This window comes from Nocardia sp. bgisy118 (genome assembly GCF_057708605.1).
Genome location: NZ_JBYISM010000008.1, coordinates 55,965 through 166,573, shown reverse-complemented (window position 1 = coordinate 166,573; position 110,609 = coordinate 55,965). Strand labels below are relative to the sequence as shown.

General features: G+C 68.9%; 114 protein-coding genes, 1 pseudogene and 1 riboswitch (2 of these 116 cut by a window edge). Of the genes and pseudogenes, 65 read left to right on the top strand and 50 right to left on the bottom strand.

All coding sequences use genetic code 11. The features are described from left to right. On the bottom strand, positions 1-154 hold the 5' portion of the coding sequence (locus AC3EO7_RS12980; protein WP_435591282.1) for a serine/threonine protein kinase. Its footprint begins 2,012 nt before the window's first position; 154 of the gene's 2,166 nt are visible here — the first part of the coding sequence; its start codon is at positions 152-154; its stop codon lies off the left edge, out of view. Beyond that, entirely contained in the window at positions 151-2,829 is a 2,679-nt protein-coding gene (locus tag AC3EO7_RS12975) for a serine/threonine-protein kinase (protein WP_435591281.1), read from the bottom strand. Before AC3EO7_RS12975 ends, AC3EO7_RS12980 begins: the two co-directional genes overlap by 4 nt. Before the next feature lie 271 nt (positions 2,830-3,100). On the opposite strand from AC3EO7_RS12975, the gene AC3EO7_RS12970 reads away from it, so the two are divergent. Beyond that, complete coding sequence (locus AC3EO7_RS12970) at positions 3,101-4,486, top strand: amidase (protein ID WP_435591280.1); 1,386 nt, start codon at positions 3,101-3,103, stop codon at positions 4,484-4,486. A gap of 17 nt (positions 4,487-4,503) precedes the next feature. On the opposite strand, the gene AC3EO7_RS12965 is transcribed toward AC3EO7_RS12970, so the two are convergent. The 3 genes from AC3EO7_RS12965 to AC3EO7_RS12955 all read right to left on the bottom strand — a co-directional run bounded on the left by AC3EO7_RS12965 (position 4,504) and on the right by AC3EO7_RS12955 (position 8,296). Next, positions 4,504-5,388 (bottom strand): LysR family transcriptional regulator, encoded by an 885-nt coding sequence (locus tag AC3EO7_RS12965; RefSeq protein ID WP_431967332.1) that lies wholly within the window; start codon positions 5,386-5,388, stop codon positions 4,504-4,506. Positions 5,389-5,858: 470 nt separating this feature from the next. After that, on the bottom strand, positions 5,859-6,692 hold the full coding sequence (locus AC3EO7_RS12960) for an SDR family oxidoreductase (RefSeq protein ID WP_431967330.1): 834 nt from the start codon (positions 6,690-6,692) through the stop codon (positions 5,859-5,861). After that, entirely contained in the window at positions 6,689-8,296 is a 1,608-nt protein-coding gene (locus AC3EO7_RS12955) for an aldehyde dehydrogenase family protein (protein ID WP_431967328.1), read from the bottom strand. Before AC3EO7_RS12955 ends, AC3EO7_RS12960 begins: the two co-directional genes overlap by 4 nt. A gap of 129 nt (positions 8,297-8,425) precedes the next feature. Here AC3EO7_RS12955 and AC3EO7_RS12950 point away from each other — a divergent pair, with 129 nt between their 5' ends. Continuing rightward, complete coding sequence (locus tag AC3EO7_RS12950; RefSeq protein ID WP_431967326.1) at positions 8,426-9,739, top strand: PucR family transcriptional regulator; 1,314 nt, start codon at positions 8,426-8,428, stop codon at positions 9,737-9,739. Positions 9,740-9,746: 7 nt separating this feature from the next. Here the strand turns inward: AC3EO7_RS12950 and AC3EO7_RS12945 are convergent, their stop codons facing one another. Then, positions 9,747-9,995, bottom strand: coding sequence for a DUF2277 domain-containing protein (locus AC3EO7_RS12945; protein ID WP_431967324.1), 249 nt, complete (start codon positions 9,993-9,995; stop codon positions 9,747-9,749). Positions 9,996-10,148: 153 nt separating this feature from the next. Between AC3EO7_RS12945 and AC3EO7_RS12940 the strand changes: the two genes are divergently transcribed. Then, on the top strand, positions 10,149-10,985 hold the full coding sequence (locus tag AC3EO7_RS12940) for a DUF1266 domain-containing protein (RefSeq protein WP_431967322.1): 837 nt from the start codon (positions 10,149-10,151) through the stop codon (positions 10,983-10,985). 81 nt (positions 10,986-11,066) lie between these two features. Here AC3EO7_RS12940 and AC3EO7_RS12935 read toward each other — a convergent pair whose 3' ends face one another. Then, the gene (locus AC3EO7_RS12935) at positions 11,067-12,023 is read right to left on the bottom strand and encodes a hypothetical protein (protein ID WP_431967320.1); all 957 of its coding nucleotides are present in this window, start codon (positions 12,021-12,023) and stop codon (positions 11,067-11,069) included. A 591-nt stretch (positions 12,024-12,614) separates the two neighbouring features. Here AC3EO7_RS12935 and ftsH point away from each other — a divergent pair. The 19 genes from ftsH (at position 12,615) to AC3EO7_RS12840 (ending at position 32,344) form a co-directional block, all read left to right on the top strand. Continuing rightward, positions 12,615-15,026: an ATP-dependent zinc metalloprotease FtsH gene (gene ftsH, locus AC3EO7_RS12930; protein WP_431967318.1), complete on the top strand. Its 2,412-nt coding sequence runs from the start codon at positions 12,615-12,617 to the stop codon at positions 15,024-15,026. Positions 15,027-15,175: 149 nt separating this feature from the next. Continuing rightward, the gene (gene folE / locus AC3EO7_RS12925) at positions 15,176-15,784 is read left to right on the top strand and encodes a GTP cyclohydrolase I FolE (RefSeq protein ID WP_431967449.1); all 609 of its coding nucleotides are present in this window, start codon (positions 15,176-15,178) and stop codon (positions 15,782-15,784) included. 62 nt (positions 15,785-15,846) lie between these two features. Continuing rightward, positions 15,847-16,674 (top strand): dihydropteroate synthase, encoded by an 828-nt coding sequence (gene folP, locus AC3EO7_RS12920; protein ID WP_431967447.1) that lies wholly within the window; start codon positions 15,847-15,849, stop codon positions 16,672-16,674. Further along, positions 16,671-17,108 (top strand): dihydroneopterin aldolase, encoded by a 438-nt coding sequence (folB, locus tag AC3EO7_RS12915; RefSeq protein ID WP_431967316.1) that lies wholly within the window; start codon positions 16,671-16,673, stop codon positions 17,106-17,108. The genes folP and folB overlap by 4 nt, the downstream gene beginning before the upstream one ends. Then, positions 17,105-17,653 carry a 2-amino-4-hydroxy-6-hydroxymethyldihydropteridine diphosphokinase gene (gene folK / locus AC3EO7_RS12910; protein WP_435591279.1) on the top strand — a complete coding sequence of 183 codons (549 nt, stop codon included), beginning with the start codon at positions 17,105-17,107 and terminating at the stop codon, positions 17,651-17,653. The genes folB and folK overlap by 4 nt, the downstream gene beginning before the upstream one ends. Further along, the gene (locus tag AC3EO7_RS12905; protein WP_431967312.1) at positions 17,650-18,126 is read left to right on the top strand and encodes a DUF3180 domain-containing protein; all 477 of its coding nucleotides are present in this window, start codon (positions 17,650-17,652) and stop codon (positions 18,124-18,126) included. The genes folK and AC3EO7_RS12905 overlap by 4 nt, the downstream gene beginning before the upstream one ends. A gap of 178 nt (positions 18,127-18,304) precedes the next feature. After that, positions 18,305-19,315, top strand: coding sequence for a DUF6779 domain-containing protein (locus tag AC3EO7_RS12900; protein ID WP_435591278.1), 1,011 nt, complete (start codon positions 18,305-18,307; stop codon positions 19,313-19,315). Positions 19,316-19,588: 273 nt separating this feature from the next. Beyond that, positions 19,589-20,521, top strand: a complete 933-nt coding sequence (locus AC3EO7_RS12895) for a Rossmann-like and DUF2520 domain-containing protein (RefSeq protein WP_435591277.1) — start codon at positions 19,589-19,591, stop codon at positions 20,519-20,521. A gap of 47 nt (positions 20,522-20,568) precedes the next feature. Continuing rightward, positions 20,569-21,519, top strand: coding sequence for a pantoate--beta-alanine ligase (gene panC, locus AC3EO7_RS12890; protein ID WP_431967306.1), 951 nt, complete (start codon positions 20,569-20,571; stop codon positions 21,517-21,519). Between the two features lie 16 nt (positions 21,520-21,535). Then, positions 21,536-21,997: an aspartate 1-decarboxylase gene (gene panD, locus AC3EO7_RS12885; RefSeq protein ID WP_431967304.1), complete on the top strand. Its 462-nt coding sequence runs from the start codon at positions 21,536-21,538 to the stop codon at positions 21,995-21,997. A 29-nt stretch (positions 21,998-22,026) separates the two neighbouring features. Next, the gene (locus AC3EO7_RS12880; protein WP_431967302.1) at positions 22,027-22,821 is read left to right on the top strand and encodes a type III pantothenate kinase; all 795 of its coding nucleotides are present in this window, start codon (positions 22,027-22,029) and stop codon (positions 22,819-22,821) included. Positions 22,822-23,011: 190 nt separating this feature from the next. Continuing rightward, a complete protein-coding gene (locus AC3EO7_RS12875) occupies positions 23,012-23,608 on the top strand; it encodes a cysteine dioxygenase (RefSeq protein ID WP_435591276.1) in 597 nt (198 codons plus the stop codon). Positions 23,609-23,693: 85 nt separating this feature from the next. Further along, on the top strand, positions 23,694-24,116 hold the full coding sequence (locus tag AC3EO7_RS12870) for a rhodanese-like domain-containing protein (protein WP_431967445.1): 423 nt from the start codon (positions 23,694-23,696) through the stop codon (positions 24,114-24,116). Positions 24,117-24,414: 298 nt separating this feature from the next. Then, entirely contained in the window at positions 24,415-25,920 is a 1,506-nt protein-coding gene (gene lysS, locus AC3EO7_RS12865; RefSeq protein WP_435591318.1) for a lysine--tRNA ligase, read from the top strand. 154 nt (positions 25,921-26,074) lie between these two features. Continuing rightward, positions 26,075-26,434, top strand: a complete 360-nt coding sequence (locus AC3EO7_RS12860; protein ID WP_357461563.1) for a histone-like nucleoid-structuring protein Lsr2 — start codon at positions 26,075-26,077, stop codon at positions 26,432-26,434. A 292-nt stretch (positions 26,435-26,726) separates the two neighbouring features. Next, positions 26,727-27,350, top strand: coding sequence for an FHA domain-containing protein (locus tag AC3EO7_RS12855; protein WP_435591275.1), 624 nt, complete (start codon positions 26,727-26,729; stop codon positions 27,348-27,350). 135 nt (positions 27,351-27,485) lie between these two features. Next, positions 27,486-28,067 (top strand): anthrone oxygenase family protein, encoded by a 582-nt coding sequence (locus tag AC3EO7_RS12850; protein ID WP_431967295.1) that lies wholly within the window; start codon positions 27,486-27,488, stop codon positions 28,065-28,067. A gap of 105 nt (positions 28,068-28,172) precedes the next feature. After that, positions 28,173-29,117, top strand: coding sequence for an esterase/lipase family protein (locus AC3EO7_RS12845; protein ID WP_431967293.1), 945 nt, complete (start codon positions 28,173-28,175; stop codon positions 29,115-29,117). A gap of 668 nt (positions 29,118-29,785) precedes the next feature. Then, positions 29,786-32,344 carry an ATP-dependent Clp protease ATP-binding subunit gene (locus tag AC3EO7_RS12840; protein ID WP_431967291.1) on the top strand — a complete coding sequence of 853 codons (2,559 nt, stop codon included), beginning with the start codon at positions 29,786-29,788 and terminating at the stop codon, positions 32,342-32,344. A 64-nt stretch (positions 32,345-32,408) separates the two neighbouring features. On the opposite strand, the gene AC3EO7_RS12835 is transcribed toward AC3EO7_RS12840, so the two are convergent. The 3 genes from AC3EO7_RS12835 to AC3EO7_RS12825 all read right to left on the bottom strand — a co-directional run bounded on the left by AC3EO7_RS12835 (position 32,409) and on the right by AC3EO7_RS12825 (position 34,134). Further along, complete coding sequence (locus tag AC3EO7_RS12835) at positions 32,409-32,876, bottom strand: YfbM family protein (protein WP_435591274.1); 468 nt, start codon at positions 32,874-32,876, stop codon at positions 32,409-32,411. Positions 32,877-33,061: 185 nt separating this feature from the next. Then, positions 33,062-33,868: an LLM class flavin-dependent oxidoreductase gene (locus AC3EO7_RS12830; RefSeq protein ID WP_435591273.1), complete on the bottom strand. Its 807-nt coding sequence runs from the start codon at positions 33,866-33,868 to the stop codon at positions 33,062-33,064. An 11-nt stretch (positions 33,869-33,879) separates the two neighbouring features. Then, the gene (locus tag AC3EO7_RS12825) at positions 33,880-34,134 is read right to left on the bottom strand and encodes a hypothetical protein (RefSeq protein ID WP_431967285.1); all 255 of its coding nucleotides are present in this window, start codon (positions 34,132-34,134) and stop codon (positions 33,880-33,882) included. Between the two features lie 305 nt (positions 34,135-34,439). Between AC3EO7_RS12825 and AC3EO7_RS12820 the strand changes: the two genes are divergently transcribed. Beyond that, the gene (locus tag AC3EO7_RS12820; protein ID WP_431967283.1) at positions 34,440-35,057 is read left to right on the top strand and encodes a TetR/AcrR family transcriptional regulator; all 618 of its coding nucleotides are present in this window, start codon (positions 34,440-34,442) and stop codon (positions 35,055-35,057) included. A gap of 33 nt (positions 35,058-35,090) precedes the next feature. Here the strand turns inward: AC3EO7_RS12820 and AC3EO7_RS12815 are convergent, their stop codons facing one another. Together AC3EO7_RS12815 and AC3EO7_RS12810 are read right to left on the bottom strand one after the other, a co-directional pair. Beyond that, positions 35,091-35,753, bottom strand: a complete 663-nt coding sequence (locus AC3EO7_RS12815) for a response regulator transcription factor (RefSeq protein ID WP_435591272.1) — start codon at positions 35,751-35,753, stop codon at positions 35,091-35,093. A 31-nt stretch (positions 35,754-35,784) separates the two neighbouring features. After that, positions 35,785-38,106 carry a sensor histidine kinase gene (locus AC3EO7_RS12810; protein ID WP_435591271.1) on the bottom strand — a complete coding sequence of 774 codons (2,322 nt, stop codon included), beginning with the start codon at positions 38,104-38,106 and terminating at the stop codon, positions 35,785-35,787. A gap of 169 nt (positions 38,107-38,275) precedes the next feature. Between AC3EO7_RS12810 and AC3EO7_RS12805 the strand changes: the two genes are divergently transcribed. Beyond that, a complete protein-coding gene (locus AC3EO7_RS12805; RefSeq protein ID WP_435591270.1) occupies positions 38,276-39,361 on the top strand; it encodes an ABC transporter ATP-binding protein in 1,086 nt (361 codons plus the stop codon). After that, positions 39,358-40,206 (top strand): ABC transporter permease, encoded by an 849-nt coding sequence (locus AC3EO7_RS12800; protein ID WP_431967275.1) that lies wholly within the window; start codon positions 39,358-39,360, stop codon positions 40,204-40,206. Before AC3EO7_RS12805 ends, AC3EO7_RS12800 begins: the two co-directional genes overlap by 4 nt. A 157-nt stretch (positions 40,207-40,363) precedes the next feature. On the opposite strand, the gene AC3EO7_RS12795 is transcribed toward AC3EO7_RS12800, so the two are convergent. Further along, positions 40,364-40,972: a TetR/AcrR family transcriptional regulator gene (locus tag AC3EO7_RS12795; protein ID WP_435591269.1), complete on the bottom strand. Its 609-nt coding sequence runs from the start codon at positions 40,970-40,972 to the stop codon at positions 40,364-40,366. Between the two features lie 101 nt (positions 40,973-41,073). On the opposite strand from AC3EO7_RS12795, the gene AC3EO7_RS12790 reads away from it, so the two are divergent. The 4 genes from AC3EO7_RS12790 to AC3EO7_RS12775 all read left to right on the top strand — a co-directional run bounded on the left by AC3EO7_RS12790 (position 41,074) and on the right by AC3EO7_RS12775 (position 43,090). Continuing rightward, positions 41,074-41,721: an FMN-dependent NADH-azoreductase gene (locus AC3EO7_RS12790; protein WP_435591268.1), complete on the top strand. Its 648-nt coding sequence runs from the start codon at positions 41,074-41,076 to the stop codon at positions 41,719-41,721. Between the two features lies 1 nt (position 41,722). Beyond that, positions 41,723-42,043 (top strand): DMT family transporter, encoded by a 321-nt coding sequence (locus AC3EO7_RS12785; RefSeq protein ID WP_431967269.1) that lies wholly within the window; start codon positions 41,723-41,725, stop codon positions 42,041-42,043. A gap of 60 nt (positions 42,044-42,103) precedes the next feature. Then, positions 42,104-42,559, top strand: a complete 456-nt coding sequence (locus AC3EO7_RS12780; RefSeq protein ID WP_431967267.1) for an SRPBCC family protein — start codon at positions 42,104-42,106, stop codon at positions 42,557-42,559. Between the two features lie 90 nt (positions 42,560-42,649). Then, the gene (locus tag AC3EO7_RS12775) at positions 42,650-43,090 is read left to right on the top strand and encodes an OsmC family peroxiredoxin (RefSeq protein WP_431967265.1); all 441 of its coding nucleotides are present in this window, start codon (positions 42,650-42,652) and stop codon (positions 43,088-43,090) included. Between the two features lie 46 nt (positions 43,091-43,136). Here AC3EO7_RS12775 and AC3EO7_RS12770 read toward each other — a convergent pair whose 3' ends face one another. The 4 genes from AC3EO7_RS12770 to mhuD form a co-directional block, all read right to left on the bottom strand. Further along, entirely contained in the window at positions 43,137-43,601 is a 465-nt protein-coding gene (locus AC3EO7_RS12770) for a hypothetical protein (RefSeq protein WP_435591267.1), read from the bottom strand. Between the two features lie 35 nt (positions 43,602-43,636). Next, positions 43,637-44,470, bottom strand: coding sequence for a CbtA family protein (locus AC3EO7_RS12765; RefSeq protein WP_431967261.1), 834 nt, complete (start codon positions 44,468-44,470; stop codon positions 43,637-43,639). Further along, positions 44,461-44,655 carry a CbtB domain-containing protein gene (locus tag AC3EO7_RS12760; RefSeq protein WP_068055493.1) on the bottom strand — a complete coding sequence of 65 codons (195 nt, stop codon included), beginning with the start codon at positions 44,653-44,655 and terminating at the stop codon, positions 44,461-44,463. Before AC3EO7_RS12760 ends, AC3EO7_RS12765 begins: the two co-directional genes overlap by 10 nt. Before the next feature lie 67 nt (positions 44,656-44,722). Beyond that, positions 44,723-44,904, bottom strand: a riboswitch (cobalamin riboswitch). Between the two features lie 54 nt (positions 44,905-44,958). Continuing rightward, positions 44,959-45,276: a mycobilin-forming heme oxygenase MhuD gene (gene mhuD, locus AC3EO7_RS12755; protein WP_431967259.1), complete on the bottom strand. Its 318-nt coding sequence runs from the start codon at positions 45,274-45,276 to the stop codon at positions 44,959-44,961. Positions 45,277-45,347: 71 nt separating this feature from the next. On the opposite strand from mhuD, the gene AC3EO7_RS12750 reads away from it, so the two are divergent. Next, entirely contained in the window at positions 45,348-46,091 is a 744-nt protein-coding gene (locus tag AC3EO7_RS12750; RefSeq protein ID WP_431967257.1) for an alpha/beta fold hydrolase, read from the top strand. A 24-nt stretch (positions 46,092-46,115) separates the two neighbouring features. On the opposite strand, the gene AC3EO7_RS12745 is transcribed toward AC3EO7_RS12750, so the two are convergent. Further along, on the bottom strand, positions 46,116-47,042 hold the full coding sequence (locus tag AC3EO7_RS12745; RefSeq protein WP_435591266.1) for an HhH-GPD family protein: 927 nt from the start codon (positions 47,040-47,042) through the stop codon (positions 46,116-46,118). A gap of 99 nt (positions 47,043-47,141) precedes the next feature. On the opposite strand from AC3EO7_RS12745, the gene AC3EO7_RS12740 reads away from it, so the two are divergent. Next, entirely contained in the window at positions 47,142-47,765 is a 624-nt protein-coding gene (locus AC3EO7_RS12740) for a carbonic anhydrase (protein WP_431967253.1), read from the top strand. A gap of 123 nt (positions 47,766-47,888) precedes the next feature. Beyond that, positions 47,889-48,545 (top strand): DUF7974 family protein, encoded by a 657-nt coding sequence (locus AC3EO7_RS12735; protein ID WP_431967251.1) that lies wholly within the window; start codon positions 47,889-47,891, stop codon positions 48,543-48,545. 6 nt (positions 48,546-48,551) lie between these two features. Here the strand turns inward: AC3EO7_RS12735 and disA are convergent, their stop codons facing one another. From disA to AC3EO7_RS12720, 3 genes are all read right to left on the bottom strand, one after another. Then, on the bottom strand, positions 48,552-49,673 hold the full coding sequence (gene disA / locus AC3EO7_RS12730; RefSeq protein WP_435591317.1) for a DNA integrity scanning diadenylate cyclase DisA: 1,122 nt from the start codon (positions 49,671-49,673) through the stop codon (positions 48,552-48,554). 23 nt (positions 49,674-49,696) lie between these two features. Beyond that, the gene (gene radA / locus AC3EO7_RS12725) at positions 49,697-51,097 is read right to left on the bottom strand and encodes a DNA repair protein RadA (RefSeq protein WP_431967249.1); all 1,401 of its coding nucleotides are present in this window, start codon (positions 51,095-51,097) and stop codon (positions 49,697-49,699) included. A gap of 114 nt (positions 51,098-51,211) precedes the next feature. Then, positions 51,212-51,928, bottom strand: coding sequence for a copper chaperone PCu(A)C domain-containing protein (locus tag AC3EO7_RS12720; protein ID WP_431967247.1), 717 nt, complete (start codon positions 51,926-51,928; stop codon positions 51,212-51,214). A gap of 367 nt (positions 51,929-52,295) precedes the next feature. Between AC3EO7_RS12720 and carD the strand changes: the two genes are divergently transcribed. The 6 genes from carD (at position 52,296) to AC3EO7_RS12690 (ending at position 56,854) form a co-directional block, all read left to right on the top strand. Next, entirely contained in the window at positions 52,296-52,784 is a 489-nt protein-coding gene (carD, locus tag AC3EO7_RS12715) for an RNA polymerase-binding transcription factor CarD (protein ID WP_040686206.1), read from the top strand. Positions 52,785-52,786: 2 nt separating this feature from the next. Next, the gene (ispD, locus tag AC3EO7_RS12710; protein WP_435591265.1) at positions 52,787-53,479 is read left to right on the top strand and encodes a 2-C-methyl-D-erythritol 4-phosphate cytidylyltransferase; all 693 of its coding nucleotides are present in this window, start codon (positions 52,787-52,789) and stop codon (positions 53,477-53,479) included. Between the two features lie 13 nt (positions 53,480-53,492). Continuing rightward, complete coding sequence (gene ispF / locus AC3EO7_RS12705; RefSeq protein ID WP_431967438.1) at positions 53,493-53,960, top strand: 2-C-methyl-D-erythritol 2,4-cyclodiphosphate synthase; 468 nt, start codon at positions 53,493-53,495, stop codon at positions 53,958-53,960. A gap of 67 nt (positions 53,961-54,027) precedes the next feature. Next, positions 54,028-55,431, top strand: coding sequence for a cysteine--tRNA ligase (gene cysS / locus AC3EO7_RS12700; RefSeq protein ID WP_431967242.1), 1,404 nt, complete (start codon positions 54,028-54,030; stop codon positions 55,429-55,431). Beyond that, positions 55,431-56,414, top strand: a complete 984-nt coding sequence (gene rlmB, locus AC3EO7_RS12695; protein ID WP_431967240.1) for a 23S rRNA (guanosine(2251)-2'-O)-methyltransferase RlmB — start codon at positions 55,431-55,433, stop codon at positions 56,412-56,414. The genes cysS and rlmB overlap by 1 nt, the downstream gene beginning before the upstream one ends. 161 nt (positions 56,415-56,575) lie before the next feature. Continuing rightward, positions 56,576-56,854, top strand: coding sequence for a DUF4190 domain-containing protein (locus AC3EO7_RS12690; RefSeq protein WP_431967238.1), 279 nt, complete (start codon positions 56,576-56,578; stop codon positions 56,852-56,854). Positions 56,855-56,887: 33 nt separating this feature from the next. Here the strand turns inward: AC3EO7_RS12690 and AC3EO7_RS12685 are convergent, their stop codons facing one another. Together AC3EO7_RS12685 and AC3EO7_RS12680 are read right to left on the bottom strand one after the other, a co-directional pair. Then, positions 56,888-57,697, bottom strand: a complete 810-nt coding sequence (locus AC3EO7_RS12685; protein WP_431967236.1) for an enoyl-CoA hydratase/isomerase family protein — start codon at positions 57,695-57,697, stop codon at positions 56,888-56,890. A gap of 405 nt (positions 57,698-58,102) precedes the next feature. Further along, complete coding sequence (locus AC3EO7_RS12680) at positions 58,103-59,272, bottom strand: acyl-CoA dehydrogenase family protein (RefSeq protein WP_431967234.1); 1,170 nt, start codon at positions 59,270-59,272, stop codon at positions 58,103-58,105. A gap of 228 nt (positions 59,273-59,500) precedes the next feature. Here AC3EO7_RS12680 and AC3EO7_RS12675 point away from each other — a divergent pair, with 228 nt between their 5' ends. Together AC3EO7_RS12675 and AC3EO7_RS12670 are read left to right on the top strand one after the other, a co-directional pair. After that, positions 59,501-60,037 carry a hypothetical protein gene (locus AC3EO7_RS12675; protein WP_435591264.1) on the top strand — a complete coding sequence of 179 codons (537 nt, stop codon included), beginning with the start codon at positions 59,501-59,503 and terminating at the stop codon, positions 60,035-60,037. A gap of 299 nt (positions 60,038-60,336) precedes the next feature. Next, the gene (locus AC3EO7_RS12670) at positions 60,337-63,516 is read left to right on the top strand and encodes an AfsR/SARP family transcriptional regulator (RefSeq protein ID WP_435591263.1); all 3,180 of its coding nucleotides are present in this window, start codon (positions 60,337-60,339) and stop codon (positions 63,514-63,516) included. 153 nt (positions 63,517-63,669) lie between these two features. On the opposite strand, the gene AC3EO7_RS12665 is transcribed toward AC3EO7_RS12670, so the two are convergent. The 6 genes from AC3EO7_RS12665 to kstR all read right to left on the bottom strand — a co-directional run bounded on the left by AC3EO7_RS12665 (position 63,670) and on the right by kstR (position 71,035). Further along, positions 63,670-64,290 (bottom strand): maleylpyruvate isomerase family mycothiol-dependent enzyme, encoded by a 621-nt coding sequence (locus AC3EO7_RS12665; protein ID WP_431967228.1) that lies wholly within the window; start codon positions 64,288-64,290, stop codon positions 63,670-63,672. Positions 64,291-64,473: 183 nt separating this feature from the next. Continuing rightward, positions 64,474-65,343: a metal ABC transporter permease gene (locus AC3EO7_RS12660; protein WP_431967226.1), complete on the bottom strand. Its 870-nt coding sequence runs from the start codon at positions 65,341-65,343 to the stop codon at positions 64,474-64,476. A gap of 73 nt (positions 65,344-65,416) precedes the next feature. After that, positions 65,417-66,328 carry a metal ABC transporter ATP-binding protein gene (locus AC3EO7_RS12655; protein ID WP_431967224.1) on the bottom strand — a complete coding sequence of 304 codons (912 nt, stop codon included), beginning with the start codon at positions 66,326-66,328 and terminating at the stop codon, positions 65,417-65,419. 20 nt (positions 66,329-66,348) lie between these two features. Further along, a complete protein-coding gene (locus AC3EO7_RS12650; RefSeq protein WP_431967222.1) occupies positions 66,349-67,230 on the bottom strand; it encodes a metal ABC transporter solute-binding protein, Zn/Mn family in 882 nt (293 codons plus the stop codon). Between the two features lie 190 nt (positions 67,231-67,420). After that, a complete protein-coding gene (otsB, locus tag AC3EO7_RS12645) occupies positions 67,421-69,991 on the bottom strand; it encodes a trehalose-phosphatase (protein ID WP_431967220.1) in 2,571 nt (856 codons plus the stop codon). 393 nt (positions 69,992-70,384) lie between these two features. Further along, positions 70,385-71,035: a cholesterol catabolism transcriptional regulator KstR gene (gene kstR / locus AC3EO7_RS12640; protein WP_067842427.1), complete on the bottom strand. Its 651-nt coding sequence runs from the start codon at positions 71,033-71,035 to the stop codon at positions 70,385-70,387. A 146-nt stretch (positions 71,036-71,181) separates the two neighbouring features. Here kstR and AC3EO7_RS12635 point away from each other — a divergent pair, with 146 nt between their 5' ends. From AC3EO7_RS12635 to AC3EO7_RS12605, 7 genes are all read left to right on the top strand, one after another. Beyond that, positions 71,182-73,344: an acyl-CoA dehydrogenase family protein gene (locus AC3EO7_RS12635; RefSeq protein ID WP_435591262.1), complete on the top strand. Its 2,163-nt coding sequence runs from the start codon at positions 71,182-71,184 to the stop codon at positions 73,342-73,344. 73 nt (positions 73,345-73,417) lie between these two features. Further along, on the top strand, positions 73,418-74,482 hold the full coding sequence (locus tag AC3EO7_RS12630; protein ID WP_435591261.1) for an acyl-CoA dehydrogenase family protein: 1,065 nt from the start codon (positions 73,418-73,420) through the stop codon (positions 74,480-74,482). Beyond that, positions 74,467-75,636 (top strand): acyl-CoA dehydrogenase family protein, encoded by a 1,170-nt coding sequence (locus AC3EO7_RS12625; RefSeq protein ID WP_431967214.1) that lies wholly within the window; start codon positions 74,467-74,469, stop codon positions 75,634-75,636. Before AC3EO7_RS12630 ends, AC3EO7_RS12625 begins: the two co-directional genes overlap by 16 nt. 17 nt (positions 75,637-75,653) lie before the next feature. Then, positions 75,654-76,592: a bifunctional MaoC family dehydratase N-terminal/OB-fold nucleic acid binding domain-containing protein gene (locus AC3EO7_RS12620; RefSeq protein ID WP_431967212.1), complete on the top strand. Its 939-nt coding sequence runs from the start codon at positions 75,654-75,656 to the stop codon at positions 76,590-76,592. Then, positions 76,589-77,047, top strand: a complete 459-nt coding sequence (locus AC3EO7_RS12615; RefSeq protein WP_435591260.1) for a MaoC family dehydratase — start codon at positions 76,589-76,591, stop codon at positions 77,045-77,047. The genes AC3EO7_RS12620 and AC3EO7_RS12615 overlap by 4 nt, the downstream gene beginning before the upstream one ends. Next, complete coding sequence (locus tag AC3EO7_RS12610) at positions 77,040-78,215, top strand: lipid-transfer protein (RefSeq protein WP_435591259.1); 1,176 nt, start codon at positions 77,040-77,042, stop codon at positions 78,213-78,215. The genes AC3EO7_RS12615 and AC3EO7_RS12610 overlap by 8 nt, the downstream gene beginning before the upstream one ends. A gap of 148 nt (positions 78,216-78,363) precedes the next feature. After that, entirely contained in the window at positions 78,364-78,801 is a 438-nt protein-coding gene (locus tag AC3EO7_RS12605; RefSeq protein ID WP_431967206.1) for an NUDIX hydrolase, read from the top strand. Positions 78,802-78,992: 191 nt separating this feature from the next. Here the strand turns inward: AC3EO7_RS12605 and AC3EO7_RS12600 are convergent, their stop codons facing one another. Next, positions 78,993-79,571 carry a TetR/AcrR family transcriptional regulator gene (locus tag AC3EO7_RS12600; RefSeq protein WP_435591258.1) on the bottom strand — a complete coding sequence of 193 codons (579 nt, stop codon included), beginning with the start codon at positions 79,569-79,571 and terminating at the stop codon, positions 78,993-78,995. Positions 79,572-79,650: 79 nt separating this feature from the next. Between AC3EO7_RS12600 and zapE the strand changes: the two genes are divergently transcribed. The 6 genes from zapE to AC3EO7_RS12570 all read left to right on the top strand — a co-directional run bounded on the left by zapE (position 79,651) and on the right by AC3EO7_RS12570 (position 84,905). Then, entirely contained in the window at positions 79,651-80,598 is a 948-nt protein-coding gene (zapE, locus tag AC3EO7_RS12595; protein ID WP_431967202.1) for a cell division protein ZapE, read from the top strand. A gap of 127 nt (positions 80,599-80,725) precedes the next feature. After that, positions 80,726-81,685, top strand: a complete 960-nt coding sequence (locus AC3EO7_RS12590) for a DUF4129 domain-containing protein (RefSeq protein ID WP_431967200.1) — start codon at positions 80,726-80,728, stop codon at positions 81,683-81,685. Beyond that, positions 81,682-82,179, top strand: coding sequence for a hypothetical protein (locus tag AC3EO7_RS12585; RefSeq protein WP_435591257.1), 498 nt, complete (start codon positions 81,682-81,684; stop codon positions 82,177-82,179). The genes AC3EO7_RS12590 and AC3EO7_RS12585 overlap by 4 nt, the downstream gene beginning before the upstream one ends. A gap of 28 nt (positions 82,180-82,207) precedes the next feature. Then, positions 82,208-83,170, top strand: a complete 963-nt coding sequence (locus tag AC3EO7_RS12580; RefSeq protein ID WP_431967196.1) for an AAA family ATPase — start codon at positions 82,208-82,210, stop codon at positions 83,168-83,170. Continuing rightward, positions 83,167-84,450 (top strand): DUF58 domain-containing protein, encoded by a 1,284-nt coding sequence (locus AC3EO7_RS12575; RefSeq protein ID WP_435591256.1) that lies wholly within the window; start codon positions 83,167-83,169, stop codon positions 84,448-84,450. Before AC3EO7_RS12580 ends, AC3EO7_RS12575 begins: the two co-directional genes overlap by 4 nt. Then, entirely contained in the window at positions 84,447-84,905 is a 459-nt protein-coding gene (locus tag AC3EO7_RS12570; protein WP_435591255.1) for a hypothetical protein, read from the top strand. The genes AC3EO7_RS12575 and AC3EO7_RS12570 overlap by 4 nt, the downstream gene beginning before the upstream one ends. A gap of 198 nt (positions 84,906-85,103) precedes the next feature. On the opposite strand, the gene AC3EO7_RS12565 is transcribed toward AC3EO7_RS12570, so the two are convergent. Beyond that, positions 85,104-85,964, bottom strand: a complete 861-nt coding sequence (locus AC3EO7_RS12565) for a MaoC family dehydratase (protein WP_435591254.1) — start codon at positions 85,962-85,964, stop codon at positions 85,104-85,106. Positions 85,965-86,362: 398 nt separating this feature from the next. Beyond that, a complete protein-coding gene (gene kstD / locus AC3EO7_RS12560; RefSeq protein WP_435591253.1) occupies positions 86,363-88,087 on the bottom strand; it encodes a 3-oxosteroid 1-dehydrogenase in 1,725 nt (574 codons plus the stop codon). A 105-nt stretch (positions 88,088-88,192) separates the two neighbouring features. Between kstD and AC3EO7_RS12555 the strand changes: the two genes are divergently transcribed. From AC3EO7_RS12555 to AC3EO7_RS12530, 6 genes are all read left to right on the top strand, one after another. Next, a complete protein-coding gene (locus AC3EO7_RS12555) occupies positions 88,193-89,818 on the top strand; it encodes an FAD-binding protein (RefSeq protein ID WP_435591316.1) in 1,626 nt (541 codons plus the stop codon). Position 89,819: 1 nt separating this feature from the next. Beyond that, on the top strand, positions 89,820-90,605 hold the full coding sequence (locus tag AC3EO7_RS12550) for a 2-keto-4-pentenoate hydratase (protein WP_431967186.1): 786 nt from the start codon (positions 89,820-89,822) through the stop codon (positions 90,603-90,605). Positions 90,606-90,707: 102 nt separating this feature from the next. Further along, positions 90,708-91,652: an acetaldehyde dehydrogenase (acetylating) gene (locus tag AC3EO7_RS12545; RefSeq protein WP_435591252.1), complete on the top strand. Its 945-nt coding sequence runs from the start codon at positions 90,708-90,710 to the stop codon at positions 91,650-91,652. 12 nt (positions 91,653-91,664) lie between these two features. Beyond that, a complete protein-coding gene (gene dmpG / locus AC3EO7_RS12540; RefSeq protein WP_431967182.1) occupies positions 91,665-92,702 on the top strand; it encodes a 4-hydroxy-2-oxovalerate aldolase in 1,038 nt (345 codons plus the stop codon). 197 nt (positions 92,703-92,899) lie between these two features. After that, on the top strand, positions 92,900-93,706 hold the full coding sequence (locus AC3EO7_RS12535; protein ID WP_431967180.1) for an SAM-dependent methyltransferase: 807 nt from the start codon (positions 92,900-92,902) through the stop codon (positions 93,704-93,706). A 108-nt stretch (positions 93,707-93,814) separates the two neighbouring features. Continuing rightward, positions 93,815-93,961 (top strand): DUF1059 domain-containing protein, encoded by a 147-nt coding sequence (locus tag AC3EO7_RS12530; protein ID WP_431967178.1) that lies wholly within the window; start codon positions 93,815-93,817, stop codon positions 93,959-93,961. A gap of 44 nt (positions 93,962-94,005) precedes the next feature. Here AC3EO7_RS12530 and AC3EO7_RS12525 read toward each other — a convergent pair whose 3' ends face one another. The 6 genes from AC3EO7_RS12525 to AC3EO7_RS12500 all read right to left on the bottom strand — a co-directional run bounded on the left by AC3EO7_RS12525 (position 94,006) and on the right by AC3EO7_RS12500 (position 97,507). After that, positions 94,006-94,422, bottom strand: coding sequence for an ArsR/SmtB family transcription factor (locus tag AC3EO7_RS12525; protein WP_435591251.1), 417 nt, complete (start codon positions 94,420-94,422; stop codon positions 94,006-94,008). Further along, a complete protein-coding gene (locus tag AC3EO7_RS12520; protein WP_431967174.1) occupies positions 94,422-95,078 on the bottom strand; it encodes an SRPBCC family protein in 657 nt (218 codons plus the stop codon). The genes AC3EO7_RS12525 and AC3EO7_RS12520 overlap by 1 nt, the downstream gene beginning before the upstream one ends. 259 nt (positions 95,079-95,337) lie before the next feature. Beyond that, positions 95,338-95,724, bottom strand: a complete 387-nt coding sequence (locus AC3EO7_RS12515; protein ID WP_435591250.1) for a DUF5615 family PIN-like protein — start codon at positions 95,722-95,724, stop codon at positions 95,338-95,340. Further along, positions 95,721-95,954 carry a DUF433 domain-containing protein gene (locus AC3EO7_RS12510; protein ID WP_431967170.1) on the bottom strand — a complete coding sequence of 78 codons (234 nt, stop codon included), beginning with the start codon at positions 95,952-95,954 and terminating at the stop codon, positions 95,721-95,723. The genes AC3EO7_RS12515 and AC3EO7_RS12510 overlap by 4 nt, the downstream gene beginning before the upstream one ends. 90 nt (positions 95,955-96,044) lie before the next feature. Then, the gene (locus AC3EO7_RS12505) at positions 96,045-96,815 is read right to left on the bottom strand and encodes a glucose 1-dehydrogenase (RefSeq protein WP_435591249.1); all 771 of its coding nucleotides are present in this window, start codon (positions 96,813-96,815) and stop codon (positions 96,045-96,047) included. A gap of 113 nt (positions 96,816-96,928) precedes the next feature. Beyond that, the gene (locus tag AC3EO7_RS12500) at positions 96,929-97,507 is read right to left on the bottom strand and encodes a DUF2867 domain-containing protein (RefSeq protein ID WP_435591248.1); all 579 of its coding nucleotides are present in this window, start codon (positions 97,505-97,507) and stop codon (positions 96,929-96,931) included. Between the two features lie 234 nt (positions 97,508-97,741). Here AC3EO7_RS12500 and AC3EO7_RS12495 point away from each other — a divergent pair, with 234 nt between their 5' ends. Continuing rightward, the gene (locus AC3EO7_RS12495; protein ID WP_435591247.1) at positions 97,742-98,305 is read left to right on the top strand and encodes a TetR/AcrR family transcriptional regulator; all 564 of its coding nucleotides are present in this window, start codon (positions 97,742-97,744) and stop codon (positions 98,303-98,305) included. Between the two features lie 82 nt (positions 98,306-98,387). On the opposite strand, the gene AC3EO7_RS12490 is transcribed toward AC3EO7_RS12495, so the two are convergent. Next, positions 98,388-98,987, bottom strand: a complete 600-nt coding sequence (locus AC3EO7_RS12490; RefSeq protein ID WP_431967164.1) for a YdeI/OmpD-associated family protein — start codon at positions 98,985-98,987, stop codon at positions 98,388-98,390. A 105-nt stretch (positions 98,988-99,092) separates the two neighbouring features. Here AC3EO7_RS12490 and AC3EO7_RS12485 point away from each other — a divergent pair, with 105 nt between their 5' ends. Beyond that, positions 99,093-99,848, top strand: a complete 756-nt coding sequence (locus AC3EO7_RS12485; protein WP_431967162.1) for an SDR family oxidoreductase — start codon at positions 99,093-99,095, stop codon at positions 99,846-99,848. A gap of 35 nt (positions 99,849-99,883) precedes the next feature. Here the strand turns inward: AC3EO7_RS12485 and hsaB are convergent, their stop codons facing one another. Genes hsaB through hsaA form a run of 4 tightly spaced genes read right to left on the bottom strand, consistent with a single transcriptional unit; the run spans position 99,884 to position 103,457 of the window. Continuing rightward, on the bottom strand, positions 99,884-100,471 hold the full coding sequence (gene hsaB / locus AC3EO7_RS12480) for a 3-hydroxy-9,10-secoandrosta-1,3,5(10)-triene-9,17-dione monooxygenase reductase subunit (protein ID WP_435591246.1): 588 nt from the start codon (positions 100,469-100,471) through the stop codon (positions 99,884-99,886). A 23-nt stretch (positions 100,472-100,494) separates the two neighbouring features. Further along, on the bottom strand, positions 100,495-101,400 hold the full coding sequence (gene hsaC / locus AC3EO7_RS12475) for an iron-dependent extradiol dioxygenase HsaC (RefSeq protein WP_431967158.1): 906 nt from the start codon (positions 101,398-101,400) through the stop codon (positions 100,495-100,497). Positions 101,401-101,403: 3 nt separating this feature from the next. Continuing rightward, a complete protein-coding gene (hsaD, locus tag AC3EO7_RS12470) occupies positions 101,404-102,285 on the bottom strand; it encodes a 4,5:9,10-diseco-3-hydroxy-5,9,17-trioxoandrosta-1(10),2-diene-4-oate hydrolase (RefSeq protein WP_435591245.1) in 882 nt (293 codons plus the stop codon). Between the two features lie 8 nt (positions 102,286-102,293). Beyond that, a complete protein-coding gene (gene hsaA, locus AC3EO7_RS12465; RefSeq protein ID WP_435591244.1) occupies positions 102,294-103,457 on the bottom strand; it encodes a 3-hydroxy-9,10-secoandrosta-1,3,5(10)-triene-9,17-dione monooxygenase oxygenase subunit in 1,164 nt (387 codons plus the stop codon). A gap of 198 nt (positions 103,458-103,655) precedes the next feature. Between hsaA and AC3EO7_RS12460 the strand changes: the two genes are divergently transcribed. After that, positions 103,656-104,870 carry a 3-ketosteroid-9-alpha-monooxygenase, oxygenase component gene (locus tag AC3EO7_RS12460; protein ID WP_435591243.1) on the top strand — a complete coding sequence of 405 codons (1,215 nt, stop codon included), beginning with the start codon at positions 103,656-103,658 and terminating at the stop codon, positions 104,868-104,870. Next, positions 104,870-105,202, top strand: coding sequence for a hypothetical protein (locus AC3EO7_RS12455; RefSeq protein WP_431967150.1), 333 nt, complete (start codon positions 104,870-104,872; stop codon positions 105,200-105,202). The genes AC3EO7_RS12460 and AC3EO7_RS12455 overlap by 1 nt, the downstream gene beginning before the upstream one ends. Positions 105,203-105,205: 3 nt before the next feature. Here the strand turns inward: AC3EO7_RS12455 and AC3EO7_RS12450 are convergent, their stop codons facing one another. From AC3EO7_RS12450 to AC3EO7_RS12440, 3 genes and pseudogenes are all read right to left on the bottom strand, one after another. Beyond that, on the bottom strand, positions 105,206-105,616 hold the full coding sequence (locus AC3EO7_RS12450; RefSeq protein ID WP_431967148.1) for a cupin domain-containing protein: 411 nt from the start codon (positions 105,614-105,616) through the stop codon (positions 105,206-105,208). Continuing rightward, positions 105,613-105,720 (bottom strand): annotated as a pseudogene (locus AC3EO7_RS12445) (winged helix-turn-helix transcriptional regulator); the annotation flags it as partial. The gene AC3EO7_RS12450 and the pseudogene AC3EO7_RS12445, both read right to left, overlap by 4 nt. A gap of 28 nt (positions 105,721-105,748) precedes the next feature. Next, positions 105,749-106,798, bottom strand: coding sequence for a saccharopine dehydrogenase NADP-binding domain-containing protein (locus AC3EO7_RS12440; protein ID WP_435591242.1), 1,050 nt, complete (start codon positions 106,796-106,798; stop codon positions 105,749-105,751). Between the two features lie 95 nt (positions 106,799-106,893). Between AC3EO7_RS12440 and AC3EO7_RS12435 the strand changes: the two genes are divergently transcribed. After that, positions 106,894-107,808: an AraC family transcriptional regulator gene (locus AC3EO7_RS12435; protein ID WP_431967144.1), complete on the top strand. Its 915-nt coding sequence runs from the start codon at positions 106,894-106,896 to the stop codon at positions 107,806-107,808. A 143-nt stretch (positions 107,809-107,951) separates the two neighbouring features. Beyond that, the gene (locus AC3EO7_RS12430) at positions 107,952-108,509 is read left to right on the top strand and encodes a hypothetical protein (protein WP_435591241.1); all 558 of its coding nucleotides are present in this window, start codon (positions 107,952-107,954) and stop codon (positions 108,507-108,509) included. Positions 108,510-108,595: 86 nt separating this feature from the next. Here the strand turns inward: AC3EO7_RS12430 and AC3EO7_RS12425 are convergent, their stop codons facing one another. The 4 genes from AC3EO7_RS12425 to AC3EO7_RS12410 form a co-directional block, all read right to left on the bottom strand. Continuing rightward, positions 108,596-109,024, bottom strand: coding sequence for a PIN domain nuclease (locus AC3EO7_RS12425; RefSeq protein WP_435591240.1), 429 nt, complete (start codon positions 109,022-109,024; stop codon positions 108,596-108,598). Then, positions 109,021-109,236, bottom strand: a complete 216-nt coding sequence (locus AC3EO7_RS12420) for a type II toxin-antitoxin system VapB family antitoxin (protein WP_431967138.1) — start codon at positions 109,234-109,236, stop codon at positions 109,021-109,023. The genes AC3EO7_RS12425 and AC3EO7_RS12420 overlap by 4 nt, the downstream gene beginning before the upstream one ends. A gap of 65 nt (positions 109,237-109,301) precedes the next feature. Next, positions 109,302-110,054, bottom strand: a complete 753-nt coding sequence (locus tag AC3EO7_RS12415) for a DUF427 domain-containing protein (protein WP_431967136.1) — start codon at positions 110,052-110,054, stop codon at positions 109,302-109,304. A gap of 101 nt (positions 110,055-110,155) precedes the next feature. Next, positions 110,156-110,609 carry the end of an MFS transporter gene (locus AC3EO7_RS12410; protein WP_435591239.1) on the bottom strand. The gene runs 791 nt beyond the window's last position, so the window shows 454 of its 1,245 coding nt (coding positions 792-1,245); the start codon falls outside the window, past its right edge — the gene reads right to left on this strand; the stop codon is at positions 110,156-110,158.

Genomic DNA, 110,609 nt, shown 5'->3' with positions numbered 1-110,609 from the left:
CGATGCGGACCAGGTCGGCGAGCACCGCGACCCTGACCTCGGTGCCGTCGGGAACGTAGTCGGCCAGGCGCGGCGGGTTCGCGCCCGCACCGAGCAGGCAGCGCTGCCAATCGGCGGTGAAGCGGGCGACCGGGTTCACGGGCGCGACGGTCACGGCCGCTCCGCGGCGGCGCGCGGCCGACTGTCGTACCGGCGCGCGCGACGTTGCGCACCCTGCTGCGGGCCGGTCTCGCCGCTGGCGACCACCCGCTCCAGCGCGCGCAGGTCCGCCTCGAGGGCACGGAACAGCAGATACGACCCGACGAAGGCGACGATGGCGCCCGCGCACAGCACACGCACCGCGAAGATCACCATGGGGATGTCTTCGGGCGGCAGGAAGGTCACCCCGGCCACCGCGAGCAGCGGCACCGAGGCGGCGATCGCCAGGTAGCCGTTGGCCCGCCGGTCGAGTCCGCGCAGCCGGTCCGCGTCCTCGACGCTGATGTCCCCGTGCCGCAGGAAGATCGGATAGATGCTGCGGATCAGGTAGAAGGTCGCGAGGAAGAACGGGTACGACGCCGCGATCGCGCCGCAGACCAGCAGCGAGGCCATGAAGTGCACTACCGCGCGGGCGGGAATGCCGCCGGTGGACAGCTGCATCGCGATCGGGAAGGTGAACGCGGCGAGCAGCCACAGCAGGAACGGGATGAGCACCGCTGTCTCGCCGAGCCGCAGCGTGTCGGTTCTGGCGCGGCGCAAGGTGTCCGGGTCGTAGCGTTTGCCTCTGCGCAGCCCCTTGGTCACCGAGAGTACGTAGCGCGACGAGTAGATGATGGTGAAGAACCCGATCGGGAAGAACACCGCGTTCACCACACCGGTGATGATCAGGAAGGTGCTCTGAGCGTCCTCGGGCATTCGGTCCACGATGAGGTTCTGGTTGTGCTGGATGTTGTAGAGCGAGGCCAGCATGTTCGGCAGCGCGATCGCCACGATCAGCACCGGGATGATGTAGGGCTGCAACCGCTGCCGCCAGCTGCCCGGCTTCGGGTCGACCAGGTCGCGCGCGCGTTCGTCCAGGCACAGGTCGAGCTGTTTGGCCAGCGTCGCGCCGTCGGACCAGCGTTCGCTGCGCTCGGGTCGCAGGCAGGTCATCAACACGCGGCGCAGTGCCGCGGGACAGTCCTTCGGTATCCGCTCCTGCGCCGCGGCGTCCACCCCGACGCTGCGCCGCTCCAGCATCGCCTCCAGCGTGGTGTCGTCGCCGCGGGTGCCCGCGCCGGCGGTGGTGTCGTCGAAGGGCTTCGCGCCGGTGAGCAGTTCCCACAGCACCACGCCGAGCGAGAAGATATCCGAGCGGGTGTCGAGGTCGGCGGCGGAACGCTCGCGGCCGGGATGACAGGCCTCCAGCTGTTCGGGCGACATGTAGGCCAGCGAGCCGCCGAAGTAGGCGACCGGGCTGGTGCCCTCCACATTGCGGCTGAAGCTGATGTTGAAGTCGGCGAGCTTCGGCACGGCCTCGGCGGTGAGCAGCACGTTGGCCGGCTTCACGTCGCGGTGCAGCACGCCGTGCGCGGAGGCGTAGTCGAGCGCCTCGGCCAGCCTGCGGCCCAGCCAGGCGACGGTCTCCGGCCAGCTCAGTGTGGCGATCTCGGCGCGCACGCTGGAATCGGTCGGGCGGATCTCGCCCTTCTCCTCCATCGCCGCGTCCACCGCGTCGAGCAGCAGCCGGCCGCTGCGTTCCTCCGGCGAGGTGGCGCGCACCCAACGCAACACGCCGAGCAGCGTGCCGCCGGGGAGGAACTGCATGTAGAGCAGGCGCAACCGCCGCGCGGTCCCGCTCGTTTCGCCCGCGTCGAGCAGCCGCTGGTCGAAGACCCGCACGATGTAGTCGTGGTCGAGCTGGGCGAGGGTCTGCGGCTCGGTGCCGCGGTCGGCGGAGATCTTCACCGCGACGAGCCGCTGCATGGAGCGCTGCCTGGCCAGGAAGACCCGGGCGAACGCACCGCTGCCCAGACCGGTCAGCAGGTCGAAGTCGTCGACGCGCTGGCCGACCTCGATGCGGTCCAGGGGGTCGAGACGACCCGGCCCGGTACCCATCGTGGTGCCGATCGCGGTTGCGGTTCCGGTCAGATCGGCGGTACTCGTTGCCTCCGCCGTGGGATTCACGCCTCTACCACGAACCGATGCGGTGTTTTGGTTCAGCGCGTCGGTGCGATCAGGCGGAGTGGTGGACGCGAGCGCGGTGCGGGTGGCGTCGTCGAGCGCGGCGCGGGTGGCGTCACCGCCGGTGCTGCCGAAGTCCTCGCCCGGCGCTCGCAACGATTCCTCCAGCGGGGCCCAGCGGGTGCTCTGGTCGATGTCGTCGGCATTCAGAAGATCGCGTAACTCGGCCGCTTGGGACGGATATTCGAGCAGACATTCCCGCGGGTCGACGCGCTCGCCGCTCTGACGGCGGACGACGAATTCCTCGTACACCAAACCGGCTGGTATGTTCTGTGGTTCGAGCTCGGGGAATTCGGCGCAGTATTCGGCCAATCGTTTGCGCCGCGGCGTTGGCGGGGGTGTTTCCGGACGAGGCGGTCCTGCCGCGGCCTTGCGCAGCCACCGGTACCGCATATCCACCCGGATCAGTTCGATCAGCGCCTGACGGCGCAGGGTCCGCGCGTCGGGGAGGAACGCGCTGATCTCGGGGAGTAGTCCGGGCCCCTCATCTGGGGCGATGCCGAGCACGGCGGCCCACGCCGCGGCGAAGGCCTCGACCGCGACGAGATCGGATCTGCGCAACCGGCCGTCGGCCTCGGTGTCGGAAGCCGTGTCCGGACGGGTATTTCTATCGGAGTCGGCACTCATTCTCGGACCTGCTAGCTGTGGCGGATGATCGGGAAATCCGCACTGTCGATCGCTGGGTGTACCGGATAAAATCCGCCACACCCGACGTCATCGTCCCCCGAGCGGTATCGGGAATGATAACTTGCGCCACAACAGCGGATCACCCGATTTCGACGACGATGCGACGGGGGCGAATCAGCACATGCACAACAAGGCTACGGCGGTAGCGGAGGGCTTGGCTGCAATCACCGAAACCGCTAGTACGGAAAAACCGTCCGCCCAGGAGGTACGCATGGGCGAGAGCGAGCCAGGGGGGCCGCATTCCGGCGGGGAAGCAGAGGCGCCGCGGGGGCCTGCGGCGGTCATCGCCGCGGCTGTGCGGGAGGGCTCGCTGAGGCCCACCGAGGTCGTCGACGCGGCTATCGAGCTCATCACCACCGAGGACGCGACAACGGGCGCGTTCAGCGTGGTGCGCGCCAAGCGCGCCGTCGCCGAGGCCATCGCGCTGGAGCAGCGCGAGGATCTGGACGTGCTGCCGCTGGCGGGCGTGCCGGTGGCGATCAAGCACAACATCCCGGTGACGGGCGAAACGGTGCTGTGCGGTTCGGCCGCGACCGACACCGGCGAGGCCACGGCCGACCACCCGGTGGTGCGCAGGCTGCGCGACGCGGGCGCCGTCGTCGTCGGACTCACCACGACCCCGGAGCTCGGGCTCTGGGCGACCACCGACGACCAGCACCGGACCGCCAGGAATCCGTGGGACATCACGCGCAGCACGGGTGGGTCCTCGGGCGGCGCGGCCGCGGCGGTCGCGGCCGGATTCGTTCCGGTGGCGCACGGCAACGACGGCCTCGGCTCGGTGCGCATCCCCGCGGCCAGCTGTGGCGTCTACGGAATCAAGCCGGGCAGGCACACCGTGCCCGCGGAGGTCGGCGTCGACTCGTGGGCCGGCATGGTGGAGAACGGCGTGCTCGCGACGACCGTCGGCGACGCCGCGCTCGCGCTATCGGTCATGGCCGCCCGTCCGGACCTAGCCGACCTGGAACCGCCCGGCCGACTACGCATCGCGCTGGTCGTCACACCGCCCTCCCGGCTGGCCCGCGTCGACCCGCACTGGGCCGCCGCCGCGCGCAAAGCCGCGGCCGTCGCAGCGGCCGCGGGACACCGGGTGGAGACGACCGCGCTGCCCTACGGCGACGCCGTACTCGCACTGCTGCTCCGCTGGCTGACGGTGGCGCTGCCCGAGGCCGCCACCCTCGCCCATCCCGAACGTCTGCAACCGCGCACCCGCCGTCATCTGGCGATCGGCCGCTTCGTCCAGCGGCTCGGGCTGGTGCGGGCCGCCCAGGTCGACCGCATCGAAGCCCGGCTGCTCGAATTCTTCGAAGACTACGACGTGGTGATCACTCCCACGCTGGCCACCGCGCCCCCGCGGGCGCGCGCCTGGCACCGCAGAGGCTGGCTCGCCAATGTGCTCACCGGCTTCCGCTTCTCGCCGTTCACGCCGATCTGGAATCTGGTCGGCTGGCCCGCCGCCTCCGTGCCGATGGGCATGCACCCCTACTCCGGCACGCCGGTCGCCGCCCAGCTGGCCGGTCCGCCCGGCAGCGAAGCCACCGTGCTGCGCCTTTCCGCCCAACTCGAACTGCTGCATCCCTGGCGGCGCACCGTGCGCTGACGGTGCGCCGGGAAACGTCAGCTGGCCAGTGGCTGCTGGGTGGAGAAGCCACCCTCGACGGCGCGCGCCGCGAATTCCAGGATGGTCGGACGAGCGTCGTCGGCCCGCCACGCGACCGCGAGCTCGCACGGGGCGAGTCCGATCAGCGGCCGCGCGGTGAGGCCCGGCCAGCGGTACATCGGCACGTTGTTCTCGGCGAGCAGGCAGACACCGAGACCGAGGCTCACGGCCTCCAGCTTGTCCTCGGGCGTGGCCGCCTCGGCGCCGATCTTGGGCTGGCGGCCGTTGCGCGCGTCGTTGCCCAGCCAGAAGTCGCGCACCGCGCCCGCCTCGGAGGGCAGCGCGATGAACGGCTCGTCGAGCAGGTCGGCGAAGTCGATGGCCTCCTGATCGGCCAGCGGGTGGTTCTCCGGTAGCAGCACCCAGCGCGGCTCGGTGCGCAGGACTTCCCAGCGGTACCGGTTCGGGTCCGGCAGCGGCAGCCAGACCAGGGCCAGGTCGGCCTGCCGACCGGCCAGACCGCTGGACGGGTCGGTCCAGGAGGCGGCGTGCAGCGCCAGCCGGTGGCCGCTGGCGCTCTCCAGGTCGTTGAGGAGTCCGCGGCCGAGCGCGGACTGGATGCCGACGCGCAGCACCTCGCCCGCCTCTTGCAGGGAGACGTTGGTGACCTCCCAGAGTTCGAGGATCTTGCGGGCGCCTTCGAGCAATTCCTTGCCTGCGACGGTCAGCGCGACACTGCGCTGGTTGCGGTCGAACAGGACCACGTCGAGCTGGCGTTCCAGCTGACGGATCTGACGCGACAGAGTCGGTTGTGCGATATGCAGCCGCTGAGCGGCGTTGGTGAAATGAAGTTCCTCAGCGACGGCGACGAAATACCGCAGGTCGCGCAAATGCGGGTCCATAGCCCCTTGCTATCAGAATCAGTCCTCAATTTCCAGCCTTATCAGGCCGAAAAGTTTGGATACGGGTGCCGAAACAGTCGGCAGGTTTGTTAGGGACAGCATATTGCCTGACGTGGTCATCTGCACCATCGGCTCGGCGAATTTCCGGCACCCGCCTCGGCATTGGCGCCGCCCGCATACCTTGGTCGCTTGACCAGCGCTTATGTTACAGATCCGTGATCTGCGTTGTGGACGGCCCCGCGCGATCCGCTAACTCAGTCACCGAACAGAAACCAGTCGCTGACCGGGTGGATCTTGTTACGGCCGAAATGAGTGATATTGGTCACAATTTGACCGTATGGTTGCATAGAACGAGTGACGGCGGCTGCCACCAGCCACCCCGCCGGGTGCGACATCCGGCACACATGACGAAGGCGCTGTGATCGACGGCAAACCGTGATCACAGCGCCTTCCGACCCGCCCGGGTGGCTTTACACGCCCCGTGCTCGTTCCTCGTAGGCCTTGCGCTTGTCGGCGTCCACGTCGTCGAGGAACGCGCGACTCGAGCCGAGCGCCCGCGCGATACCGTCGCCGACGGCTTCCGGCAGCAGGCCGACGACCTGGGAGATGATCCCGGCCACCGCGGTGACCCTGACCTTGGACCGCGGCGTCTCGATCAGCCCGACGATCGCGTCGGCGATCTCCTCCGGCTCGGCGGGCCGCAGCAGCTTCGGCGCGGACACACCGGAGCCGAGCTCGGTGTTGGTCAGCGTCGGCAGCACCGAGGAGAAACGCACGCCCGTGTCGCGGTACTCCTCGCGGAGAGTGTCGGTGAAGCCGAGCACCGCGTGCTTGCTGGCGTTGTAGGTGGCCAGCCCGGGGATGTGCGTCTCGCCCGCGAGCGAGGCGACGTTGATGACGTGCCCGCTGCGGCGCGGCAGCATCCTGGCCAGCGCCAGCTTGGAGCCGAGGATCACCCCGTAGACGTTGATGTCCAGGATGCGGCGGGTGATCTGATCCGGCTCGTCGACCAGCTTGCCGGTCGGCATGATGCCCGCGTTGTTGATGAGCACGTCGATCGGGCCGAGGGTGCGCTCGACCTCGTCCAGGAACGACTCGAACGAGTTCGCGTCGGTGACGTCGAGCTTGCCGTACAGCTCGAAGCCGCGCGCGACGCCGGATTCCTTGACGGTGGTCTCGTCGACATCGCCGATCGCGATCTTGGCGCCGAGCGCCTGCAACGCGCTGGCGGTGGCCAGGCCGATGCCGCGAGCGCCGCCGGTGATGACGACGACTTTGCCTCGGATCTTCGCCGGGTCGGTCACTTGTTGTCTCCCTTGAGCTTCAGCAGTGCGGGGATGTCGATGCGGCGCAGGCCGCGCGCGCCCGCGGCACGCATGGCGCCGAGCGCGGTGAGCAGCTTGATGTTCTGGTACGGGTACCAGAACAGTTCCTTCTGCTGGGTGGGCAGGATCGGCTTGGTGATCGCCTGCTGGCGGCAGTACTTGCGCACGCCGTTGGCACCGCCCCAGCGCGCGCCGACGCCGGACAGCCCCCAGCCGCCCATCGGCAGCGCGTAGCTGAACAGGTTGGCGAAGACGTCGTTGATGTTCACCGCGCCCGCGTTCAGCTGGCGGGCGATGCGCTCGCCGCGCTCCTTGTCACCGGTCCACACCGAGGCCGACAGGCCGTAGACGGAATCGTTGGCCAGCCGGATCGCCTCGGCCTCGTCGGCGACCTTCATCACCGGCAGCGTCGGGCCGAACGTCTCCTCGGCCACGCACGACATGCTGTGATCCACGTCGACGAGCACCGTCGGCTCGAAGAAGGTGCCCTGGCCGGTGCGCTTGCCGCCGGTGAGCACCTTCGCGCCCGCCGCGACCGCCTCATCGACGTGGCGCTGCACGATGTTCACCTGGTTCTCGTTGGCCAGCGCGCCCACGTCGTGCTTCAGCTCGCGACCGTCGATGCCCTGGCGCAGCGCCTGCACATTGGCGGTCAGCTTGGCGACGAACTCGTCGTAGACGGGCGCTTCGACGTAGACGCGCTCGACCGAGATGCACACCTGACCCGCGTTGAACATGCCGCCGAAGGCGATGCCGTGCGCCGCGCGATCGAGGTCCGCGTCGGCGAGCACGATGGCCGGATCCTTGCCGCCGAGTTCGAGGCTGTACGGAATCATCCGCTCCACACACGCCGCCGCGATCTTGCGGCCGGTAGCGGTGGAGCCGGTGAACTGGAGGTAATCGGCATTGCCGACCACGGCGGCTCCGGTCTCGCCCGCGCCGGTGACCACGGTGAACACCGGCGGCGCGCCGATCTCCGCCCAGCCCCTTGCCAATTCGAGCGCGGACAGCGGGGTGACCTCGGACGGCTTGAGGATCACCGCGGCGCCCGCGGCGAGCGCCGGGATCACGTCCATCACCGGCATGGCCAGCGGGAAGTTCCACGGGGTGATGACGCCGACCACCGGGTACGGCCGGTAGGCGGTGGTGAGCTTCTTGACGCGGGCCAGCGGACTGTGCGGCGACGGGTGGTCGTCGGCGAGGAACTTGCCTGCGCGGCGCGCGTAGTAGCCGATCAGGTCGGCGCCGAAGGACGGATCGATGAGGGCGTCGGCGCGCGGCTTGGAGGTCTCGGACTGGAGCACGTCGGCGAGATGCTCGGTGTTGTCGATCAGCCAGTCCTGGAGTTTCAGCAGCCATTCCTTGCGGCCCTCGGCGCCGATGGCCTCCCACTCCGGCTGGTAGAGCCGCAGTTCGCGCACCTTCGCCGCGACCTCGTCGGCGCTCTGCGCGGGTACCGTGCCGACGATCTGGCCGGTGCCGGGATTGCGTACCTCGATGACGGCGGGCGCGTCCTTCTTCGCGACAGGTTTGCGCGCGGACGCCTTCTTCGCCGTGCTCGGCGAGGACTCGGTGTTGGTCACTGCTGTTCTCCCACTGACGTTGTGTGCGCCCAGTCGCTCGGCGCTGTGAACCAGCTCACTGAACTATGATCGTGACACAATGGTGAGCGAGTTTCTTGGCCCATCTTGTCAAGCGGAACGGGTCGAATTGTGTCGAAAGTACAAAATGTCGAAGGTGCGTCCGGCGCTTCGGGACCGGGCGTTCGCGTCGGGCCGAACAGCGCGGTGGTGCGCGACTGGCTGGCCGACTACGTCTACGAGACGATGCGGACCGACACGCTCGATCAGGTCGTCGACCGGCTCGACGGCGCGATCGTCGCGCGGGTGCCGGAACTGGCCGATCGCGACATGAGCCGCGACCTCGCCGCGAGCACGAGGGCGCACGCCAGGACCATGCTGAGCGGGTTGACCAGCGACACCTTCGAATTCGCGTTACCCGAGGAAGCGCACGCCTTCGCGCGCACCATCGCCCGCCGCGGCTTCGACCTGCGACTGCTGCTGCGCACCTACCACGCGGGCATGGAGGCGGTGCTCGACTACATGACCGACGCCGTCGAGCAGCGCGACGTACCGCAGGAGATCGAGCGCGCCGTCATGCTGCGGCTGTTCGACCGGTCGACCAAATGGGTCAGCATGTCGGTGGAACTGCTCACCGACACCTATATGGAGGAGCGTGAGCGGGTGCTGCGCGCGGCGCTGAACCGGCGCACCGAGACCGTGCACGCGCTGCTGTCCGGGGAGGACATCGACGCCGACCAGGCCTCGATCCGGCTCGGTTACCGGCTCGGCAGGCAGCATCTCGCTTTCGTGCTGTGGACCGACGAATCCGAACCCGGCGGTGACGGGGAGTCGACCGGGCTGCTCGACCGCGCAGCCGCGCGGGTGGCCGCCGAACTCGGCAGCGCGCTACTGCTCACCGTGCCCTCCGGGGCCAGCGGGATGTGGGCGTGGGCCGGTCTCGACGACGCGGCGCACGCCTCCGATCTCGCCGCTCCCGGCAGGCTCGAGAAGCTCCTCGCCGCCCACGTGTCCGCGCCGGTGCGGATCGCTGTCGGGGTGCCCGCCGCGCGGGCGGAGGGTTTCCGCTCCAGCCATCGGGAAGCGGTCGCGGCGCGGCACGTCGCGGAGCTGGCCCCCGGTGACGGGACGCGCGTCACCGCCTACCGCGATGTCGAGATCGCCTATCTCGCCGGAGCGGACGAGGCCGCCATGCGCGGCCTGATCCACCGCGAGCTGCGCGAGCTCGCCGGCTCCGACGCCAACGCGGTCCGGTTGCGCCGGACCCTGCACGCCTACCTCGCCAGTCATCGCAGCCCGGAGGCCACGGCGAAACTGCTCGGGGTACACAAGAACACCGTCCGCTACCGAATCCAGCGGATCGAGGAACTGCTCGGCCATCCGATCGAGCAGCGCAGCCTGCCGTTGGAGGTCGCGCTCGCCTGCGTGGAGGCCTACGGGGTCTAGGCCCTGTCTAGTCCAGCTCGGATCGCCGCACCGCCGGTTCGGTGGACGGCGCGATCGTGGTGTCCGGCAGCTCCGCGAGCAGCGTCGTTGTCGCCGCGGCGATGGTCGCCACCGCTTTGTCCACGGCCGCTTTGGTCGTGCTGCTGAGGCCGGAAACCCCACCGACCTTGCGCACGTACTGCAGTGCGGCAGCGTAGATTTCCTGCTCGGTAGCGGCAGGTTCCAGGCCACGCAGGACGGTGATGCTCTTACACATGCGTGCACAGTAGCCCTCTGTCCGCCGATGCGTCAGGGCAAGAAACAGGCGCGTCGAAATTCTCTCGCGAAGTTGGGGACATCGCTCGCGAAGATGCGGACGCGTCGGCGATAAGCACAGCCCAGAGCGGATCCATGGGGAACAATCGGAGGCATGCCACCCCGCGGTATACCCACGTTGACGACCTTCCCGTACGAAGAGCTCGACAAGCGGGAAGAGGACCACTGGTCCGGTGCCGCGATATCCGACGACGAGCTGCGCGCCCTCTCGCTCGGCGGTTTCTACTCCGCCCGCTGGGACGCCTTCCACGACGCCCTGCTGCTCGGTCCCGAACGGGAGCATCCGCTCGGTGATCGCAGGGAGCTGGCCATCGACACCCTCACCGGCGCCTGGGGCATCACCGACGGCACCGAGGCGCAGGCGTCGATGGAGCAGTTGCTGGACGGTATGCACGCTCCCCTTTACGCGATGGTGCATCCGCTCGTCATGGCGTCGATCAACGCCAGCGAACGCGACCGCTTCGGCGAACGCGCCGACCGGCATCGCGCGTTCCTGCGCCAGGTCGGCTCGTTCCGCGGCATGGACAACCCCGAGGCGCTGGTCCGCGACTACGACATCTGGTCCCAGGCCATCAAGATCGGCTTCACCGACCACCTGGCTCGCCCGCTGCCCACCGACATCCACGCCTGGGATCTGGCTCGCGTCGTCGCGGTCGCGCGCATGGCGTTCACGGCGGGCTATCTGGAAGCCGACGTGGCCTGGGGATACCTCATGCGCGCACTGCCGCTGGCGCAGCGCAAATACCGCAACTGGCGCCAGTTCGGCGACGCCTATCTCGCCGGATGGACCTACTGGCAGGCCTGCGAGGACCTGGCCGAACTCAAGAACGGCGGCGTGGACCGGCGCATGGAACTGCTTCGGCTGTGGACCCGCCCGACCAGCCCCTGGCGCCGCATCGCGCTGAACGACAAGGGGCCGGACCAGGCGTGAGCGAACGTAGTGAGCGAACCATGTGCCAGCGCGCTCCGCGCATGCCTGAGCCGAGCGTCAGCGAGGCGCAGGCATGCGCGGTCAGGGAGTCGCTACGGAGTCCGGGAGGGAACGCAGGATTCCGCGGCCGTAGCGCTGGAACTGCCCGTCGTCGACCATGCCGAGCGAATGCCGCTCGACGAGCAGTTCCCATTCCGAATACAGCTGCGCCACACCGGGATCGGCGGGCCCGGCCGCGCCGTCGGCGGAGTCGCGGCGGACCGCGAAGTTCACCGCGCACGTCACCCGCTCGGTGTCGGCGCGGTCAGTGCCGGTGAAGTGCATGGTGAGGTTGCCGTCGTGCACCTCGACGCCGGTCTCGCCGCGTGCCGCGCCGATCTCGCCCGGCGCAACGGGCGCGCCCTCGGTGGACCTGGCCCACAGCACCGCCGGGATGGGCAGCTCGTGCGCGTAGCGGTCGCCGGGACCGATCGAGATGAACAGCAGGCGTCCGGTGGTCACGGCGAGCAGGCCGGGACCGGTGCCGACAGGCGGGTGCGCCACGGTGACCGCGGTCTCCAGTACGTACTCGTCGGCCGTGACGTAGCGATGCAGCGCCGCGATCGCGGGCTTGGCCTCCCGCCGCGGCGCCATCCTGCGCACCGCGCGATCCACGTCCGCGCGGGTCGGACCGGTCTTGGTCCAGGTCGGCGCGGGCGGGCTCAGGTCGGGCGCCGCCACGTCGATGCGTTGGGCGGCCATGATCTGGTCGTTGATCCGCTCCACGATCTCGGCCGCCGCGGGCACGTCGTGCTCGGCGATCAGTACGGGAAGCGGCGTGCGGTCGGCGGGTACGCCCGTGAGCACCGGCGTCGGATAGCGCAGATAGATCTCGATGACGACGGCGTCGTCCGCGCGTCGGCTGAGTCGTACCTTGAGCAGGTCGGTGACCGGCACGTCCAAGACGCGCTCGCCCTCGCTGCCCGGTCGCAGAACGATCAGCCGTCCGCGGCCGTGGCGCACTATCGCTGTGGGTGTCCGTAGCTCGACTATGTCCATACCCCCTGCGCTCTGGTCCGAGGTGCGGTGTTCCCGGGGCTCTTCGTCGTGATGCGAGCCGTCACGTCCCTGTGTCGCTCGCGCGCCGCTGTCGTCTCTGTTCCGCGGCGCCGCGTGCCCATCGTTCACACCGCTGTCTGGTATTGCGTGCGGTTGTATTGCGCGGTCTTCCCGAGGCCCTTCGGGGTCGTACACAAGCTGCCGCCTTCGTGCCCATCGTTCACGCCGCTGTGTTGTTTCGCGCGGCGCTCCCGGGGCCTTTTGGGGTCCGCCTCTGTGCCCGTCGGTCGCGCCGCGATGTTGTGTCGTCGCTCACGATAGGCCGAACATGCCATGATTGTGACCACTCGAGGTAAACCGGAGCGAGGAATCGGGAACCACCGTCGTCCTCCGACCGTTTACCTGTCGAACTGCACCAACTGCCGAACTGCGCGATGTATCGAGTAGACCGTACGCGGTAACGTGGCTTGTCCGCATCCGAACCCTCCCGGAATCGGGTAGGACCGGGCGGAATGCACCACGACGCGCCCGACGTTTCGCTAGGCAGAACCCGGAGACACCGGAAAGGACTGGCCGCCCGGCCTACGCTCTATGAACCGCAAGACAGTGTTCCGCACCCTGGCCATAGTCTCGGGCATCTTGCTCGTGATCTATGCGTTCAGCTACTTCGGCAATGACACGCGCGGCTGGAAGAGCGTCGATACCTCCGTTGCGTTGAGCCAGCTGGACGACAAGGGCAACGTCAAGAACGTCCAGATCGACGACCGCGAACAGCAGCTGCGCATCGAGCTGAACAACGGCAACGACGCGACCGGCGGCCAGAACAAGATCATCGCGAAGTACCCGGGCGGCGGTGAGACCTCGGCGCAGATCTTCGACGCCGTGCAGAAGTCCGGCGCGCCCTACAACACCGAGGTCAAGCAGGAGAGCTGGTTCACCCAGATCCTGCTGTTCGTGCTGCCGATGGTGATCCTGCTCGGCCTGTTCATCTTCGTGATGGCCCGCATGCAGGGCGGCGGCCGCGGCGGCATGATGGGCTTCGGCAAATCCAAGGCCAAGCAGCTGTCCAAGGACATGCCCAAGACCACGTTCGCCGACGTGGCGGGCGCCGACGAGGCCGTCGAAGAGCTCTACGAGATCAAGGACTTCCTGCAGAACCCCGTGCGCTACCAGGCGCTGGGCGCGAAGATTCCCAAGGGCGTTCTGCTCTACGGCCCGCCCGGCACCGGTAAGACGCTGCTCGCGCGCGCCGTCGCGGGCGAGGCGGGTGTGCCCTTCTTCACCATCTCCGGTTCGGACTTCGTCGAGATGTTCGTCGGTGTCGGCGCCTCCCGCGTGCGCGACCTGTTCGAGCAGGCCAAGCAGAACAGCCCGTGCATCATCTTCGTCGACGAGATCGACGCGGTCGGCCGCCAGCGCGGCGCCGGCCTCGGCGGTGGTCACGACGAGCGCGAGCAGACGCTGAACCAGCTGCTCGTCGAGATGGACGGCTTCGGCGACCGCACCGGCATCATCCTGATCGCCGCGACCAACCGCCCCGACATCCTCGACCCCGCGCTGCTGCGCCCCGGCCGCTTCGACCGGCAGATCCCGGTAAGCAACCCCGACCTGGCCGGTCGCCGCGCGATCCTGCGGGTGCACTCGCAGGGCAAGCCGATCTCCACCGAGGCCGACCTGGACGGCCTGGCCAAGCGGACCGTCGGCATGTCCGGCGCCGATCTGGCCAACGTCATCAACGAGGCCGCGCTGCTCACCGCACGCGAGAACGGCGCGGTCATCACCGGTGAGTCGCTGGAGGAATCCGTCGACCGCGTGATCGGCGGCCCGCGCCGCAAGAGCCGCATCATCAGCGAGCACGAGAAGAAGATCACCGCCTACCACGAGGGCGGCCACACCCTGGCGGCCTGGGCGATGCCCGACATCGAGCCGGTCTACAAGGTCACCATCCTGGCCCGCGGCCGCACCGGCGGCCACGCCATGACGGTGCCCGAGGACGACAAGGGCCTGATGACCCGCTCGGAGATGATCGCCCGCCTGGTCATGGCGATGGGCGGCCGCGCGGCCGAGGAACTGGTGTTCCACGAGCCGACCACCGGCGCGTCCTCCGATATCGACCAGGCCACCAAGATCGCCCGCGCGATGGTCACCGAGTACGGTATGAGCGCGCGCCTGGGCGCCGTCCGCTACGGCCAGGAGCAGGGCGACCCGTTCCTCGGCCGGTCGATGGGCATGGGCTCGGACTACTCGCACGAGGTCGCACGCGAGATCGACGAGGAGGTGCGCAACCTCATCGAGGCCGCGCACACCGAGGCGTGGGCGATCCTGAACGAGTACCGCGACGTGCTCGACGACCTGGCCACCGCTCTGCTGGAGCGCGAGACCCTGCACCGCAAGGATCTCGAGGAGGTCCTCGCCGCGGTGGAGAAGCGCCCGAGGATCACCGCGTTCAACGACTTCGGCGAGCGCGTCCCCTCGGACAAGCCACCGGTGAAGACGCCGGGCGAGATGGCCGCCGAACGCGGCGAGTCCTGGCCGCCGGAGCCGGTGCAGCCGTCGCTGGCCGCCGCCACTCAGCGGGAGGCCGTGCCCGCCAACGGTTATCCGCAGGACGGCGGCCGCCACCCCGAGCCGCAGTACGGCTACCCGGGCCAGCCCGCGTCCGGCGGCTACCCGGCGCCGCATGCGCCGACCCAGGCGTACCCGCGTCAGGGCGGCACGCACGGCTCGCGTCCGGACTACGGCGCTCCGGCCGGTTGGTCGGCCCCGGGCTGGCCGCCGCGGGAGGAATCGCAGCAGCCCGCCGGCCAGCCGGGTTACGGCGGCGGCTGGAGCGAGCCGGGCGAGTCCCGGCACGGCTACCAGCCGTGGAGCAACCCGCAGCAGGACGCTTCCGGCCAGGAGCGCGGTGGCTACGGCCACGACGGCTACGAGGAGCCGGGTCGTTCCAGCCAGCGCGGCGAGGGCGAGAACCATGAGTGGGATGGACCGAACGGACGGCGCTGAGCGGGCGCCGATTACGCTCGACCATCGGGGTGCCGAGTGATTGCCGGCGCCCGAGATTTTGGAGGTGTCCTCGATTGTCGGCCAACAACCAAGCCGTCGGCTCGGCGCTCAACGGTCGCGACGAGGTCGAGCGCTACGATTCCGCGCCTGTGCCGACCCGGTCCGAACTGGTCGCACTCGAGACGGGGCGGCCGTTCGACCAGGACCGGGCCGAAGCTGCCGTTCGGGAATTGCTGATCGCGATCGGTGAGGATCCGGACCGTCCCGGCCTGATCGAAACGCCCGCCCGCGTGGCGCGCGCCTACCGCGAGACCTTCGCAGGGCTCTACCAGGAGCCGGACGCGGTGCTGAACACCACGTTCGACGAGGGACACCAGGAGCTCGTGCTGGTGCGCGACATTCCGATGTACTCCACCTGCGAACATCACCTGGTGTCCTTCCACGGCGTCGCCCACGTCGGATACATCCCGGGCGAGCACGGCCGGGTCACCGGCCTGTCCAAACTGGCCAGGCTGGTCGACCTCTACGCCAAACGTCCGCAGGTGCAGGAGCGGCTGACCAGCCAGATCGCCGACGCCATCATGCGCAAGCTGGAGCCGCGCGGCGCGATCGTCGTGGTGGAGGCCGAGCACCTGTGCATGGCCATGCGCGGCATCCGCAAGCCGGGCGCGAGCACCACCACGTCGGCCGTGCGCGGCCTGCTGCAGACCAACGCCGCCTCGCGCGCCGAGGCACTCGAACTGATCCTGCGCCGGTGAGGGAGGCCGCGGTGTCCGGTCGCACGAACGTCATAGCGCGCGGCGGCCGCCGCTGCGTGGTGATGGGCGTCGTGAACGTCACCAGCGATTCGTTCTCCGACGGTGGGCGCTATCTCGATCGTGGCCTCGCGATCGAGCACGGCATCGAGCTGTACCGGGCGGGCGCCGACATCATCGACGTCGGCGGTGAGTCGACCAGGCCGGGCGCGGACCGCGTCGACCCGGAGACCGAGGCGGCCAGGGTCGCGCCGGTCATTCGCGGTCTGGTGGCGGCGGGCGTGCCGACCAGCGTAGACACCATGCGGGCGAGTGTGGCCGAGGCGGCGCTGAACGCGGGCGTCTCGGTGATCAACGACGTCTCCGGCGGTCGCGCCGATCCCGAGATGGTGAAAGTCGTTGCCGCCGCTGATGTTCCGTGGATCCTCATGCACTGGCGGGCGGGCGCGGACTACCGGCACACCGGCCCGGCGGATCACTACGACGACGTCGTGGCCGAGGTGCGCGCCGAGCTGACCGCGCAGGTCGAGCTGGCCGCCGCCGCGGGGGTCGACCCGTCGCGGCTGATCCTCGATCCCGGTCTCGGTTTCGCCAAGAACGCCGACCACAACTGGGCGCTGCTCGGCGCGCTGCCCGAATTCGTCGCCGACGGCCTGCCGATACTCATCGGCGCTTCACGCAAACGCTTCCTCGGCGCCCTGCTCGCCGACGCCGACGGCCCGCGGCCGCCGGACGGCAGGGAGGTCGCCACCGCCACGGTCTCGGCCCTGGCCGCTCTGCACGGCGCCTGGGGAGTTCGCGTGCACGACGTGCGCGCCTCGCTGGACGCGATCGCCGTCACCGACGCCTGGCAGCGTGCCGCCCGGCCGACCTCGCGAGGAGCCCTCGGATGAACCCGCCCACCGCACCGGTGACCCACGAGGGCCGACCGGGGGAGCATCGCGCTCTACCGTCCGGGCCGGACCGGATCGAGCTGCGCGGGTTGCGCGCGTTCGGACGCCACGGGGTCTTCGAGCACGAGCGCCGCGACGGCCAGGAGTTCGTGGTCGATCTCACCGTGTGGGTGGATTTCACGGCGGCCGCGGCCTCCGACGACCTGGCCGCCACGGTGGATTACGGCGCGCTGGCCGAGCGTGCGGTGCGGATCGTGCAGGGCACACCGCGCAATCTGATCGAGACGGTGGTCGCCGAGATCGCCGACGATGTGATGACCGATCCGCGCATCCGTGCGGTGGAGGCGGTGGTGCACAAGCCGTCGGCCCCCATCCCGCACACCTTCGCCGATGTTCGCGTGGTGACCGCACGCGTCCGCGAGGGCGCCGAATGAGTCGCGCCGTCCTGTCGATCGGCTCGAACATGGGGGATCGCCTCGCGCATCTGCGCAGTGTGGTCGACGGGCTCGCGGATCGCGTCGTCGCGGTGTCGCCGGTCTACTCGACCGCGCCGTGGGGCGGCGTAGACCAAGGCGATTTCCTCAATGCCGTAGTGCTGGTGGACGATCCGGAGCTGGACTGTCTCGGCTGGCTGCGCCGTGGACAGGAATTCGAGCGGGCCGCGCACCGGGTGCGCGAGGTGCGTTGGGGCGCACGCACTCTCGACGTGGACGTGGTGTGGTGCGCCGAGCCTGGTCCGTCGGGGCCGGTGCCGTGCGTCAGCGCCGATCCGGAGCTGACGCTGCCGCATCCGCAGGCGCACAACCGAGCCTTCGTGCTGATCCCGTGGCTGGACGTGGAACCCGAGGCGCGGCTGACCGTCGAGGGCGTGGACCGGCCGATCCGGGAATGGCTCGCCGCGCTCGCCGCCGACGAGCGCGCAGGCGTGCACCGGACCGAGCTGTCGCTGCACCGGACCGCGGGGGGAGCCGCGTCGTGAAACTCAAGCCGACCCGTGCGCTCGATCTCGGGGCCAACGTGCTGATCGCCGCGGTCGTCGCGTGGATCGCCACCAGGGTCGCCTACGCGAACTTCCCGCCGATCTCCGTCTACGCGGGCGCTTCGCTGTATCCGGTGGCCGCCATCGAGGTGGCGCTCGCCTTCGTCATCCGCGCCAGGGTCAACGACCAAGAGATCGGGGACGGTCGGCACCAGCTGCATCCGATCACCGTGGCGCGCGCCGTGGCGCTGGCGAAGGCGTCGCTACAGGTGGGTTCGATCGCGGCAGGCGTCTGGCTCGGTTTCCTGTGCTGGGTCTTCCCGCAGCGCGGCACCCTGCGCGCGGCCGCCGCCGATTCGCCCGGCGCGATCGTCGGCATGCTGGCAGGCATCGCGCTGGTGGCCGCCGCGCTGTGGCTCGAGTATTGCTGCCGGGCGCCCGACGAGCCGCCGGACGAACCGGCAACTACTTAGCGAATATTCCGAATGGAAGCGACAGACCAGTTTCTGGGCGTGGACCGCCAACCCCGCTACCCTGGCGTGCATGGTTTCACCCTCCCGTAGCAGCACTTCCCGTCCACGACGGGATCAAGCGGGAAAACTGTTCGTCGGCGCTGTGATACTGCTCGGTCTGATTGCCAGTGTTTTCCTGGTGTTCAGCAATAGCCTGCAGTTCATCAGGATCGGTCTGATCGCCGCCCTGTGGGCGGCCGCGATCGGCGCGCTGGCCGCCACCAAGTACCGCAAAGACGCCGATGTCGACAAGGCGAAAGTGCGTGATCTGCAGACGGTGTACGAACTGCAGCTCGAGCGCGAGATCACCGCGCGGCGTGAATACGAGCTCGGGGTCGAGACCAGGGTGCGCGAGGAAGTGGGCGCCGACGCGGCGGAGATGGCCGCGCTGCGGGCCGAGTTGACGGTGTTGCGGCAGAGTCTGCAACGCCTCTTCGACGGCGATCTGCCGATGGATCGCCCGGCACTGCGCGCCGATGCCACCCGAATCCAGGAGTTGACGAGCGGTTACGGCGATCCGGCGAACGATAGCTCCGCGAATGCCAACGGATGGGCCGGTCCGCACCAGCAGCACTCGCGCAGCGCGGTGACCCCGATCTTCGAACCCGGTCACCCGGCGCCCCCCGTCTTCGCAAGTCCCTTCGACGAGCCGGTCACCGCCGAGACCGCGGTCGTCTCGGTCGACGACTACCCGGAAGACGACTACCCCGAAGACGACTACTCCGAAGCCGATTACCCCGAAGGCGACTACCGCGACGACGAGTACGCCGACTACGAGGACGCCGGATACCCGAACGTCCAGTACCAGAACGGGTACCGGAACGACGCGACCGACCACCGCACCCACACTCCCGAGCAGGCGAGCGTCCCCGGCGGCTGGTCCGACGCCTTCACCGACCCGGTCGAGCGCCAGGAAGCGCCCGCCGAATCGTCCGTCCCGCCGCGCCTCCCCCCGATGGACGGCGACTCCGCCCCGCGCCCGACCATCGGACCACTACCCACCCCGCAGCCCGCACCCACCGTCGGCACCGCGAGCTCCCGCCGTCGCCGCCGCGTCGACCCCGACACCGACTCCGGCAACGCCTCCCGCCGCCTCTCGGTCGCGGAGATCATGGCCAACCTCCAGTCGGAACAGAACGGCCACGGCTGACAACCTTCACGACCGTTGGCAAGCGACACGAACGCTGCGCACGCCAGTCGCGAAACCTAGGAACAAACAGGCCGACCCCCGCGCTCCCAGCCACCCCCAGGGCGAGTCTTACGAACCCGCGCGCGCCAGCGCGCCAAAGACACTGTTCTTCAAATCACGGTCGGGGGGCATGGCATCGGCAAACTTCGGGCCGATATCCTCGGGTCGTAACGTCTGGTACCCGCGGCGCGGGACTGGAACGACATCGAGAGGACAGTGTTGACCTCGAGAAGTGTGACTTCTGACAACGCGGCTTCGGGCTTCGACCCTGCGCCCGCACGCCTGACGGTGGGAATCGTCTCGGCGGGACGCGTGGGTTCCGCGCTCGGCGCCGCGCTCGAGCGAGCCGGGCACGTCGTATTCGGCGTCTCGGCCATTTCCGATGCCTCCAAGCATCGTGCCCGGCTTCGGCTGCCCGATTCGGAGATCCTGCCGGTCGAGGAGGTCGCCGCGCGCAGTGAGCTGTTGCTGCTGGCGGTGCCCGATACCGAGCTGGCGGGGCTGGCGCGCGGTCTGGCGTCCGCGGGCGTGGTGCGGCGCGGCACCATCGTGGCGCACACGTCGGGCGCGAACGGCGTCGGCGTGCTCGCGCCCTTGGCCGAGGTCGGCGCGCTGCCGCTGGCGATCCACCCCGCGATGACCTTCACCGGCCACGACGAGGACATCAGCAGGCTGGGCAATGCCTGCTTCGGCATCACCGCCGCCGACGACATCGGCTATGCGATCGCGCAGTCGCTGGTGATCGAGATGGGCGGCGAGCCGGTGCGCGTGTCGGAGGAGCACCGGGCGCTCTATCACGCGGCGCTCGCGCACGGCAGCAATCATCTGGTGACGGTCGTGCTCGACGCGGTGGACGCGTTGCGCGAGGCACTGTCCGGTCCCGGTCTGCTCGGGCAGCAGATCGTGGACGACCAGCCGAACGGCTTGGCCGAGCGGCTGCTCGCCCCGCTCGCGTCGGCGGCGCTGGACAACGCGCTGCGCCGCGGCCAGGCCGCGCTGACCGGCCCGGTGGCGCGCGGTGACGCCGAGGCCGTCGCGACCCACCTCGACGCCATTGCCGCCGTGGACGGCAGGCTCGCCGCCGGGTATCGCGCCATGTCGCTGCGCACCGCCGAACGAGCCAAAACCAATCCCGCCCTGATCGAGCTTCTGGAAGGACGCCGTTGATGGATCCGAAGTTGCCCGGCGCGAGCGACGGGCCCGGAGGAGGCAGCATGCGTAACCACGGAGGGCCCCGGGAGCGCCGAATCGAGCAGAGCGCCTACCGGGCCGGCGAACTGACCGTGCACCACGACCCGAGCGTGGTCGCCGCGGTGGCGAAGGCGTTGCGCGGCGTCGGCCGCACCGTCGGTCTCGTGCCGACCATGGGCGCGCTGCACGAGGGACACCTGGAGATCGTGCGCCGCGCGAAGCGGACCAATCAGGTGGTGATCGTCTCCGTCTTCGTGAACCCGCTGCAGTTCGCCGCGAACGAGGACCTGGACAAGTACCCGCGCACCCTGGACGCCGACGTGGAGCTGCTGCGCGCCGAGGGCGTCGACCTGGTGTTCGCCCCGAGCGCGTCGGACATGTACCCCGACGGTCCGCGCACCACGGTGCAGCCCGGCCCGGTCGGCGCGGAGCTGGAGGGCGCGAGCCGCCCGACGCATTTCGCCGGCATGCTCACCGTGGTGGCCAAGCTGCTGCAGATCGCGCGGCCGAGCGAGGCGTTCTTCGGCGAGAAGGACTACCAGCAGCTCACGCTGATCCGGCAGATGGTGCGCGACTTGAACTTCGACGTGAAGATCGTCGCGGTGCCGACCGTGCGCGAGCAGGACGGTCTCGCGCTCTCCTCGCGTAATCGCTATCTCGATCCGGCGCAGCGCGAGGCCGCGCTCGCCCTCTCCGCGGCGCTGTCGGCGGGCAGGCACGCGGGCGGCCTGGGCGCCGAGGGCGTGGTGGCCGCCGCCCGCGCCGTGCTCGATGCCGTGCCCGGCGTCGACGTCGACTACCTCGAGGTGCGTTCCTCGACCCTCGGCCCGGCCCCTGTCTCCGGCAATGCCCGGTTGCTGGTGGCCGCCAAGGTCGGCGCCACCCGGCTGATCGACAACGTCGCCGTCACCCTCGGCGCCCCGATCGACGGCCACCCCACTCTCGCATCCCAGCCGGAACCGGCAGCTTTCTAGAAAGGCGACGACGAAGATGTTGCGCACCATGATGAAGTCCAAGATCCACCGCGCCACCGTGACCCACGCCGACCTGCACTACGTCGGCTCGGTGACGGTGGACCAGGATCTGCTGGACGCCGCCGATCTGCTCGAGGGCGAGCAGGTCTGCATCGTCGACATCGACAACGGCGCCCGCCTGGAGACCTACGTGATCGCGGGTGAGCGCGGTTCCGGCGTCATCGGCATCAACGGCGCCGCCGCGCACCTGGTCCACCCCGGCGACCTGGTGATCCTGATCGCCTACGGGATGATGGACGAAAAGGAGATCGCCGAATACGACCCCAAGGTCGTCTTCGTCGACGAGCGCAACCGCCCGATCGAGCTCGGCTCCGATCCGGCGCACGCCCCTGAGGGCTCCGGCCTCACCTCGCCACGCTCGCTGCGCTCACCCGCCCCGCCGGCTTCGCCGGCTGCCATCCCCGTGGTTTTCGCCTGACGGCGCCGAATTCGAAAGTCGGGTGAGCAATGCTGCTGACCATCGACGTCCGCAACACCAGCATCGAGCTCGGCCTGTTCTCCGGCAGCGGCTCGCACGCCAAGCTGGCGCGGCACTGGCGGATGCACACCAATCCACTGCTGACCGCGGACGAGTTCGCCATGCAGGTGCGCGGACTCGTCGGCGCCCAGCTGGACGAGGTGATAGGCGTCGCGGCGCTGTCGACGGTGCCGCCGGTGCTGCACGAACTGCGCGCCATGCTGGAGCGGTACTGGTCGCACGTGCCGAACGTGGTCGTGGAACCCGGTGTGCGGACGGGCATTCCGCTGCTGGTGGACAATCCGAAGGAGATCGGTGCGGACCGGATCGTGAACGCGCTCGCCGCCCAGCAGCGCTTCGGCTCGGCCGCGATCGTGGTCGATTTCGGCACCGCGACCACCGTGGACCTGGTCTCCGCCAAGGGCGAGTTCCTCGGCGGCGTCATCGCGCCGGGCGTCGCCATCTCCAGTGAAGCGCTCATCGAGCGAGCCGCGCTGCGCCGCGTCGAGCTGGCGCGCCCGCGTTCGGTGGTCGGCAAGAACACCGTGGAGGCGATCCAGTCCGGTGCGGTATTCGGATTCGCCGGGCTGGTGGACGGTCTGATCGACCGGATCCGCGACGAACTCGACGCCTTCGCGGGCGACGATGTGGCCGTGGTCGCCACCGGCATCAGCGCGCCGTTGATCGTGCCGGAATCGGAGACGATCGAACACCACGAGCCGCACCTGACGCTGACCGGCCTGCGCCTGGTCTACGAACGCAACCAGCAGCGCCGCAAATCCTGATCGCGGAACCCGGGGTGGGGCGTGGATCACCCCGGGAGGGACTGTTGCTCCCGCGAACACCGCTGCTAGACTCGCCGACGTGTCTTTCCGTGTGAGCACCCAGGAGTGTTGTCGAGGCTGATTCCGGCCTCGACCGATCGAGGCCGACCGCGAGTCCCTCGACCGATCCCCACCTCCTGGAGATGCGCTCATGCGTTCCTCTGTTCTTTCCCTTACGTCAGCACGTGACAGCCTGTCGGCCCGGCCGCCGGTGGATCGCGCAGTTGCGCCCGCACTCCCGACCCGGCTTCGCCCCGCCGATCTGCTCCGGCTGACCGACGAGGGCGCCGAGGACGTGCTCGCGGGCCGCTACGACCATCTGCTGCCCACGGGCGGCGTCTGGCCCGCCGACGAGCGCTGGGCGACCCGGCTGCTCTCCGACGACGAGGTCGACGTCTGGCTGATCAGCTGGACGCCGGACAAGTCCACCGAATTGCACGATCACGCCGGATCGCTGGGCGCGCTCACCGTGCTCAGTGGCGCTCTCTCGGAATTCCGTTGGAATGGAACGGAATTGCGCAGCCGCACGCTGACCGCGGGCGATCAGGCTTCTTTCCCCATCGGCTGGGTGCACGACGTGATGCGCGCATCGGCCGCCGCGGAATCCGCGGGCCCGCTCGACCCGACGCTGAGCGTGCACGCGTATTCCCCGCCGCTGACCGCCATGTCCTACTACGAGGTGACCGGCCACGGCACCCTGCGGCGCACCCGAACCGTCCTCACCGACCAGCCCGAAGGTGATATCTGATGAGCGAACGAAGTGAGCGAACCATGAGTCAGCGCGCCTTGCGCATGCCGGAACCGAGCGCCAGCGAGGTGCAGGCATGAGCAGTTTGACCATCGATCAGATGCTCGACAACGCGCGTGCTCAACTCGACAGGATCTACGCGTTCGAATTGCCCGCGGCGCTCGCCAGGGGCGCCATTCTGGTGGACATCCGTCCGCAGGCGCAGCGGGGCCGGGAGGGAACGCTGCCCGGCGCCTTGGTGATCGAACGGAATGTGCTGGAATGGCGGCTCGATCCGACCAGTTCGGCGCGTTTGGCACTGGCCGCGGATCACGATGTGGAATGGATCGTCGTCTGCTCCGAGGGTTACACCTCCAGCCTGGCCGCCGCCTCGCTGCAACAACTCGGGCTACACAGGGCCACCGATCTGATCGGCGGTTACCAGGCGCTCAAGGCGGCGGGCCTGCTCACCATCGCCAGCCGGGCGCCGCACTTCGCTCGTGAGGTCACCTCGCTCGCCTCGTTGTAATTCACCGCGCGATTCCTTCTATCTCGAAATAGGAGGTAGCGCAATCGGTTTCGGTTTTCCGGCGGCTTTCGTTCCGAAGGCGGCCCGCTGAAACGCGCCCGGGGTGCGTGCCGGAAACCGATGCCGATTCGTTACTATCGGGCGGAGCCCGGGCAGGCCGCAAAACGATTTCCGGTGCACGCTAGGGTTGTCCGATGTGAGCACCCCGAACACGCCCTCGTCCGGTCGCTCCGCGGGTTCGGTTCCTGCGGCGCAAACCAGCCGTCCCGCCCCGGAAGCAGACGACGTTCCGGAACAGATGCGGATTCGCAGGGAGAAGCGTGAGCGGCTGCTCGCGAACGGCGTCGAGGCGTATCCCGTGGTCGTCGCGCGAACGCACACACTGGCCGATATTCGGGCCGCCTTTCCCGATCTGCCCGCCGACACCCAGACCGGTCAGCAGGCCGGCGTCGTGGGGCGCGTCATTTTCCTGCGCAATACCGGCAAGCTGTGTTTCGCCACGCTGCAGGAGGGCGACGGCACCAAGCTGCAAGCCATGATCAGCCTCAACGGCGTCGGAGCGGACGCGCTGGCGGCCTGGAAGGCCGATGTCGACCTCGGTGACTTCGTTTTCGTGCACGGTGAGGTCATCGCCTCGCGCACGGGCGAATTGAGCGTTATGGCCGATTCCTGGTCCATGTCGGCGAAGGCGCTGCGGCCGTTGCCGGTGGCGCACAAGGAGATGAACGAGGAGTCGAGGGTCCGGCAGCGCTATGTCGACCTGATCGTGCGTCCCGAGGCCAGGGAGATGGCCCGCACCAGGGTCGCTGTGGTGCGTGCGCTGCGCGCCGCGCTGGAACGCCGCGGGTTCCTCGAGGTGGAGACGCCGATGCTGCAGACGCTGCACGGCGGCGCGGCGGCCCGGCCGTTCGTCACCCGTTCCAATGCCCTCGATATGGACCTCTACCTGCGCATTGCGCCGGAACTGTTCCTGAAGCGCTGCGTGGTCGGCGGTTTGGAGAAGGTCTTCGAGGTCAACCGGAACTTCCGCAACGAAGGCGCCGACTCCACGCATTCGCCGGAGTTCGCAATGTTGGAAACGTATGAGGCCTATGGCACCTACGACGACTCCGCGAAGATGATCCGGGAATTGGTGCAGGAAGTCGCGCAAGAGGCTTTCGGCACACAGGTGGTAACCCTCGCGGACGGTACCGAATACGATCTTCGGGGCGAGTGGGCAACCGTCGAGATGTACCCTTCGCTGTCCGATGCGCTCGGTGTCCGAGTCACCCCGGAAACTTCGGTCGAGGAATTGCTGGCACTCGCCGATCGGGTTGGACTGGAAATTCCGGAGGGCAAGGGCTACGGTCACGGCAAACTTGTCGAAGAACTGTGGGAGCACGAGTACGGCGACAAGCTCTATGCGCCGACATTCGTGCGTGACTTCCCGGTCGAGACCTCACCGCTGACTCGGCAGCACCGCAGCAAGCCCGGAGTTACCGAGAAGTGGGATCTGTATGTCCGTGGCTTCGAGTTGGCCACCGGCTATTCGGAGTTGGTGGATCCCGTGATCCAGCGCGAGCGGTTCGTGGATCAGGCGCGGCTGGCCGCGCAGGGCGACGACGAGGCAATGGCGCTGGACGAGGACTTCCTTGCCGCGATGGAGCACGGCATGCCGCCGACAACGGGAACCGGTATGGGAATCGATCGGTTGTTGATGGCACTGACGGGATTGGGAATCCGCGAAACGATACTGTTCCCAATTGTGCGTCCGGTCACTCAGCGAGGTGTGAGCGACCGGCGCGGAGACGGTGCCGGAGCGTAACCAGGCAGCGGCAGGCGAACACGCAAATCAAACAGAGTCGGGTTCGTTTCGATAGCCGAAGTCTCGTCTTGGAATTTTCCGAATTCGAGGTATTCTTGCCTCGGGTAATCGGCCTAGTATGCGGGTCGCACGATTTCGAGAGGACGTTCATCTCATGGCAAAGAAGGTCACCGTTAGCCTGATCGACGATGTCGACGGTGAGTCCATCGCGGACGAGACCATCGAGTTTGCGATCGACGGTGTGTCGTACGAGATCGACCTGTCGTCGGCAAATGCCGCGAAGCTGCGTGACGGGCTGGAGCAGTGGGTTTCCAGCGCGCGTCGGGTGAGCGGCCGCCGCCGCGTGAAGGCCGCCGCGGGCACCGCCGCCGCCCCGAAGAGCCGGGTCTCCATCGACCGGGAACAAAGTGCGGCAATTCGCGAGTGGGCCCGCCGGAATGGCCACAAGGTCTCCGCCCGCGGCCGTATCTCCGCCGACATCACCGACGCGTACAACAAGGCCGCGAAGGGCTAGTTCTTTTCCGACCGCTGCCGCCTGGGCGAATCGTGCGACGCCCGGGCGGCAGCAGCGTTTGTGATAGTTCTTCGATATGGGCGTTCCTTCGCATTCGCTCCGGCCATGCGCGAGGCTCGGGACGGACTTCGTCCGGCGGCGCCGGTCAGGCGCACCTTCGCATTCGCTCGGGCCGCGCGCGAGACGAGGATGTCGACTGGGTTGACGATCTTGCTCGTGATACCCGGACGGGGCACCATGGAAACGTGCGAAGGTCGTCACTGGCGGTATGGAGAGATGAGGTATCGGCGCAGTGACTGGATTCGTCGGATCATTGTTGCGATTCACCGATGATTCGGGCCGTCAGCAGGAGCTCTTGTTGAGCCCGGATCAGCAGCGCGTCACCATCGGCCGCTCACCGCAGGCCGATCTGGCGCTGCGCTGGGACGCCGAGGTGTCCCGGCTGCACGCGTCGATCGAATACTTGGGCGCGCACTGGACGATCGTCGACGACGGTCTTTCCCGTAACGGCACCTTCGTCAACGGGGAGCGCGTGGTCGGCAGGCGCCGCCTGATGGCCGGCGACAAGATCCGGGTGGGCACCTCGCTGGTCTCCTTCCACGATTTCGGCGCCGTCGCCGACGACGCCACCCGCACCTCCACCGGCTCGATTCCCACGCTCCGTTCGCTCACCGAGACCCAGCGCGCGGTGCTCGTCGCGCTGTGCCGTCCGTACAAGAACGGCACGGGCTTCGCGACCCCGGCCTCCAATCAGCAGATCGCCGAGGAACTGTTCCTGAGCGTCGACGCCATCAAGACCCACCTGCGCGCGCTGTTCGCCAAGTTCGGCGTGGAGAGCCTGCCGCAGAACCAGAAGCGGGTGCGGCTGGCGGCGCTGGCCATGCAGAGCGGCATCATCTCGGACCGGGATCTCTGAACCGCATCGCGCCCGTGGACGCCGACTTAAGCAGCCGAGCGTCTCGAAGATGGAGCGGCGGGCCCGTTCACGGTTGACTTGTCCTCGACGCCGGACCGAACGACTCGGACCGGACTGTGAGGCAGGAGAAATCGAATGTTCGCGCTGAGAATAACCGCGCTGGTGGCGGCCGTGCTGGCGACGGGTCTGACCGCGGGTGTGTTCTACGCCTACGCCATCTCGGTGATGCCCGCGCTGAACCGCTCCGACGACCGGACCATCGTCGACCTGATGCAGAAGATCAACGTGGTCATCATCAATCCCTGGTTCATGATCGCGTTCCTCGGCGCCGTCGGATTCGCCATCCTCGCCGCGGTGCTGCACCTCGGCAAGGAGCACCGGGCGACCCTGGTCTGGATCGCGATCGCCGTGGTGCTCAACGTGATCGCCTTCGCGGTGACCGCAGGCTTCAACGTCCCGCTCAACGACCAGCTGGCCGCGGCGGGCGACCCGTCGCAGATCGCCGACATGGCCGCCGTCCGAGCCGACTACGAGTCCGCCTGGGTGCGCTACAACGTGATCCGCGCGGTCGTGCACACGCTGGCCTTCCTGGTGCTGTGCGGCGCGCTGTTCGCGGCGGGCGTCCAGCAGGGCAAGAGCGAAGCCGCGGGCTCGGACGACGCGCGGCGCGTCACCGCCTTCGCCGCGCCGGCTGCGGCGACGCACCGGCTCGGCTGATTCGCAGGCCGTAGGCGGGTTACGAAAGTTACCCGCCGGTATCGGCAGTAACTGGGACACGTCCTCGGTAGCTTCTTCTCAGCAACTTCCAGAATTGGAGGCTCCATGCGACGTGTTCCAGTTCCGTTCGTTGTTGTCTTCATGTTGGCCGCGCTGTGGATCAGCGCGGCCGGCTCCGCGAACGCCGATCGCTATCCAGTCGTCTACGACTTCTTCTCGGGCATCCCGGCCGAGCTGTCCCGCCCGGGCGGATCGCTGCCGGGCTCGAACAACTGGTCCTGCCGTCCGAATGCCCAGCACCCCAATCCGGTGGTCCTCGTGCACGGCACCGGCGGTGGGGCGCAGACGAATTGGGGCGTGTACGCGCCCTTGCTCGCCAACGAGGGCTACTGCGTGTACGCACTGACCTACGGTGCGCACCCCCTGCCATGGCCGATGTCCGCGGTCGGTGGTCTGCGGCCGATGGAGCAGAGCGGGCCCGAGCTCGCCGCCTTCGTCGACCGTGTGCTTGCCGCGACCGGTGCCGCGAAGGTGGACCTCATCGGCCACTCGCAGGGCAATTTCATCGGCAACTACTACATCAAGCGGCTCGGCGGCGCGAGCAAGGTGGACAAGCTGGTCGGCCTCGCGCCACCGTGGCTCGGGAGCAACGCGGCGGGTCTCGGCGACGCGGCCGCCTACGCCGCCCGCCTCGGCGTGACCGCGGCGTTCGACCTCGCGGTGGGCGCCTGGTGGTGCCAGGCCTGCGCCCAGGTCATCGCGGGCTCCCCATTCCTGAAATTGATGAACGCCGACGGCGTCTATCACCCCGCCGTCGACTACACGAATATCGCGACCCGGCTCGACCAGTCGGTCGTCCCGTACACGGCAGGCCTGGTTCCCGGGCCGAATGTCACCAATGTCGTGGTCCAGGACGGATGCGCCCAGGATTACTCCGAACACGCGGGCATCGCGGGCAGCCCGCGAGCGGCCAAATTCGTCCTGAACGCGCTCGACCCGTCCCACCCGCGGCAGGTGCCGTGCGAGTACGTCCCGCCGTTCACGGGCTAGGCGGTCTTTCGCCTTCGTTCCGGCCGCGCACGGTCTTGTCGTGCGTGCCTGCGCGCTCGCCTCGGCCACACGCTGGTTGACGAACGAACTTCGGCTCGGAGCGTTCGACGGGCGTGGGTGGTCCCGCTTCAGCTGTGGCTGGGTTGGTAGCCGGAGGTCCTCCGGTGATGCCCTGTCGGCGCCTCCGCCACGGCGGTGTCCGGTTCGAGCGCGGGACCCTCGCGATGCTGGTCGTGCGTCCGCCTACGGTCGGACAGGGTGGGGTTCGAGGGGCGGAAGACCGGTGGCGTTCGACGTGCGCGGCTTCGCTTTCGCCGAGGGCCGGGCTTCTCGGGAACACCGGGACGGATTCGGTCGTTTTCACTGCAACGGGCGTTCAAGGGCGACGACGGCCTTGGATCGGGGCGGCACCGGCGGGGTCTGCGACTGTTCGCTGTTGGCAAAACCGGATCGGAAACGAAACCCGCAACGCTCACGTTATGAGTGAATGACCGTGCTGTCGCTGGTCCCCAATAGGGTGGACTGGAGGCGGCGCGAACCCCCGCCAACTAGAGTGGATGGCGGGGGCCGCAAGCCCCGGGCTTCATGGCAGGCTGACGACCACAGGTTGCGCACAGCACTGAAGCGTCGGACGCCACTGAAGGTCTGAGCAGGAGAGTGAGGGAGCGATGTTCGAGAGGTTCACCGACCGCGCGAGGCGTGTCGTTGTCCTGGCCCAAGAAGAGGCCCGGATGCTCAACCACAACTACATCGGCACCGAGCACATCCTGCTTGGCCTCATCCACGAGGGCGAGGGTGTCGCGGCGAAGTCGCTGGAGTCTCTTGGCATCTCGCTGGAGGGTGTGCGCAGCCAGGTGGAGGAGATCATCGGCCAGGGTCAGCAGGCCCCGTCCGGTCACATCCCGTTCACCCCGCGCGCCAAGAAGGTGCTGGAGCTGAGCCTGCGTGAGGCGCTGCAGCTCGGCCACAACTACATCGGCACCGAGCACATCCTGCTCGGCCTCATCCGTGAGGGCGAGGGTGTCGCGGCGCAGGTGCTCGTCAAGCTCGGCGCCGACCTCAACCGGGTCCGCCAGCAGGTCATCCAGCTGCTGTCCGGGTACCAGGGCAAGGAGCCGGTGGAGTCCGGCTCCCGCGGCGAGGCCGGGACCCCGTCCACCTCGCTGGTGCTCGACCAGTTCGGCCGCAACCTGACACAGGCCGCGCTGGAGGGCAAGCTCGACCCGGTCATCGGCCGCTCGAAGGAGATCGAGCGCGTCATGCAGGTGCTGAGCCGCCGCACCAAGAACAACCCGGTGCTGATCGGCGAGCCCGGCGTCGGCAAGACCGCCGTCGTCGAGGGCCTCGCGCAGGCGATCGTCAACGGCGAGGTGCCCGAGACGCTCAAGGACAAGCAGCTCTACACCCTCGACCTGGGTTCGCTGGTCGCGGGCAGCCGCTACCGCGGTGACTTCGAAGAGCGCCTGAAGAAGGTGCTCAAGGAGATCAACACCCGCGGCGACATCATCCTGTTCATCGACGAGCTGCACACGCTGGTCGGTGCGGGCGCGGCCGAGGGCGCCATCGACGCGGCCTCGATCCTGAAGCCGAAGCTGGCCCGCGGCGAGCTGCAGACCATCGGCGCCACCACGCTCGACGAGTACCGCAAGTACATCGAGAAGGACGCCGCCCTGGAGCGCCGGTTCCAGCCGGTCCAGGTGGGCGAGCCGACCGTCGAGCACACCATCAACATCCTCAAGGGTCTGCGCGACCGCTACGAGGCGCACCACCGGGTGTCCATCACCGACGGCGCGCTGGTCGCCGCCGCGACGCTGGCCGACCGCTACATCAACGACCGGTTCCTGCCGGACAAGGCGATCGACCTGATCGACGAGGCGGGCGCGCGGATGCGCATCCGCCGGATGACCGCGCCGCCGGACCTGCGCGAGTTCGACGACAAGATCGCCGACGCGCGCCGTGAGAAGGAATCCGCGATCGACGCGCAGGACTTCGAGAAGGCTGCGCGGCTGCGTGACAAGGAGAAGCAGCTCGTCGCCAAGCGCGCCGAGCGTGAGAAGCAGTGGCGTTCTGGTGATTTGGACGTCGTGGCCGAGGTCGACGACGAGCAGATCGCGGAGGTGCTCGCCAACTGGACCGGTATCCCGGTGTTCAAGCTCACCGAGGAGGAGACCACCCGTCTGCTCCGCATGGAGGACGAGCTGCACAAGCGGATCATCGGCCAGGAGGACGCCGTCAAGGCCGTCTCCAAGGCGATCCGCCGCACTCGTGCCGGCCTGAAGGATCCGAAGCGTCCGTCCGGCTCGTTCATCTTCGCCGGCCCGTCCGGTGTCGGTAAGACCGAGCTGTCCAAGGCGCTGGCGAACTTCCTGTTCGGCGACGACGACGCGCTCATCCAGATCGACATGGGCGAGTTCCACGACCGCTTCACCGCCTCGCGGCTCTTCGGTGCCCCTCCGGGCTACGTCGGCTACGAGGAGGGCGGCCAGCTCACCGAGAAGGTGCGCCGCAAGCCGTTCTCGGTCGTGCTGTTCGACGAGATCGAGAAGGCCCACCAGGAGATCTACAACACCCTGTTGCAGGTCCTGGAGGACGGCCGCCTCACCGACGGCCAGGGCCGGACCGTGGACTTCAAGAACACGGTGCTGATCTTCACCTCGAACCTCGGCACTTCGGACATCTCGAAGGCCGTGGGCCTGGGCTTCACCCAGTCCAACAACGAGGGTTCGAACTACGAGCGGATGAAGCTCAAGGTCAACGACGAGCTGAAGAAGCACTTCCGCCCCGAGTTCCTCAACCGCATCGACGACGTGATCGTCTTCCACCAGCTCACGACCGATCAGATCGTCGAGATGGTGGACCTGATGATCGGCCGCGTCGCCACGCAGCTGAAGAACAAGGACATGGCGATCGAGCTCACCGAGAAGGGCAAGAGCCTGCTCGCCAAGCGTGGCTTCGACCCCGTGCTCGGTGCCCGGCCGCTGCGCCGCACCATCCAGCGCGAGATCGAGGACCAGCTGTCGGAGAAGATCCTCTTCGGCGAGATCGGCCCAGGCCAAACGATCCTTGTGGATGTGGAAGGCTGGGACGGCGAGGGCTCCGGCGAGGACGCCAAGTTCACCTTCACCGGCAAGGCGAAGCTGACCAAGACGGCCGTCGAGGAGAAGCCCGAGGTCGTGCTGACCGGCGCGGGCGAGGGCAACGCCACCGAGGCCGCCTCCGGCGAGTAAGTAACGACGAGAAGGCCCGCCCCCAACGAATTCGTTGGGGGCGGGCCTTTTGCCGTGTTCTCGCTCAGCCGAAGTGCATGACCGCCGCGGAGCCCGACTTCGCGGCGTCGGCGAAGAAGGCGGCGAGAGTCGCGTAGTGGAACTGGAGATAGCCGAGTCCCGCGTCGCCGTCCCTGGTCCAGATGCGCGGGTAGATGTTCGCCTCGTCCATGGCGGCGGGATCGTAGTGCGCGGCGAGCGCGGTGAACGGCGTGGCCCGCAGCCGTTCGGCCGTCCGGCCGACCAACTCGGCGGGCCATCCGTAGTACTCCTCGTCCTCGTCGAGGGGCAGGCTGTCATCGCACAGATCAACCCCTGTCCCGGCCGCCTCGAGCAGGTAGCGCAGCCCGTCCCAGGCCTTGTCCAGATAGCCGCTGGGATCGCCGTCGGTCCGCTCGAGCTGCGAGAGCTCCTCCTGCGCTTGTGGACTCGCCACGATCAGGCAGCTCAATTGCTCGCTCGTGACCTTGGTGAACGACAGGATCACTCCCATTGCTTCCCCGCTCCCACGGAATTCGCCGGGGCCGCCGAATTCCGATCCGATTGTCTTCCTCGATGATCGAGACGGAATGTAATCGACTCGACCGACAGGTCTCGCCGGGAGACGGACGGGCCCGCAGAGTGCGACGCTTCGGACCGAGCCGATCGGGCGGCCAAGCGCCGTGTAGTGCACGCCGCCTATCGATCCGCGGCCGATGTGTCGCAGCGGTGCAGGATCGGTGCGAAGTCTCGAGCGAGTTCGTCGGGGACCACGAGCTCGTCGATCCCGTACTTCTCCCTTCGATATTCGATCAGGTCGGCGGCTTCGGCCGGATCTTCCGGCAGCAGTGCGGCCGCGCCCGCGTCACGCAGTCCGTCGGCGGTGAGGCCGAGGTGTTTTTCGAGCCAGAACGGCACGCGGTCGCCGATGCCGAAGAGTTGGTGGGTGAAAGGGATGTCGCGGTCGGTGTTCTCGCGCACGACGCGCACCATCTCGGCCCATTCCGTTTCGGTGGCGCCGGGCTGGGTCGCGAGCACGATGCGGTCGGCGATCTGGGCCGCGGCGGCGAGCATGCGTGGACCGCTCGCCGCAACCACGATCTCCGGGGTGGGATCGACGGCCGCGCGGACCGCGGCGACCGCCTCGAGCAGCTGCTCGCGACGCCCCTGCGCGGAACCCCAAGGCATGCCGAGCCTCTCGGCCTCGCCCGCCGCATCCGGACGGCCCACGCCGATGCCGAGCTCGAAGCGTCCGTCCGAAAGCAGCTGTAGCGCAGCCACTTCTCGCACCAGCGCGGCACTGTGTCGCAGCGGGGCCGCCAGCACGTTGGGACGCAGCCGCACCGTGCCGGTGACCGCAGCGGCCGCCGCCAGCATCGGCAGCGGCGACGGCGTGTACAACGTGTCGGGCAGCAGAATCGTTCGGTAGCCCTGTTTTTCGGCCGCCCGCACCGCGTCGACCCACTGCGCACCCGAACGCGGGGTGACGATCATGCCGAACTTCATCACGTCGCCTTTCAGCGCCCGGTCTCGCGGAGTACGGCCAACCGCTCCCGATATTGCGCCTCGGTGACCTCACCGCGCGCGAAAGCGTCGCGCAGCACGCCGATTCCGGTGTGTCGGCGGAAGCGGTTGCGCGCCAGGAATATCAGGACGAGGAAGGTGAGCCAGAACAATAGCGGGAAGATCCAGAAGAACGGCCACGGATGCCAGCCGCCGTCATAATGGTCCGCCAGCAGAGTGAGTGCTTCCGATTGCGTGAAAAGAGTCATGCTCCGAGCGTGCGCGTCGTAACCCATCCGACACATCGGCCGCGCGTCCCTGATCCGGCTACGCCTGCCGACGTACTCCTCGACCCGGCAACCCCGAACAACTGGCGGTTTGCCGATATCCGCCGCTCATGAATTGCCCGACATTCACTGCGTGCGCATTACGCCCGACGCGGACGCCGAGTCACGCGGCACAGACGCGCCATGCCGCGTGACGTGGACGCTGAACCGCGCGCGTGTCAGCGGTGTGTGTGACGGCCCATGTTCACATATTTGACCGATCGGTCGCAATAGTAGGATCTCGAAACATGGCGCGCACCAAGGAATTCGACCCGGACGTCGTACTGGACCTCGCCATGGATCTGTTCTGGCAGCGCGGGTTCGAAGCCACCTCGATGGCAGATCTGGTGCAACATCTCGGCATAGCCAAGGCCAGCATCTACGCCGCCTTCGGCTGCAAACACGAACTGTTCACCAAGGCGCTGCAGCGCTATCTGGAACTGGCCGACGAACGGATCACCACCGCACTCTCGCAGCCGGGTCCTGCCCTGCCCGCCATCCGAGCGCTCATCGACCGCTTCGTCACCGAAGCCTGCGTCGAACACCGCTACCTGGGCTGTTTGGTGTCCAATACCGCCGTCGAACTCGCCGCCCGAGACCCCGATATCGCCGAACTGGTCGAATCCGGTTGGGCAAGCTGGGAAACCGCGTTCACCTCGGCGTTCACGCGCGCAGCCGAGCAAGGCGAACTGGCCGCCGACCGCGATCCACGTGCGCTGGCCCGCTTCCTCCTGGTCTTCCTCCAAGGCGTCTGGGTCCTCGAACGCACCCCCTACGCCCCCTCCCGCCTGCACGACGCCGCCCAAGTGGCAGCGGCGTTCCTGTGCGGTCACCCCAACACCACGTCCACGACCGGGCACTCATAGCGGGGCTGCTGCCCCGGGGCGGGCTGGGAGCGGTTACTGCCAGCCCGGGCGGACCAGGCCGGATTCGTAGGCCAGGACGACCAGCTGGGTGCGGTCGCGGGCGTTCAGTTTGGTGAGGATGCGGCTCACGTGAGTGCGGGCCGTTGCGGGGCTCATGAACAGGCGTTCGCCGATTTCGGCGTTGGTGAGGCCCTCGGCGACCAGGGTCATCACCTCGCGCTCGCGGTCGGTGAGTTCGTTCAGCGCGGCGGGCGGCGGTTGTTTGGCGTGCGCGGAGAATTCCGCGATCAGGCGGCGGGTGACGCCAGGGGAGAGCAGGGCGTCGCCAGCGGCCACCACGCGCACGGCTCGCAGCAGATCGGCGGGTTCGGTGTGTTTGACGAGGAAGCCGGTCGCGCCGGAACGCATCGCCTCGAAGACGTATTCGTCCAGCTCGAAGGTGGTCAGCACCACCACGCGGACCTCGGCGAGCTTGGGGTCCTCGGCGATCATCCTGGTCGCGCACAGTCCGTCGAGCACGGGCATGCGGATGTCCATCAGCACCACGTCCGGCCGGATCGCGCGGGTCATGCGCACCGCCTGCTCGCCGTTGTCGGCCTCGCCGACCACCTCGATGTCGTCCTGCGCGTTCAACAGCGCGACGAAGCCGCCGCGCACCAGCGCCTGATCGTCGGCGACCAGCACCCGAATGCTCATCGTGCCTCCCATCGCGGTGCGCGCTCGTTCATCATGTCTCCGCGGTGTCACCGGAAGGCGCTGAGCTGCGCGGACTCTGTTCGGTCGCGCTCGCGTGGCTGGGGGACGCCGGCGCGGAGCCGGTACGGACCTTCCGGTCGTCGGTCGCCGCGTCCGAGTCTCCGTCGTCGGGGGCCGTTCGGTCGTTGGTCGGGGTGTTGGAGTTTCCGGCGGTGGTGCCGTTGCGGGCTGTTCGGTCGTTGGTCGGGGTGTCGGAGTCTGCGGCGGTGGTGCCGTTGCGGGCTGTTCGGTCGTCGGTTGTGGTGTCCAAGTCCGCGTCGGTGGTGCCATTGTGGGCTGTTCGGTCGTTGGTTGCAGTGTTCGTATCTGCGGCGGTGATGCCGTTGCTGGCCTTCGGGTGGTCGGTCGAGGCGCCCGAGTTTCCGTCGGTGGTGCCGTTGCAGGCTGTTCCGTCGTTGGTTGCGGTGTCCGAGCCTGCGGCGGCGCTGTTGCGGGCCTGCGGGTTGTTGGTCGCGGTGTTCGAGTCTGCGACGGTGGTGCTGTTGCGGGCGTTCCGGTCGTCGGTCGCGGGATCCGTGTCTTTGGTGGCAGTGCAGCTGCGGGCCTGCGGGTCGTCGGTCGCGGGGCTCGTGTCTTCGGTGGCGGCGTCGTTCTGCGTTCGCGGCCCGATCGGGGCCTCCGCGTCGTCGGGGACCGGGCGCGCGGAGCCGTTGCGAACATTCGGGTCCGCGGAGTCGGCGACGGACGCGGTGACGTTCTGCGTTGCCGGTTCGGTCGCCTTGCCTGGGGACGAGATATCCGCGCCGCCGGAGGAGGCCGAGGCGGAGCCGTTGCGCTCCTTCTGTTCCGTTGTAGTGTCCGCCGAGACCCCGTTCCTCGCTGTCGCGGTCCCAGTCGCGGTCGTTGTCCCGGTCCCAGTCGCGGTCGTTGTCCCGGTCTCGGTCCCGGTCGTTGACCCGGTCGCCGGAGGCGCGGGTTCGGCGGGCCGGGACGATGGTTCGGCGGGCCGGGGTGCGGGACGCTGCACGGGCTCGGTCTGGCTGGGCAGCCGGGCCGCGACCCGGAATCCGCCGCTGGGCCGCGGGCCCGCGGTGAGCGCGCCGCCGAGGGCGTGTGCCCGCTCGCGCATGCCGATGATGCCGTTGCCGCCGCTCGAACCGGACCGGAGCACGGGCGCGGTGGGACGGGTGTTGTCGATGGTGAGATCCACCGAACCGGCGGCGTAGCGGACGGTGACCGTCGCGCTCGCGCCGGGTGCGTGGCGCACCACGTTGGTCAGGGATTCCTGGATGATCCGGGCCGCGGCCACATCGATCACACTGGGCAGCTTCTGCGGTTCGCCGATCACGCGGGTCTGCACGGTCAGTCCGGCGTCGCGAGCCCGCTGGAGCAGCGTGTCCAGATCTGCGATGCTGGGGGCGGGCGCGCGCGGCGCTTCCTGCTTGCGGGCCGGTGCGGCGTTGCGCGGCAGCCTGCCGGAGTCCGCCGCGTCGGATTCCCGCCGTTCGCCGGCCGCGCCGCGCCGGACACCGCGGCGGCCGCGCGAGGAACGGGCCGCCTCGATCGAATTCGCTTCGGGTTCGGGGTCATCCATCGTCGCACCGGTGCGGATGGTCTCCAGCAGCGTGTGCACCTCGGCGAGAGATTCCTTGCTTGCCGCCTTGATCGCGGCCAGCGCCGTCCGTGCCTGCTGCGGCCTCTTGTCGAACAGTTCCAGCGCCACCGAGGACTGCACGTTGATCAGCGAAAGACTGTGAGCCAGCACGTCGTGCAGTTCCCTGGCGATGGCCAGCCGCTCCTCGGTGGCGCGGCGTTCGCGCCGCAGCTGCTCGTCGCGCCGGGCGGCCTCCACGCGCTGCCTGCGGGCCTCCAGCGCGACCTTGCGCTGGCGCAACCCCTCGGCCGCGCCGACGAGCACGATCAGCCACGCCATGATCCCGAAGATCTGCCAGCCGTTCACCGATTTGCCGAGCAGCGCGGGCAGCGGCCAGACGAAGGCCGCGTAGCCGACGGGCATGAGCGGATATGTCCACCAACGGGATCCGATCGTCGCGGCGGTGAGAAAGGCGATCACCAGCGAAAGGAAGATCGGACCGTATCCGTAGCCGAGGGCCAGGTAGATCCCGCACGCGGCGAGCGTGACAACCAGCACCGGCAACGGCTGAGTGCGCCGGAAGAGCAATGCGATCGGCCCGGCGAGCAGCAGCAGGTAGCCGAGCACATCCAGCGACTGCGTGCCGGTCTGGTGCATATTGGCGCCGCGACTCCCGGCCAACTGGACTACCGCGACGATGAACGCGAGGCCCCAGTCCCATACGACCGAGCCACGATTCGCTATGCCTGGCGCACTCACCCTTGCAGCCTAAGCGGCCGACCGCCGATCGGCGTCCGTCACCGCACGTATTCCCCGCCTACGTCCGGGGCGCGGACGGAGGCGGCGGGTGGATCAGGTCGCGATACGTACGCCGGGCATCGCCGCGCGACGGATGCGTCGCACCAGCTCAGCGCGGGATTCTCGAGGCATGACGAATTCCATCGTGGTCACCTCCGGGCTGACCAAACGCTACGGAGAGCACCTCGCCGTCGACGATGTCGGCATGCGCGTCGCCGCGGGGGAGATCTACGGCTTCCTCGGCCCGAACGGCGCGGGCAAGACCACCACGCTGCGCATGCTGGCCGGGCTCATCCGGCCGAGCGCGGGCGTCGCGACCGTGCTCGGCGGCGCACCGGGCGACCCCGCGGTGCTGCGCCGGATCGGCGCCCTGATCGAGAGCCCCGGTTTCTACCCGTACCTCTCCGGCCGCGACAACCTGCGAGTTCTCGCGAAATATCGCGGGCTCGGCCGCCCTGAGGTGGCGGACGCGCTGGACCGCGTAGGCCTCGCCGATCGCGCCGACGACAAGTTCCGCACCTACTCCCTCGGCATGAAGCAGCGCTTGGGAGTCGGCGCGGCCCTGCTCGGCCGCCCCGATCTGCTGATCCTCGACGAGCCCACCAACGGCCTCGATCCAGCGGGAATGGCCGAAATGCGAGAGCTGATCACGGAATTGGCCGCCGACGGGCACACCGTGCTGCTGTCCAGCCACCTGCTGACCGAGGTGCAGGAAATCTGCGATCGAGTCGGCGTCATCTCCGGCGGCAAGCTCATCGCCGAGTCCACGGTGGCCGAATTATGCGGCGCCGCTTCCCTGTTGCTGCGCGCGGAGCCGATGGAATCGGCGATCGCGGCGGTGCGGGGCGCGCTCGGCGCGGAGGTGGTGCTACGCGTTGCCGATATAGCGCCCCGCGGCGGCGAATCCGCGCGGCGCAGTGACGAACTGCCGCTGCGGAAGGACGAGAGAGCGCTGCGCGGCAGCGAATTGCAGCTGAGCAGGGATGAGGTAGCGCTGCGCGGCGAATCTGCGCTGCGCGAAGGGAGGGTGGCGCTTTCCGATGACGCAGCTGCACTGCTCGGCAGCGCGGGCATCCGCATCGAGGTGGACGCGAGTGCCGCGCCGGTGGTCGCCCGCGCTGTCATCGATGCCGGAGCCGATCTGTTCGAGTTGCGCGTGGACGAGAGGTCCCTGGAGGAAGTGTTCTTCGAGATCACCGAAGGAGCGATGCGATGACCGACCTGGTGGCGAGCGCCCGCGCGGAACTGTTGCGGCTGCGCGGTTGGCCCGCGTTCTGGATCGTGCTGGGGACATGGATTCTGCTGAACCTCACGTTCTCCTACCTGTTCAACTATCTGGCCTACACCTCCGGCGAGCAGAGCGCGATGTCCGACGGGCTTCCGAAAGACGTGCTGCTGCAACAGATGTTGCCCGCGGCGGTGCCCGAGGTGTTCACCCAGGGCATGGCGATGTTCGGCGGCGCGCTCATGCTGATCCTCGGTGCGCTGGCCGTCGGGAGCGGATACGGCTGGGGCACCTGGAAGACCGTGCTCACCCAAGGGCCCTCGCGGTCGGCGGCGGTCGGCGGACTGCTGATCGGCCTGGCGTTGGTGGTCGTCGCGCTGGTGTGCGTGGCGTTCGCGGTGGACACCGGAGTGGCCGCCCTGATCGCGAGCACTGAGTCGCAATCCCTCGCGCTGCCGAGCGCGGCCCGCGTCTTCGACGGACTCCTCACCGGCACAGCCATTCTCGGCATGTGGACACTCGCGGGCGCCCTGATCGGCGCGCTCGCCCGCGGCCCCGCCCTCGCCGTCGGTCTCGGCCTGGTCTGGGTGCTGGTCGTGGAGAACCTCCTGCGCGCGACGTCCGCGATCTTCGCCCCGATCGCCGCGCTGACCGACCGCCTCCCCGGAACCGCCGCGGGCTCCCTCGCCGGGGCCATGCGCACGGTAGGCGGTCCGGCCACCCCCGGCGTCCTGGACACCTTGTCCCGCACCGAATCCCTGACTCTGCTGGCCCTCTACGCTGTCTTCTTCGCGGCGGCCACCCTCACCCTCATCCACCGCCGCGACCTGACCTGATCGGGAAGTCCAGCTTCGCAAAGGGTTTCCGCGCCTCGCAGGCCTTCCACGGTCCGCGAGGCGTGTATTCGATGTGCGACGCGCCGTGCTTGTTCTTCCATCGACAGTCGGCCCACCCAGGTCCGCGCTGCCGAAGCGCGGCGGGGTCTATCGGGGTCTATCGGGGTTTGTTCAGGAGTGCGTGGGCGATGTGGGTCAGGGCTTGGGCGATGGCCGACGGCGTGAGCCCGCGTTCGCGTTGTGCGGTGTAGACCTCGGCGGCGAGCGAGGCCAGCAGGGGGTCGATCAGCGCGTCTGGTTCGTCGATGTTCGCCGCCAGCAGCAGTGCGCGGACGTGGGCGTACCAGAAGCCGTACGCGCCGGTGGTGAAGCGCGCACCGCCCGTTTCGGCGCCGAGCGCCAGGTGGGCGTGATTGTCGAGCAGTTCGACCATCGCCTCGTAGAAAGCGGCCAAGCGCTCGGCGGGGGGTGCGCCGGGCCCGAGCGGCGGGTCGCCGTGCAGCAGGCGCTCCTGGAGGGCGCGCTCGTGCTCGTCCAGTAGGGCGATGGCGATCGAATTCGTGTCGGGGTAGCGGCGGTACAGCGTGCCGCGGCCGACGCCGGCGGCTTTGGCGATGTCGTCCATGGTCACCGTGCGGGGATCGCGCCGGGCGAAGAGCTCCGCGGCGGCGGCGAGGACCTTGGCGCGGTTGCGTGCCGCGTCCGCGCGTTCGCTCGGCGGATGGTCGAGCGGAGCGCCGGTGAGCAGGTCGGATCGGGCATCCATGACAGCGACTCTAGCCGAATCCGGAATAAGTGGACAATCTGTCCGGTTGATTGTTAACGTCGCAACTGGACGATGTGTCCGTTTGATTGAAGGGTTGAATCATGAGCACCTTGTTGCACCTCGACGCGAGCGCCCGGCGGCGCTCGATCAGCCGGGAGCTGAGCGCGGAGTTCGCCGCGGCCTGGCGGGCCGAACACCCGGACGGCGAGTGCCGATACCGGGATCTCGCCGCGCGACCCGTGCCGTTCATCGGCGAGGCGTGGACCGAGCTGTGCGACGCGGTGCTCGCGCGCGGCGGCTTCGACCCTGCCGAGCTCGACGCACTGGTGACGACTCCGGCGCAGGCCGCGGCGCTCGAGGTTCTTCGCCCGCTCTTGGACGAGGTGCTCGCCGCCGACGTGATCCTGATCGGCACCCCGATGTACAACTACTCGATTCCCGCCGCGCTGAAGGCCTGGCTGGACCAGCTCACCTTCCCGCGAATGTCGCTGGGCCACCGTCGATTCGTGGTCGTCTCCGCGCGGGGCGGCAGCTATTCGCCCGGTGCGCCCAAGGCAGCCTTCGACTATCAGGAGCGCTATCTGCGCGACTTCTTCGCGGGCCACTTCGCGGTGACCGACACCGTTTTCGTGCACGCCGAACTGGCCAATTCGCGCCAGGACCCCGCGCTGGCCGACCGTCGCGCCGAACACGACGGCTCCTACGCGAAGGCGCTCGACACCGCGCGATCGCTCGGCGGGATGTACTGAAATGAACTGGCTGACATTGGGTCTCGCGGGTCTGGTCGAGATCGTCTGGTCGCAGAGCATCAAACCGACCGAGAACTTCACCCGGCCGCTGCCCACCCTGGTGTGCTTCGCGCTGGGCAGCCTGGCGGTGTATCTGCTGTCCAGGTCCATGCAGACATTGCCCGTCGGCACCGCCTACGCCGTGTTCACCGGCATCGGCGCGGTGGGCGCGATCGGTCTCGGCATCGTCGTACACCGTGACCCGCTCAGCGCGGGCCGGGTGCTCGCGCTCGCGCTGATCCTCGGCGGCATCGTGCTGGCGAGGGTGACCAATCCCGAGTGACCGCAGCCGGTCACGGGGCAAATGCTGTGGGGGCTGGGGCCGCGCGGGTATGGTCCGGTGATGGTCGACCAGTCAGTTCGCCTCCCGGATCTGTCCACACGGCCCCACGAGCTCACCGTGGAGCGGGTGATGAAGTCATCGCCCGGCCTGCTCTACGCCGCGTGGACGCAGGGGTTCGACATCTGGTTCGCCGCCCCGGATTCGGTGCGGATGAGGCCCGAGGTGAACGAGCCGTTCTTCTTCGAGACCGAATTCGAGGGCAGGCGCAACCCGCACTACGGGCGCTTCTTGCGGCTGGAGCCCGAGCGCCTCGTCGAGCTGACCTGGGTCACCGGCGAAGGCGGCACCGAGGGCGCCGAGACCGTGGTGAGCGTGCAGTTCCTCAAACAACCGCGCGGCATCCGGCTTCGCCTGCGCCACGCCGGGTTTGCGAGCGAGGCGGCCCGAGACCGGCACCGCGAAGCGTGGCCGCAGGTGCTCGAGCAGCTCGACAGCAAGCTCGGCGCGATCGGCTGACGGCTGGCTCGCCGAAGCGGTGCCCGTGGTCTCGGGTGTGCGGGTAGGTTCTAGCGTGCGAAGTTCGGCTCACTTGGTGAAAGGACAATGATGCCAACACGTACCGCCCGCACCGCATGGACCGGTGGTCTCCAGGACGGCTCCGGTCAGGTCGAGCTGGCCAGTTCGGGCGTCGGCAAGTACGACGTCTCGTTCCCGAAGCGTTCCGCGGAGTTCGCCGATGGCACCACCAGCCCCGAGGAACTGATCGCGGCCGCGCACTCCTCCTGCTACGCCATGGCGCTCTCGGCGCAGATCGGCAACGCGGGCGGCACTCCCGAGAGCCTCGACGTGACCGCCGACGTCACCCTCGGCCCCGACCCGGCGGGCGGCTTCCGCATCACCGCGATCAAGCTGACCGTCCGCGGCCGGGTCTCCGGTCTGGACGCCGCCGGATTCCTGGCCGCCGCCGAGGCCGCCAAGGCGGGCTGCCCGGTCTCCAAGGCGCTGGCGGGCGTGGACACCATCAGCCTGGACGCCGCCCTGGCGTGACCGCTTGATTCTCCGCACCTCTCGCGTCGGCGGGAAGTGCGGGGAGTCATGGGGTCGCGCGGCGGGCGAAGTACTCGCGAGCGCCGGGTGCGTACATGGCGGGAATCGCGACGAGCACGGCGAGCACGTGGATCGCGCGCAGGGTTCCGAGGGTGAGCGAGCTCGCGGTGACAGAAAGGTCGAGCCCGTCGGCCGCGAGCGTCGTCAGCGGTTCGACGAGCAGCGAGGCCAGACCGAGGACGCCGAGGCCGAGCGCGAGCGCGAGCCTGGCGATCCGGCCGCCGCGCGTCATCCGCACCACGACCGTGAACACGACGAGGTAGATCGCGCCGCGCACAGCCGATTCGAGGGCGAGGCCCGATACGTCGGCGTCCGGGCGATCGAGCGTCATCGCCGCCCGCGCCAGCGCCTCGGCGACCCCGGCGAGCAGGGCGACGACGAAAGTCGCGGCGGCCAGCGCCACCGGACGCGGTACAGCGCGGGTGGAACGAAAAAGGGCAGTGCCGGTCATGAAACCGACACTGCCCCAGATCTTCTGGACGCGGATCAGCCCGCGGTAGCGACCTCACCCCGTACCGGGGTGCTAGTGCGCTGCGCGAACTCGGTGAGCGCCGCGAATCCGAGACCGAGCGCCGCCCACAGCGTGGCGGAGACGGCCAGCGACGCGACCCGGAACTGCCACAGCAGGCTCGGCGGGAAGTCGGCGGCCACCTCGTCGACACCGGGCAGCAGGACGTAGCCCAGCGTGGTGATCAGCGCGAACGCCGCCGCACCCGCGATCAGCCGGACGGTGTCCAGCTGCCCGCGCAGCAGCTTGTACGCGTACACCGCGGCGCCCACGGCCGCGAGGCCGAGCAGCACCGAGGCCACCCAGAGCAGGGTGCGATCGTTGATGGTCTCCGGATCGCCGACCGCGGGCGGGTTCGCCGGGTACTTGAAGAACGGCACCGCGACGATCGCGGCCCAACCCGCTACTCCGAGTCCGATCGCGAGTTTCGGACCGGACAGGTCGGTGTGGCGCCGCGCGAAATGCGCGACCGAGGCGAAGATCGCGCCGAAGGCGAGACCGCTGAGGCCGAGCGCGAGGAACTGCCCGAACTTTTGTCCGGACCGGCTGACCAGCGGCTCCTCCTCGTCACCGTGGGAGTGGCCCGCGGCGGGTTCTTCGGGAGCGTGGTGCGACTCCTCGGTGGCCGCGTTCGCCTCTTCGATGGCGATGGCGGCGTCGACCTTGGGTTCGCCGACGAAATAGCCCACTGTGGCGGCCAGCAGGCCGGCGATCAGACCGGCGAGCAGGCCGCGCAGCAGCAGGGTTTTGAGGGAATCTGCCGGGGGGACGGCAGCCGACGGAGTCGGCGGGGTGGGTTGATTCAGTGGCACGGAACACCCAGCAAGTGACGTCCGTCGTGCATCAGCTCGTGCATGAACATCCCGCTGCGCGAGATGGCGCCCTGATCGAAGCCGACCAGGTACAGCGTGAGCAGTGCGAGAAGAACGACACCTACCGTGACGAGCACGGTTGCCAGAGATTCGGTTGCCCGGCTCGGTGTATGCGCGATGGCCATTCGAGTCCTCCTAGGGATACGTCCCGACCGGACTTCGCGTCCGGGGGAACGCTTTCGCGTCCCGTGAGATGGGTGGTGCGACGGTGCCGGTGTCTGGCTTTCCGGCACCGCGCCCGCCCCGGCCTGCACGGCTGGGACCGGACTCGATGCGTGGAACACAGTGGCGCGACCGCTCCGGAATCACACCGGAATTACCGCATCACCCTCGCTTGGTCACCTCGAACTGTGACACCATCGTGCGCCCGTCGTCAACACGATCGAAACCTGTTGACCACGGTGTGGGCGAGTCGTTACCCGTTCGGTTCAGGACGCGGGCTTGGCCGCGACGTCGAGGACGACCTCGAATTCGAGCAGCGAAGCGCCGGTGGCGACCGGCTTCTTGTCGCCGCTGCCCGCGTGTGCGGCGCGCGCGGGACCGTCCCGCCACGCGGCGAAGGATTCCTCGGAATCCCACTGGGTCACGACGAAGTAGCGGTTCTCGCCCGCGATCGGGCGCAGCAACTGGAAGCCGAGGAAGCCGGGCGAGTTCTCCACCGCATGCGCGCGGTGCGCGAAGCGCTTCTCCAGCTCGGGTCCTGCGCCTTCGGGGACCTCGATCGCGTTGATCTTCACAACAGCCATGACCTCGACAATACGTCGCCCGTGCGCGGGCGGGCGCGCGCCGGGACGAGCCCGGGGGCACAATCGAGCCGATGTGGTACGACGAAGGCGGAGCAGGCGTCCCGATCCTGCTGCTGCACGGATTGATGGGCAGCGCACGCACCTGGGGCGATCAGCTGGACTGGCTGCGCCGCCACGGGCACGTCTACACCTTCGACGCGGCGGGCCATGGTCGGCCGGCGCCGCAGGAACTGACCACCGAGGCGTTCGTCGCCGATCTCGCCGAAGCCACCGAGGAGATCACCGAGCCGATAGTGGTCATCGGTCATTCGATGGGGGCGCTGCACGGCTGGGTCTTCGCCGCGCAGTATCCGGAGCGGGTGCGCGCGCTGGTGGTCGAGGACATCGCCCCCGATTTCACTGGCCGCACCGCCGCCGACTGGGCCGCCATGATCGAGGCGTGGCCGCAGCCGTTCCCGGACGCCGAGTCGGTGCTCGAGTACTTCGGGCCGGTCGCCGGGCGCTACTTCCTGAACTCCTTCGAGCACGGGCCGGACGGGTACCGGCTGCACGGCTCGGTCGCGACCTTCCGTGACATCTCCGAAGAGTGGGGCACCCGCCATTTCTGGGAGCAGTGGCGGGCGGTGCGCGTCCCGGTGCTGCTCATCGAGGGCGAGCACACCATCACCCCGGCCGGGCAGATGCGAGAGATGGCCGCGACCAATCCGAACGCGGAGTACGTGCTGATCCCGGACGCCGGGCATCTGGTCCACGACGATCAGCCGGAGCGCTACCGCGCCGAGGTGGAGCGCTTTCTCGGCCGGGTTCTGGCCTGATCCGCGCCGCGACCTGCGGCGCCGCTAACTATCTCCCTCACCGGCGAGTGCGAACAGCCCGTCGGCCGTCTGCTCGATCAACCCATCGATCAGCAGCGAATCCAGCGCCCGGTCGCGTTGGCCGGGATCCCGGGTCCAGGCCAGGTCGAGGCGCATCCGTTCCACCGGGCCGCTCGCGGCGCGCAGCACATCGAGCAGGCGGCCGCGCGCCTGGCGGTCGGTGCCCTCGTACTTCTGGGTGCGGCGCACCACCTCCGACACCGGACGGCCTGCGGTCACCCACGCGCAGACGGGCAACGGGCATCGCGCGCAGTCGGGCGTGCGCGCGGTGCACACCGTCGCGCCGAGCTCCATCAGCGCCGCGGAAAACCGTGCGGCGCGGTCGATTTTCGCGGGCAGCAGTGCCTCGGTCTCGGCCAGGTCGCGTGCCGCGGGGTTGCCCGCCTCGGCGCGGCCGTGCACGGCGCGCGCGACCACCCGGCGCACGTTGGTGTCCACCACCGGCACGCGCTGGCCGTAGGCGAAGCAGGCGACCGCCCGCGCGGTGTACGCGCCGATGCCCGGCAGCCCGAGCAGCACGTCCACGTCGGCGGGGACCTCGTCGCCGTGTTCGGCCGCGAGCACCCGCGCGCACTCGTGCAGCCGCAGCGCCCGCCGCGGATAGCCGAGCTTGCCCCATGCGCGCAGCACCTCGGCCTGGGAGGACGCGGCCATCGCCGACGGCACCGGCCAGCGCGCCACCCACTCCAGCCAGATCGGCTCGACCCGCACCACCGGCGTCTGCTGCAGCATGATCTCGCTCATCAAGATCTGCCACGCGGTGACGCCGGGGCGTCGCCACGGCAGGTCGCGGGCGGTCTCGGTGTACCAGTCCAACAGCGCGTCGGGGTCGATGCCGCGATCGCCGGGTTGTTGCCGGGCCGGGGTGGCCCGACCAGTGCCGCTACACATTGCCCTCACCGTCTCCGCCGCTCGGCGGACAGTCCATATTTGCCGACCCGTAACGAAACCGACTCGCTGGTAGCGAACGCGTTGTGCACAATGGTCGGTATGTCTGATTCAAACCCGATCAGCGCCTGGAAGTCCCTCCGCGAGGGCAACGAGCGTTTCGTCAACGGCACGCTGTTGCATCCTAGTCAGGGGGCTGCCGACCGGGCGAAGCTCGTCGGCGGTCAGCATCCTTCCGCCATCGTGTTCGGTTGCGGCGACTCGCGCGTGGCGGCGGAGTTGATCTTCGACCAAGGGCTCGGCGACATGTTCGTCGTGCGCACCGCGGGCCACGTGGTGGACAGTTCGGTGCTCGGCTCGATCGAGTACGGCGTGCAGGTCCTGAACGTGCCGCTGATCGTGGTCCTCGGACACGACAGCTGCGGCGCGGTGAAAGCGACCATCGACGCGCTCGACGGGGGCGAGGTGCCAGGCGGATTCATCCGCAGCGTCGTCGAGAAGGTGTCGCCCTCCATCCTGATCGGCCGCCGCGAGGGCCTCTCCAGCGTGGACGAGATGGAGGCCAGGCACGTCGTGGAGACCAGCAGGCTGCTGATGCAGCGGTCGATGATCATTTCCCAGCGGGTCGCGACCGGCGAGCTGGCCATCGCCTGTGTGACTTACAAACTGGCCGAAGGTCAGGTCCAGTTGCAGCGTGTCGTCGGCAACATCGGCGAGGTCGTCTGAACCGGTTCCGTGCGGAGTTTCCCCAGCGTGCCGGGTGTCATACACCCGGCACCGTGGCGTCGTCCCATCCGACACGCCGTGGTCCTGAGACACCGCGCCCGGTGCTGCCCGTAAGTTTGAATCGTGCTGGAACCGACTGGACCGCTGCCTCCGGAGATCTACTGGCGTCGTCGCGTTTTCGCCATCGGGATCCTGGTCGTGGCGCTCGCGCTGGTGATTTGGCTGGCGGTGATGGCCGTCCGCGGTGGCGGCTCGCCCGGTGACGCCAAACCGGTCGCGTCGAGTTCGACCTCGTCGGTGAAGAAGTCGGGCGATGCGGCCAAGTCCCCGGCCGACGCGCCGAAGTCTTCGGGAAGTCCGGTGCCGAGCGCGGTTCCGGCGGCGGCGGGGCAGTGCCCCGATCAATCGCTCGCGGTGAAGGTGACCGTCGAGCAGCCCACCTATAAGGCGGGTGAGCAGCCGGTGTTCGGCATCGTGATCACCAACATCTCCTCGGTGACCTGCTCGCGCGATGTCGGCTCCGGGCTGCAGCAGATCTCGGTGTACACCCTCGACGGCAGCCGCAGGCTGTGGTCGAGCACGGACTGCTACCCGGACGGTCAGCCCGACGTGCGCAACATGAATCGCGGTGAACAGGCCGCGTTCCAGGTCACCTGGTCCGGCTCCACCTCGCAACCGAATTGCGCGGGCGAGCGTGTTCCGGTCCCGCCAGGGGCGTATTCGGTTGTCGCGCAATTAGGTTCGGTGCGCAGCGCGGCCGAGCCGTTCAACATCGCCTGAGCGGCTTCACCGGTTCCGGTCGAACGAATTGTCCACGCCCGCTTCGGCGAGGCGGGTCAGTCCCTCGCGAATCTGCCGCGCCCTCGGCACCCCGATCCCGTCGACGGACTGTAGATCGCTCGCGGTGGCCACGAGCAGCCCCTGCAACGAGCCGAACGAGTCGACCAGCGATTCGATGTGGGTGAAGCGCAGCCGGGGGATCCGGGTGAGCACCCGGTAGCCGCGCGGACGCATCGGCAGGTCGAGCGCCTCGATGGTGTTCGGATGGCCGAACGGCGCGGCCAGATTGGTGAGGTCGAGCAGTTCGGCGTCGGTGAGCAGGTCGAGGCCCGCCAGCGCGCGATCCACCGTGGCCGGGGCGGGCTCGTCCGCCAGGTAATCGCGGATGAGCAACTCGCGCAGCCACGCGCTGTCGCCGACCAGATCCTCCAATTGCAGCGCGAGCTGGCGACCGTCCGCCCCGAGTTCCAGCACGCTCTGCTCGATCTCCTTGGCCAGGCGGCGCACCAGTTCCAGGCGCTGGGCCGCGGACAACGCGTCGCGCAGGGTGACGACGTTCTCGATCTCGCTCTCGGAGAGTTGCTCGCACACCTGATCCAGGCGGGCCTTGTAGCGCTCCAGCGTGCCGAGCGCCTGGTTCGCCCTGCCCAGGATGGTGGCCGAGGGCTCGACCAGATGGCGCACGTCGTCGACGTACAGCGTCACCGTGCGCATCGACTTGCTCACCGCGATCACCGGGTAGCCGGTCTGGGCGGCCGTCCGTTCCGCGGCTCGATGCCGGGTGCCGGATTCCGCGCTCGGCAGGTTCGGATCGGGCACCAGGTGCACGTTGGCGCGCAGGATGCGGGCGCCGTCGGTGGAGAGCACCACCGCGCCGTCCATCTTCGACAGCTCGCGCAACCTGGTCGGCGCGAATTCGACGTCCAGCTCGAAGCCGCCGTCGCAGAGGCGCTCGACGTCGTCGTCGTGGCCGAGCACGATCAGGCCGCCGGTGCGGCCGCGCTGAATGCGTTCCAGTCCGTCCCGCAGCGGCGTGCCCGACGCGAGCCTGGTGACGATCTCGGCGAGCCGGTTCCTGGTGACCGGGACCTGAGGACGGGGCGCGACGGGGGCCGGCTTGCCGAGCAGATACGCGGCCCACCGCCCCGGAATCACTCGGCCGCCTCGGTCCGTGCCGCCCGCCGCGCCCGCAGACCGCTGATCCGCAACGCCGAGCCGACGTCGGTCACCTCGTGAATCTTCATGCCCCCGCCCTTCACTCGATCCAGCCCCGGCGGCACCAGCGCGGTGGTGAACCCGAGTCGCTGAGCCTCGGCAAGCCTACGTGCCAGGCCGGTCACTTTGCGTACCTCTCCCGCGAGGCCGACCTCGCCGAGTATCACCCAGCCCGGCGGCAGCGCGGTGTCGGATTCGGCGCTGGCGATGGCCAGCGCGATGGCCAGGTCGGCGGCGGGTTCGACGAGCCGCATCCCGCCGACTGTCGCCGCGTAGACGTCGTGCTTGCCGAGGAAGACCCGGCCGCGGCTCTGCAACACCGCGAGCACCATGGCGACTCGGTTGTAGTCGAGCCCGCTGACCGCGCGGCGCGGCGCCGGAATCTCGGTCTTCACCGTCAAGCCCTGTACCTCGCCGACCAGCGGCCGTTTGCCATCCATCGCGACGGTGACCGCGGTGCCGGGCACCGAATCGGTGCGGTGGTGCAGGAACAGCCCCGACGGGTCGTCGACGCCCGCGATGCCGTCCTCGTGCAACTCGAAGCAGCCCACCTCGTCGGCGCTGCCGAAGCGGTTCTTGATGCCGCGCACCATGCGCAGCGTGGAGTTCCTGTCGCCCTCGAACTGCAAGACCACGTCCACCAGGTGTTCGAGGGTGCGCGGGCCCGCCACGTTGCCGTCCTTGGTCACGTGCCCCACCAGCAGCACGGCGATTCCGCTCGCCTTGGCCAGCGAGGTGAGCGCCGCCGTCACCGCGCGCACCTGGGTGACGCCGCCGATGACCCCGTCCACGTCCGGCGCGAGCATGGTCTGCACGGAGTCGACCACCAGCAGCGTCGGCCGCACCTGCTCGACGTGTCCGAGCACGATCGACAGATCCGACTCAGCGGCCAGGTACACCCGTTCGTGCACCGCGCTGGTGCGGTCCGCGCGCAGCCGGACCTGCCCTGCGGACTCCTCGGCCGTCACGTACAGCGACTTCTCGTCGCGCTGCTTCGCCCACCGGTGCGCGACCTCGAGCAGCAGCGTCGACTTGCCGACACCGGGTTCGCCGGAAAGCAGCACCACCGAGCCCGCGACCACCCCGCCGCCGAGCACCCGGTCCAGCTCGCCGACACCGGTCGGCCTCGCCTTGGTGACCTTCGAATCGATTGTGGAGATCGGGGCCGCCGCGGTGCTCGGCAGCATGGCGCGCCTCCCCGGCGCAGCGGCCGACGCGGCCGAGACGGCCACCTCGTCCACCGTGCCCCACGCCCCGCAGTCCGGGCACTTGCCCACCCACTTCGCCACCTCGTGCGAGCAGGCGGAGCACCGGAAGATCGGCTTTATCTTTGCCACAGGCGCACCTTACGTACCGGGCCCGACAGATCCCCGCCGGACGTGGCGGGTATGGAAAAGGCTGCCGCACCGGGTGCGACAGCCTTCGTTCTCGGTCCGCGTCGGACGGACGGCTCAGTGGCCGCCGCCGTGGGCGCCGCCTTCGGCCGGGCCCGACTTGTCGGACTCGTGGCGCTCGGCCTCGGTGCCCGCGTCGACCGGCACCTGGACCTGGACGGTGCCGTTCTCCTTGAAGTTGAACGAGACGGTGTAGGTCAGGCCGGGGGTGATGTCCTTGGTCAGACCGGTGATCTCGATGGTGGCGGGCTTGGCCTCGGGATCGGCGGTCTTCTGTCCGGTCGGCTGCGCGCCGTGGCTGTCCGAACCGTGGGTGTCGGTGCCGTGGGTGTCGGTGCCGTGCGAGTCGGTCGCGCTCTTGTCGCTGTGCTGGGCGGACGCCGCGACGACGGTCTGCTGCGGCTCCAGCTTCACCGCGGACTGACCCGACGGCGGGGTGATCTTCACCGGGCCGAGGTCGGTGGTGACGCTGGTGAGCTCGTCGGTGACGGTCTCGCTGTTGTTCACGATGGACAGCGCGATGAGCGCCTTGCCGCCCTTGACGTTGGTGTAGCCCTCGGACGGGTACACGATGTGCACGTTCCGCAGCGAGATGTCCTCGACCTCGGCGTTGTTGCCGTTGACCGCCGGGGCCTGGTTCGCGGTCTGGGAGACCTGACCCGCGCCGCAGCCGGAAAGGGCGAGCGCCGCGCCCGCGGCGAGTGCGGCGACAGTCACCATGAGACGGGGCTTCCGCGCCACCGACGAGGCGGTCACAGCTTTCAGGGCAGTCACGGGTTGTCCTCCATGTCGACCGGGATCACTCCGCTACGGAGAGTAGTAACTAGGCAGCGTAGTAGTCGACCCAGGGGACCCATCGGTCGGGCCGGGATCTCGGCCCGGCGACACCGCCGACGGTCGGCATCCGTTGCATAACGGTTCGGTGGCCCGGCGGTGCGGTTGCGGGCCGAGTGCGGAGGCGCCTGGCGGGACACGGGCAAGGTGGCGCCGGTGGATAACTCGTTCTGGCACAACGTAATGCACAACGACCGGGTTCTGTCAACCCCCTCGGTCCGCTCGTTGTGGCCCTGACCTGCACAGTTGATCGCGCCGTTATCGAGTCGCATGTTAAACTGTGAACATCGAAAGGGGCACGGGACACATGATTTTTAAGGTCGGAGACACCGTCGTTTACCCCCACCACGGAGCGGCGCTGATCGAAGCAATCGAGACTCGCACCATCAAGGGTGTGCAAAAAGAGTATCTGGTCCTGAAGGTCGCCCAAGGCGATCTGACTGTTCGCGTACCCGCGGAAAACGCCGAATATGTCGGCGTGCGCGATGTCGTGGGCCAGGAGGGTCTCGACCGGGTCTTTCAGGTGCTGCGCGCGCCGCACACCGAGGAGCCGACCAACTGGTCTCGCCGCTACAAGGCCAACCTGGAGAAGCTCGCCTCCGGCGATGTGAACAAGGTGGCCGAGGTCGTCCGCGACCTGTGGCGTCGGGAGCAGGATCGTGGGCTGTCCGCCGGCGAGAAGCGCATGCTGGCGAAGGCCCGCCAAATCTTGGTCGGTGAACTCGCGCTTGCCGAGGGTACCGATGACGGCAAGGCCGAGACGCTGCTCGACGAGGTTCTCGCAGCGGCTTCCTGACCGTGAACAACTCTGACAGCGACAGTCCTGTCGTTGCCTTGGTTCCTGCCGCCGGCCGCGGCGTTCGTTTGGGCGAGAACATGCCCAAGGCGTTCGTCGCAGTCGGCGGTACACCCATGGTCCGGCTGGCCGTGGACGGCCTGCTGGCCTCCGGGGCGGTAGACCGGATCATCGTGATCGTCCCCGCCGAACTGGCCGAGAGCGCAGTCGCCCTGCTGCCGCCCTCGGACGCGGTGCGCGTGGTCGTCGGCGGCGCCGAGCGCACCGATTCGGTGCGCGCCGGTCTCGCCGCCGCGCCGGACGCGGGATATTTCCTGGTGCACGACGCCGCCCGCGCGCTCACCCCGCCCGAGTTGATCGCCCGGGTCGCGGCCGAGTTGCGGGCGGGTCATCGAGCGGTGGTGCCCGGCCTTCCAGTCGTCGACACCGTCAAGTCCGTCGACCCGGACGGCGTGGTGACCGGCACCCCCGATCGCGCCGCGCTGCGGGCGATCCAGACCCCGCAGGGCTTCGCCGCCGAGCTCCTGCACGCCGCCTACGAGACGAACGTGCTCGCGACCGACGACGCCGGACTCGTCGAGCGGCTCGGTGCCGAGGTGCGCACCATTCCCGGCGACCCGATGGCCTTCAAGATCACCACCCCGCTGGACCTCATGCTCGCCGAGACGGTGTGCAACGCGGCGCGCAGCGTATGAGAACGTCGTGACCATGCGAGTTGGTATCGGCAGCGACGTGCACCCCCTCGAACCCGGTCGTCCGTGCTGGATGGCGGGTCTGCTGTTCGACGGCGCCGACGGCTGCGCGGGCCACTCCGACGGCGACGTCGCCGCGCACGCGCTCTGTGACGCATTGCTCTCCGCGGCCGGGCTGGGTGATGTGGGCGCGGTGTTCGGTACGGGCCGCCCCGAGTGGGAGGGCGTCTCCGGCGCGACGATGCTGACCGAGGTACGCAGGCTGCTCGACGAGGCAGGATTCGACATCGTCAACGCTGCGGTGCAGGTCATCGGCAATAAACCGAAGATCGGGCCGCGTCGCGCCGAGGCGCAGCGGGTGCTGGGCGAACTGCTCGGCGCCCCGGTCTCGGTGTCGGGAACCACCACCGACGGGCTCGGTCTGACCGGACGCGGGGAGGGTGTCGCCTCGATCGCCACCGCGTTGCTACAAGCCCGCATATAGCACCACAGCGGGGTTTGGTCGAGCCGGGGGACGAACGCCCTGCTACGACCGGCTAAGATCGGCTGCCGTGACACTGCGCCTTTTTGACACCGAACGCCGAACCATGCGCGATTTCGCGCCGCTGGTTCCCGGCCGTGCTTCGGTGTACCTCTGTGGCGCCACCGTGCAGGGGGAACCTCATATCGGTCACGTGCGCAGCGGCGTCGCGTTCGACGTGCTGCGCCGCTGGCTGCTGGCCCACGACTACGACGTGTACTTCATCCGCAACGTCACCGATATCGACGACAAGATTCTGAACAAGGCCGCCGAGGCGGGCCGTCCGTGGTGGGAGTGGGCGGCGACCTACGAGCGCGCCTTCGACCGGGCCTACCAGATGCTCGGCGTGCAGCCGCCGTCCGCGGAGCCGCGGGCCACCGGCCACATCACCCAGATGGTCGATCTGATGCAGCGGCTCATCGACCGCGGGCACTCCTACGCCTCCGAGGGCAACGTCTACTTCGACGTGCAGAGCTACCCGGACTACGGCAAGCTGTCCGGCCACCGGCTCGACGACGTGCACCAGGGCGAGAGCGCGGGCGCGGGCAAGCGCGACCCGCGCGATTTCACGCTGTGGAAGGCGGCCAAGCCCGGCGAGCCGAGCTGGCCCTCGCCGTGGGGCCCCGGCCGCCCCGGCTGGCACCTGGAGTGCTCGGCCATGGCCGAGTTCTACCTCGGTCCGGAATTCGATATCCATTGCGGCGGTATGGATCTGGTGTTCCCGCACCACGAGAACGAGATCGCCCAGTCCAAGGCCGCGGGCGACGGATTCGCGCAGTACTGGCTGCACAACGGCTGGGTGACCATGGGCGGCGAGAAGATGTCCAAGTCGCTCGGCAATGTGCTTTCCGTGCCGAACGTGCTGAAAAAGGTTCGCCCCGTTGAACTTCGGTTCTACCTCGGCAGCGCGCACTACGGGTCGATGCTGGAGTACTCGGACAAGGCGCTGTACGACGCCGCGGCCTCCTACCAGCGCATCGAGGCGTTCATCCACCGGGTCACCGAGCGGGTCGGCGAGATCCCGGTCGGCAAGTGGACCGACGCGTTCGCCGAGGCGATGGACGACAACCTGGCCGTGCCGCGCGCGCTTGCCGAGGTGCATCACGTGGTGCACGAGGGCAACAAGGCGCTCGAGGTGGGTGCGGTCGACACCGCGCGGGAGCTGGCCGGGCAGGTGCGGGCCATGCTGAACATCCTCGGGGTGTGCCCGTTCGACCCGCAGTGGTACAGCCCGGAAGACAACTCGGCGGCGCAGGAGGCGCTCGACGTGCTGGTCGGCGCCGAGCTCGACCGTCGTCAACAGGCCCGCGCCGACAAGGATTGGGCCACCGCCGACGCCGTGCGCGACCGCCTCGTCGCCGCGGGCATCGAGGTGACCGACACCGCCGAGGGACCCCAGTGGTCACTGGGCAGCGGGCGCGGAAAGGCGAACTGATGGCAGGGAATTCGCAGCGCCGCGGCGCGGTGCGCAAGACAGGAAGCAAGAAGGGCGCGGTCGTCGGTTCCGGCGGCAAGCGCAGGCGCGGGCTCGAGGGGCGCGGCGCCACACCGCCCGCCGAGGCGCGGACCAAGCATCCCGCGGCCAAACGCGCCAAGGCCCAGGCCAAGGCGGCGGCTCAGGGACGCCCGACCGGTCGCGCGGGTGCGGCGGGCCGCCCCGCGGGTCGCAAGACCGAGGACGGTCCCGAGTTGGTGCTCGGCCGCAACCCGGTGGTCGAATGTCTGCGCGCGGGCGTCCCGGCGACGGCGCTGTTCGTCGCGGTCGGCACCGAGAACGACGAGCGGCTGACCGAGAGCGTGCAGACCGCCGCCAACGCGGGCATCTCCATCCTCGAGGTGCCGCGCACCGATCTGGACCGGATGAGCAACAGCGGCATGCACCAGGGTGTTGCCCTGCAGGTGCCGCCGTACCGCTACGCCCACCCGGACGATCTGGTGGACCGGGTGCGCGGCTCGGCCGAGCCCGCATTGCTCGTCGCGCTGGACAACATCTCCGATCCGCGCAATCTCGGCGCGGTGATCCGCTCCGTCGCGGCGTTCGGCGGCCAGGGCGTGCTCATCCCGCAGCGGCGCAGCGCCAGCGTCACCGCCGTCGCGTGGCGCACCAGTGCGGGCGCCGCGGCCAGGCTCCCGGTCGCGCGGGCCACGAATCTGACTCGCACGCTGAAGGATTGGGCCAACCAGGGCTTCCAGGTGGTCGGCCTGGACATGGGCGGCGACACCACGCTCGACGAGTTCGACGGCACCGCGCCGACGGTGATCGTGGTCGGCTCCGAGGGCAAGGGGCTTTCGCGCCTGGTCAGGGAGAACTGCGACAGCATCCTGAGCATCCCGATGGCGGGAGCAGTCGAGTCGCTGAACGCGTCGGTGGCGGCAGGCGTCGTGCTCGCCGAGATCGCTCGTCAGCGCCGCGCTTGACGATTCGCGCGCGGGGCCGAAAGCCCGTACGCGACAAATGATTCGAGGAGGAGGGGCCACCGCGCCGGATGGCCCACTTCCAGGCCGCGGCGAAACGCCCCGTGCCTTGCGCGATCCGCAAAATACGCGGAGATCCCTGGGAGCCCCGTAGAATTCGGCGAGTGGTGATACCCAACCAGCCCATCGGTTCGCCGGTCGAGCATCCGAATGCCACGGCCGTGTTGTTTCTCGGCGCGGCAAGTATCCTGTGCTGCGGGGCGCTCGGCCCGGTGGCGTGGGCGTTGGGCAAGCGAGCCCTCGACCAGATCGAGCAGTCCGGCGGCGCGATCGGCGGCCGCGCCCAGGTGTTGGTCGGCTACATCCTCGGCGTCGTCGGCACCGTGCTGATGGTCCTGATGGCGATCGCGTTCCTACTGATCACGCTGGGCGGCAACGCTTAGCGACTGCCGGATGTAGTCCGTCACGGCCCCAGCTCAGTCGAGGATCGGCCGCTCGGCGTCGGCGCTGCTGTCCCAGGTGGGCCATTCGGAACTGATGCTCCCGGTCCAGTTGGGCTGCCTTCGGTCGCGGAACGCGGCCATCGCCTCTCCGCCGTCGACGCTCTTGCCGACGTGGGCGTTGAGTTCCGACTCGAGCTGACCGACCATGGCGGGGCTCATCCCGAGGCCCTCCCAGAGCAGGCGCTTGGACAACGCCACGGGCAGCGGCGCCGAACCGTTGACCAGATCGTGCGCCACCGACAGCGCGGTATCCAGCACCTCGCTGCCCGCGAGGCACGCGTTGGCCAGGCCCATCGCCTTGGCCTCGTCACCGTCGAAGGTGCGGCCCGTCAGCATGATGTCGGCGGCATTGGCCATGCCGACCAGCCTGGGCAGGGTCCAGTGCGCGTAGCCGTCGGCGAGCACACCGCGGCGCACCTGGTTCAGCCCGTATACCGCGTCGCGCGCCATGTACCGCAGATCGCATTGCAGCGCCAGTGCCAGCCCGATGCCGACCGCGTGCCCGTTGACCGCGGCGATCACGGGCTTGCGCACCCGCCACGGCGCAGGCTCGATGGTGGCGCTGACCTCGCCCACCCGATTCGATAGATCCGCGCCCGCGCAGAACGCGGGCGGCGTCCCGGTGATCACGACCGCTCGGATCGCATCCTCGCTGTCGCAGCGTTGCAACGCCGCACCGAGCTCAGCGGCCATGGCCGGAGTGAAGGCATTCTGCTGGGCGGGCCGGTTGAGCGTGAGGACGGCGATGCCCGAAGAGACATCGACGAGCAATTCCGAACTCATGCCACAGGATGGTAACGGGTGTGTTGTCGGCGCGCTGGCACTGTGCTGTTGGCGCGCTGGCGCGCGCGGGTTCGCGGCCCCTTGTGTCTCGCGTCCCAGCAGCCGAGATTCGCGCCTGCGGCGCACGCATCTCGGCCGCTGGGAAGCGAGACGGCCGCGAACGGGCTCGTCGGGCTCGCCCTCGGGGTGGTTGGGAGTGCGGGGATGGAGCGTTCGTCCCCGGGTTCGGCGGCCCGGCTGGTGAGCGCGCTTGCCGCCGGTCGAGATCCCCGACTTCGTCGTATGGCGTCTCGACCGCTGGGAAGTTGTCGGTGAACGGGCTCGTCGGGCTCGCCCTCGCGATGGTTGGGGAGCGCGGGGGACACAGCGTTGGGTCCTTGGGCGTGCCGCGCTACCAGTGGAGTGTCAGCGCAGGATCTTGCGGCCGATCGCGTACTTGTGGACCTCGGTGGGCCCGTCATAGAGGCGGAAGGCGCGCATGTCGCGGAAGATCATTTCGACCACCGTCTCGTCGCTGATGCCGATGCCGCCGAGCACCTGCACGCAGCGGTCGGCGACCTTGAACAGTTCCTCGGAGACGTAGGACTTCGCGATCGAGCTCTCGTGCCGCGCCTTCTCGCCCTGGTCCATGAGCCAGCAGGCGTGCCAGATGGTCAGGCGGCACTGGTGCAGCGCGATCTCGTTGTCCGCCAACATGAACGACACACCCTCGTGTTCGCCGATCGGCTTGCCGAACGCGGTGCGGGTCTTGGCGTGCTGGATCGCGATGCTCTGTGCCCGTTCGGCCGCGCCGAGCCAGCGCATGCAGTGCGTGAGCCGGGCCGGTGCCAGCCGCAGCTGGGCGTAGCGCAGCGCCTGCCCGGCTTCGCCGAGCAGCGCCGACTTGGGCAGCACCAGGTTGTCGAACCGGACGACGCCGTGCCCCGCGACGTAGTTGCGGTCCATCGTGTTCATCGTGCGCTCGATGACGATGCCGGGCTGGTCGCCGTCGGTGAGGAACAGCGTGGGCCCTTCGGGCAGGTGTGGGTTGGCGGCGAGGCGGGCCATGATGATCCAGGTCTTGGCGCCGTTGGCGCCGGTGATCAGCCATTTGCGGCCGTTGACGGTGAAGTTCTCGCCGTCGAAAACGGCCTCGGTGGCCAGCTGCGCCGGGTCGGAGCCCGCGCCCTCGGGTTCGGTCATCGCGAAGACCGAACGCTGGTGTCCGTTGATCACCGGCATCAGGTAGCGGTCGATCTGCTCCTGATTCGCGACCTTGGACAGCAGGAACATGTTGCCCTCGTCGGGCGCCGCGCAGTTCATCGCGATCGGGCCGAGGGTGGACCAGCCCGCCGCCTCGTAGATGACGGCCTGTTCGACGTGGCTCAGGCCGCGCCCGCCGAGCGCCTCGGGGGCCTGCACCGTCAGCAGCTTCTCCGCGCGGGCGAGTTCCACCAGCTCCTGGCGGAGTTCGTCGGTGGGCCCGTGCGCGGTCAGGCGCGGATCGCGCTCGAACGGGACGATTTTGTCGATCACGAACTGGCGGACGCGGTCGCGTTCGGCGGCGAGTTCGGCGGGAATCGAAAAGTCGATCATCGTTGGTCACCATTCGTTCGGCGGCGGGTGAGTCCGAGCATACGAAACCCGCCGCCGTTGACTGAAGGCGGCTGCCATCACAGAGGTTCGATAGCGCGTCGCGACCCGTCTACCTGCACTGACAAGCCCTGTCGGCGCGATGTCGGCGGCCTGTCAGCCGGGCCGCGCATCTTTGGTTCATCGAGAGCGCGGGCCACACCGGCCCGCCCCGCAGGACCGAAGAGCCGGATGAGGAGAACCACCATGCTGACCGTCGCCGCCATCGCCCAACTGCTGATCGCCGCCGCCTTCGTGAGCATCCCCCTGGTGCGCCACCGCTACGGCGCCGCCGCGAAGGCCGCCGCCGAGGCGGAACTGAACCGCCAGGGCGTCCGGCCCGGCGTGCTCGCCGAACACGGCATGCGCTTCGACGCGGGCGGCCACGAGACCTGGGCGCCGTTGTCCATCGCGCTGGTCATGGTCGCGCTGGCCGGACTGAACCTGGCCTCCGTCCCGTGGGGCCAGACGCTGACCTGGATCTGCCAGGTGCTCGTGGTGATCGTCAACATCGTCATCCTCTACAGCAACCTGACCGCCGCCAAGAGCATCGAGCACGCCTTCGCCAAGACCGGCGACCCGGAACTCGCCCGCATCGACGCCCGCCGCTTCCTCGCGGCCGCTGAGAACGCCTTCCCGCGCTGGGTGATGCCGTGGCTGCAGAACGCCCGCCACGCGATCGTCTTCGGCGGCTCGATCCTGGTCCTCGTCGCTCTGATCGCCGCCTGACGCACCTCGACCCGAAACCCGGTTCCACATTGCGCGGGACCGGGTTTCGTCGCATCCAGGACCCCAGCCTCCGCCTCCGCCCACCAAGCCAGCTCCCTCCACCACCACAGTCGGCCACCGTGGTGGCCGGCGTCGCCGTAGCGGGTTGCAATGCGCCGGCAGCGCACGGTCAATCCCCGACCACCTCACCGCTGACGTTGTCGCACACCGTGCACACGCCTTGCATAGGCACCGCCTGTGTGAGGCGTTCGGAAGGTGTGTGTCATCCAGCCCCGGACATTTCTGACAGGCTGGACGCCGTGCGTGTTGCTCTGCTCGGTCCGATCGCCGCCTTCGCCGACGACGGGTCGCCTCTCGATCTCGGTGGTGTGCGGCTGCGAATGCTGCTGGCCAGGCTGGCGCTGGAGGCGGGACGGCCGGTCTCGGTGGACGCGCTCGTCGACGGGCTGTGGGGCGAGCAGCCGCCCGCCGAAGCGGCCGGTGCGTTGCAGGCATTGGTTTCCCGGCTGCGCAAGGCCTTACGCGGCGCGGGCACACTCGAACTCGGTCCCGGCGGCTACCGGCTGTCGGTGCGCCCCGAGGATGTGGACGCGCACCGCTTCGAGTCCATCGCCGCCGACGGCCGCCGCGACCTGGCGGCGGGCAAGGTGGCGGCGGCGGGAGCCACGCTGGCCGACGCGCTCGCGCTCTGGCGGGGGCCCGCGCTCGCCGATGTGCGCGACGCCCCGTTCGCCGATCTCGCGGTCGCGCGGCTGGAAGAGCTGAAATCCACCGTCGCCGAGGACAATTACGACATCGAGATCCGACTCGGCAGGCACGCCGACGTCCTCGCCGACCTGGAAGCGGCCGCCGCCGAACGCCCGCTCGCCGAGCGACTGGCCGGGCTGCGCATGCGCGCGCTCTCGGCCGCGGGCCGCCAGTCCGACGCACTGGCCGTCTACGAACAGATTCGCGAGCGGCTCGGCGACGAACTCGGCGTCGATCCGTCCGCCGAACTGCGGGAGGTCCACCTGGCCCTGCTGCGCGGCGAGCTTGATCGCCCCGCGCCGCGACCGGAGCCGACGGTGAACCGAATTCCGTTGCCGCTCACCAATTTCGTCGGACGGGAACGCGAGCTGGCGCGGGTCGCCGAGTTGCTCGACGCGGGACGTCTCGTCACGCTGGTCGGCCCCGGCGGGGCGGGCAAGACCCGGGTGGCGGTCGAAACGGTCACCCGGCACCGGGCTCACGAACGCGGCCGGGTCTGGTTCGTCCCGCTGGCCGGCGTGAGTACCCCGGAACAGCTGACCGACACCGTGCTCGGCGCGCTGGGTTCCTGGGACCTGCGGGTGTCCGACAACCGGCCGACGCAGCCGCTCACCGGACCCGACCGTATCGCCGAACTGCTCGACGTCGGTCCCGCGGTGCTGGTGCTCGACAACTGCGAGCATCTGATCGAGTCCGCCGCGGAACTGGCCGACGGCCTCCTCGAAAGGCTTCCGCAGCTGCGGATTCTCGCGACCAGCCGTGAGCCGCTCGCCATCGCCGGCGAGGCGCTGTACCAGCTCGGTCCGCTCGAATTGCCCGGCGAGGCAGTCGAACTCGCCGGTGTCGCCGATGCCGCCGCGGTGCGGCTGTTCCTGGACAGGGCGATCGCGGCCCGCCCCGATTTCGTCTTGGACGCCGAGACGGCCGGGCCGGTAGTGGACATCTGCCGTCAGCTCGATGGCCTGCCGCTGGCGCTCGAGCTCGCGGCGGCCAAGCTGCGTTCGATGAGCGTCGAGCAGATCGCGCGCAGACTCGACGATCGCTTCCGGCTGCTGACCTCGGGCAGCCGCACCGCACAACCGCGCCAGCGCACGCTGCTCGCCCTGGTGGCTTGGAGCTGGGACCTGCTCACCGAGCCGGAACGGACACTGGCGCGCAGACTCTCGCTGTTTCCCGGCGGCGCGAAGCTGGAGGCATTGGAGGAGATCTGCTCCGACGCGACCCTGCCCGGCGAGGACGTGCTGTATGTGGCCGACGCGCTGGTGGAGAAGTCCGTCCTCACGGTCTCCGGCGACCCCGAGCCGCGCTATCGCATGCTCGCGACCATCCGCGCCTACGCGGCCGACCGGCTGGAGGAGACCGGTGACGACCTCGCCGATCGCTTCGCCGAACACTACCTGGCGCTGGCCGAGCGGCACGAGCCGTCGCTGCGCACCCGAGACCAGCTGCGCGCCATGGCGATTCTCGACGCGGAACACGAAAATCTGGTAGCCGCACTGCGATCCACGCTCCACAACGGTGACGGCATGCGCGCATCGCGTTTCGTCGGCGCGTTGTTCTGGTACTGGGGCATCCGCGGCATGGGCACCCAGTTCGAGACCTTCCTCGCCGCCGTACTGCGCCTCGACGACGCGCTGCCCGAGCGCGAGCGGGCCGCACTGCGGCTGATCCAGTTGCTCGCGGGCGCGCCGATCACGGAAAGCGTCGCGGTGCGGACGTTGATCGAGGACGGCGAGGTGGCGGGCGCGCTCGACTTCCACCCGGCCCTGTTGCTCTGGGTTCCGCTGCTCGCCGCGTCGGCGGGCGCCGACGACCTCGGCGCACGCGTGCTCGATCGGGCGCTGGCCGCGCCGGACCCGTGGGTGCGGTCCTGCGCGCACTGGGCCCGGGATCACGTGTGGACAGAACAGGGCGATCGGCGTGCGGGGACCGAAGACCGTGCCGCGGCGCTGCGCGGGTTCGCGGCGGTGGGCGATCGCTGGGGGCTCGGTATGGCGCTGCTGGCTGTCGGCCGCGATCACTCGCTGCGCGGCGAACACGACGACGCCATCGCGGTCTTCGAGAAGGGCGTCGCGGTCAGCAGCGAACTCGGCGGCCAAGACGATCTGTTCCACTGCCGCGCCCGGCTCACCGCCGAACGCATGCGCGCGGGCGACCTGGACGGCGCGCTGCGCGATATCGAGGCGATGCGACGGCAGGCCACCGAGCGAGGCCACCGGCGCAGCGCCGCGGAGACCCTCTTCGCGCTCGCCGAATGGCACCGTCGCGCGGGCGACGTGCCCGCCGCCGACCGCACGATCGACGAGCTCGCGGCGATCGCCGACCGGCTCGGCCTCCCGGACGCCATGGCCGCCGATCTCGTCACCGCCGCCCGCCTGGCCAACCGTCTCGCCGAGGGCGATGCGACCGCGGCCCGCGCGCTCCTTCCCCGCGCCGCCGCGGGCCTGTTCGCCTGGGCCGACGCCGCCAACACCGCCCACGTCGCCGAACTGCTCGCCGAACTGCGCACACTCGAGAACGCCCCCGAGGACGCCGCGGAAGCCCTCGGCCTCAGCGCGTCCCTCCGCGGCGACTTCGACGCGGGCGAACCCCGCCTCACCACCTTGGCTAACTCCCTCACCGACCGACTAGGTCAGGAAACCTACAAAGCCGCCTTCCATCATGGCGCGACCCTACTGAGGGCCGAAGCCCTAGCCCGCCTCCGCACTGCGGTAGGCCTCACCGACCAGTGACCCACGCCCCGCCCATTACCGGCGTTGCAACGTCCACGGCCGCATTGCCCAAACGACATGATGAGCGCAATCGCCATGAGGCGCGCCGCCGCTGACGGTATGTCGGGCCGCAGCTCAGCGCGGCACGACGAGGCGGTCGACCTGTCCGGGGACTCAGACGCGCCGCACGAGTCGCGTATGTCCGGGACCGGTCAGATCATCGAGGGCCGAGGGCCGCGCTGCCATCGCCATGAGCAGCGCCTCACCGGTGCCGCGTACCTCCGGCCCGGCGCCGAAGGTCCAGTCGATGTCGGTGGCGACCAGTCGCAGTCCACGCACCAGCCACGCACCCCGGATCAGCGGTGCGAAGCGGACGAAGTCGAGTGCCGCGCGCAGTCGAACCGGCGGGATTGTTCGCGCCAGTCCCAAGGGCCGCCGAATGTCCTGGTGATGAATCATCGCCTCGGCAAGAGCGACCCGCCCGCCGAACCAGGCGGTCAGGCCGACTGGTTGCTGCCGAGCGCGGATCAACTCGACCAACTGCTCTGGGCTCGCGTCGAGGTATCTCGCGACATCGGCCGCATTGATCCGAGCCAGCGACCAGCCGCGGGCGCGGCGGCAGGCAAACCTCATCGGCGTCAGCTCGCCGTAGCCGATCACGTGCGCCGCCACGTCGCGCACCCGCCACTGCGAACAGAGGCTTGGCGCCTGCCACTGGTTGTCGGAGAGGCTCGCCAACAGGTCTGCCAGTTCGGCCCGCTCCGCGCGCGCTTCTGCGTTCATCTCCGTGGTCATCGCCATCCCCCACGCCGCTCGGATGCCGTCGGCACCTCACAGCGTGCCAGCGACCCCGGTCGGTGACAAATCGGCTCAAATCCGATCGCCGACTGGGGCCGTCGAACCAGATGCGGTGTCGCATCAAGCCGTATACGACGTGCTGTGCACGATCGGCGGCCTACCCGACCGATCGGCACCGATTCAGCGAAATCGCGCCAGCTGGCGGCGGCGGTTGCCGATCACCCGGCAGACCACGTAGATCGAGAACGAGATCGCCGTGACGAAGGTCGACACCGGAACGCCGGGGGCCAGGGACAGCAGGATGCCGCCGACCGCGGCGAGTTCGGCGAAGACGATCGCCAGGATCGTCGCGCGGGCCGGGTTGGCGGTGAGCTGGGCGGCGGCCGCTGCGGGGGTGATGAGCAGCGCGAGCACGAGCAGCGCGCCGACGATCTGGACGCCGAAGGCCGCGGTGATGCCGAGCAGCACGGCGAAGATCACCGCGAGGGCACGCACCGGCACACCGCGCGCCACCGCGACTTCCGGATCCGAGCTGGCGAACAGCAGCGGCCGGTAGATCACCGCGAGCACGCCGAGCACCAGCACCGTGCAGGTGATGAGCAGCGCGAGACCGCTGTATCCGACGCTGACCACCTGACCGGTCAGCAGCGAGAACTTGGATCCGGCGCGCTCCGGCCCGAGCCAGAGGAACAGCACGGAGAGCCCGAGCCCGAACGAGAGCACCACCGCGATCACCGAATCGCGTTCCCGCGCACGGGTCCCGAGCACGCCGAACAGCACGGCGGCCACCACCGACCCGATGATCGCCCCGAGCCCGACTCCGATCCCGGCGAGCAGCGCCGCGGCCGCGCCGGTGAGCGACAGCTCGCTGGTGCCGTGCACCGCGAACGACATCTGCCTGCTGATGATCAGCGGACCGATCGCCCCGGCGAGCAGCCCGAGCAGGGCCGCCGCCAGCACCGCCTGCTGGACGAAGTCGTAGGAGAGCAGATCGACCGTGGTGGACAGGTCGAACATCTTCGAGAAGACATCGGCGAGTTTGCCGGTCATGCCCGAACCTCGCTGACGCTCGGCTCCAGCATGCGCGAGGCGCGCTGGCACATGATTCGCTCACTGCGTTCGCTCATGCCCGAACCCCTCTCGTATCGGGTTCGGCGTGGCAGTGCTGCGCGCCTGCCGCGCCGAGGGCGTCCATGGTGTCACCGGTGCCGACCACCACCAGCCGCCCGCGCACCCGCAGCACGTCGACCTCGGTCTGGTACAGCTCGGAGAGCACCTCGGAGGTCATCACCTCGTCGGGCGCGCCGATCCGGAACTGGCCGTCCACCAGGTACAGCACCCGGTCCACCAGCGGCAGAATCGGATTGATCTCGTGGGTCACGAAGAGCACCGCGGTGTCGTGGCTGCGCCTGCGCCGGTCGATGAGCTCGGCGACCAGTCGCTGGTTGGCCAGGTCGAGGCTGAGCAGCGGTTCGTCACAGAGCAGCACCTTCGGGTCGCCGACCAGTGCTTGCGCCACGCGCAGGCGCTGCTGCTCGCCGCCCGACATGGATTCCAGTGGCGCGTTCGCGAACTTCTCCGCGCCGACGGCCGCGATGGCGGCGTCCACCTTGCGTTTGCGTTCGGCCCGCCCGCGCAGGCCGAGGCCCCAGCGGTGCCCGTCGACGCCGAGGCCGACCAGGTCGACGCCGCGCAGCTGCACGCCCGCGTCGATCGTCTTCTGTTGCGGCACATAGCCGATATCGGGATTGCCCGCGCGCGCAGGCGATCCGGCGACGAACGCCCGGCCGGAGCCGAGGGCGAGCTGGCCGAGGAGCACCTTGAGCAGCGAGGTCTTGCCGGAGCCGTTGGGGCCGAGCACGGCGATGAACTCGCCGGGAGCCACCTCGAGATCGAGCCCTTGCCAGAGGGTGCGGTCGCCGAACGACAGCCGGGCGTCGTCGAGGCGGACGGCCGCCGTCCCGTCGGTGTCGACGAGCCGCGGACGCACCGGTGCGGTGTGCTCGGTCAGCGCGGCTCCCTTGCTCGTGGACATCTCGATCAGCTGCTCGTCGATCAGCCCAGCGCTTCGGCCAGCGCTTCGGTGTTCTTGGTCTGCCACTGAATGTAATCCATTCCCTCGGGGAGGGTTTCGGTCACCTCGACGACGGCGACGCCGTTCGTCACGGCCAGCTCGCGCAGGTCGCGGGTGATCTTGTCCTGGGTCTGCACGTTGTAGACGAGCGCGCGAACCTGCTTGCCGGTGAGCAGATCCCGGGTTTCCGCGACGGCCGCGGGCGCGGGATCGGTCTCCTGCTCGATCGCCTCCTGGAACTCGTGCGGGGTGCGGTCCTCCGCGCCGGCGGCGCGCAGCAGGTAGTAGGCGAGCGGTTCGGTCTGCAACACCGGCGTCTTCGGGTGCTGGGCGGCGAGCGCGCCGGTGGCCGCGGTGATCCCGCCCAGCTGCGACTTGAAGGCGGCGGCACGGGCGGTGTAGTCGGCGGCGTGCGCGGAGTCGATCTCGCCGAGCGCGCCCGCGATCATGTCGGCGACCGTGCCGACGGTGGCCACGTCGTACCAGACGTGCTCGTTCTCGTCGCTCTTGTCGGCGCGGGACTCGAAGGCGTCGACGGCCCGCTTGCCCTTGCCCGAGATGGCCTTCTCGATGAATTCGTCGTAGCCGCCGCCGTTGTAGACGATCAGGTCGGCGTCGCTGATCTTCGCCGACTCGACCGCCGAGGTCTCGTGCGAGTGCGGGTCGGCGGCGGGGTCGGTGATGATCGAGGTGACGGTCGCGTCGGGACCGGCGACGGTGGCGGCGATATCGCCCCACACATCGGTCGAGGCGACGACCTGCGGTTTGCCCGAGTCATCGGAGCTGCCGCAGGCGGTCAGCGCGAGGGCGGTCGCCACCCCCACGGCGATGCCGGCGAACTTCGAGGCAATTCGGCTACTCACGCGGAAGCACTCCTGGCGATACGAACAGAGCAGGATGAGTGCTCCAGAACATAATGGAAATCGTTACCGTTTGACTTTATCAGCCCCGTGCAACCCGGCCACCGCCACATCGCTGCCGAAAGCCGCCCCGGCAAACGCCGAGGCCCGCGAACCGGATGGTCCGCGGGCCTCGACGGCCGGTCCGTGACCTCTAGACGAGCACCTCCACGGGCTGTGCCAGCAGCTGCGCGCAGCGCAGCAGACCGAGGTGGCTGTAGGCCTGCGGGTGGTTGCCCAGCGACCGCTCGGCCACCGGGTCGTACTCCTCGCTGAGCAGCCCGGTCGGTCCCGCCACGTCGACCAGCTGGGCGAACAGCGCCTCGGCGTCCGAACGCTTGCCGATCAGCAGGTACGCCTCGACCAGCCAGGCCGCGCACAGGTGGAATCCACCTTCTCCGCCCGGCAGGCCGTCGTCGTGGTGGTAGCGGTACACGGTCGACCCGCTGCGCAGCTCGGCCTCGGTGGCCACGACCGTCGCGGCGAAGCGTGGGTCGGAGGGATCGATCAGCCCGCTCAGGCCGATGTGCAGGGTGGCCGCGTCCAGGTCGGTGCCGTCGTAGGCCGCGGTGAACGACTGGACCTCGTCGTTCCAGCCCTTGGTCTTGACCTCCTCGGCGATGGTGTCGCGCAGCTCGATCCACTCCGGCTCGACCTGCCGGTCGAACTTCTGCGCCAGCGTCAGCGCCCGGTCGGCCGTCAGCCAGCCCATCACCTTCGAGTACACGTGGTGGCGCGGGTTGCCGCGGATCTCCCAGATGCCGTGGTCGGGCTCGGTCCAGCGACGCTGCACCGCCGAGACCATGGCGTGCACCAGTTCCCAGTCGGCGTCCGGCAGCGCCTTGGCCGGATCGGTGACGCCCTTGCGCTCGCGTGCGTGCGCCAGCGTCGCGATCAGGTCGACGATCGGTCCGAAGACGTCCAGCTGCACCTGCATGTTCGCGGCGTTGCCGACGCGCACCGGGCGCGACCCGGCGTACCCGGGGAGCTGGTCGATGACGGCCTCGGGCGGCAGCGTCTCGCCGTAGATGGTGTACAGCGGGTGCAGCCGCTCGGGTCCGGGCAGCGTCTCCAGCACGCGGTGCACCCAGCCGAGGAACTGCTCGGCCTCGGCGAGCGAGCCGAGGTTGACCAGCGCCTGCGCGGTGAGCGCGGCGTCGCGCAGCCAGCAGTAGCGGTAGTCCCAGTTGCGGATGCCGCCGATGTCCTCGGGTAGCGAGGTGGTGGCCGCGGCGAGGATCGAGCCGGACGGCGCGTGCACCAGCCCGCGCAGGGTGAGTGCGGAGCGCTTCATCAGATCCGGCTTCAGCGGCGGCAGCTCCAGCGCGCTCGACCACTCCGACCAATACCGCTGCGCCTCCCTGCGGCGTTCCGGCTCGCCGGTCATCGCGGGCGCGAGATCATGTGTGCCGCAGCGCAGTTCCAGCACGATCGGGCCGTTCGCCGGGTCGACCACGGCGCGTGCGACATCGTGCGTTCCGTCGCTCTCGATCTCCCACCGGACACCGGGGGAGCGCAGCACCATCGGGTCGTTGGTACCGCGCACCCGCAGGCCCGCCGGATCGGGTTCGAGCGACACCGGCACCTGGCCGAATTCCGGCCGCGGCGCGAAGGTGACGACCGCCTTGGCCACGCCCGAGATCACCCGGGTCAGATCGGTACGGTTCGGCGTCACGTCGTGCGGCAAGTAGTCGACGACTTGCAAACTGGCCCAACGGGTTTCGACGGTCATGGTGCCGTCCACGTAGCGCTGCGAGAGCGGCAGCCCCGGCCGCTCCGGCGCGACGGTGAAGTGGCCCGCCTGCGGTCCGCCGAGCAGGTGCGCGAACACCGCGGCGGAATCCGGCTCCGGGTGGCAGAACCAGGTGACCGTGGCATCGGGGGTGAGCAGCGCCAACGAGCGCGGGCTGGACAGCATGGTCAGTCGCTCGATGCGCGGCGCGCTCGCGCCTGCCAGCCAGGTGCGCCGTTCCTCCAGCAGGAAGGCCAGCGCGCACGCGACCGCCTCCGTGCTGGCCACCCGGTACTTGGCCATGCTGTCGCCCTCGCCGACCTTGATGCCGACGTCCGGGCCGGAGAGCACGCGGAAGGCCTTCTCGTCGGTGACGTCGTCGCCGAAGAACACCGCGGCGGTCGCGCCCTCTTGGTGGCGGATGGTGTCGAGCGCGTTGCCCTTGTCGGTGGGGACGACGGCCAGCTCGATGACGGCCTTGCCCTCGGTGACCTGTACGCCGACCCAGCAGGCCGGACCCTGGCGCACCGTGGTCAGCGCCCTGCGGCCGATCTCGGGGCTGGCGTTGCGCACGTGCAGCGCGATGCTGGCCGGCTTGATCTCGACGGTGACGCCCGGATTGCCCGCGGCGATCTGCGACAGGGAGTTCTGCACTTCCTGGAGCAGCTGTTTGGCGTCGTTGTCGATCGCGTGCACGAAGCCGACGTCGAACTCCGAACCGTGGCTACCGATCAGTTGCACCTCGACCGGAAGCCGGGAGAGTGCCGCGAGATCACGCAGCGCGCGGCCGGAGATCACGGCCGCCGTCGTCCCGGTGAGTCCGGCGAGAGCGCGTAGCGCGCTCACCGATTCTCGGTGCGGATACGCCTTGGTCGGGTCGGACACGATCGGGGCCAATGTCCCGTCGTAGTCCGACGCGACCAAGAGCCGTGGCTCGCGCGCGACCGTCGACAAAGCTCGTCGAAGTTCCTGTGGCAGATCCTGTGCGCTCACGCATCCAACCTAGTGATCGGAGGAGTTGTTTCAGGGGCGGGCAAAACAATACTGGGTTGAATTCACCGCACCGCAGTGCGCCGGTATGCGTGCGCACGATTGCAACCCGGTTATCGGGATTTGCCCAGTTAACGCACAGGTAACCAGCAAGTAACTTTCCGCGGACCCGAGCGGAGTCGGGTCGCACGGCGATCACGAGGGCCGTCACGGCCGAGCCGTTTCCTTCCGGCGGATCGGCCGGATATGAGTCGCTTTGTCGGACATGACGGTTCGCGGTCTGCTCCGCGTGCAGAGGCAAGCGCGGCATAACACCACGGTAGTCCGGTCGCGGGCAGTCTGCCCGGCGACCGGACTCGTCGATCCGATTCAGAGGGAGCGAGTTATCGCATCCGGCTATTTCGCCGCTTGGTCTCCGAGCAGAAGATCCACGGTCAGTTCGAGACGGTCTGTGACATCGGTCGCCGAAGCCCGTCGAGTGAGCCACGCCACCAGATTGGAAAGCCACACGTCACTGATGACGCGAGCAATGGCCAGTTGCCGCTCGGTCGGTTCTCCGTCGTTCATGGCGCGGGCGAAAACCCGATCCATCACCTTGCCGACGCGATCCACTTCGGCCGCGGCCGAGGCGTCGGCGAACATGAACGCGCGCGTCATGGCCTCGGTGAGCAGCGGGTCGCGCTGCATCATCCGGGTGATCTGGGTGAGCAGCAGGTGCATGCGCTCCTGCGGCGTCGTTCCGGCAAGCGGCTTGCGTTTGCCCTCGATCTGCTCGAACTCCCTGGCCAGCGCCGAGACCAGCAGGTGCACCTTGGACGGGAAGTACCGGTAGAGGGTGCCGACGGCCACATCCGCGCGCTCGGCGACGGCGCGCATCTGCACCGCGTCGTATCCGCCCTTGGAGGCCAGCGCCAGCGTCGCGTCCAGGATGCGCTTGCGTCGCTCGCGCTGCGCGGCCGAGCTCAGATCGTCCTCGCTGAGCGTCGTGACGGTCGCTGGGCGGGCGGCGCTCGCGTCGGCGGGCTGCGAGCGGGAGGGGCTGGCCATCGAAAAGGGTCCTTTCCTCGAACGTCGTACGTCGGCCTGGCGCGCGGTGCTGACCGATACGGATGGCCGTCTCTTGACTTCCGCACGGCAAGGATATTAGAACATGTTCTAGGTGTGGGAGTCACGCCGGAAAGGCGGGTTGGAGTGTGACCATCGCCACCACTGACGAGCATAAAGCCGTTCAGGAGTCGATGCGGGGCTGGGCCGGATCGGTCCGTCCGATTGCAACGATGCGAGCCGAGCCGGTCGGGTTCTGGCGCGCGTACTGGCCCGCGCTGGCCGAACTCGGGATCTTCCGGGTCGCGGTCGCCGAGGACGCGGGTGGCGCCGGTGGGTCGGTCGCCGATCTCGCCGTGCTGCTGGAGCAGGCGGCGCACGATCTGGTGGGCGGGCCGGTGCTCAGCACCGCCCTGGCCAACCTGGTCACCGCGGGCGCCCTCGCCGAGGACCTGCCGTGCGGTATCGCGCTCGACGTCGTTGTCGGTCCGGACATTTCGTCCGTGACGGGTGTCAGCGTACCCGCAGGCGCCGATGAGGTGTTGCTCACCGGTGTCTGGGAATTCGTGCTCGGGGCCGCCACGGGAACCGCTGTGCTGCTTCCCGTCGACAGTCCCGACGGTCCGCGCTGGTGCTTGGTGCCGCCGGACGCCGCGGGGCTGCGGATCGAGGTACTGGCCTCCGCCGATCCGAGCACCCCGCTGGCCAGGGTGCACTGCGCCGAGGTCGCGGTGCCCGCCGAGCGGATGTTCGCCTCGGCGCACCGGGTCGAAGATCTGCTCGTGGCGCTCGTCGCCGCGGAGCTCGCCGGTCTGGCGGGCTGGTGCCTCGACACCGCGGTCGAATACGCCAAGGTGCGTGAGCAGTTCGGCCGCAAGATCGGTTCCTTCCAGGCGGTCAAGCACATCTGCGCGTGGATGCTGTGCCGCACCGAGCTGATCCGCTCGGTCGCGCTGGACGCCGCCGCGGCCGTCGACGAGGGCGGCGCCGAACTGCCGATCGCGGCCGCCATCGCCGCGGCCATCGCGCTGGACGCCGCGGTGGAGACCGCCAAGGACTGCATCCAGGTGCTCGGCGGCATCGGCTTCACCTGGGAACACGACGCCCACTTCTACCTGCGCAGGGCCACGGCGCTGCGCCAGTTGCTCGGCGGCTCGGCCCGCTGGCGGGCCAGGGTCACCGAGCTGACGCGGTCGGGCATGCGCCGCACCACCGGCGCCGACCGGGTCTTCGCCGCCGAGGGCGTGGACGGCTCGGCCGCCACCGACCTGGCCGCCGAGGTCGCCGCGATCGCGGCTCTCCCGGTCGGCCAGCGGCGCGACGCCCTGGTAGACGCGGGACTGGCGATGCCGCACTGGCCCGCGCCCTACGGTCGCGGCGCCGATCCGATGACCGGCCTCGTGATCTCCGAGGAGTTGCGCCGCGCCGGCCTCACCGCGCCCGACCTCGCCATCGGCGGCTGGGCCATCCCGACGCTGTTGCAGCACGGCACCCAGGAGCAGATCGATCGCTTCGCCTGGCCGACGCTGCGCGGCGAGGTGGTGTGGTGCCAGCTGTTCAGCGAGCCTGGCGCGGGCTCCGACCTCGCCGCCCTGCGCACCACCGCCAAGCGGGTCGACGGCGGCTGGGTGCTGAACGGCCAGAAGGTCTGGACTTCGTTGGGCGACAAGGCGAACTGGGGCATCTGCCTGGCGCGCACCGACGCCGACGCGCCCAAGCATCGCGGCATCTCCTACTTCCTCGTCGACATGCGCAGCAAGGGGCTCGAGGTCCGGCCGCTGGTGCAGATCACCGGCGAGGCGCGATTCAGCGAGGTGTTCCTCGACGACGTCTTCGTGCCGGACGACTGCCTGGTCGGTGCGCTGAACAACGGGTGGAAGATCGCCCGCTCCACGCTGTCCACCGAACGAGTCGCGATGGGCGGCAACGGGATCGGGCCGGTGCTGGAGGAGCTCATCGCCAAGCTGCCCGCCACCGGGCCCGGCGCGGAGCTGAGGAACGACCGGCTCGGCGGCTTCGTCGCCGAGGCCATCGCCGGGCTGCTGCTCGAGCAGCGGGCCGCCGTCGCGATGCTGGCGGGCGCCGACCCCGGCGCGCAGAGCAGTGTGCGCAAGCTGGTGGGTGTGCGGCACCGCCAGGCGGTGGCGGAGTTCGCCGTCGAGGCGGCGGGACCGAACGGTGCGCAGGATTCGGACGAGGTGACCGAATTCCTGCTCACCCGTTGTCTTTCCATCGCGGGAGGCACCGAGCAGATCCTGCTCACCGTGGCCGGTGAGCGGATTCTCGGGCTGCCTCGCGATGCGGACAGTTAGTCGACGAGCCCACCCGTCGCCCGACCACCCCCCAAGGAATCACCGGGCGATACCGAGTTAACTGGAGAACATCGTGGACTTCACCAGGGACGAGGGCCAGGACGCCGTCGCCGAAGTGGTAGTGAGTTTGCTGGAGCGCGAATCCGCACGCGATATCGAGCTGTGGCCGAGCCTCGTCGACTCGGGCCTGCTCGGGGTCGCGCTGCCGGAGCGCTTCGGCGGCGACGGTATGGGCCTGCCGGAGATCTCCGTGCTGCTCACCGAGCTGGCCACCGACGCGGTGGCGGTGCCCGCCCTGCCGACGCTCGGTTTCGGGCTGCTCGCGCTGCTGCCCGTGCTGCCCGACGCGGTGGCCGAACGGATCTATCCGGAGGTCGCGAAGGGCGCGGTGCTCACCGCGGCGCTCAGCGAACCCGGCGCGCCGTTCGCCGCGACACCGAAGACGACCGCGGTCGCCGAAGGGTCCGTCGTGCGGGTCAGCGGGCACAAGGTCGCGGTGCCCTATGCCGAGCAGGCGCGCTGGCTGCTGATCCCCACCGATTCCGGCATCGCGCTCGTCGACCGCGATGCCGCCGGACTGACCGTGACGCCCTCACCGTCCTCGGGCGGCCTGCCCGAGGGCAGTGTCCTGCTGGACAACGTGGAGATCCCGGCCGAGCAGTTGCTCCCCGGCGGCCTCCCGCGATTGCACCGGCTGGCCGTCGCGAGCATCGGCTCGGTCGCCGACGGCCTGCTGAAGGGCGCACTGGTGCTCACCGCCGAGCACCTGCGGGTGCGCCGCCAGTTCGACCGGCCGCTGGCCGAATTCCAGGCGGTGGCCCAGCAGATCGCCGACCTGTACGTGGTCTCCCGCACCCTGCACGCCGCGGCCGTCTCGGCGAACTGGGCGCTTTCGCAGCCCGACACCGGTTCCGCGCACCTGGAGCGCGTCGACGACGACCTCGACGTGCTCGCCTATACCGTGGCCTCCGAGCTGCCCGCCGCCATGCAGAAGTGTCATCACCTGCACGGAGGTCTCGGCGTCGACGTGACCCATCCGATGCACCGCTACTACTCCCAGGCCAAGGACATCGCCCGCTGGCTCGGCGGCGCGTCGTTCCGTCTGGATCGCTTAGGAGCAAGATGTTCATCGATCTGACCGCCGAGCAGCGCGCGCTGCGAGACGAACTCCGCACCTACTTCGCCGATCTCGTCACTCCCGAAGAGGAGGCCGAGATGGCGGTGAACCGGCACGGCGACGCCTACCGCGCCGTCGTGCGGCGCATGGGCCGCGACGGTTGGCTCGGGGTCGGCTGGCCGAAGGAATACGGCGGGCAGGGTTTCGGGCCCGTCGAACAGCAGATCTTCTTCAACGAGGCGGTACGGGCCGACGTCCCGCTGCCGCTGGTGACGCTGCTGACCGTCGGACCGACCTTGCAGACCTACGGCACCGACGCGCAGAAGCAGAAGTTCCTGCCCGGAATCCTTTCCGGCGATATCCATTTCGCGATCGGCTACTCCGAGCCGGAGGCGGGCACCGACCTGGCCTCGCTGCGCACCAGCGCCGTCCGCGATGCCTCGGGCGACTGGATCGTCAACGGGCAGAAGATCTTCACCACCGGCGCGCACGAAGCCGACTACGTCTGGCTGGCCTGCCGCACCGGCACGGCGGACTCGCGCCACCGCGGCATCACGATCCTGATCGTGGACACCGAGGATCCCGGCTACTCCTGGACGCCGATCATCACCTGCGACGGCGCCCACCACACCAACGCCACCTATTTCGACAACGTCCGCGTCCCGGCCGACATGCTGGTCGGCGAGGAGAACCGGGGCTGGCGGCTGATCACCACCCAGCTCAATCACGAGCGGGTGAGCCTCGGCCCGTCCGGCAAGATCGAACAGCTCTACGACCGGGTGCGCGACTGGGCGCGACCGCGCGGGCTGCTCGTCGAATCCGATGTGCAGCGGTCGCTGGGCCGTATGCACGCCATGGTCCGGCTGAACGAACTGCTGAACTGGCAGGTCGCGGCCGCCGACAAGAGCCCGGACGGCGACCAGTCGCAGGTCATCGCCGACGCTTCGGCCACCAAGGTGTTCTCCACCGAGTCACTCCAGGAAGCGGGCCGCCTGGCCGAGGAGATCGTCGGCCGCCACGGCGATCCGGCCGAGCCCGCCACCGCCGAACTGCTCACCTGGCTGGACCGGCGCACCAAACAGAACCTCGTGGTGACCTTCGGCGGCGGCGTCAACGAGATCATGCGCGAGCTCGTCGCCACCGCCGGACTGAACCTGCCGCGAGTACCCCGATAGGAAGAAGGAGCCGCGTCGTGCCGGACACGTCAACGCCGGAAGCGATCGTCGCCGCCGCCGAGAAGATCATCGCGGCGGGCGAGTGCGCGCCGCGCCTCGCGCGCGACCCGGTGAACCAGCCGATGATCAACAACTGGGTCGAGGCCATCGGCGACACCAACCCCATCTACGTCGACGAGGCCGTCGCTCGCGCCGCGGGCCACCCTGGCATCGTCGCGCCGCCCGCGATGGCGCAAGTGTGGACCATGTTCGGGCTCAACGGTGTTCGCCCGGAGGACGATCCGATGGGCGCCACCACCGAACTGCTCGACGAGGCGGGCTTCACCTCGGTGGTCGGCACCAATTGCGAGCAGATCTACCACCGCTACCTGGTGCCCGGCGAACAGGTGACCGTCACCAGTCGGCTGGAGACCATCACGGGACCCAAGCGCACCGGGCTCGGCGACGGCTGGTTCGTCACCTTCCGCACTTCGTGGCGGGTGGGCGACGAGCTCGTCACCGAAATGCTGTTCCGGATCCTGAAATTCGCGCCGGGCACGGCTGCCGCTCCGGCGCAGCCCGCGGGCGAGCGGGTCAAGCCGCTGGTCTCGCACGACACCGAATTCTTCTGGGAAGGAACGAAGCTCGGCGAACTGCGGATCCAGAAGCTGCCGGACGGCACGCTGAGGCATCCGCCGGTCCCCGCGCTGTGGCAGGACAAGTCCGAGCCGACCGAGTACGTGGTCGCCTCGGGGCGCGGCACGGTGTTCAGCTACGTCGTGCATCACGCGCCGAAAGTGCCGGGGCGGCAGCTGCCGTTCGTGGTCGCGCTGGTCGAATTGGAGGAGGGCGTGCGCATGCTCGGTGAACTGCGTGGCATCGATCCGGCCGAGGTCGAGGTCGGCCTGCCGGTGCGGGTGGAGTTCGAGAAGCTCGACGACGAGGCCGTCCTGCCGTATTGGACGGTGAACAAATGACGACAGCATCGCGAAGCGATTCGGTGAGGGGTGGTGGTCGGGTGACGGGTGAGCCCACCGCCGCGCAGGTCGGCGCGACGCTGCCGGAACTGGTCGTGCACGCCGACCCGACCTTCGTGATCAGCACGGCCATCGCCACCCGCGATTTCCAGGACGTGCATCACGACAGAGACAAGGCCGTCGCGCGCGGATCCAAGGACATCTTCGTCAACATCCTCACCGACACCGGCCTGGTGCAGCGCTTCGTCACCGACTGGGCGGGCCCGCGCGCCATCGTGAAGTCGATCGCGCTGCGCCTAGGGGTGCCGCTGTACGCGGGCGACACGTTGACCCTCACCGGCACGGTGAGCGCGGTCGATGGCGAGGACGTCCACATCGACGTCGTCGGGCGAGACAGCCTCGGCGACCACATCACGGCGAAAGTCGTCATCGCTCTGCGGGGTACGAATGACTGAGGCTCTGTCGGGACGCGCCGCCATCGTCGGCATCGGCGCCACCGATTTCTCCAAGGACTCCGGTCGCAGCGAGTTGCGGCTGGCGGCCGAGGCGGTCACGGCCGCCCTCGCGGACGCGGGCCTGACGCCCGCCGACGTGGACGGGCTGACCACCTTCACCATGGACACCAATACCCAGGCGGCGGTCGCGAGGGCGACGGGCATTCCGCAGCTGAAGTTCTTCAGCCACATCGGTTACGGCGGCGGCGCGGCCTGCGCGACCGTGCAGCAGGCCGCCATGGCGGTGGCCACCGGCGTCGCCGAGGTGGTGGTCGCCTACCGCGCCTTCAACGAGCGCTCGGTGTCGCGGTTCGGCCAGTTCTCCACGGCGCTGGCCACCGCGCCGACCTCGTCGGGCATCGACGCGGGCTGGTCCTATCCCCAGGGGCTCGGCACGCCCGCCGCCCAGGTCGCCATGGTGGCGCGCCGCTACATGCACGTCTACGGCGCGACCAGCGAGGATTTCGGCCGGGTCGCCGTCGCCGACCGCAAGCACGCCGCGGTGAACCCGGACGCCTTCTTCTACGGCAAGCCGATCACCTTGGAAGACCACCAGAATTCGCGCTGGATCGCCGAACCGCTGCACCTGCTCGACTGCTGCCAGGAGTCCGACGGTGGCGTGGCCATCGTGGTGACGAGCGTGGAGCGGGCCCGCGACCTGCCGCAGCGGCCCGCGGTGATCGCCGGAGCCGCGCAGGGTTCCGGCGCGGACCAGTACGTGATGACCAGCTACTACCGCGACGCCATGTCCGGCCTGCCGGAGATGGGCCTCGTCGGCGAACAGCTTTGGGCGCAAAGCGGATTGGGCCCGGAGGACATGCAGGCCGCGATCCTCTACGACCACTTCACCCCGTTCGTGCTCATGCAGCTCGAGGAACTCGGGTTCTGTGGTCGGGGCGAGGCCAAGGAGTTCGTCAAGGACGGCGCGATCGAGCTCGGCGGCAGGCTGCCGCTCAACACGCACGGCGGCCAGCTGGGCGAGGCGTACATCCACGGCATGAACGGCATCGCCGAGGCGGTGCGCCAGATTCGCGGCACGTCGGTCAACCAGGTCGACGCGCTGCGCAACATCGTGGTCACCGCGGGCACCGGCGTGCCGACCTCCGGTCTGGTGCTCAGCGCCAGCTGATTCCGATTGCCTCCGTCGTTCCGCCGAACGCCGGGGTCCGGCCCCGCCACGGCGTCGGCTGTCCAGCCGGTGCCCGGCGTTCGCCGGAACGACGGAGGGTCCAACCCGTAGGTTGGAGCGGCACACTCGCCGCCACGGGAGGAGTCTCATGACCGACCGGCACATCGTCGACGTCCACATCCTGCTCGTCCGCGCGGGCGAAGTGCTGTTGAGCAAGCGGCGCAGCGCGGACGAGTTCGACGGGCGCTGGCACCTGCCCGCGGGCAAGCTCGAGACGGGGGAGTCGGCCACCGAGGCCACGGCCCGCGAGGCGATGGAGGAGATCGGCGTTGTCGTCGATCCCACGGATCTGCGCCACATCCACACCGCGCACGTCGTCTCTCCGGGCCGAGAAGCCCGCATCGGCCTCTTCTTCGAAGCCGTGACCTGGTCCGGCGAGCCGATCAATCGCGAGCCGGACAAGAGCTACGAGCTCGCCTGGTTCCCCCTGACCGCGTTGCCCCATAACCTCATCGAGTACCCCGCCGCAGGCATCCGCGCCTACTTCACCGGCGCCACCTACTCCCAACGCGGCTGGTCCGTCTAGCTCCCACACACCCTCCACCCGCCCCGCATAGGCGGTGCCTATGTGAAGAGTGCGAAAGATGTGTGGCCAGTCGCAGCGGAGCCTGACGAAGCGTCGCTGTGGCCCGTATACATCGACGTCACAGACCTTCTGCACGCTTCGCGCAGGTTGTGCGGTCTGCGAGGCGTGCGGAGGGTCTGCGAGATGGCAGGTCAGCGGTGGAGGTAGGTGGATAGGAGAGTGGTCAGCTGGCTGACGCTGGCGGGTGTGCCGGGTGGGAGGCTGCTGCGGTTGCCCGCGAAGCGGTCGAAGACCGCGCCCTCCAGGACAGCGATGAAGTCGGCGGCGGCGGTGTCCGGGTCTGGGAAGTCGTTGGCGCGGAACAGTTCCCGCGCGCCTTCCAGTGAGAAGAGGCTGTTGCTCAGCCGAGTGTGCAGTTCTGGATCGCCGACCAGGTCGACGATCAGGGCGTGCCGGGCGATCAGATGGTCGCGGCGTTCGAGGAGGAGCCGGTCCAGCCAGACCGCGATGCCGTGGGCGACGGACGGCAGGTCGGCCGTCTCGGGTGCGGCGAATTCCGCTGCGACGAAATCGCTGCGGGAACGGGCGGAGATCCGGTCGGCGATCGCCTCGATCAGCGCGCGTTTGGTGCGGAAGTAATACGAGGACGATCCGGGCGGCAGCTCCAGTGCCGTGTCCAGCGCGCGATGCGTCAGCGCGCGAATCCCGCGGCGGGCGATCAGTTCGATGGCCGCGTCGACGATCAGGATGCGCCGGTCGGTTGTGGACATCGTCACCTTCCCTGGTCGAGTCCCGCTCCGTGCTCTACAACTGTAGAGGATTCTACATCTGTAGAGATGGGAGGCTCGGATGACGATCGAACTCGACGCGGATCAGCGCGCGGCCGCCGACCGGCTGGCTCGCCTGGTGGACGGGCGCGGTCGTCCGGTCAAGGGCGCGCGCGGGGTCTACCTGTACGGACGACCCGGCCGCGGCAAGACCATGCTGATGGACCGCTTCCTCGCCACCGTCGCTCCCGACCGTGTGAAGCGCTACCATTTCCACCGGTTCTTCGCCGAATTACACACCGCCGCACACGAATCCGGATCCATCGACACCGCGATCGAGCGCCTGCTCGGCGCCGCCCGCCTGGTGTGCTTCGACGAGTTCCACGTGCACGACATCGGTGACGCGATGCTCATCGCCCGCATGCTGGACGCGCTGTTCGCCCGCCGTATCGCGCTCGTGCTCACCTCGAACTACCCGCCCGAGCAGCTGCTGCCGAATCCGCTGTTCCACGATCGGTTCCTGCCGACCATCGCGCGCATCGTCGAGCGCTTGGACGTGATCTCGGTGGACGGACCCACCGACTACCGCACGCTGCATCTGCGCGACGCTGCGAGCGGTTTCAGGGCGGGCCGCTACCTGATCGGGTGCGCGCCCACCGAGGGCGTGGTCGAGGTCCCGATCGGCGACCGCACGCTGCGGGCACGCGCGGTGGACGGCGACGCGATCACCGTCGATTTCACCGCGCTCTGCGGCGCCGCCACCTCGGCCGCCGACTACGTGCTGCTGGCTCAGCGTTTCCGGCGCTGGACGATCGAGGACGTGCCCCGGTTGCGGGAGGTGCCGCCGGACTGGGCGATGCGCCTGGCGAACCTCGTCGACGTGCTCTACGACGCCGATCTGGAACTGACGCTGTGCGCCGCCGCGCCGCTGCCGGAGCTGGTCGACGGCGTGGTCGGCGTTCCGGATATTTCGCGCACCGCCAGCCGTCTCTGTGAGATCTCACAACCGGTGACCGCCGCCGCTTGGTAGTGGGCCGACCTGCGGCGACTCGCCGGTAACCCAGTTAAAACGGAGGCGATCCGAAGTATTCGATTCCCTCCCGAGCGGACCGCTCGGCATGTAACTATGTGGCTGTTTCGAGCAGTACTCAGGTTTGGTGGTAACGCTGGTGGTCCGGGCGCGAGCGGCGATATCGCGCGTGATCGTGCTGATCACGCTGCTGGCCGTTGCCGCGATCACGCTGCGTGGGCACATCCCCGGCGCGGTCGAGACCGCCGATCGTGGCTCGGGGCCCAACGCGCTCGCCGTGGCCCTGATGCCGGTGCTGCTCACGGTTTCCGTGGTGATCCTGCTGGCGGGTGTGATCGCCAGCCAGCACCGGCTGCCGCTCGCCATGCCCGAACCGGATCGCGAGCGCGAGCGTCGGCAGTGGAAGCTCGGTCGCGTCGGCCTGCTGGTGCTCGCGGCGCTGGCCGGTCTCTCGTTGGTGCTCGCCGCGGCTTCCGCCGTGTTCTTCGTCGGCGCGGGCAGGCAAGTTCAGCCCGCTGAGCCCTCGCCCGCCACTGGGGAGGGCGCGCCGCCCGAACACCTTCCGACCACACCGCCGCCCCAGCCAGGCGGAGCGGAAAGCCTGACCGGCACCAGCCTGGTGCTGACGATCGTCGCCGCCGGTGTGTTGCTCGGCGTGGCGCTGGTCGGCCTCGTGGTGGTCGCGGCGACGGCCCGTCGCAAGCCCGTCCCCGCGCCGCCGCCGGAGGCTCCCACCCCGGCGACCGTGGTCGACTCGCTGGCCAGGGCCGCCGAAATGGGTCTGGCCGCGATGAACGCGCCGGGCCAGGACCCGCGCACCGCCATCATCGCCTGCTACGTCGCGATGGAGCGCGGCCTCACCGTCGACCGGGCCGCCGCCCCGTTGGCTTCCGACACCCCGATGGAAGTGCTGGCGCGCGCGTTCGAGCGCGGCGCGCTGCACGACGCCTCCGCGCGCGAGCTGGTCTCGCTGTTCGAGGAGGCCAGATTCAGCCCGCACTCGATGCTGGAGTGGCAGCGCATGCGCGCCGAACAACTGCTGCGCATCGTGCTCGCCGATCTGCAAGGGGAGGTGATGGCCGAATGAACAGGGCGGGGATCGCCGCGGCCGCGATACTCGCGGTGGTGGTGCTCGAACTGATCGCGTTCGGCAAAGCGCGCGGCGCCATGCTGCTGCTCGCCGCCGTCCCGGTCGCCCTCGCCCTCTTCCAGCTGATCTGGACGTTGCGCGAGCGCGAGAACGCGGAGCGCGACGACCACGCCGACGACATCGAGAACGGCCCGCTGGAGATGCTGAACCGCTGGCAGGCGCGGGCGCAGATGCTGGCCGACCGGGCCGACGGCAGCCGCGCCGACTGGGATCGGCACCTGCGTCCACTACTTGCCAAAGAATTCGAGTTGTCCACGGGCATGCGGGTAGCCAAGAACCGCAAGGCGACCGAAACGGCCGGGATTCTGCAGTTCGGACCGGAACTGTGGCGCTGGGTGGATCCGGCGAACTCGGCACTGCGTGATCAGACGACGCGCGCACCGGGTCGGGCGGCGCTGGACGAGATCCTGCGCCGTCTGCAGAGAATGTGAAATGGGTTGAGCAAGTGCGAGTAGACAAATGACGATGCCACTGGACGTGACCGTCCAGCGCACCGATGCGGTGCTGCGGGAGCTGTCCCGCGTCATCGTGGGCAAACGCGACGAAATGCAGCTGATCATGATCGCTGTGCTGTCCGGTGGGCACGTCCTCATCGAGGACCTGCCCGGACTCGGCAAGACACTGATCGCGAGGTCCTTCGCCGCCGCGCTCGGCCTCGACTTCACCCGGGTGCAGTTCACTCCCGACCTGCTGCCCGCCGACCTGCTCGGCTCGACCATCTACGACATGAACTCGGGGCGGTTCAACTTCCGTCGCGGTCCGGTGTTCACCAACGTGCTGCTGGCCGACGAGGTGAACCGCACCCCGCCGAAGACCCAGGCCGCGCTGCTGGAGGCGATGGCGGAGGGACAGGTCAGCATCGACGGCGAGACCTTCCCGCTGCCGCAGCCGTTCATCGTGCTCGCCACCGACAACCCCATCGAATACGAGGGCACCTACCCGCTGCCCGAGGCGCAGCTGGACCGTTTCGCCATCCAGCTGCGGCTCGGATATCTCTCCGAGCACGACGAGACCCAGATGATCCGCAGGCGCCTGGAACGCGGCGCGACGCCGCCGCAGGTCGGGCAGGTGGTGGACGCCAATGGGCTGCTGGAGATGCGGCAGTCGGTCGAATACGTCACGGTGCACCCCGACGTGGTCGGCTACGTCGTCGCCCTGGCCGGCGCGACCCGCGGGCATCCGCAGGTCGAGGTGGGCGCGAGTCCCCGCGCCGAACTGGATCTGGTGCAGATGTCGCGGGCCCGCGCGCTGCTGCTCGGCCGGGACTACGTCATCCCGGAAGACGTCAAGGCGCTCGCGATTCCGGCCATGGCGCACCGGATCACACTGCGCCCCGAGATGTGGGTGCGCCGGATCCGCGGCGAGGACGTGATCGCCGAACTGCTGCGCCGCCTGCCGGTCCCGCGCGCCACCCAGACATGACCCGCTCCAGGCACCGCGACGCGAGCGCCACCGTCGAGGCCGAATTGCGGTGGCGTCCCGCGCCTCTGGTGTACATGCTGGCGGGCTGCGCCGCGGTGGCACTGGTGGTCGCGGTGGTCGCCGCGCGCTGGCAGCTGGTGGTCTTCGCCGCGCCGCTGCTCGGCGTGCTCGCGACCGCGTCGTGGCAGCAGTCGCGGACCAGGATTCAGGTCGACGGCGGCGGCACCCTGCGCTGCTTCGAGACCGAGGAGGTGGTGCTCACCGTCGCCGCCTTCGTGGAGTCGGGGCACGCGCTGCTGCGCCTGAAACCGCAGGCGGCACCAGAGCTCGGGGTCGAGATCGAAGAGGCGAGCGACTCCGGGGCGGCGCCCGCCGGGCTGCGGCTGGCGCTGGAGGCCCGGCGCTGGGGCCGCTACCCGGTGTCGGTGCGGGTGTCCGCGCTCAGCCCGGCGGGACTTGCCATCGCCACCGCGACGCTGCCCGCGGGACAGTTGTTCGTCTACCCGGTGACCGATCCACAGCGAATGCGTTTGCCGCGCACCGAACTTCCCGAACGGCTCGGCACCCACCTGACCCGTCGCCACGGGCCCGGCGTGGAGTACGCCGACATCCGCGCCTACGCGCCGGGCGATCAGCTGCGGATCGTGAACTGGCCGGTGAGCGCCCGGCGCGGTCGGCTCTATGTCACCGAGCGGCTGACCAACCGGTCCGCCGACGTCGTCGTGCTGGTCGACACCTCGCAGCAGGCGCCCGGCCCGGCGACCGATTCGCTCGAGCTGTCGGTGCGCGGCGCGGCCCAGGTCGTGCAGTCCACTCTGCAGGCGGGCGACCGGACCGCCGTGGTCTGCCTCGGCCAGCGTCCGCGCTGGCTGCGCCCCGACATCGGGCGGCGTCAGTTCTACCGCATCGTCGACACCGTGCTCGACGTCGGCGACGAGCACATCCCCACCACCGGCACCCTGGCCCCGCACGCCGCGGTGCCGGTCGGCGCGATCGTGGTGGCGTTCACCACGCTGCTCGACACGCAGTTCGCGCTGGCGCTGATCGATCTGCGCAAGCGCGGGCACGTCGTGGTGGTGGTGGACGTGTTGCGCGGCACGCCGTTTCGCGAGGGCCTCGACCCGACGCTGGCCCGCATGTGGCAGCTGGAACGCGCCTCCATGTACCGCGACATGGGCACGGTCGGCGTCGACATCGTGCCGTGGGCGCAGGACGCCAGGCTCGACGAGATCATGCGCCTGCTGCCCGAACACCGTCGCACCGTGCGGGTGCGCCGATGACCAGATTCCTCGCCGTCCTCGCCGGCGTCCTGCTCGTCGCCTCGGTGATCCTGATGGCGCCGCTCGCGGGCATTCCCGCGCTGATCCTGGGGGTCGCGGGCTGGTGGTTCAGACCCGCCGCGGTCGCCGCCGTCCTCGTCGCGATCGGCGCGCTCGCCTGGGCCGACACCGGCGTACTCGCCGCCGCCGCAACGGGTCTGGTCGCCACCACCTACCTGCTGAACGCGGCCACCGTGACCGCACCGATCGGCGTCGTCCCGACCACCCTGCCCTCGGTCGTCGGCGCCGTCGGCTTCGCAGCCTGCGCGGTGGGCGCGGCCCTGCTCCCGCTGCGTCTGGCCTGGGCCCCGGCGATCGCGCCGGTCGTCGTAATCGTGTTGTACGCCTTGGTGATCCAAGGACTCGGGCCCCGCCGCAACAGCGTCGAGGAAATAGTCGGACCGCCGGTTGGCTGAGTCGTCGGTATCCGCTGCGTTCGCGGTAGTCGGGCCGTCGGCTGGGTCGGTCACCGGCATCGACCGGCCCTTGCCCCGGCCGCCGTCGCGATAGTCGTGCGTACCCACGTGACGGCGGCCGAAGTGGCTCGCCCGGCGGCACCGAACGCGATCGCAAGGGTTTGCGACGGCGGGCGTCCGAACGAGCCGCGCGGGCGTCTACCTGAACTTCAGGCTGACGTCCGCGAGCACCGGGGCGTCCTCGCGCTCGACCACCGTCGCGGCGATGACGAGCTCACCGTCGGTGCGCCAGATGCGGGTCCGGATGGTCTCGCCCGGGTAGAGCACACCGGCGAAGCGCGCGCGGAAACCGGTGACGCGGGTCGCGTCGGAATCCAGGGCGGTGTCGGTGGCGGTCTTGCAGACGATTCCGTACGTGCACAGGCCGTGCAGGATCGGATTGGGGAAACCGGCGGCGCGAGCGAACTCGGGATCGGAGTGCAGCGGATTGCGGTCGCCGAGCATCCGGTACAGCAGCGCCTGCTGCGGCAGCGTGCGCGTGGTGACGTCGAAATCCGGGGCGCGATCGGGCAGTTCCGACTTGGTGCTCGGCCCGCGTTCGCCGCCGAAACCGCCCTCGCCCTTGGCGAAGATGGAGGACCGGGTGGTCCACAGCGGCGCGCCGTCGGAGCCCGTGATGGTGTGCTCCTGCACGACCACCGCGGCCGAGCCCTTGTCCCAGATCTCGATGATCCGCCCGGTGCTCGTCGCCTTGCCCGCGGCGGGGATCGGCCGGTGCACCTCCACCTCCTGGTGTCCGTGCACCACCTTCGCCAGGTCGATGTCGATGCCGGGGAAGCTCACCTTGGGCGGCTCGGTCTCGTGCAAGGTCTGCGCCACGGTCGCGAACGTCGGCAGCACCTGCGGCTCCCGGTCGTCCAGGTAGCGCAGCTCGTCCGCCTCGGTCCACCGCGCACCCGCGCCGAGCCCGAGCTGATAGAGCTGCACATCCGACGGCGTCCACGCGAACTCCCGGCTCGGCAGCTCCGCGCCGAGTGCGATCTTCGGGTCGATGGGCATCAGTTCTCCTTGTGCATGGTTGTGGACGGATTCGGCCGCCCGGCCCACGAATCGATCCTGCGGGCAGGCGCGCCTCTCTAGCAATGCCATACCCACTCGCCGGGACAGCGGCCCCTCGAACGGAACCGAACCACGCCCGGCCACCGCGCAGCGCGACAGCGGCCCGCCGCCTGTAACCGAGCGAGCCCGGCTACCACGGAGCCGGCCCCGATCAGTTCCTCGCAGACCCTCCGCACGCTTCGCAGGGCGTACAACCTGTGCGAAGCGTGCGAAACGTCTGCGAGGACACGACATGGTTTCGCCCCAGGCGAGAGGGTGGCTGCCACAGACGGCGCACACGGTTCGCAGAGGCGCTGCCTGTGTGAACCCTGTGGGACCCGTGTGGCAAAGGCATTGCCCTACGCCTCGGAGGTCGCCGCGGCGGGCTGGTCCTGTTTGCGCTCGGCGATGTCGAGGACGGCGAGGTAGCCGAAGGCGATGGCGGGGCCGATGGTCGCGCCGGGCCCGGCGTAGGTGTGGCCCATGACCGGTGTCGAGCAGTTGCCCGAGGCGTAGAGGCCCTCGACGGTGCTGCCGTCTTCGCGGAGCACCCGGCCGGCGGAGTCGGCGACCAGACCGCCCTTGGTGCCGAGGTCGCCGGGCACCATCTTGGCCGCGTAGAACGGCCCTTGGACCAGGCCGGCGAGGCAGGGGTTCGGCTTCACGGTGGGGTCGCCGTAGTACCGGTCGTAGTGGCTGTTGCCGCGACCGAAGTCCTCGTCGGTGCCCGTCTCGGCGAAGGTGTTGAACCGCGCGACGGTGGCGCTCAGATTCTCGGCGGGCACGCCGATCGCGGCGGCCAGCTCCTCGAGACTGTCGGCCTTGACGATGTTGTCGTTTTCCATCCAGCGGGACGGAAAGCGCAGACCAGGCTGTAGTCCGGCGAAGATGTAGCGGTTCCGGTAGCGCTGGTCGAACACCAGCCACGCGGGGATGTTCTCCCCGGGACCTTCACCCTGCCCGTATTCGCCGCCGTACATGGTGTGCCCAGCCTCGACGTAAGGAGCGGACTCATTACCGAATCGCTTGCCGTCGTGGTTGACGATGACGCAGCCGGGCAGATTGCGCTCGGCCAGGGCGAACCACGGCCTGCCGCCCTTGAAAACGGTCGGCCCCCACCAGGCGTCCTCCATGAAGTCGATCGCGCCGCCCGCCTCGATGCCCGCCAGGATGCCGTCGCCGGTGTTCCCCGTCGCACCGGTCGTCCACTCGGTGGTGATGGGCTGGCGCTGGTACTTCGCCCGCATCTCCGCGTTGTGCTCGAAGCCGCCGCTGCCGAGCACGACGCCGTGGCGCGCGGTGAACACGACCGGCTTGCCGTCCCGCATCGCCTCGACGCCGGTGACCACGCCGTCCTCCACGATGAGCTTGGTCATCGGAGTGTTCAGCAGCACCGGCACGTTCGCGTCGAGCAGCCCCTTGCGCATGGCGGCGATGATGGCCTGGCCCATGCCGACGATGTGCTTGCCGGTGAACTTGGCCCAGTACGTGCGCGCGCCGACGCGCATCGCCCGCATCATGCCCTTCGGGTGGCGGCGAATGAGGTTGAGGCGAACGAAATCCGCCTGCATGACCACCACGTTCAGCGGCGCCTTGGCGTAGGGCGGTTCCAGGTTTTCCCGCTCCGCGCCGAGGACCTTCAGATTGAACGGCTTGGGCTCGCAGGAGCGTCCTTCGCCGAGACCGCCGGGCGCCTCCGGGTAGTAGTCCGAATACCCGGGCACCCACTTCATCTTCAGCGGGGTGTGGTCGAGCACGAAGTCGAAGGCCTCGGCGCCGCGGTCGATGTAGGTGTCGATCCGATCCTTGGGCACGACATCGCCGACGATGCTGTGCAGGTAGGTGCGTGCGTCCTCGCGATCGTCGGGGCGACCCGACGCGCGCAGCGCCTTGTTGCCAGGGATCCACACGCCGCCACCGGAGCGCGCGGTCGACCCGCCGTAGTGCGCGGCCTTTTCGATGATGACCGCGCTGAGGCCGTGGTGAGCGGCGGTGAGGGCGGCGGTCATACCCGCGGCGCCGCTGCCGACGACCACCACGTCGTAGCTGTGTGGCTCGAGAACCGGATCTGTCATGTAGAACACGTTATAGAATGGACGCGCCATTGGTCTATGTTGTGTGGCAGAAGACTTGCTCGGCGTTCCATTTGTCGAGGAAACTTGTTTCAGTTTCAGACCGGAGTGAAGTACATGGGCCTCGAATGGGACCTGACCGCTGACGTGATCGTCGTCGGATACGGCGCCGCGGGCGCGTCCGCCGCGCTGGAGGCGACGGAGGCGGGCGCGCAGGTGCTGGTGTTGGAACGGTTCACCGGCGGCGGCGCGTCCGCGCTGTCCGGCGGCATCATCTACGCGGGCGGCGGTACGTCGGTGCAGCGCGAGGCCGGGGTGGACGATACCCCGGAGCAGATGCTCGCGTATCTGGAACGCGAGGTCGGCGCGGCCGTCACACCGGCCACCCTGCGCCGCTTCGTGGACCAGAGCCCGGCGATGATCGAGTGGCTGAAGGGGCACGGCGTGCCCTTCGAAGCCTCGCTCTGCCCGTACAAGACCTCGTATCCGAACGACAGCTACTACCTGTACTACTCCGGCAGCGAGGTCTCCGGCTACGGCCGCGAGGTCGCCGAACCCGCGCAGCGCGGCCACCGCGTCAAGGGCAAGGGCACCTCGGGCAAGCAGCTCACCGGTCCGCTCGCGGCCTCGGCCTCGCGTCGCGGTGTGCGCGTCGAAACACTCACCACGGCAACGCGATTGATCACCGACAGTAACGGCGCGGTGATCGGCGTCGAGTGCCGGTCGCTGCGCGATGCGCCCGGCCGGATCAGGGAACGCTACAGCCGCATGGCCAAGCTCGCCGCCAAGCCCGGCATCTACTATCCGCCGCTGCGCAAGTCGATGGAGCAGCGCCTCGAGGTGCTCGATCGCCGGTACGGCACGACGATTCGCGTGCAGGCGCGGCGCGGCGTGATCGTCAGCGCGGGCGGCTTCATCGCCAACCGCGCCATGCTCGCCGAATACGGCCCGCAGTATCGCGCCGGTCTCGCGCTCGGCACCACCGGCGACGACGGCAGCGGCATCCTGATGGCGCGCACGGCCGGTGCGGCCACCGACCGCATGGGCAACGTCTCGGCCTGGCGATTCATCCTGCCGCCCAGCGCTTTCACCGGCTCGGTGCTGGTCGACGCGCACGGCCGCCGGGTGATCGACGAGACCCGCTACGGCGCGGCGGTCGGCCATGCGCTGATCAACGAGCACGAAGGCAAAGGCTGGCTGCTCGCCGACGCGAACCTGATGCGCACCGCGATCCGGCAGATCCGCACCCAGGCGACCTGGTTCCAGCGCGCCCAGTTCGAGGTGATGCGCCGCAGCGCGGTGCGCGGCGCGACGCTGGAAGTCGCCGCGGCCAAGGCGGGCATCGATCCGGCCGGGCTGCGCGCGACCGTCGACGCGCACAACGCCGCCATCGCGAACGGCGCGCCCGATCCGGCCGGCAAGCCCGCCGAGTTCACCGAACCCGTGCGCAGCGGCCCGTACTGGCTGTTGGATGTGGGGATCAAACCGAGCCTGACCAACCCGTGCCCGATGCTCACCCTCGGCGGCGTGGTCGTCGACGAGCGGACGGGCGCGGTGAAAACCGCTGACGGCGACAACATTCCCGGCCTGTACGCCGCGGGCCGGACCGCCGTCGGCATCTGCTCGGACTCCTATGTCAGCGGTCTGTCGCTGGCCGACTGCGTCTTCTCCGGTCGCCGCGCGGGACGGTCCGCGGCGAGCGAACAGGCCGTCCTCGAAAAAGCAACAGTGGAAGGAAACTAGCGTGCTGACCGACGCGGTACGAACCGAACTCGCCGACGAACTCGCGCGGGCCGAGAACGATCGGGTCGCCATCGACCCGCTGGTCGCGCGATACCCCGACATCGACGTGGTCGACGCCTACGAGATCCAGCTGATCAACATCCGCCGCAGGCTCGACAGCGGCGCGCGCGTGGTCGGCCACAAGGTCGGCCTCTCGTCCAAGGCCATGCAGCAGATGATGGGCGTGGACGAGCCCGACTACGGACATCTGCTCGCGGAAATGCAAGTGTTCGAAGACGTTCCGGTCGAGGCGGGCCGCTACCTGTTCCCGCGCGTCGAGGTCGAGGTCGGGTTCGTGCTCGGCGCCGACCTGCCCGGCGCGGACTGCACCGAGGAGGACGTGCTCGCCGCGACGGTCGCCTACGCGCCCTCGATCGAGCTGATCGATTCCAGGATCAAGGACTGGAACATCGGCCTGTGCGACACCATCTCGGACAACGCGTCCTCGGCGGGCTACGTGCTCGGACCCGAGCGCGTCGCGCCGAAGGACATCGACATCAAGGCCATCGACGCGGTGCTCACCCGCAACGGCGAGGTCGTCGCGGAGGGCCGCAGCGACGCGGTGCTCGGCGACCCGGTCATCGCGGTGGCCTGGCTGGCGCGCAAGGTCGCCTCGTTCGGGGTGCGGCTGAAAAAGGGCGACGTCGTGCTGCCCGGCTCCTGCACCCGCGCCATCGACGCCCGTCCCGGCGACCAGTTCCACGCCGAGTTCGCCGGACTCGGTTCGGTCCGACTGCATTTCACCTGAGCCCACCACAGAGCCCACCCGCCCCGCCGGCTTCGCCGGCTGCCAACCCCCAGAGCCCACCCCCGCCGGCTTCGCCGGCCGCCATCCCCAAGGAGGCCAACCGTGTCCGACAGGACCGTAACCGCCGCGATCGTCGGGTCCGGCAACATCAGCACCGATCTGCTCTACAAGCTGCTGCGCTCGGAGGTCATCGAGCCGCGCTGGATGATCGGCATCGATCCGGAGAGCGAGGGCCTGAAGCGGGCCCGCGGGCTCGGGCTGGAGACCTCGCACGAGGGCGTCGACTGGCTGCTCGGCCAATCCGAACTGCCCGACCTGGTTTTCGAGGCCACCTCCGCCTACGTGCACCGCGCCGCCGCGCCGAGGTACGCCGAGGCGGGTATCCGCGCGGTGGACCTCACCCCGGCTGCGGTCGGCCCCGCCGTGGTGCCGCCGGTGAACCTCGGCGCCAACCTGGACGCGCCGAACGTCAACATGATCACCTGTGGTGGTCAGGCCACCATCCCGATCGTGGCGGCCGTCTCCCGCGTCGTACCGGTGCCGTACGCCGAGATCGTCGCCTCGGTGTCGTCGGTGTCCGCCGGGCCGGGCACCCGCGCCAACATCGACGAGTTCACCAAGACCACCAGCCGCGGCGTCGAGACCATCGGCGGCGCCGAGCGCGGCAAGGCGATCATCATCCTGAACCCGGCCGAGCCGCCGATGATCATGCGCGACACCATCTTCTGCGCCATTCCGGAGGACGCCGACACCGACGCGATCGCCGACTCCATCCACCGGATGGTCGCCGACATCCAGCAGTACGTGCCCGGCTACCGCCTGCTGAACGAACCGCAGTTCGACGAGCCGTCGGTGGTTTCCGGTGGCCTGGCGAAGGTCTCGGTCTTCGTCGAGGTCGAGGGCGCGGGCGACTTCCTGCCGCCGTACGCGGGCAACCTCGACATCATGACCGCCGCGGCCACCCAGGTCGGCGAGGTCATCGCGAAGCAGGTGAGCCGAGCGCAGCGAGGCGACGAATCAGACACAGCACGATCGGCCCGGGTGTAAGGAGCGTTCCCCATGGCATATTCAGCAGAACTCGATATCCGCGTCACCGACACCTCGCTGCGTGACGGCTCGCACCACAAGCGCCACCAGTTCACCGCCACCGAGGTGCGTGACATCGTCGCGGCGCTCGACGGCGCGGGCGTTCCGGTCATCGAGGTGACCCACGGCGACGGGCTCGGCGGTTCCTCGTTCAACTACGGCTTCTCCAAGACTCCCGAGCAGGAGCTGGTGAAGATCGCCGCCGAGACCGCCACGCAGGCCAAGATCGCGGTGCTCATGCTGCCCGGCGTCGGCGTCAAGGAGGACATCAAGGTCTCCCAGGACAACGGCGCGTCCATCTGCCGCATCGCCACCCACTGCACCGAGGCCGACGTCTCCATCCAGCACTTCGGCCTCGCCCGTGAACTCGGGCTGGAAACCGTCGGCTTCCTGATGATGTCGCACACCCAGCCGCCCGAGGTGCTCGCCGCGCAGGCGCGCATCATGGCCGACGCGGGCTGCCAATGCGTGTACATCGTCGATTCCGCGGGAGCTCTTGTCCTGGAGCAGGTTTCCGACCGCGTCGCGGCCGTCGTCGCGGAACTCGGCAATGATGCCCAGGTCGGTTTCCACGGCCACGAGAACCTCGACCTCGCCGTGGCGAACTCCATCTACGCCATCCGCGCGGGCGCCACCCAGATCGACGGCAGCGCACGGCGTTTCGGCGCGGGCGCGGGCAACACGCCGGTCGAGGCACTGGTCGGCGTGTGCGACAAGCTCGGCATCAGCACCGGCATCGATTTCTTCGCCATCGCCGACGCCGCCGAGGACGTCGTCCGCCCGGCCATGCCGCAGGAATGCCTGCTGGACCGCCAGGCCCTGATGATGGGCTACGCCGGTGTTTACTCCAGCTTCCTCAAGCACGCCGAGCGTCAGGCCGAACGCTACGGCGTCTCCGCCGCCGAGATGCTCGTGCGCGCGGGCAAGCGCAAGCTCGTCGGCGGTCAGGAAGACCAGCTCATCGATATCGCGCTGGAGTTGCAGCGCGAACAGCAGGCCGTCTCCGCCTGACCAGTGAAGCGACCGGCCCGCGGGTGGTTCGCCATCGCTCGCGGGCCCGGTCGCCCGACCGCCCGCTTCGGTTCGCCGAGGCCTTCGGCGGTCGAATTCGTCTGCGGTTCTGGACAGTCGGACGCCGAGCGCCTGTCACGGCAGTCGCTATCTCCTACTATTGGGCACACATTGTCCGGTGAATCGGGGGTGCGAAAGTGACCGACAGCTCCAACGCGATCGATCAGTCCAAGCCCAGCATCGCTCGGGTCTACGACTATCTGCTCGGCGGTAAGGACTACTACCCCGTCGACCAGGAGATCGGCGACCACTTCAAGAACAACCTCCCCGGTTCGGTGGTGATCGCCACCTCCAACCGGCAGGTATTGGTGCGCGCCGTAGGCGAACTCGCACAGGCGGGCCTGCGGCAGTTCATCGACCTCGGCAGCGGTCTGCCCACCTCCGACAACGTGCACCAGGTCGCGCAGCGGCACATTCCCGATGCCAAGGTGGCCTATATCGACAACGATCCCATCGTGCTCGCGCACGGACGCGCGCTGCTGGCGGCCGACGAGCGGACGGTCGTCATCCAGGCCGACGTCCGCGACCCGAAGACGATTCGCGAGCATCCCGAGGTCACCGGGCTGATCGATTTCGATCAGCCGGTCGCCGTCATCTTCAGCGCGATCCTGCATCACCTCAACGACGACGAGGATCCCGCCGACGTCGTTCGCTTCTGGAGCGACCAGATCCCCTCCGGCAGCGCGGTATTCATCTCGCACTTCCGCTCGGGGCACAACGCCGAGACGGCGGCGGTCGAGGCGAAGTTGCAGGCCACCTTCGGCCGTGGGCGCTGGCGCACCGACGAGGAGATCGCCGCGCTGTTCGGTGATCTCGAGATCCTCGAGCCCGGCATCGTCCCCGTCTCGCAGTGGCGGCCCGAGCCCGTCCAAGGCCCGACCGCCGTCCGCGAACTCACGGTCTGGGAGCAGCTCATCGTCGCGGGCCTGGCCAGGAAGCCGTAGATCTCGTATCCGAATTGCCCCTGTTCACACGATTGCTCATTCAGTTGGCGGCACGCGGCGGGTAGCGTCGAGTCCGCGCGACCTGTCGACTACGACCTAGGACGGATGATGAAGCGAAACCTGAACTGCCCCTGCGGCGAGGCCATCGTCGGGACCGACGAGGACGATCTCGTCGCGAAGACGAAGGCGCATCTGGCGGAGAACCACCCGGGGCACGATTACTCGCGCGACGAGATCCTTTTCATCGCCTACTGATTCGAGCGCTGCTCCACTTGGCCGCCGGTCGATCGGCGGCGATGTCATCCCGCTGTGCGTTCGTCAGGCGTGACGGCATTCCGCTGCGCCTCGGCACCAGGCGATGCGGTGGTGCGGCGGGACCTTTTTCCGCGTGCGATTTCGGTGGCGAGGGCGTCGAGCGGCTGGGTGAACTGGTGGAGCGGTTCGGTCAGCGCGGTCAGCCAGGCGCGGGCCGCGTCCACGCCCGCGGGGTCGAGGGCGTACAGGCGGCGGGTGCCCTCGGCCCGCACGCTCACCAGCTCGGCGTCGCGCAGCACCTTCAGATGCTGGGAGACGCCGGGCTGGGAGATCGAGGTGTACTGCTGCACCGCGGCGACCACCGCGCCCGCGGGCTGCTCGCCCGCCGCGACCAGTTCGAGAATGTAGCGGCGGATCGGATCGCCGAGCGCCTCGAAGATCTTCGCCGGAGAAGCGGCCATCAGGACTCGGCGCCGTCCTCGGGCTCGGTGGTGTAGAAGGTCACCGTCTGGTTCGCTGCCGTGATCGCCGCGGTCGGGTCGTCGCCGTCCGCCACCGCCGCGTCCGCCCACCCCTCGGCCGCCGCCCGGATGAACGCGATGCCCTCGGGAGTCGTGTGGAAGGTCAGCACCTCGGCGGCGTCGAGCACCGCAGAACTCGCCAGGTGCAGACCCAGACCCATGAGCGCGAGATCCCAGCCGACGCCGACGGCGCCCGGACCGTACTGCGCCCAGAATTCGGGATCCACCGGCGCTTCGTGCTCCAGTTGCAGCAGCGTCCCGTCCTCGTTCGGGCTCAGCGTGACCGTCAGCCACGACACCTGCGGCCCCATCTCCCAGGTCACCGCGAACCGCCGCGGTGCCTCGCACTCCTCGATCACCCCGTTCGCGTTCCCCTCGAGCTGATACCGCCCACCGACCGCCAGCTCCCCGCTCACCGGCAGGAACCACCGCGGAATCCGCTCCCCGTTCGTCAACGCGTCCCACAGATCGGCCTGATCGGTCGGATAACTCCGCCGAGCCACCGCGATCCGCGTCGTCTCCCCACCCCTCGACCCGGTACGAACCTCACGAACCACAAGCCCGGCGATCCCCGTGGGATCAGTCAACAAGGGCATGACAACCTCCTTTGATAAGTTGGAGCTTATATTAGCGGATGCGCGTGCCCGCGCCTGCGAATCCGTAGACACGCGCCTGCGTACGAGGTGATGCCTTCGGGTATCGGAGAGTCCCACCCAGGCGAAGGCCGAGAAGAGCAGTTGTGATAGCTACGCTTCTCTCGGACTGGACCTGCTCTCAGAGCTGGAAGGATGCGCGGGATTGATCGCGCCCGCGATCCGCGAGTAGCGCAGCCTCGTCGCGTGACAGGAGTGGTCCTCACTCGCCGAGGTCTTGCCGCGGCTCGTCTCGGTATCCGTGGCCGATCAGCCGATCTCGCCCCATCTCCACGACTGGGCAGGATTCCAGCAGACCCACCACGTCGCCGAGGTGCACGGCAAAGATTTCCAAGAGTGCCTTGTTGGTCGTGTTGCCTGTCGCGACGATGAGTACCGGCTTGGGGCACTTCTTGATGACATGGCTGACCCAGAAGTCGCGATCCTTCGTAATGACAACCCGGCCCTCTCGGTCGGTGCGGGTCGCGATCACGGAATCCGGCGTGCGGTTTCCCAGCGGGAAGTCGCTGGTGTGCACGGCGTCGTGGCCAGCAGGCGACAGCAAAGTGACGAGCTGGCGGGGAAGCTGTGCGTCGACGAGGAAATTCACGCGGCGTCGAAGGGGATGGTTGTCCGCTGCGCCGTCACCACGGCGGCGTACTCGAGCGCTGCGAGGATGTCCTCGTACTCGAGATCCGGGTAATCGCCGAGAATCTCGTCTGGGCGCATCCCCGATGCCAAGAGCTCGAGCAGCATCTCGACCGGATACCGCAGCCCCCGGAGCACGGGCTTGCCGTGGCAGATCTCGGGGTCTGTGGTGATGCGACCGAGTAGCGACATGGTTCAACTCTATCCAGTGCCGACGGTGCATCGAATCGAATTGTTTACGATGCACCGCACCGGCCTTCGCGGAGGGCGATGCGGCCCCGGCTACAGCATGCGTTCCGGGATGGCTGTGATGAGGCCGCCGTCGACCAGGAGATCTTGGCCGTTGATGTAGGAGGCTTCGGGGGAGGCGAGGAAGGCTACGGCGTCGGCGATGTCTTCGGGGGTGCCGAGGCGGCCCGCGGCCACGGCGGTGATGGCGGCGGCTTTGGCCTCAGGGGAGACGTTGTCGCGGTAGGAGGGGGTTTCGATGTAGCCGGGGCTGACGGAGTTGACGCGGATTCCCCTCGGGGCCAATTCGGCGGCGAGGGTGCGGGTGAGGTTGTGCACGGCGGCTTTGGTCGCGGAGTAGAGGGACGCGCCGGGAACGCCGCGGTGCAGGGCCCAGGAGGCGTTGACGACGACGGCCGCGTGGTCGGCCAGCAGCGGCAGGGTCTTCTGAACGGTGAAGAAGACGCCCTTGAAGTTGATGTCGACGACCTTGTCGAATTCGGCTTCGGTGATGTCGGCGGTCGGCTGGAAGGCCGCGACGCCCGCGTTGGCGAAGAGCACGTCGAGGCGGCCGTAGCGGTCGCGGAGGGTGTCCGCCAGCGCGTCGATGTCGTCGAGGTCGGCGACATCGCTGCGCAGGCCGAGGAGCCGGTCGCCGCCGTCCAGTTCTTCGACCGCCGCGTCCAGCCGCGTCTTGTCGCGGCCGGTGACGATCACCCGAGCGCCCTCGTCGAGCAAACGGCGGGCGGCGGCGAGTCCGATCCCGCTGGTGCCGCCCGTGACAAGGGCGATCTTGCCGTCGAAACGAGAACTGTTGGTGCGCACGGACGGAACCTCCCAGGAGAACGGTGTGACAGTACGAAAACACGTCCCCGGCCTGCTGGATTCCCTCCTCGAAGCGGCCCGCCGCGAGTCCGCCGACCGAATCGCGAACCGAGCTACGCGGACTGCCGCTGCCAGCCGCGCTCGAAGATCCGCATGAGCGCGGGATACACCAGCACGTACCGAAATGGCGCGATCGCGGCCATGTACGCCTTGCCGAAGAGCCCGTTCGGCTTGACGAGCACCGCCATCTGCCCGCGATAACCGCCGGATTCGTCGGGCACCCAGCCGATATGCATCACCGTGTGGACGGTGCGGTTGGCCATCTCGGCCGCCCACTCGTTCTCGGTGAGATACACCGAGGTGAATGGATACCCCTCGTTGTCGGGACCGCGCGGGCCGTCGCGCAGGTCGTCGGGCAGCCGCTCGCGCAGCGAGACGACCCGCGCGCCCACCGCCGAATCGGGGTCGTCCCAGCCGAGCAGCGCGCCGAGTTTCCAGCGGATGTCGAACAGGACGCGGAAGACGAGAGGTTGCGGGGTGTCGTGATCGGTCGTGATGAGCCGCACCAGGCGCGGCAGGTCGTCCGGACCGCCCGGTGTCGGCAGCGCCCACACATCCTCCACAACGAAATCGGGGGCGATCTCATGGATGCGCCATGGGCGCTCGGTGTGCGCGGTGTTGGGGATCTTCATTTCGGGCCTCGCTCTCAGGACAGGGAACGGAGTCTCAGGATTTCGCGCGGGCGTCGCTCCTGGGCGTCGAAGGCGACGTCCACATGCCGACCGTCATGTCGGCCTCCTCTCGCGACAGCCGACGGCATCGTCAATCGACCTATGCCGCAACAGCTTTCAAATATACGATGGCGTACATAATCGATAGTAGACCGCTCGCGAGGCGGTGTCGACACCCTCGGCGATACTGAAGGCATGGTCGCCGTCACACGGACACCCCGCAGCCGATGGATCGAGCAGGGGCTCACCGCTCTCGCGGCGGGCGGCCCGGACGCCGTGCGGATCGAGAACCTCGCCACGGCGCTCGGCGTCACCAAGGGCGGGTTCTACGGGCACTTCGCCGACCGCAACGCCCTGCTGGAGGAAATGCTCGACACCTGGGAGCGAGAGAGCACCGAGGCGGTGATCGAGCAGGTCGAACAGGAGGGCGGCGACGCGCGGACGAAGATCCAGCGCGCGGGCCTGCTCACCTTCTCCGACGATCGCCTGCGGCCGATCGACCTCGCCGTGCGCGACTGGGCCCGGCGCGACGCGGCGGTCGCCGCGCGCTTGCGTCGGGTGGACAACGAACGGATGGGCTATCTGCGCCGGCTGTTCGGCACCTACTGCACCGACCCCGACGAGATCGAGGCACGCAGCATGCTCGCCTTCTGCCTCGCGGTCGGCAAACACCTCCTGGCCGCCGATCACGGTGATCGCAGTCGTCGCGAGGTGGTCGCCCAGGCGTCGGCGTTCTTGCTCGAACCACCCGAGGAGTGACGCTGTGTTCGAGTGCCGGTGCCGAGCAGCGGCTGATCGCCGTTCGCGTACGCGTCGACGCCGCCGACACACGCCGAGGGAGTCAGTCGGCGGCGCGACCGAGTTCGTCGATCGCGCGCCCGAGTCGGGCGGCGCGTTCGGCGTCGGTGCGCGCCTTCATCAACGGTAGGAACAGCGCGTACTGCTCGGACCGGCCGAGACCGTCGAACCTGGTGCGCGCCAGCGGGTTTTGCGCCAGTGCGGCCGAAAGGTCCGCGGGAACCGTCGCGCTGCGCTGGGGTTCGTAGGCGGCAGACCACCGTCCGTCGGCGCGCGCCGCGCGAACCGCCGCCCAGCCAGGATCGCGCAGGCGTCCCGCGGTGATCAACGCCTCCACCTTGCGGACATTGACCAGCGACCACGGGCTCTTCGGGCGGCGCGGGGAGTAGCGCTGGAGGTAATGGTCCGCGTCGAGACCGCGGCGGTGGCTGTCGATCCAGCCGTAGCAGAGGGCGCCGTCGAGCGCCTCGGCGATGGAGATCGCGGCGCCCGCCGTGTGCTTCTTCGCGATCTTCAGCCAGACCCCGGTCGACCGGTCGTGGTTGGCCGCGAGCCACGACTCCCACTGCGCGGAGTCGGCGAAAGCGTGGATCTCGGTGAGCTGGTTCATCGTGGTCTCCCAGGGTGCGAGGGGTGGTCTCACCTGTCGATCATCCGCTCTGAAGCGCTCACCGATTGAGCAGTTTGTTACCGAACTCGCGCGGCCGGGACCTTGTGTCGCCCCATGTTTGCGGAGTAGACGTCAGTCATGAGCAGCATTCTTGTGACCGGAGGAACCGGAGCGTTGGGCAGGCACATCGTGTCGTTGCTGCGCGAGGAGGGGCACGACGTGCGGGTCCTCTCGCGCCGCCCTGGCGCGGGCACGCACGTGGGCGACCTGCAAACGGGGGAAGGCGTGGCAGAGGCCGTGGCCGGTGTGGACGCCGTGGTGCACGCGGCCTCGGATTTCCGCAAATTCGGCGGACCCGATATCGAGCAGACCCGCAATCTCCTCGCGGCCGCGAAGGACGTCGGCCACCTGTTGTACGTCTCGATCGTCGGCATCGACCGCATCCCGTTCCGCTACTACCGGAACAAACTCGCCTGCGAGCAGGTGATCACCGAAAGCAGCGTGCCGCACACGATTCTGCGTGCGACGCAGTTCCACGAACTGATCGCCGAGATCCTGCAGCGCGTCGAAGGTCTGCCGATCGCCCCGCTGCCGTTGGACTTCCGGTTCCAGCCGGTCGCCACGGTGGACGTCGCGGCGCGCATCGCCGAACTGATCCAAGGGCCGCCGCTCGGTCGCGCCCCCGATTTCGGCGGCCCCGAGGTACTGACCATGGCGGAGCTGGCGGAGGTGTGGCGCGCCGAGCGGTCGCGCCCCCGCCGGATCGTCCGGCTTCCCTTGCCGGGCAAGGTGGCGCGAGGCTTCCGTGCGGGCGACAACACCTGCCCCGACCACGCCGACGGCGTGCAGAAGTGGGCGCAATACGCCGCCACCGTGGAGGGAACCGTCTATTAGCGCAGCCGGGGGTACGCCCTACCGCTGAACCGGCCTCACAGCCAGGTGTCCAGCGTGGTCGTGGTGAGGAAGTGGTCGAGATCGGCGCGCCACGGCGCGGGCACGGTCTTCTCCGGCTCGATGGCGGTGTACTGACCGCGATAGAACAGCAGGGGCCTGCCGGAGTCCGTGGACTCCGACAGGACCTGCACGCGGCCGATCACGATGTAGTGATCGCCGCCGTCGACGACGCTGTCCACCGTGCACTGGATCGTGGCCAGCGCGTCGTCCAGTACCGGGAGCTCCAGTTCCGATGTGTGCCACAGGGTTCCGGCGAACTTGTCGGGTTCGCGGGAGCCGAAGCGGGCACACAGCTGCTGTTGTTCCTCGGCGAGGATGTTGACGCAGAAGCGTCCTGATTTCTCGATCGCCGCCCAGGAGCGCGACGCCTTGGTGGGGCAGAACAGCACCAGCGGGGGATCGAGGGACAGGGCGGCGAACGATTGACAGGCGAAGCCGATCGGCGCCGCGTCGTCGCCGAAGGCGGTGATGACGGTGATGCCGGTGCAGAACTGCCCGAGCACATTGCGGAACTGGCGCGCATCGATCACCGGATGCGCGTCGACGGTCGGTTTCGTCTCCATCACAGGCTCGCTCACCCCGTCCGTCATTGCTGGCGCTGGCCCACCGTGAAGTCGTGGCCCCACAGGCTCACGGCGGTGGACTCCCTGGCGATCCAGTCGTGGTCGTCGACTTCCAGTCCCTCACAGCCGAATTCGACATCGAAGCCGCCCGGCGTCTTCATGTAGAAGGACAGCATCTTGTCGTTGACGTGCCTGCCGAGGGTGGCCGACATCTTGACCTTCTTGCGCAGCGCGCGATCCAGGCACAGGCCGACGTCGTCGGCGTTCTCCACCTCGAGCATCAGGTGGACGATGCCGCTCGGTGTCGGCATCGGCAGGAACGCCAGCGAGTGGTGGCGCGGATTGCAGCCGAAGAACCGCAGCCAGGCTGGTTCGCCGTCGGCGGGACGGCCGACCATCTGCGGTGGCAGCCGCATCGAGTCGCGCAGCCGGAACCCGAGCACGTCGCGGTAGAACTCCAGCGCGGCCTTGTCGTCGGAGGTGCTGAGCACCACGTGGCCGAGACCCTGCTCCTCGGTGACGAACCGGTGCCCGTACGGGCTGACCACCCGCCGGTGCTCCAGCGCGACGCCGTGGAACGCCTCGAGCACGTTGCCCGACGGGTCCTCGAAGCTGATCAGCTCGTAGACGCGCCGATCGGCCTTCTCCGCCGCGCTGCCCTCCTTGTAGGGCACGCCCGCGGCGTCCAACCGATTCCGGATGTCTTGCAGTTCTTCGGCATTGGCGGTCTCCCAGCCGGAGACCTGGAGCCGGTCCTTGTCACCGGGGACGATCACCAGCCGGGCCGGGAATTCGTCCATTCGCAGGTAGAGCGCGTCCGGGACCGAACCCTTGCCCTCCACCATGCCGAGCACCTTGAGGCCGTACTCGCGCCAGGCCGCCATATCGGTGGCCTCGATGCGCAGATAGCCGAGCGATCGAATGCCCATGATCTACTTCTCCTTGCCGGATCCGGACAGGAAGTCCGTTGCCAGCCGGTTGAATTCGTGGAACTTCTCCAACTGTGCCCAATGCCCGCAGCCGCCGAACACGTGCAGCTGCACCCGCGGAATCATCTTGGTGGCGATGATGGCGCCGTCGAGCGGGTTGACCCGGTCCTCGCGGCCCCAGATGAGCAGCACCGGCTGGCGCAGCTTGTAGGCGTCGCGCCAGAGCATCCCGAGCTCGAAATCGGGCCCGGAGAACGACTTGCCCATCGCGCGGGTCGCGGCCAGCGCCTCGGGGGTCTTGGCCGATTCGAAGCGCTCGTCGATGAGTTCTTCGGTGATCAGCTTCTGGTCGAAGACCATGATCCGCAGGAACGCTTCGAGATTCGCCCTGGTCGGCTCGAAGTTGAAGCGCGAGAGCAGTTTCACGCCCTCGGTCGGGTCCGGCGCGAAGGCGTTCAGGCTCAGCCCGCCGGGGCCCATCAGCACCAGCTTGCCCGCGCGGTCCGGGTAGTCGAGCGCGAACCGGACCGCGGCGCCGCCGCCGAGCGAATTGCCGAGGATGTGCACCCGGTCGGTGATCTGCAAGTGGTCGAGCAGATCCTTCAGCGCCGACGCGGAGTGCGCGAAGTACTGCGGATGATCGACCGGCTTGTCCGACTTGCCGAAACCGGGCTGATCCACCGCGAGCACATGGAAATTCTGCGCCAGCACGGGGATGTTCCGTGCGAAATTCGACCAGGACGACGCGCCGGGCCCGCCGCCGTGCAGCAGCACGATCGTCGGCCCGTTGCCGCTGCCCGCCTCGTGGTAGTGCAGGCGCAGATCCGGCCGGACCTGCGCGTAACGCGAGGTCGATTCGAAGGTGAGTTCAGCAGTGGTGGTCACGATGCCGCCTACACCATGCCGTCGGTGACCGGGAGCCCGAACTCGTGCGTGCCGTACATGACGTAGGCCCGCTCGGGATCGTTGGCCGCGTGCACCCGGCCCGCGTGCGCGTCGCGCCAGAAGCGCTGCAGCGGAGTGCCGTTCGCCAGCGCCGTGGCACCCGAGGCTTCGAAGAGCTTGTCGATGGAGGCGATCGCCCGTCCGGTGGCGCGCACCTGGTCGCGGCGGGCCCGCACCCGCAGGTCGAACGGAATATCCTTGCCCGCCGTCAGCAGCGCGTATTCGTCGGCGACGTTGCCGGAGAGCTGGCGCCAGGCCGCGTCGATGTCGCTGGCGGCCTCGGCGACCCTGACCTTGGTGAACGGATCGTCCTTGGCCTTCTCGCCTGCGAAGGCCGCGCGCACCCGCTTGCCCTGGTGCTCGACGTGCGCGGCGTAGGCGCCGTAGGCCATGCCGACGATCGGCGCGGAGATGGTGGTGGGATGGATGGTGCCCCACGGCATCTTGTAAACCGGATCCGGGTTCTGCTCCAGGCCGGGCGATTTCAGCTCGCTCATCGCCCGGAAGCTGAGGAACCGGTGCTTCGGCACGAAAACGTCTTCCACGACAACGGTATTGGAGCCGGTGCCGCGCAGGCCGACCACGTTCCATACGTCGTCGATGCGGTACTCGGTGCGGGGGATGAGGAAGCTGCCGAAGTCCACCGGCTTGCCGTCCTTGATGACCGGACCGCCGAGCACCGCCCAGGTGGCGTGGTCGGAGCCCGAGGACCAGGCCCACGCGCCCTTGACGATGTAGCCGCCCTCCACGACCGTGCCCGCGCCCATCGGGGCATAGGAGGAGGAGATCCGCACTTCGGTGTCCTCGCCCCACACGTCCTCTTGCGCCTGCTGGTCGAACAGCGCGAGGTGCCAGTTGTGCACGCCGACGATGCCCGCCACCCAGCCGGTGGACCCGCACGCGCTGGCGAGCTTGCGGACGGTGTCGTAGAAGACGACCGGATCGGCGGCGTATCCGCCCCACTGCTTGGGCTGTAGCAGCCGGAAGAAGCCGGTCTCTTGGAGCGCCTTGATCGATTCGTCGGGGATGCGCCGCAGGTCCTCGGCCTCCTGCGCGCGCTCACGCAGCGTCGGCAACAGCGCTTCGACCCGCTCGGTCACTTCTTGCGTCATCTCGGGACCTGCTCCTGCCTGGTCGGATTGGTAACCGGTACTCATTTGCCTCTGAGACTAGAACAGGTTCTTATTTATGTCGAGAACCGGCGTTCATCGCAGGTCGTGGATGGACATGCGCAGGAAGTGACCCGAATCGCTGGCATGGAACGCGACATTTTTGTAACGTGTTCTAGTACAGAAGGAGGAGGAATCGCGATGGCAGTTACCCCCAAAGGGAGCGGTGGCAAGCCCAGGGAGCTGGATGTCGGCTCGGCGCCTACCCGCTATGCACGGGGATGGCATTGCCTCGGCCTGGCCAAGACGTACCGGGACGGTAAGCCGCACGCGGTGAACGTGTTCGGCACCAAACTGGTGATCTGGGCCGACAGCGCGGGCGAACTGCGGGTGCTCGACGCCTACTGCAGGCACATGGGCGGCGACCTGAGCATGGGCGAGGTCAAGGGCGACGACATCGCCTGCCCGTTCCACGACTGGCGCTGGTCCGGCGTCAACGGCAAGTGCAGCTCGATCCCCTACGCGCGCCGCGTCCCCCCGCTCGCGCGCACCAGGAAGTGGACCACGCTCGAGCGCAACGGTCAGCTGTTCGTCTGGCACGACCACGAGGGCAACGAGCCGCCGCCGGAGATCACCATCCCGCACATCGAGGGTCCGTACACCGACGCGAACGGCAACCCGACCGACAAGCTCGACAGCGGGTGGACCGACTGGACGTGGAACTCGATGCTCATCGAGGGCGCCAACTGCCGCGAGATCATCGACAACGTGGTCGACATGGCCCACTTCTTCTACATCCACTTCGCGTTCCCGACGTACTTCAAGAACGTCTTCGAAGGACACATCGCCACCCAGTTCCTGGAGACCAAGGGCCGTCCCGACATCGGCATGGCCTCCAAGTACGGCGGCGACACCCTGCTGAAGTCGGAAGCCTCGTACTTCGGGCCCTCGTACATGATCAACCCGCTGGTCAACATCTACAGCGGTTACGAGGTCAAGAGCGTCCTGATCAACTGCCACTACCCGGTGACACAGGATTCCTTCGTCCTGCAGTGGGGCATCTCGCTGGAGAAGCCGAAGGGCGTCGACGGCGCGATGGCCGACAAGCTGGCCGAGAAGATGACCGAGGGCATCAGCGTCGGCTTCCTGCAGGACGTCGAGATCTGGAAGCACAAGTCCAAGGTCGAGAACCCGCTGCTGTGCGAGGAGGACGGGCCGGTCTACCAGCTGCGCCGCTGGTACGACCAGTTCTACGTCGACGTCGCCGACGTGACCGAGAAGATGACCCAGCGCTTCGAGTTCGAGGTGGACACCACCAAGGCGAACGAGGCGTGGGAGGCCGAGGTCGCGGAGAATCTGCGGCGCAAGCACGAAGCCGAAGAAGCGGCGACGAAGGAAGCCGAGGCAGGCGTCTGATGGCTGCGACCTGGGCCAAGGCGCCGGACTTCGCCGATCAGCCCGCGCGGCGGGCGGCGGTGCAGGCCCAGACCGTGGTCGACAAGCAGACCTATCTGGAGGAAGGCCTGACGCCGTTGCGGTGTCAGGCCTGCCGCAGTGAGGTGCTGGTGCGCAAATCGAGCTCGCACCAGACCTCGGTGCAGTGGACTGAGCCGCCCGAAACGCACTGCCCGGTCTTCGCCGAGCTCGCCGCGTCGGGCAGCCGTCCGGGTCGTCCCGACACCTGCCCGCAGCTGGAGAAGACCATCAAGTGGGCGGTCGACGAGGGCGTGATCGACGTTCCGAAGTAAATCTCAGTCGAGCCGGAAGTCCTCGAAGTCGAAGCCCGGCGCGACGAGGCAGCTGACCAGGACGTACTCGTCGCCGAGCGGCCGCGCCGCCTGGCTTACTCCGCCGGGGACCACGGCTTGCAACAGCTGACCGCGCTCGACATCGGGTCCGAGGACGACTTCCTCGCCACCGATGTCGAGCGCGAGTGGTCCGCCGCGGTGCCAGAGCCACAGCTCGTCCGAGCGCACCGTGTGCGGGGCCGAGCGTTCTCCCGGCATCAGCAGGAAATGGATCATCGTGGCGGCAGCTCGCGCTCCCGGATAGCCGGGTGGCGTGAATTCCACTGGGCTTCGCCATGTTTGGCGATACCAGCCCCCCTCGGGGTGCGGCGCCAGGTCGAGTGCGATGGCCAGGGCAGGCCGGTCGTCGGTCATACCCCGACTCTATGCCCGTCGCCGTGTTCGACCGCCCACGCGCAGATCGCGGCAAGCGGTTCTTCCAACGATTTCCCGAGCGCGGTGAGCGAATACTCCACGTGCTCTGGCGGAACTCGCCACGGCCTGAGGTCAGAATTCCTCTATGCGCCAGGTGATGTCGAAGCGGGCCAGGGAATCCAGGAACTCCGCGGGGTCGAACGCTTCGGCCACCGCCAGTGCGCCCGGCTTCGTCGTCCCCGCGGCAAGCCTGGTCGCGATCTCGACGGCGAGCAGCGCGGAGTCGCGGTAGGAGTCGACGCCCTCGACGACACCGCGCACCACGCGGCCGTCGGTGCCGTGGGCGTCCACGATCACCTCGTAGCGCAGGTCCGAACTCGGCGCATCCGGGATCTGCTCGATGAGCTGCTCGGTGAACGAGCCGAGGGTGGCGAGGATGTCCGCGGCCAGCACGCCCTCGACGGACGCGACTTCGGTGTGCCTCGGGATGGTGAGCACCGGTGGCTGCGGGAATTTTCCGACCGAGGTCGGCGCCGACTCGCCGGGGAAGGTCATCTCGGAATGCTTTGCGGTGGAGCCGGTCCTGAGTTCTCCGGCGGCGAAGTGCCAACCGCCGTCGCGGAACCAGTCCAGGCTGGCGAACACGGTCTTGGCGCTGCCCTTCGAGCCGTTGCCCCTGCTCTTGCTCAGGTGGCTGACGACGATCTCGGCCGGGCCGTTCACCCGGCGCGCGACGAGGTGGGCGAGCAGGTCGGCGGGCACGTTGTTGTCGGTGCTGCCGGCGACGACGGTGACGCCCGCCGCTTCCGCCGCCGTGGCGTAGTCGTCGAAGACCTTCTTCAAGAACAGCTGCTCGCCGGAGATGTCGGTGTAGTGCGCGCCCGCCGCGATGCTGGCCGCCAGCACCGGTTCGCCGTTGCGCACGTAGGCCGACAGGCTGCTGATCACGGCGTCGGCGCCGGTGAACGCGGCGACAAGGGCGGCGTGGTCGGTGAGTTCGGCGACGCGGATCTCGGCGTCCGGAAGATTCGCGGCCACGGCGGCGGCACGCAGGCGATCGGCGTTGCGGCCCACCAGGATCGGGGTGAGGCCGCGGCGGTGCAGCTCGCCGAGCAGGTAGCTGCCGGTGTGGCCGGTGGCGCCGTAGACGGCGATGGTGGGGGAGCTGGTCTGCGTTGTCATGATTCACAACTTATTGCGGCAATGTGAGCATATGAATGGCTTAGATGCTCGTACTTATATCTGAAACGCTCACTATTTGAGCGTATGGTTGTGTCGTGGACGTTCTCAGCGAGACCATCGCCGCGATTCGCACGGGCAATCCCGCCTCCGGTCTGTTCATCCGGCACGCGCCGTGGGGCCGTCGCTATCCGGTGGTGCCCGGTGCCGGATTCCACGTCGTGCTGCGCGGGTCGTGCTGGCTCGTCCCGCCCGGCGGCGAGCCGCTGGCGCTCGGCGTCGGCGACGTGCTGTTCATGCCGCGCGGCGCCGATCACGATCTGGTCGACAGTCTCGACTCGCCCGTCACCGAAACCGCGCTGCCCGGTGAGCCGCGCGAACTTCCCGGTCCCGGCGTTCGGTCCGAATTACTCTGCGGCGCCTACGAACTCGGCAGGCAGCGATCGCACCCGCTGCTCGACGAACTGCCCGAGTTCATCCATCTGCCCGCCCGCCCCGGCCGCCACCCGGCTCTGCGCGGCGCGGTGGACCTGCTCCTCGCCGAGATCGCCGAACCCCGTCAGGGCAGCGATGCCGCGGTGGCCACGCTCCTCGAGACCATGTTGCTGTTCATCCTGCGTGCCTGGTTCGACGAACAGGCCGACGCCCACACCACCGGATGGGCGGGCGCGTTCGCCGATCCGGCCGTCGCCGCCGCGCTGCGCGCCGTGCACGAGGACCCGGCCCGCCCGTGGACCGTGCCCGACCTCAGCGACATCGCGGGCGTCTCGCGCGCCACCCTGGCCCGCCGCTTCACCGCCACCATCGGCGAACCCCCGCTCTCCTACGTCACCCGCTGGCGCCTGCTCACCGCGGCCCGCCTCCTCCGCGACACCGACGCCGCCCTGCACACCATCGCCCGCAGAGTCGGCTACACCTCCGAATTCGCCTTCGCCAAAGCCTTCAAACGCGAATACGGCCAGGCCCCAGGCCAATACCGCCACACCCCGACCCAACCCCCGATCGCCGTGTGATGCCGCGGTAGCAGTTCCCCTGCATCGTGCTCGCTGTTCGGCGACGACTGCGGGCGGAAAGTGAACCCCAGTCGGGAAGTTGTCCGGCATCATGGTGTGAGCGGTGCGAATGGGTCGCCGCCCGCTCGGGGAGGGGAGATCCCATGGGCACGAATGCTCGGGACGATTCGGCGCGGCGGGTACTGGACGCCGCCTTGGCCGAATTCGTCGCGTTGCGCAACGAGCTGGACGAAATCGGACGCGGCCAGCGGACCGTTATGAATCTGAACATCACGCTCAGCACCGCGATCGCCGCGTTCGTGCTGTCGGAGCGGGGTGCGCCGCAACTGCTGCTGGCGATCCCCTACGTGTCGGTGGCCCTCGGCCTGCTCTACCAGACCTACACGATCCACGCGCAGCACATGGGCGAGTACATCAACGGTCGCCTTCGTCCGGTCATCGTCGAGAAGTCCGGGGACGAGCGTGTTTTCGGATGGGAGAACTATATCCGGGCGACTGTCTACCAGACCGGGTGGAGCCAATTCCCTATGCGTATGGCCTTCATGCTGATCATTCCGATCGTGCCATTGGTCGGCCTCATCTGGGCCGCGCCTACCCTGCGGACCGTATGGCATTGGCTCGCCTGGTCCGGCGGCGTTCTCTTGTACCTCGTGCAGTTGGTCAGCTGGGCGCGGCTGTCACGCCGGTTCCTCTGGGTTTAGCCGCTGGTTCTCCCGGGCGCCAGGGTGGTCATCGCCGAGCATCGCGGTGGCGAGGCATTCCTCAGCGGGGCTGATACCGGGCCAGGTCAGTCCAGGTCGTTGTCGCCGGTGCCGAGCCAGCGGTGGTCTTGGCCGGTGATCGCGACGATCTGGTCGAAGTCGTGGTCGCGGTGCAGGAGGGTGAGGCCGCGGAGTTCGGCGGTCGCGGCGAGGACGAGGTCGACCGGGCTTGCGCTGCGGTGCTTTCCGCGTTTGGTCAATTCGCCCTGGACTTCCCAGGCCCGCGTGTAGGCGCGGTCGTCGACCGGCTCCCAGCCGAAGAGCACGCGCATGTCGTCGATCGTGCGTTCGCGGTCGGCGTGGGAGCGGGCGGTGTAGAAGAATTCGAGTTCCACGATCGGGCAGATGGCGACGAGTCCCGCGGCGACGGCGCGCTGCCAGGCGAAGGCCTCCGGGTCTTGGCGCATGATCGGAATCAGTGCGCTCGTGTCGAGGAGGAAGCGCGCCGCGCTCACCGCCGGTAGTTCCGCTTGTTCTCGAGGATGTCCAGATCGAAAGCACCCTCCGCGACGGCGTCTTGCAGCCGGGTGAGAGCCAGTGCGCGGCGGCGGTTTTCCAGGACTTCCCGGAGAGCCGCGTTGACGGTGTCCTTCTTCGTTCCGGTGCCGAGTTCCTTGGCGACATCGGCGACGAGTTCGTCATCGAGGTCGATCACTGTCCGTGCCATGACGCACCTCCTGATATCTCCGCGTATATCGAAGATATCAGGTGATATATACGGCGTCGAGGTTTTCAGCTGAACGGGGAGCGGGGGCGTTCTTCGAGGACGCCGTCGATCCAGACATCCACCTTCTCGTTGTAGAAGCAGGCCAGGCCCGCGATCTTCTGGCTCTCTGGTAGCGGAGTGCGGTAGATCCAGGCGAAGTCGGGGTATTCCTTCTCGCCGATGCGGACGGTCCAGTAGTCGGCGGTGCCTTTGTAGGGGCACCGGGAGTGGGTGTCGGAGGGGTGCAAGAGGTCGAGGCGGACGTCGGTGAGGGGCAGATAATAGCGTGCGGGAAGGCCGGTTTCGAAGAGGATGCGCGGGGTGTGGGAGTCCGCGACGACGACGCCGCCGATCTCTATCCGGATGTGCCGCGAACTGCCGAGGATGTCGATGCGCGAGTACGGATCGCGCGCGTGGACGTACACCGGCTCGTCCTCTTCGAACCATTCGTCCATGGCGTCCCAGTCCAGCCGCACCAGTTCGTTCAGTTCCGGTAGCGGGGAATCGTGGTAGCGCAGGGCGCCGCCGGCCGCGGTGACGCCGTCGACGATCACGTCGTACACCATGGCCTCGCCACGGCTCGGGGAGTGGGTGGTCTCGCCGTTCGGCTCGAGTTTGGCGCGCAGATCGGCGACGGGAAGGTAGTAGGTGGGGTAGTAGGGGATCTCCCACACCAGCACCGGGCGGTCCGTATCGGCCACCAGGTGCCCGCCGAGATACACCCGGACGCGCTTCTGGCTGGTCGCGATCTTGACGCGGCCTCGCTGCTCTTCGGTCATATTCTCGACGGTACGCCGACCAGGTGACAGGTTCCGGGGCGTCGGATCGCGAAACGCCCACGGGCCCCGCCGGAACAGCGGGGCCCGTGAGGTATCGGAATTCAGTCGCCGACGGTGATCGCCTGCGCCTCCTCCACCGAGTGCGGCGCGGGATCGTGGTCGTCGATGTGGGCGAGCGCGGCGCGCCCGACGACGAGGACGAGGACGGCCGCCGCGGTGCAGGCCGCGCCCACCCAGAACGGCAGCGCGATGCTGTGCTCCCCGAGCTTGCCCGCCAGCCACGGCGCTGCGGCGCCGCCCGCGAACCGGACGAAGCTGTAGGCCGCCGAGGCGGTGGACCGCTCCACCGGCGCGGAGATCATCACGGCCTCGGTGATCAGGGTGTTGTTCACGCCGAGGAACAGGCCAGCGAGCACGGTGCCGACGATCAGCACCGTCTTGTTCTCCGCGAACAGCGCCATCACCGCCAGGTCCGCCGCGAACAGTCCGAGCGCGAGAGCCATCATCGGCAGCGTCCCGAAGCGGCGTTGCAGACCGGGCGCGAGGAAGACCGAG

What these genes read in the sequence shown, in the direction of transcription:
- AC3EO7_RS12680 (WP_431967234.1), bottom strand. Translation starts at nt 59,272, where the DNA reads ATGATCGACTTTTCGATTCCCGCCGAACTCGCCGCCGAACGCGACCGC.
- AC3EO7_RS12460 (WP_435591243.1), top strand. Translation starts at nt 103,656, where the DNA reads ATGGCAGTTACCCCCAAAGGGAGCGGTGGCAAGCCCAGGGAGCTGGAT.
- AC3EO7_RS12970 (WP_435591280.1), top strand. Translation starts at nt 3,101, where the DNA reads ATGGGCGAGAGCGAGCCAGGGGGGCCGCATTCCGGCGGGGAAGCAGAG.
- rlmB (WP_431967240.1), top strand. Translation starts at nt 55,431, where the DNA reads ATGGCAGGGAATTCGCAGCGCCGCGGCGCGGTGCGCAAGACAGGAAGC.
- carD (WP_040686206.1), top strand. Translation starts at nt 52,296, where the DNA reads ATGATTTTTAAGGTCGGAGACACCGTCGTTTACCCCCACCACGGAGCG.
- AC3EO7_RS12845 (WP_431967293.1), top strand. Translation starts at nt 28,173, where the DNA reads ATGCGACGTGTTCCAGTTCCGTTCGTTGTTGTCTTCATGTTGGCCGCG.
- folP (WP_431967447.1), top strand. Translation starts at nt 15,847, where the DNA reads ATGGGCGTCGTGAACGTCACCAGCGATTCGTTCTCCGACGGTGGGCGC.
- kstR (WP_067842427.1), bottom strand. Translation starts at nt 71,035, where the DNA reads ATGGCCAGCCCCTCCCGCTCGCAGCCCGCCGACGCGAGCGCCGCCCGC.
- AC3EO7_RS12610 (WP_435591259.1), top strand. Translation starts at nt 77,040, where the DNA reads ATGACTGAGGCTCTGTCGGGACGCGCCGCCATCGTCGGCATCGGCGCC.
- AC3EO7_RS12625 (WP_431967214.1), top strand. Translation starts at nt 74,467, where the DNA reads ATGTTCATCGATCTGACCGCCGAGCAGCGCGCGCTGCGAGACGAACTC.
- AC3EO7_RS12815 (WP_435591272.1), bottom strand. Translation starts at nt 35,753, where the DNA reads ATGAGCATTCGGGTGCTGGTCGCCGACGATCAGGCGCTGGTGCGCGGC.
- AC3EO7_RS12795 (WP_435591269.1), bottom strand. Translation starts at nt 40,972, where the DNA reads ATGGATGCCCGATCCGACCTGCTCACCGGCGCTCCGCTCGACCATCCG.
- AC3EO7_RS12780 (WP_431967267.1), top strand. Translation starts at nt 42,104, where the DNA reads ATGGTCGACCAGTCAGTTCGCCTCCCGGATCTGTCCACACGGCCCCAC.
- AC3EO7_RS12825 (WP_431967285.1), bottom strand. Translation starts at nt 34,134, where the DNA reads ATGACTCTTTTCACGCAATCGGAAGCACTCACTCTGCTGGCGGACCAT.
- AC3EO7_RS12500 (WP_435591248.1), bottom strand. Translation starts at nt 97,507, where the DNA reads ATGAAGATCCCCAACACCGCGCACACCGAGCGCCCATGGCGCATCCAT.
- AC3EO7_RS12785 (WP_431967269.1), top strand. Translation starts at nt 41,723, where the DNA reads ATGAACTGGCTGACATTGGGTCTCGCGGGTCTGGTCGAGATCGTCTGG.
- AC3EO7_RS12840 (WP_431967291.1), top strand. Translation starts at nt 29,786, where the DNA reads ATGTTCGAGAGGTTCACCGACCGCGCGAGGCGTGTCGTTGTCCTGGCC.
- AC3EO7_RS12745 (WP_435591266.1), bottom strand. Translation starts at nt 47,042, where the DNA reads ATGTGTAGCGGCACTGGTCGGGCCACCCCGGCCCGGCAACAACCCGGC.
- AC3EO7_RS12655 (WP_431967224.1), bottom strand. Translation starts at nt 66,328, where the DNA reads ATGTCCACGAGCAAGGGAGCCGCGCTGACCGAGCACACCGCACCGGTG.
- AC3EO7_RS12860 (WP_357461563.1), top strand. Translation starts at nt 26,075, where the DNA reads ATGGCAAAGAAGGTCACCGTTAGCCTGATCGACGATGTCGACGGTGAG.
- AC3EO7_RS12525 (WP_435591251.1), bottom strand. Translation starts at nt 94,422, where the DNA reads ATGGCCGCTTCTCCGGCGAAGATCTTCGAGGCGCTCGGCGATCCGATC.
- AC3EO7_RS12800 (WP_431967275.1), top strand. Translation starts at nt 39,358, where the DNA reads ATGACCGACCTGGTGGCGAGCGCCCGCGCGGAACTGTTGCGGCTGCGC.
- AC3EO7_RS12965 (WP_431967332.1), bottom strand. Translation starts at nt 5,388, where the DNA reads ATGGACCCGCATTTGCGCGACCTGCGGTATTTCGTCGCCGTCGCTGAG.
- ftsH (WP_431967318.1), top strand. Translation starts at nt 12,615, where the DNA reads ATGAACCGCAAGACAGTGTTCCGCACCCTGGCCATAGTCTCGGGCATC.
- AC3EO7_RS12850 (WP_431967295.1), top strand. Translation starts at nt 27,486, where the DNA reads ATGTTCGCGCTGAGAATAACCGCGCTGGTGGCGGCCGTGCTGGCGACG.
- AC3EO7_RS12940 (WP_431967322.1), top strand. Translation starts at nt 10,149, where the DNA reads ATGCCACCCCGCGGTATACCCACGTTGACGACCTTCCCGTACGAAGAG.
- AC3EO7_RS12615 (WP_435591260.1), top strand. Translation starts at nt 76,589, where the DNA reads ATGACGACAGCATCGCGAAGCGATTCGGTGAGGGGTGGTGGTCGGGTG.
- AC3EO7_RS12775 (WP_431967265.1), top strand. Translation starts at nt 42,650, where the DNA reads ATGCCAACACGTACCGCCCGCACCGCATGGACCGGTGGTCTCCAGGAC.
- zapE (WP_431967202.1), top strand. Translation starts at nt 79,651, where the DNA reads ATGACGATCGAACTCGACGCGGATCAGCGCGCGGCCGCCGACCGGCTG.
- AC3EO7_RS12565 (WP_435591254.1), bottom strand. Translation starts at nt 85,964, where the DNA reads ATGCCCATCGACCCGAAGATCGCACTCGGCGCGGAGCTGCCGAGCCGG.
- AC3EO7_RS12665 (WP_431967228.1), bottom strand. Translation starts at nt 64,290, where the DNA reads ATGACCACGGAGATGAACGCAGAAGCGCGCGCGGAGCGGGCCGAACTG.
- AC3EO7_RS12520 (WP_431967174.1), bottom strand. Translation starts at nt 95,078, where the DNA reads ATGCCCTTGTTGACTGATCCCACGGGGATCGCCGGGCTTGTGGTTCGT.
- AC3EO7_RS12420 (WP_431967138.1), bottom strand. Translation starts at nt 109,236, where the DNA reads ATGGCACGGACAGTGATCGACCTCGATGACGAACTCGTCGCCGATGTC.
- ispF (WP_431967438.1), top strand. Translation starts at nt 53,493, where the DNA reads ATGCGAGTTGGTATCGGCAGCGACGTGCACCCCCTCGAACCCGGTCGT.
- AC3EO7_RS12750 (WP_431967257.1), top strand. Translation starts at nt 45,348, where the DNA reads ATGTGGTACGACGAAGGCGGAGCAGGCGTCCCGATCCTGCTGCTGCAC.
- panD (WP_431967304.1), top strand. Translation starts at nt 21,536, where the DNA reads ATGTTGCGCACCATGATGAAGTCCAAGATCCACCGCGCCACCGTGACC.
- AC3EO7_RS12975 (WP_435591281.1), bottom strand. Translation starts at nt 2,829, where the DNA reads ATGAGTGCCGACTCCGATAGAAATACCCGTCCGGACACGGCTTCCGAC.
- AC3EO7_RS12580 (WP_431967196.1), top strand. Translation starts at nt 82,208, where the DNA reads ATGACGATGCCACTGGACGTGACCGTCCAGCGCACCGATGCGGTGCTG.
- AC3EO7_RS12790 (WP_435591268.1), top strand. Translation starts at nt 41,074, where the DNA reads ATGAGCACCTTGTTGCACCTCGACGCGAGCGCCCGGCGGCGCTCGATC.
- AC3EO7_RS12835 (WP_435591274.1), bottom strand. Translation starts at nt 32,876, where the DNA reads ATGGGAGTGATCCTGTCGTTCACCAAGGTCACGAGCGAGCAATTGAGC.
- AC3EO7_RS12660 (WP_431967226.1), bottom strand. Translation starts at nt 65,343, where the DNA reads ATGACCGGCAAACTCGCCGATGTCTTCTCGAAGATGTTCGACCTGTCC.
- AC3EO7_RS12685 (WP_431967236.1), bottom strand. Translation starts at nt 57,697, where the DNA reads ATGAGTTCGGAATTGCTCGTCGATGTCTCTTCGGGCATCGCCGTCCTC.
- folK (WP_435591279.1), top strand. Translation starts at nt 17,105, where the DNA reads ATGAGTCGCGCCGTCCTGTCGATCGGCTCGAACATGGGGGATCGCCTC.
- AC3EO7_RS12440 (WP_435591242.1), bottom strand. Translation starts at nt 106,798, where the DNA reads ATGACAACGCAGACCAGCTCCCCCACCATCGCCGTCTACGGCGCCACC.
- AC3EO7_RS12585 (WP_435591257.1), top strand. Translation starts at nt 81,682, where the DNA reads ATGAACAGGGCGGGGATCGCCGCGGCCGCGATACTCGCGGTGGTGGTG.
- AC3EO7_RS12570 (WP_435591255.1), top strand. Translation starts at nt 84,447, where the DNA reads ATGACCAGATTCCTCGCCGTCCTCGCCGGCGTCCTGCTCGTCGCCTCG.
- mhuD (WP_431967259.1), bottom strand. Translation starts at nt 45,276, where the DNA reads ATGGCTGTTGTGAAGATCAACGCGATCGAGGTCCCCGAAGGCGCAGGA.
- AC3EO7_RS12495 (WP_435591247.1), top strand. Translation starts at nt 97,742, where the DNA reads ATGGTCGCCGTCACACGGACACCCCGCAGCCGATGGATCGAGCAGGGG.
- AC3EO7_RS12450 (WP_431967148.1), bottom strand. Translation starts at nt 105,616, where the DNA reads ATGACCGACGACCGGCCTGCCCTGGCCATCGCACTCGACCTGGCGCCG.
- AC3EO7_RS12830 (WP_435591273.1), bottom strand. Translation starts at nt 33,868, where the DNA reads ATGAAGTTCGGCATGATCGTCACCCCGCGTTCGGGTGCGCAGTGGGTC.
- panC (WP_431967306.1), top strand. Translation starts at nt 20,569, where the DNA reads ATGCGTAACCACGGAGGGCCCCGGGAGCGCCGAATCGAGCAGAGCGCC.
- AC3EO7_RS12880 (WP_431967302.1), top strand. Translation starts at nt 22,027, where the DNA reads ATGCTGCTGACCATCGACGTCCGCAACACCAGCATCGAGCTCGGCCTG.
- AC3EO7_RS12740 (WP_431967253.1), top strand. Translation starts at nt 47,142, where the DNA reads ATGTCTGATTCAAACCCGATCAGCGCCTGGAAGTCCCTCCGCGAGGGC.
- hsaA (WP_435591244.1), bottom strand. Translation starts at nt 103,457, where the DNA reads ATGACGCAAGAAGTGACCGAGCGGGTCGAAGCGCTGTTGCCGACGCTG.
- AC3EO7_RS12555 (WP_435591316.1), top strand. Translation starts at nt 88,193, where the DNA reads ATGGGCCTCGAATGGGACCTGACCGCTGACGTGATCGTCGTCGGATAC.
- hsaC (WP_431967158.1), bottom strand. Translation starts at nt 101,400, where the DNA reads ATGGGCATTCGATCGCTCGGCTATCTGCGCATCGAGGCCACCGATATG.
- folB (WP_431967316.1), top strand. Translation starts at nt 16,671, where the DNA reads ATGAACCCGCCCACCGCACCGGTGACCCACGAGGGCCGACCGGGGGAG.
- AC3EO7_RS12805 (WP_435591270.1), top strand. Translation starts at nt 38,276, where the DNA reads ATGACGAATTCCATCGTGGTCACCTCCGGGCTGACCAAACGCTACGGA.
- AC3EO7_RS12485 (WP_431967162.1), top strand. Translation starts at nt 99,093, where the DNA reads ATGAGCAGCATTCTTGTGACCGGAGGAACCGGAGCGTTGGGCAGGCAC.
- AC3EO7_RS12945 (WP_431967324.1), bottom strand. Translation starts at nt 9,995, where the DNA reads ATGTGTAAGAGCATCACCGTCCTGCGTGGCCTGGAACCTGCCGCTACC.
- hsaB (WP_435591246.1), bottom strand. Translation starts at nt 100,471, where the DNA reads ATGGAGACGAAACCGACCGTCGACGCGCATCCGGTGATCGATGCGCGC.
- AC3EO7_RS12760 (WP_068055493.1), bottom strand. Translation starts at nt 44,655, where the DNA reads ATGGCCATCGCGCATACACCGAGCCGGGCAACCGAATCTCTGGCAACC.
- AC3EO7_RS12675 (WP_435591264.1), top strand. Translation starts at nt 59,501, where the DNA reads ATGAGGAGAACCACCATGCTGACCGTCGCCGCCATCGCCCAACTGCTG.
- AC3EO7_RS12510 (WP_431967170.1), bottom strand. Translation starts at nt 95,954, where the DNA reads ATGTCGCTACTCGGTCGCATCACCACAGACCCCGAGATCTGCCACGGC.
- AC3EO7_RS12770 (WP_435591267.1), bottom strand. Translation starts at nt 43,601, where the DNA reads ATGACCGGCACTGCCCTTTTTCGTTCCACCCGCGCTGTACCGCGTCCG.
- AC3EO7_RS12820 (WP_431967283.1), top strand. Translation starts at nt 34,440, where the DNA reads ATGGCGCGCACCAAGGAATTCGACCCGGACGTCGTACTGGACCTCGCC.
- AC3EO7_RS12415 (WP_431967136.1), bottom strand. Translation starts at nt 110,054, where the DNA reads ATGACCGAAGAGCAGCGAGGCCGCGTCAAGATCGCGACCAGCCAGAAG.
- lysS (WP_435591318.1), top strand. Translation starts at nt 24,415, where the DNA reads ATGCGGATTCGCAGGGAGAAGCGTGAGCGGCTGCTCGCGAACGGCGTC.
- AC3EO7_RS12575 (WP_435591256.1), top strand. Translation starts at nt 83,167, where the DNA reads ATGACCCGCTCCAGGCACCGCGACGCGAGCGCCACCGTCGAGGCCGAA.
- AC3EO7_RS12605 (WP_431967206.1), top strand. Translation starts at nt 78,364, where the DNA reads ATGACCGACCGGCACATCGTCGACGTCCACATCCTGCTCGTCCGCGCG.
- dmpG (WP_431967182.1), top strand. Translation starts at nt 91,665, where the DNA reads ATGGCATATTCAGCAGAACTCGATATCCGCGTCACCGACACCTCGCTG.
- AC3EO7_RS12455 (WP_431967150.1), top strand. Translation starts at nt 104,870, where the DNA reads ATGGCTGCGACCTGGGCCAAGGCGCCGGACTTCGCCGATCAGCCCGCG.
- AC3EO7_RS12875 (WP_435591276.1), top strand. Translation starts at nt 23,012, where the DNA reads ATGCGTTCCTCTGTTCTTTCCCTTACGTCAGCACGTGACAGCCTGTCG.
- AC3EO7_RS12600 (WP_435591258.1), bottom strand. Translation starts at nt 79,571, where the DNA reads ATGTCCACAACCGACCGGCGCATCCTGATCGTCGACGCGGCCATCGAA.
- AC3EO7_RS12530 (WP_431967178.1), top strand. Translation starts at nt 93,815, where the DNA reads ATGAAGCGAAACCTGAACTGCCCCTGCGGCGAGGCCATCGTCGGGACC.
- AC3EO7_RS12935 (WP_431967320.1), bottom strand. Translation starts at nt 12,023, where the DNA reads ATGGACATAGTCGAGCTACGGACACCCACAGCGATAGTGCGCCACGGC.
- AC3EO7_RS12430 (WP_435591241.1), top strand. Translation starts at nt 107,952, where the DNA reads ATGGGCACGAATGCTCGGGACGATTCGGCGCGGCGGGTACTGGACGCC.